This is a genomic window from Micromonospora thermarum, assembly GCF_012034245.1.
Lineage (GTDB): Bacteria > Actinomycetota > Actinomycetes > Mycobacteriales > Micromonosporaceae > Micromonospora > Micromonospora thermarum.
Genome location: NZ_JAATEO010000012.1, coordinates 56621 through 167375, shown reverse-complemented (window position 1 = coordinate 167375; position 110755 = coordinate 56621). Strand labels below are relative to the sequence as shown.

The following is a 110755-nucleotide window of genomic DNA, read 5'->3' as shown; positions in this document are numbered from 1 at the left end:
CGACAGCGGGCCCGCCGGAGATCGGGCCGAGCAGTGAGGAGGAACGGTGCGGGAGAGTGCTGACCGCGCGCCGGACGACGTCCGGCCGCCGGACGTCGACGCGGAGGCCGCCCGGTTCTGGGACGAGCTCTACGGGCAGCGGGACCAGATCTGGAGCGGCCGGCCCAATCCGCACCTGGTCGACGTCGCCGGTCCGCTGCCGGCCGGCACCGCGCTGGACCTGGGGTGCGGCGAAGGGGCCGACGCGATCTGGTTGGCCGGACGGGGCTGGCGGGTGACCGCCGTGGACATCTCCGCCACCGCCCTCGACCGGGCCGCCGCCCGGGCGGACGCCGACGGTGTGGCGGCTCTGATCGACTTCCAGCGGCACGACCTCATCCGGACGTTCCCCGACGGCGCCTTCGACCTGGTGTCCGCGCAGTTCCTCCAGTCGCCGCTGGACTTCCCCCGGGAGGATGTGCTGCGCGCCGCGGCCCGGGCGGTGGCGCCCGGTGGCCGGCTGCTGGTCGTCGAGCACGGGGAGATGCCGCCGTGGAGCCGGCACGACCATTCACACGTACGGTTCCCCACGCCGGAGGAGACCCTGGCCGGGCTCGACCTGGACGCCGACCGGTGGGACATCGAGCGGGTCGACGGCGTACAGCGGCCCGCCACCGGCCCGGACGGGCAACACGCGGCACTGCTCGACAACGTCGTGCTGGTGCGCCGGCGGTAGGGCCGGCCGGTGGGGCCGAGGGCCTTCCGGGCGTCAGCTCTCCAGCACCCGCTCCATCGCGGCGCGGGACCGGCGGCCGGTGCGCAGGTACTCGTCGAGGAACTCGCCCGGGTCGTCGCGGCCGAGCAGCCGCACCACGCCGGCCAGTTCCACCCCATGCCGCGGGAGCTGGTCGCCGGCCCGGCCCCGCACCAGCATCAGCGCGTTGCGGACCTGCGCGGCCAGGGTCCACCCGGCCGCCATCGCCTCGGCGTCCGCCCGGTCGACCAGGCCCGCGTCCCGCGCGGCCGCGAGGGCGTCGAGCGTACGCGTCCCGCGCAGCGCCGGAAGTCGCCCGGCGTGCCGGAGCTGGAGCAGCTGCACCGCCCACTCGACGTCGGACAGCCCGCCCCGGCCCAGCTTGGTGTGGGTGGCCGGGTCGGCGCCCCGGGGCAGCCGCTCGGTCTCCACCCGGGCCTTGATGCGACGGATCTCGACGACCTGCTCGCGGGTCAGCCCGTCGGCCGGGTACCGCACCGGGTCGATCATCGCCTCGAACTCGGCGCCCAGGTCGGCGTCGCCGCACACGAACCGGGCCCGTAGCAGCGCCTGCGCCTCCCACACCTTCGACCAGCGGGCGTAGTACTGGGCGTACGCGGCGAGGCTGCGGACCAACGGCCCCTGCCGGCCCTCGGGGCGCAGGTCGGCGTCGACGCCGAGCGGCGGGTCGGGGGCGGGCATGCCGAGCAGCCGGCGCAGTTCCTCGGCGATCGCGTGGGCGGCGGCGCCCGCCGCGCCGTCGCTGACGCCGTCCGGCAGGTCGTAGACGAACAGCACGTCGGCGTCGGAGAGGTAGTTCGACTCGTACCCGCCGAGCCGGCCCATCCCGATCACCGCGAACCGCAGGCCCGGCACGGGTGCCTGCGACGCCCGGGCGGTCCGCAGGGCGGCGGCCAGCGTGGCGTCGGTGACGTCGGCCAGCGCGGTGCCCACGGCGGTCACGTCGGCGAGGCCCAGGGTTGGCGGTGACGTCCCGGCCCCGGGCGCGGCACGCTCCTCGGCGCGGGGTGGCGACGGAGTGAGGGAGCCGGCGCGACTCAGCACGTCGGCGCAGGCCAGCCGGACCAGCTCCCGGCGGCGCAGTGCGCGGACCGCCCGGGTCGCCTCCACCGGGTCGTCGACGTGCCGGGCGGCCGCCGCCGCGAAGCCCTCGCACAGCACGTCGCGCGGGCGCGGGGCCAGCTCGCTCTCCTCGGCGAGCAGGCGCAGCGCCTCCGGCTCGCGGGCGAGCAGGTCGGCCGCGTACCGGGAGGAGGAGAGCACCCGGGCGAGCCGGCGGGCCACCGGCCCCTCGTCACGCAGCAGCCGCAGGTACCAGGGGGTGCTGCCGAGCTTGTCGGAGACCTGGCGGTAGTTGAGCAGCCCACGGTCCGGCTCGGGGGCGTCGGCGAACTCACTGAGCAGCACCGGCAGCAGGGTGCGTTGGATCGCGGCGGTACGGCTCACGCCGCCGGTGAGGGCCTGGAGGTGCCGCAGCGCCCCGGCCGGGTCGGCGAAGCCGAGGATCTCCAGCCGGTTGCGGGCCGCCTCGGGGGTGAGCCGCAGCCCGTCGGCGGGAACCCGGGCGACCGACTCCAGCAGGGGCCGGTAGAGCAGCTTGGCGTGCAGCCGGCGTACCTCGGTGGCGTGGGTGACCCACTCGGCGCGGAACTCCTCGACGGCGCTGCGGCCCGGCGTGGCCGCGTAGCCGAGCGCGGCGGCCAGCCAGCGCAGCGCGGCCGGGTCGGTCGGCACGGTGTGGGTCCGGCGCAGGCCCTGGAGCTGGAGCCGGTGCTCGACGGCGCGCAGGAAGCGGTAGCCGCGCAGCAGCGCCTCCCCGTCGGCCCGCCCGACGTAGCCGCCGGCGACCAGCGCCCGCAGCGCCGGGACCGTGCCGGGCACCCGCAGCGTCTCGTCGACGCGGCCGTGCACGAGTTGCAGCAACTGCACCGCGAACTCGATGTCGCGCAGCCCGCCCGGGCCGCGCTTGATCTCGCGTTCCAGCTCCTTCGGCGGGATGTTGTCGATGATCTTGCGGCGCATGGCGCGCACGTCCTCGACCGCCTCGGGCCGCTCGGCGGCCCGCCAGACCAGCGGGGCGAGCTGGTCGATCCACTCCCGGCCCAGGGCCAGGTCGCCGGCCGCCGGCCGGGCCTTCAGCAGCGCCTGGAACTCCCAGGTCCGGGCCCAGCGCCGGTAGTAGGCGAGGTGGCTGGCGAGCGTGCGCACCAGCGGGCCCCGGTTGCCCTCCGGCCGCAGCGCGGCGTCGACCGGCCAGGCGACCAGCCCGCAGATGTGGATCAGCCGGGTGGCGATCGTGGTGGCCGCGGGGAGGTCGTCGTCCTCGGCCGCCACGAAGATGACGTCGACGTCGGAGACGTAGTTCAGCTCGTCCCCGCCGCACTTGCCCATCGCCACCACGGCGAGCCGCGGCCGGGATGTGCCCTCCGGCAACTCACTCACGGCGATCTCGTACGCGGCGGCGAGCGTCGCGTCGGCCAGCGCGGACAGCGCGGCCATCGTCTGCTCCAGCCCGCGGCCACCGGTCAGGTCGGCCGCCGCGATCCGCAGCAACGCCAGGCGGTACGCGGTCCGCAGCACCGCGATCGGCTGCCCCGCGCCGCTCAGCTCGAGCCGCCCGTCGGCGGGCGGAGCCAGCCCGTCCGGGGCGGTGCGCAGCGTCGCCCACTGGCCGGGGTTGGCGACCAGGTGGTCACCGAGCGCCGACGAGGCGCCGAGCACCGCGAGCAGCCGCCGGCGCAGCCCCGCATCGTCGTGCAACGCCTCGATCAGGGCGGATCCGGTGCCGATGCCGCCGTTCGCGCCTCCCGCCGGACCGGCACCTCCGGAATCGGCGGATCCTGTCCCCGCCGGACCGGGCCCGCCAGCCGGCCCGTCGGCCCGCGCCGGCCGGGCACTCCCCGCGCCGCGCGCCGCCGGCACCCCGCCCGCGCCGCGGACGGCCGCCACGTCGTCGCCGCCCGCCGCACGGCGCTCGGCCTCGACCAGCCGGTGCAGCTGGCGCAGCGCCAGGTCGGGGTCGGCGGCCCGGGACAGGGCGGCGAGCAGCTCCGCCGCCGGCTCGTCGGCCGGCTCCTGGGTGTCCGGCCGCCACAGGCCCAGCCCGTCGGGGCCGAGCAGGTCGGCGGCGCGGAGACCCACGTCACCGGCGCCGAACCCGTACCGGGCGAGCCGTCCCGCGGCCCTGGTCGGCCGGCTCATCAGTGCCCGAGCAGGGGCAGGCTGCGGCGGCTGCCCTCGTCCAGCTCGCCGAGGGCCAGGGCGGCGAAGCGCGCCGCGAACGGCTGCCACACCTCCTCGACGTCCCCCATCACCGCATCGCAGGCCGCCACCACCACCTCCGGGTCGTAGCCCAGCTCGGCGAGCAGCGTCGAGTCGGTGGCCCAGTCGGCGATCATCGCGGTGTCGCACTCGATGTGGAACTGGAGTCCCCAGGCCCGGTCGCCGAGGCGGAACGCCTGGTGCGGGTAGCGGGTGGAGGCGGCGAGCAGGGTCGCGCCGGCGGGCAGCTCGGTAATCTCGTCGGAGTGCCACTGGAGCACGTCCGGGATCAGCGGGACGTACCGGAAGAGCGGGTCCGCCTCGGCGGCGTCGCGGCGGCCCACCACGCCGGGGCCGACCTCCGGCCCGGACGGGCTGCGCTCGACGGTGCCGGCGTGCGCGGTGGCGAGCAACTGGGCGCCGAGGCAGATGCCCAGGGTGGGCACACGGTGCCGGACCGCCTTGCGCAGCAGCGCCTCCACCCGAGGGAACCAGGGCGCCCCGGGTGCCCCGTCGGGCAGCGGGTACGCCTGCTGCTCGCCGCCGAGCACCACCAGCGCCGCGTACCCCTCCAGGTCGGCCGGCAGTTCGTCACCGGCGTGCGCCCGGACCACCCACAGGTCCAGGCCGGCCTCGGTCAGCCACTCCCCCAGCCGGCGGGCGTCGTCGGTCGGGTCGTTCTCGATCACCAGCGCGGTTGCCACGCCGTCGAGGCTATCCGGTTCGCCCGCCGAAGAGCTGGTTAGGCTCGGCGGTTGTGATCACCGAAGACGTCGTCCGCCCGCCGGCGCTGCGCCCCGGCGACACGGTCATGCTGGTGTCGCCGTCCGGTCCGACGCGGCCCGAGCGGGTGGCCCGGGGCGTCGAGCTGCTCACCGGCTGGGGGCTCCGGCCGGTCCCCGCCCCGAACGCCTACGCCCGCCAGGGCTACCTGGCCGGCGCCGACGAGCTGCGGGCGGCGGACCTGAACGCCGCGTTCGCCGACCCCTCGGTGCGGGGCGTGATCTGCACCCGCGGCGGCTACGGCGCGCAGCGGGTGGTGGACGCGATCGACATGGCCGCCGTACGCCGGGACCCGAAGGTGGTCGCCGGCTTCTCCGACATCACCGCGCTCCAGTTCGCGCTGTGGCGGGGCGCCCGGCTGGCCGGCGTGCACGGCCCGGGGGCGGCCTGGCGGGACGAGCGGACGACGCTGGACTCGGCGCAGTCACTGCACACCGCGTTGATGACCACCGAGCCGGTGACCGTGGCGGCCCGCGACGGGGAGGAGACCTCCGGCGTCCGGGTGCCCGGCCGGGCCACCGGCCCGCTGCTCGGCGGCAACCTGTGCCTGATCGTGGCGTCGCTCGGCACCCCGGACATGCCGGACCTGACCGGGGCGGTGCTCCTCGTGGAGGAGGTCCAGGAGCCGCCGTACAAGATCGACCGGATGCTCACCCAGCTCCGCCGGGCCGGCGTGCTCGACGGCGTGGCGGGGGTGGCGGTGGGGCAGTTCACCGACTGCGCGGACGGGTGGGCGGTGGACGTCGCCGACGTCCTGACCGACCGCCTCGGCGACCTCGGCGTCCCGGTTCTCGGAGGTCTGCCGATCGGCCACGGGATCGGGCAGCTCACCGTCCCGGTCGGCACCGAGGCGGTCCTCGACGCCGACGCCGGCACCCTCACGGTCGCGCCCGCCGTCCGCTGACCACCCCGCGCATGCCGCCGGGCGGGCGCCCGCCGGCAACTTCGGGGAAGTTGCTGCCTCGGCGTGCGCGGAGGAGCAACTTCCCCGAAGTTGGGTGGATCTGGGTCTGTCCGGGGTCGGCCTGGGCCGTCTGTCCGGCCGGCTTGGCGGGCCGATTGCCAGCCCATTCATAGGCTCGGCACGGGTTTCCCCCAGCCGCCCTGGTCACCGTCGGTGAGGTCATCGCACCACCGACGAGTTGGAGGACGACATGTCCCGCACGATTCGCAAGAAGCACCTGCTGGCGGGGCTCGCCGCCGCGGGCGTGCTCGGCGTCGGGGTCGCGGCGCCGACCGTGGCGCTGGCCGCCGACACCACCTCGCCCTCGCCGGGCGCCAGCACCAGCGAGGACACCGACCGGCAGCAGCAGCGGGCCGACCGGCAGGCGGAGTTCGCCGAGGCCCTCGCGAAGGAGTTGGGCGTCTCGACCGACAAGGTGACGGCCGCGCTGGAGAAGCTGCGCGAGCAGCGGAAGGACGACCGGCCCGAGCGCCCGGACGCCGCCGACCGGCAGGCCGCGCTGAAGGAGCGGCTGGACCAGGCGGTCGAGGACGGCAAGCTCACCCGCGAGCAGGCCGACGCGATCATCGCCGCGGCCGAGGCCGGGGTCTTCCCGGGCCCGGGCGGGCGCGGCGGCCACGGCGGGCCGGGCGGCTTCGGCGGCAAGTGACGGACGCCGTCCGCCCCGGCAGCGCGGCCGGGGCGGACGGCACCGGCCTGCCACGAACCGATGTTCCCCCGCTGCCCGTCGAACCTGACGACAGCCGCCCGTCCGGAATGGACGATGCGGCCGGGGCGTCCCGCGGTCGGGACCGGACCGGTCAGGCGATGCAGGCGCAGACGATCAGGGCGGCGCCGAAGTGCGTGGCGGCGCTGACCCGGGCGGCCGGGTGCGGCTCGTCGGAGCAGATGATCGCGCCCAGCTTGCCGGGGGTGAGCAGGTCGAGCACGACGAACGCCAGGGCCATGATGCCGAGGCCGACCAGGCCGAAGATCACCGTGGAGGCCAGTCCCTTGGCGAAGTCGCTGTAGCTGGTCAGGATCGCGGTGAACACGATCCCGGCGATGCCGAGCTGGTTGGCGGCGAGCAGCAGCGCGGCGTTGCCGTTGCGGCGCTCCCAGATCAGCTCCCGCAGCCGGCCGGGAGTCAGCAGGTCGACCAGGACGAACCCGGCGGCCATCAGCCCCACGCCGACGACCCCGAACACCACGCTCTGCCAGGCACCACTGAGCAGATCCTCCAGCACCGAACGCCTCCCGACCTCCGGCGCCCGGCAGGGGTGCGGGCGCGGTGATCGAGACGATAGCGGCAGCGCGCCAGCCCGGCGATCCCCTAGAGACTGTCGGGGAGCCGCGGGGCGAGCGAGGCGGAGTCCAGGCGGCGATCCGGCAAGGCGGAGATCGGTTCGGATACCGGTGTTGTATCCGGACCGATCTCCAACGCCGCCGGTCGTCGCCTGGGCCCGCCGCAGCCGCCGTGCGGCTCCCCGACAGTCTCTTAGAGCGACAGGTAGCGCTGCCGCTCGTACGGGGTGACCTCGCGGCGGTACTGCTCCCACTCGGCCCGCTTGTTGCGCAGGAAGAAGTCGAAGACGTGCTCGCCGAGCACCTCGGCGACCAGTTCGGAGCCGGCCATCACGTCGATCGCCTCGGACAGGTTCTCCGGCAGCGGCTCGTACCCCATCGCCCGACGCTCGGCGCTGGTCAGCGACCAGACGTCGTCCTCGGCGCCCGGCGGCAGCTCGTACCCCTCCTCGATGCCCTTCATCCCGGCGCCGAGCAGCACCGCGAAGGCCAGGTACGGGTTGGCCGCCGAGTCGAGCGACCGGACCTCCACGCGGGCGGAGTTCGGCTTGCCGTACGCCGGGACGCGGACCAGCGCGGACCGGTTGAGGTGGCCCCAGCAGACGTACGCGGGGCTCTCGGTCACCCGGTCCGGCAGGGCCTGCGGGAACAGCCGCTTGTACGAGTTGACCCACTGGTTGGTGACCGCCGTGTACTCCCGGGCGTGCACGAGCAGGCCGGCGATGAACGCGCGGGCCACCTTGGACAGCTTCATCGGGTCACCGGCGTCGTGGAACGCGTTGCGCTCCCCCTCGAACAGCGACAGGTGGGTGTGCATCCCGCTGCCCGGCTGGTCGGTGAACGGCTTCGGCATGAAGGTGGCCTGCACGCCGGTGGAGAGCGCCACCTCCTTGACCACGTGCCGGAAGGTCATGATGTTGTCGGCGGTGGTCAGCGCGTCGGCGTACCGCAGGTCGATCTCCTGCTGGCCGGGGGCCACCTCGTGGTGGCTGAACTCGACCGAGATGCCGATCCGCTCCAGCGCGAGCACCGCCTGGCGGCGGAAGTCCCGGGCGACCGCGTGGGTGGTGTGCTCGAAGTACCCGCCGGTGTCGACCGGGGTGGGCACCGAGCCGTCCATCGGGCCGTTCTCCAGCAGGAAGAACTCGATCTCGGGGTGGGTGTAGAAGGTGAAGCCCTTCTCGGCCGCCTTGGACAGGGCCCGGCGCAGCACGTGCCGCGGGTCGGCCCAGGACGGGCCGCCGTCGGGGAGCAGGATGTCGCAGAACATCCGGGCGCTCTCGCCGCTGACGCCCCCCTCGAACGGGAAGACCTGGAACGTGGTCGGGTCGGGCATGGCGACCATGTCGGACTCGAAGACCCGGGCGAAGCCCTCGATCGCCGAGCCGTCGAACCCGATGCCCTCCTCGAACGCCGCCTCCAGTTCGGCAGGGGCCACCGACACGCTCTTCAGCGTGCCCAGCACGTCGGTGAACCACAGCCGGACGAACCGGATGTCCCGCTCTTCCAGCGTTCGGAGGACGAACTCCTGCTGACGGTCCACTTCTACCCCTCGCGACCCTGTTGTCCGCCTTCGACCGGGGGCGCCCCGGCCTGACCGACCAGTCTCCACCGGCCTCGTTACGCCGACGTTACGCGACCTGCCGGCGCTCGTCCCGCCCAGTCCCACCCCGGTTGCCGTCCCCCCGTCCGGGGGTGGCCGTCGTCTCCCGGGCGGACCGTGTCGGGTCCTGGCGGCTGGGGCAAGATGAGGGCATGCCCACCCTGCGTCTCGCCCTCTGCCAGGTCAACCCGACCGTCGGCGACCTCAGCGGCAACGCCGCGCTGATCCGGGAGTGGACCAGGCGCGCCGCCGACGCCGGCGCTCAACTGGTCGCGTTCCCGGAGATGATGCTGACCGGGTACCCGGTCGAGGACCTGGTCTTCCGCCGGTCCTTCGTGGCGGCGTCGAAGGCGGCGCTGGAGCGGCTCGCGGCCGACCTCGCGGCGGACGGCCTGGGCGACCTGCCGGTGCTCGTCGGCTACCTGGACGCGGACGGCCCGCCGCAGGTCAGCGGGGACGCGGAGCCGGGTCACGGTGCGCGCAACGCCGCCGCCCTGCTGCACGGTGGCGGGACCGTCGCCACCTACTTCAAGCACCACCTGCCGAACTACGGGGTCTTCGACGAGGACCGGTACTTCGTCCCCGGGAACATGCTGACCGTGGTCCGGATCGGCGGGGTGGACGTCGCGCTGACCATCTGCGAGGACCTGTGGCAGGCCGGGGGCCCGTTCGCCGCCGCCCGCCAGGCCGGCGTCGGCCTGGTCCTCAACATCAACGGCTCGCCGTACGAGCTGAACAAGGACGACATCCGGCTGCCGCTGGTCCGCCGCCGGGCCGCCGAGGCCGGGGCCACCATCGCGTACGTCAACATGATCGGCGGCCAGGACGAGCTGGTCTTCGAGGGCGACTCGATGATCGTGACGGCGGACGGGACGCTGCTGGCCCGGGCGCCGCAGTTCGTCGAGCACCTGCTCGTGCACGACGTCGAGCTGCCCGAGGCGACGCCCCGCGCCGACGACGACGCGGAGCTGGCCGACGCGCTGCGGGTGGTTCGCCGTACCGTCGGCTCGGTGCCGGCCGCCCCCGCGGGCCCGGCGGTGACCGGCGGTGTCATCGAGCCGGTGGCCGACGAGGCCGAGGTGTGGCAGGCGCTGGTGCTGGGCCTGCGCGACTACGTCAACAAGAACCGGTTCCCGTCGGTGGTGCTCGGCCTGTCCGGCGGCATCGACTCGGCGGTCTGCGCGGCCCTCGCGGTCGACGCGCTCGGCGCCGACCGGGTGGTCGGGGTGTCGATGCCGAGCCAGCACTCCTCCGTGCACTCCCGGGAGGACGCGGCGGACCTGGCCAAGCGCACCGGCCTGGACTACCGGATCGAGCCGATCCAGCCGATGGTCGACACGTTCCTGGCCAACATGTCCCTGTCCGGCGTCTCGGTGGAGAACCTCCAGGCCCGGGTCCGCGGGGTGATCCTCATGGCCCTGTCGAACCAGGAGGGCCACCTGGTGCTGACCACGGGCAACAAGAGCGAGCTGGCGGTCGGCTACTCCACCCTCTACGGCGACTCGGTCGGCGGCTTCAACCCCGTCAAGGACGTGTGGAAGACGCTGATCTGGCGGCTCGCCACGTGGCGCAACGGGGACGCCGCCCGGCGCGGCGAGACCGCGCCGATCCCGGAGAACTCGATCGGCAAGCCGCCGTCGGCCGAGCTGAGCCCCGGGCAGCTCGACAGCGACACCCTCCCCGACTACGACGTGCTCGACCCGATCCTGATCGGGTACGTCGACGGCGACCTGGGCCGGGACGGGCTCGTCGAGTCCGGCCACGACCCGGCGGTGGTGGACCGGGTGCTGCGGATGGTGGATACCGCCGAGTACAAGCGCCGGCAGTCCGCGCCCGGCACGAAGATCTCCATGAAGGCGTTCGGGCGGGACCGCCGGCTGCCGATCACCAACCGCTGGCGGGAGAACGGCTGACGCACCGGTGCCCGGTCGCGGCGCCGGCGCTCGCGACCGGGAGTGAAATCCTCCACTGGCCTCTGCCGCCGCCGGACGTCCGGTGCGACGATCGCGGCGGAGCCCGGGGACCGCGTACGCGGCCTCGAGGAAGGAGAGAACCATGGTGGAATCCAGCCCGCCCGAGGTGACCGCCCTCTACGGCGGACCGGCGACCCGGCGGGTCCGCACCCGCGACCTGATCGCCGCCAAGGAGCGCGGCGAGCGGTGGCCGATGCTCACCTCGTACGACCAGTACACAGCGGCCATCTTCGACGCCGCCGGCATTCCGGTGCTGCTGGTCGGCGACTCGGCCGCGAACAACGTCTTCGGCTACGAGACGACCCTGCCGGTGACCGCCGAGGAGCTGCTGCCGCTGGTCCGGGCGGTGGTCCGGGCCACCCGGCAGGCGCTGATCGTCGGTGACCTGCCGTTCGGCTCGTACGAGGAGGGGCCGCCGCAGGCCCTGCGCACCGCCGTCCGGTTCATGAAGGAGGGCGGCTGCCACGCGGTGAAGCTGGAGGGCGGCCGGCGCTGCGCCGACCAGATCGCCGCGATCGTCGGCGCCGGCATCCCGGTGATGGCGCACATCGGCTTCACCCCGCAGAGCGAGCACACCCTCGGCGGGTACCGGGTGCAGGGCCGCGGCGACGCCGCCGAGGAGGTGATCGCCGACGCCCGGGCGGTCGCCGAGGCGGGCGCCTTCGCCGTGGTGCTGGAGATGGTGCCCGGTGAGGTGGCCAAGCGGATCACGCACGAGCTGAGCATCCCGACCGTGGGCATCGGCGCCGGCCCGGACACCGACGCCCAGGTGCTGGTCTGGCAGGACATGGCCGGCCTGCGTACCGGAAAGGCGCCGCGCTTCGTGAAGCGCTACGCCGACCTGGCCGGCGCGCTGACCGACGCGACCCGCCGTTTCGCCGACGAGGTCCGCGGCGGCGATTTCCCGGCCGCCGAGCACACCTTCTAGGAGTACGGGAGGGCTCCCTGCCGGCGCCCGGCGGGCCGCAGGGAGCCCTTCCTCCTGGGCTGCCAGGCTGTCGGCGGGCCGATCGGTCGGGAGGGCCAGGCGTTACCCTCCAGCACCATGCCGGACGCCGACTTCGTCCGTGGGACCGCTGGCCGGACGTGTTCACCGAGTTCCATCGCGTTCTCGCACCGGGCGGCCCGGTGATGCTCGCCTTCCAGGTCGGCGACGAGCGCTACCACCGCGACGAGGCCTTCGGCAAGCCGATCCACCTCGACTGGTACCGGCACCGCCCGGACGCGGTGGCCGACCTGCTGCGGGACGCGGGCTTCGAGACGTGGGTGAGGGTGGTGAAGGAGGCCGAGGGGACCGAGCGGACCCCGCAGGCCTTCGTCATCGCGCGCAAGCCGGCCACGGCGGCGTAGGTCGCCGCGAGCCGTAGGGCTCGCTGTCGACCCTGCCGGGTCAGAGGTCGGTGACGCGGATGCCGGCGTGGGCCTTGTAGCGCTTGTTGATGGCGATCAGGTTCGCGGTGAGCGCCTCGACCTGGTGGGCGTTGCGCAGACGACCCGCGTAGATGCCGCGCATCCCCGGAATCCGGGCGGCCAGGGCGCCGACGATGTCAACCAGTTCCCGCTCCTCGGTGCAGATGAGCACGTCGAGCTCGATGCGGTCGATCTCCGGGTCGGCGAGCAGCGGGGCGCTGACGTGGTTGAACGCGGCGCACACCCGGGAGTCGGGCAGCAGGGCGGCGGCCTGCTGGACGGCGCTGCCCTCCTCGACGGTCAGGGCGTACGGGCCCTGCTTGTCGAAGCCGAGCGGGTTGACGCAGTCGACGACGATCTTGCCGGCGAGCGGCTCGGCGAGCGCGGCGACGGTGGCGGCGTGGCCGTCCCACGGCACGGCGATGATGACGACGTCGCTGCGCCGCGCGACCTCTTCGTTGCCGGCTCCGCTGACGTTGGCACCGGAGGCAACCCCGGGGAGGCCTGCGATCTCCTCGGCGGACTGGGCGGCCCGCTCCGCCGACCGGGATCCGATCAGCACGGTGTGGCCGGCCCGCGCGAACCGGTAGGCGAGACCCCGCCCCTGGTCGCCGGTGCCGCCGATGATGCCGACGGTGAGCCCGGACACGTCGGGCAGGTTGCTCGCGTCGTAAGCCATGGCGACATCCTCGCAAACCCGCCGGCCCGGCAGCAGCGGCGAGCGCTGTGACAAACCCCGCTACCGACGCCGCCGCAGGCCGCCCCGAGGGATACGTGCGGCCTCCCCCCGTCCGACGCCGCAACAGCCGCGGACGTGGGAAGACGCGGGCACCGCGCTGGACCGCGTGCCGTCAGGCACGCTCGAAGGCCACCGTGCGGGTGGTGGGGTCGGCGGTCACCAGGCGGACCCGGATCCGTTCGCCCAGCGGAAGCTCGCCGACGCAGCGGGCGCGGACCGGCGGGTCGTCCAGGGCCACCGTCCCACCCGGTGGACGGCCGGGCCGGGACCGGCCGTTCGGGGGCGCGTCGACGTCCAGCACCGCGGCGTCGAAGGTCTCCCCGACCCGGTGCTCCAGCAGCACCGCCTCGGCGAGTTCGATGGCGCCACGGGTGGCGGCGGAGGCGGTGCGGTCGGTCGCCGCCGTCACCTCGGGCAGCTTCGGCAACGCCGACCGCGCCCAGTCGGGTACCTCACGGCCGTCGTGCAGGGCCAGGCAGACCTCGGTGGCGTACCGGTCGGCCAGGCGCCGCAACGGCGCCGTGACATGGGCGTACGCGGCCGCGACACCGCCGTGCTCCGGCTGCTCCGGAAGAGTGCCGTCAAAGGCGGTGTACGCGGCGCCGCGCATCAGCTCGGCCGCCTGGTCGATGAACGCCGCCGCCCGGGGTTGCGTCGGGTCCAGCCCGGCGATCACCTCACCGGGGCCCACCCCGTCCGGCCAGGGCACGCCCAGCGGGGCGGCCGCGGCGCGCAGCCGCTCCACCGCCTCCGGCTTCGGCGCCGGCATCGTCCGCAACAGACCGACCCGTCCGGCGAGCATGATGTCGGCGGCCGCCATCCCGGTCAGCAGCGATATCTGGGCGTTGTGCTCCTCCAGCGGCACCGGCCCGCGCAGCACCAGCCGCCACCCGTCGCCGTCCGGCTCCACGTCCTGCTCGGGCAGCGGCAGGTTGACGGCACCCCGGCGCAGGCCACGCGCGGTCAGCAGGGCGCCGATGTCGGGCAGCAGGGCGATCGGCTCGGGCAACCGACCGGCGTCGGCGTCCGCCTGCACGCCGGCGTAGTCGAGCTGCGCCCGGCTGCGGACCAGTGCCCGCTCCACGTGGACCGCGATCGTCGCGCCGTCGCCGTCCAGGTCGATCGTCCACACGACGGCCGCCCGGTCGACGTCCGGCAGCAGGCTGGCCGCGCCCTCGCTCAGCGTCCCGGGGTGCAGCGGCACGGTGCCGTCGGGCAGATAGATGGTCTGCCCGCGCCGCCAGGTCTCCTCCTCCAGCGCCCCGCCGGGGCGGACGTGGGCGGCGACGTCGGCGATCGCGTACGTGACCCGGAAGCCGCCGCCCGCGCGGCGCGCGAGGTGCATCGCCTGGTCGAGGTCCCGCGAGCCGGCGGGGTCGATCGTGACGAACGGGACGTCGGTGCGGTCAACCGCCGATCGGGGCGGGTCGGCCGCCGCAGCGTCCGCCTCGCGCTGCGCGGCAGCGGGGAAACTGCCCGGGAGGTCCAGCTCGCGGCGCAGCGCGCCGAAGTCGATGCGGGGCGCGAGGACGCGTCGGATCACCACGGCGTCCATCCTGACAGCGCCCGGCCCGAACCGCTTCCCCGCAGCACCGGGCACCGCCCGCGCCACCGCCCTGACACCGGCTCGCCTGGCCGGGCTTTCGCCGGACGGGACCCGGGGCGTACCGCCGGAGGGGGCCGGCGCGTGGGTCAGCCGGTCGCCTTGCGGGCGACCGCCCGCGTACCCCGGGTGGTGGTGGTCCGGCCGGCGGCCGAGCGGGCCGGTGCCTTGCGGGCCGTGGTCTTGCGGGCCGTGGTCTTGGCCGCGGTGGTCTTCCGCGCCGGGGCCTTCTTCGCCGCCGTGGTCGTCGTCTTCGTGGCGGTGGCCTTCTTGGCCGGCGCCTTCTTCGCCGCGGTGGTCCGCGCGGTGGGGGTCGGACGGGTCGAGGTGACCTTCTTGGCGGGGGCCTTCTTCGCCGGAGCCTTCTTCGCCGGAGCCTTCTTCGCCGCGGTCTTCTTGGCCGTCGCGGTGGTCTTCTTCGCGCCGGAGGTCACCTTGCGGGCGGCGGTCCCCGTCTTCGCGGGGGCCTTCTTCGCCGCGGTGGTCGCCTTGGTCCGCGCGGCGGCGGTCTTCTTCGCGGCCGTGGTCTTCGCCGCGGCCGTGGTCTTCTTCGCGGTCGTGGTGGTCTTCTTCGCCGCCGCCGTGGTCTTCTTCGTGGCGGGGGTCTTCTTCGCCGCCACGGCGGTCTTCTTCGCCGTGACGCCGGCCTTCTTCGCGGCGGGGGCCTTCTTCGCGGGGGCCTTCTTGGCCGTGGGCTTCGCGGCGGTGGTCTTCTTCGCCGGGGCCCGGCCGGCGCCGCCGGCCGCCTTGGTGGCCGGGGCCTTCTTCGCCGCTGTCGAGGACGTCCGCGCCGTCCGGGTCGCCCCCGCGGTGCGCTCCGCCGCGGCGGTCTTCTTCGCGGCGGTACGACGGGCCGGGCGGGTGGCCTGCTGTGCTACGGCCATCTCGGTTTCCCTCCTTGGGGACGTGCCCGCACCGTCGCGGAGCACGCGGTACCTCGACGCGGGCCTCCCGCGCCGCCTATCTGTCCTCCCCGGCCCAGCGGGCGTCCTCGGCGTCCCATGCTTCGTTGCGCTCCCGCACCTGCTGGAGCGCGTTCTCGGCGTCGGCGGCTGAGGCGTACGGCCCGAGGACGTGCCGGGCGGGGCACACGTCGGCATCGGTCTCGACCCGGTGGTGTCGGGTGCACCAGTAGTAGTGCCCCCCGATTCCGCTGTCGCTCATGGGATCACTGTGCACCGCGATCCACCCGGCCGCCACCGGAACACCGCAAGTCGCCGATGATCTCCACAGTAGACGTGCTTCCGGCCGTAGGGGGCATGAACAGCGAAAACAGCCACCCACGGGACCGCGGCGACGCCACCGCCGCCGACCGGGGGCATCGGCTGAACGGCCGGTACCGACGCGGAGAGCCCGGGGATCGGCCGGCCCGCACCGATGCGGAGCCGGCGACGGAGTACGGGACGGTGCGCCGGCTCCTGGCCTGGTGGGCCCGGTTAAGGTCGCCGGATGGGCGTACCCGAGTACATCCGGCGGCTGCGCGCGCACGTGGGCCGCGACCTCCTGCTGCTGCCGAGCGTCAGCGCCGTGGTCCGCAACGACGCCGGGGAACTGCTGCTCGCGCAGCGCGCCGACGACGCGCGCTGGTCGGTGGTGAGCGGCGTCCTGGAGCCGGGCGAGCAGCCGGCGACGGCGGTGGTCCGGGAGGTCCGGGAGGAGACCGGCCTGGACGTCGAACCGGTACGGCTGAGCAGTGTCCTCGCGCACCCGCACACCTATCCGAACGGGGATCGGTGCGAGTTCGTCAACCTCGGGTTCCGGTGCCGGCTGGCGGGCGGTACGGCGCGGGTCAACGACGACGAGTCGATGGCCGTGGGGTGGTTCCCGCCGGACCGGCTGCCCGAGCTGGACCGGCACGCGCGGCTGGTCATCGGGTACGCGCTCGACGACGACCCGGCGGCGGGCTTCCTGCCGCCCGGGGTGGCGTGGGCGTGAGGGTGGACGCGGACGTCCGCCGCTACCTGACCGGGCTGGTCGCGGCCGGCCGTGCCGTCCTGGGGGACCGCCTGGTCGGGGCGTACGCGGCCGGCTCGGTCGGGCTGGGCGCGTACCAGCCGGGTCGCAGCGACGTCGACGTCGCGCTGGTCAGCGCGGACGCCCTCGACGCGGAACGGAAGCGGGCCCTGGTGGCGCGGCTGCGGCACGAGGCGCTGCCGTGCCCGGCCCGGGGCCTGGAGCTGGTGGTCTACCGGTGGGAGGTCGCCCGGTCCGGCACCGCCGAGCCCGGCTTCGAGGTCGAGCTGAACACCGGGGCGCGGATGGCGTTCCGGGCCACGTACGACCCGGCGGACCGGCCGGCCGTGGACGGCCACTTCTGGTACGCGCTGGACCGCAGCATCCTGCACCAGCACGGGTACGCGCTGCTCGGCCCGCCGGCCCGGGAGGTCTTCGCCGACCTGTCCCCCGCCGACCTGCGCCGACTCCTCGTCGACGCGCTCTCGTGGTGGCTCGCCCGGCCGCTCCCGCCCGGCGACGGGCCGGCGCCCGACACGGAGGACGCGGTGCTGGGCGCGGCCCGCGCGCTGGTGCGGTTCCGCCACGGCGAGTGGCTGTCCAAGGCCGACGCCGGGCGCCGGCTCGCCGGGGTCCTCCGCGAGGAACCGGCGTGGGGCGACGCCCCGGACCTGTTGGCCCGGGCTGTCGCCGCCCGGAGCGGTGGCGAGCCACCGCGCGGGCCGGAGGCACGCGCCTTCCAGCACCGGGTGCTGACCGAGATCGCCGCCGCCTGACCGGACCCCGGACGGCCCGCCCGGACGACGCCCGCCGGGCGAGCCGGTCGGCCGCCGCCAGCCCTCCCGTTGGTGCCGAGGGGTCAGACCGGGACCCGCTCCACCGGGATCCACAGTTCCGCGTCCGCCGTCGCCCCGTCAGCCGAGATCCGGATGCGGGAGATCTCCGGCCCCGGGCGGCTCCGGTACGGGTTGGACGGGAACCACTGCGTGAAGACGTCCCGCCACAGGTACTGGACGCCCTGCGGGAACGACCCGGAGGTGGTGAACACCGCCCACGTGCCGGCCGACACGGCCATCGCGTCCAGGTCCTCCGGAACGTCGGCTCCGGTGACCGTCCCGTGCCAGTAGTCCAGCTCGGTGCCCTCCTCCCGACCCTCGGCGACGTTGGCGCTGACGTTGACGATGCCCCGTGGTTCCTGGTCGGACAGCGCCTCGATCCGGGTCACGGTCGCTCGGTCGATGCTCCGGACGAACTCGACGATCGCCGGGTTCATCCCCTCGTGCACGAGCGGCACGCGGGCCCGGCGGCCCACCAGGTGGAAGCTGTCCTTCTCGACGATCCGGTACTCCATGCTGCTGCTCCCTTCGACGGTGAGGCGGAAGGACATCCGGGGCTGGGCGCGCAGCGTCGCCCCCGTACGCCGGGCCTCGCCCGGGCCCACACCGTGTACGGCCTGGAACGCCCGGGCGAACGCCTCCGCGGAGCCGTAGCCGTGCCGGACCGCGATGTCGAGCAGCGACCGCTCCCCCGCGACCACCTCCGCCGCCGCGACGGTCAGCCGCCGGCGGCGGACGTACTCGGACAGGCCGATCCCGGCCAGCGCGGAGAACAGCCGCCGGAGGTGGTACTCCGACGTCGCGGCGATCCGCGCCAGCGCGGCCACGTCGACCGGCTCGTCGAGGTGGCGCTCGATGTGGTCCATGACCTGGTTGAGCCGTTCCAGCACCCCGGCCCCTCCCTTCCTTGCGCCGACCACGCTAGGGCCGCCGGTGCGCCCCCGACCCGACAAGCTGTGCCCGTTCCGGTCGGGTGCTGGGGCGGTCGCGAGAACGGTGCGGCACCGAGGCCCGGCATCAGGGCCAGGTCTTCGCCTCGGCGTCGAAGACCTCCGGGGCGCTCTCCTGCGGCAGCACGCAGAGCAGGTGCCCGCCCGGCGCGCGCAGCACCCGGCACTCCTGCCGGCGCGCCACCTGCGTGGCGCCGAGGGCGGTCAACCGGGCGGTCTCCGCCTCGACGTCGTCGGTCTCGATGTCCAGGTGGAACCGTGGCGCGCCGTCGACGGACTGCACGGCGGCGACCAGACCCGGCAGGGCACCGTGCAGATCGGTGAACTGCGGCTCCGGGGCGTACGGCGCGGCGGTGGCACCGAGCGCCGCCGCCCAGAAGGCGCTCGCGGCCTCCGCCTCGGCCGATGGGGTGTCGATGATGAGCGCGTAGACACGGCTGCGATGCATCGACGCAGACTAGCGGGCAGGCGCGCTGGGACGTGCCCCCCTGCAGGTTCGGATCAGGGATCAGGCGCTCGGGTCGTGGGTCGGGATGATGCGGACCTGGTTCCGGACGGCGTGCAGCCGGTGCAGCGTACGGAAGGCCGCGTCGCGATCGTCGTCGACGAGCCACCCCGGGTACGGCGCCTTCTGCCGGACGTGTTCGATCTGCAGCCCGTGCCAGGCTGCGTCACCGGCGACCAGCACCGGTCCGTTGGCGGTACGCAGCAGGACACCGCTGCTCCCCGGCGTGTGCCCGGCAAGCTCGACCATGATCACTGACCCGTCGCCGAGCAGGTCGTGACTGCGCTCGAAGGTGAGCACCGGCGGCCCCTCCAACTCGTAGCTGTCCAGCCGGCGGCCCTGCAGCGCGGCTCGGACGCCGCCGGCTGGTGCGGTGTCGCCGCACATCATCCAGTCCCGTTCCCGCTCCCGCACCATGACCGGAAGTCCGGGAAGGTCGAGCAGTCCGCAGACGTGGTCCCAGTGCAGATGGGTGGGTAGCGCGAAGTCGATCGTGTCGGCCGGAATTCCGGCCCGTTCCAGCGCCGTCGTGGTCGGCAGCACCTGGTAGCGCGGCAGCACCGCCGGCCGCAACGTCCACGGCAGCTCGCCGATCACCCGGTCGCCGACGTCGGTACAGACCGACGGGTCGAGCAGCACGGTGACCTCCGGATGCCGGATCACGTACGTGGTCAGGGCGTTGCCGACGCGGCGCGGTTTCCGGACGGCCTCGGCGATCAGGGGCGTCGGCACCGACCGCACCGTCTGGTTCAGTGCGATCAGCTCGACCTCGACATCCCCGCGCGGGATACCGGCGTCGGACAGCCCGGCGAGGAAGCGCCGGTCGATCGGACGCGGCCGGATCAGGCGATACGGCACGGCAGCCAGCGCACCAGCCGCCACCGCGGCCTCACGGATCGTGTAGATCATGAGCTTCTCCCCCTACCCTGGCGCGTCGCGCGCCATGGGGTGCACCGTAGAAGTTCAGGTCGACCTGAAGTCAATCCGTGAGGAGCCTGCGTGACGACACGGCGAATCGGAGACGCGGCGGCGCTGGTCAGCGTCCCGACGCATGTGCTGCGGCACTGGGAGGAGGTCGGGGCGCTCGAACCGGCCCGGCTTGCCAACGGGCACCGGATCTACGACGACGAGACCATCACTCGGGCGCGTCTGATCCGGCTCTGCCAGCGGGCCGGCATGTCACTGACCGAGATCGGAGACCTGTATCGCGGCGACGGTCAGCGCCGCGCCGCGCTGGTGCGTGACCGACGGGACCGGATCGCCGACCAGATCCGCCGACTACACGCCGCGCAGGACTTCCTCGATCACGTACTCGCCTGCGCACACCCGATGGTGTCGACCTGCCCCGAGTGCAGCAGCTTCGCCGCCAGCTGAAATACCACTGGGTCGCAGCCTCGATCTGAGGCTGCGACCTGGTGGGCGACGGACGAGTCGACCTGTACGCCGGATTCTGTGCGCGGCGCGTACCCGGAGGTCGCGCCGGCGGCGGTCATCCATCTCGGCCTGCCGTCACCGACAGGCTCCAGCGGCCTACCCGCAGACATCGGGCGGGCCGCCCTCGAACGTCTGCGCGGACCGTCACCTCGCGGTGGCGACCCTTTCTTGGCCTTGCTCCGGGTGGGGTTTACCGAGCCACCCCGGTCACCCGGGGTGCTGGTGGGCTCTTACCCCACCGTTTCACCCTTACCGTCCCGTTTGGGGACGGCGGTCTGTTTTCTGTGGCACTGTCCCGCGGGTCACCCCGGGTTGCCGTTAGCAACCACCCTGCCCTGTGGAGTCCGGACGTTCCTCGGCGGCGGGTTGCAGCCCCGCCGACGCGACCGCCCGGTCGACTCGTCCGTCGCGCACTCATCCTAACGACGTGGCGGCCGCCCCCATTTCCGCCCCGAGCACACCCGGATGATCGACTCGATGCCGCCGGCATGGCGGTGTCGCACGGCCCCGGACCGGCCGATGCCGGCGGCATGGCGGTGACGCAGGGCCCCGGACCGGCCGATGCCGGCGGCACGGAGTGGATCATGGCCCGTGTGACCTCGCCGACCGCGACCGGCGGCGACGCGGCACGCGTACTAGCCTGCGGGATCATGGAAATTGCCGACGCCGCCCTGCTCGTCGCCGCCGGTCTCGCCGCGGGCACGGTGAACGCCGTGGCCGGCGGCGGTTCCCTCATCACCTTCCCGGCGATGATCGCGGTCGGGCTGCCGCCGGTCCCGGCGAACGTGAGCAACTCGGTCGCGGTCTTCCCGGGGTACGTGGCGAGCGTCGCCGGCAGCCGCCAGGACCTGCCGCGCGGGCGGGCGCTGGCCACCCTGGCGCCCACCACGGTCCTCGGCACGGTCGCCGGGGCGGCGCTGCTGCTGGCCACGCCGGCGCGGGCGTTCGAGCTGGTCGTCCCCTTCCTGGTGCTCGGCGCCACGGCGGTGCTGGCCTTCCAGGACCCGCTGCGCCGGCTGGTCGGGCACCCGCGCGACCTGTCGCCGCGCCGCCGTACCGTCTCGGTCCAGGCCATGGTCGGGGTCGGCGCGGTGTACGGCGGCTACTTCGGCGCGGCGCTCGGAGTGATGCTGGTCGCGGGGCTGGCGCTGGTGCTGGACGCGACGCTGGCCCGGGTCAGCGCGATCAAGAACCTGCTCTCCGCGGTGGTGGGCCTCACCACGCTGGTGGTGTTCGCGCTGTTCGGGCCGGTGAACTGGGCGGCGGTCGCGCTGGTCGCGCCGGCCACGCTGATCGGGGGGTACGCCGGCGCCCGGCTGGTCCGCCGGCTGCCGTCGGTGGTGCTCAAGACCGTGATCGTCGTGTTCGGCACGGTCATCGGGCTGTACCTGCTCTGGCGCGCGGTGCGCTGACGGGCGACAAGAGGGGCCCCTCGTACAACGCCAGGCGTTGACAAGGGGCCCCTCCTCTCACCTCAGGCGACCGGCTCCGGCGCCACGTCGGCGTCGCGGCGCTCGCCCGGGGTGACCCGCGGGTCGCCCTCGTCGGCGAAGTAGTCGTCCGGCGTGGTGCCGTCGCCGCCGTCCTGCACCTTCGCGGCCCGCAGCGCCAGCGTCAGCAGCGCCGCGACCGCCAGGTTGACCAGTACGGTCACGAACCCGACGTAGATGGTCATCTTGGTGTCGAACCCGAACTTCTCCAACGGGAACGCGGAGCCGCCGAAGTGCTTCCGGGTCGGGCTGGACACCTGGTAGAGCATCCACATGCCCAGCGCCATGCCGACCGCCCAGCCGGCGATCAGCGCGCCGCGGTGGAACCAGCGGGTGTAGAGGCCGAGGGCCACCGCCGGCAGCGTCTGCAGGATGATGACGCCGCCGATGAGCTGGAGGTCGATGGAGAACTGCGGGTCGAGGAAGACGATGCAGGCCAGCGCACCGACCTTAACCAGCAGCGAGGTCACCTTCGACACCTGCGCCTCCTGCGCCGGTGTGGCGTCGCGCCGCAGGTACTCCTTGTAGATGTTGCGGGTGAACAGGTTCGCCGCCGCGATGGACATGATCGCCGCCGGCACGAGCGCGCCGATGCCGATCGCCGCGTACGCGACGCCGGCGAACCAGTCCGGGAACTGCTGGTCGAACAGGACGGGCACGACCGTGTTGTTGTCCACGCTGCCCTCGGTCGCACCGGGCAGGGGCTTCACGCCGGCCGAGATGGCCATGAAGCCGAGCAGCGCGATGAGCCCCAGCAGCAGGCTGTACGCGGGCAGCGCGGACATGTTCCGCTTGATGACGTCCCGGTTCCGGCTGGCCAGCACACCGGTGAGGCTGTGCGGGTAGAGGAACAGCGCCAGCGCCGAACCGAACGCCAGCGTGACGTACTGGAGCTGGTTGTTCGCGTTCAGCAGGATGCCGTCGTTCGGGTTCGGCGAGGCCTGGAACTTGGCGTCCGCCGCGTCGAAGATCGAACCCCAACCGCCGAGCTTGTACGGCAGCCAGATCACCGCCACCAGGATGACGATGTAGATCAGGGTGTCCTTGACGAACGCGATCAGCGCCGGCGCGCGCAGCCCCGACTGGTAGGTGTACGCGGCCAGGATCGCGAACGCGATGATGATCGGCAGGTGCCGGGCGAGCGTGCTCTCACCGGTGACACCCATCGTCTTGAGCACGGCCTCGATGCCGACCAGTTGCAGCGCGATGTACGGCATCGTGGCGACGATGCCCGTGATCGCCACCACCAGCGCCAGCACCGGGGAGTCGAACCGGCTGCGGACGAAGTCGGCGGGGGTGACGAAGCCGTGCCGGTGCGACACCGACCAGAGCCGGCACAGCACCAGGAAGACCAGCGGGTAGATCACGATGGTGTACGGCACCGCGAAGAAACCCATCGCGCCCGCGCCGAACACCAGCGCCGGCACGGCCACGAAGGTGTACGCGGTGTACAGGTCACCGCCGACCAGGAACCAGGTGATCCAGCCGCCGAAGTTGCGGCCGCCCAGCCCCCACTCGTCGAGGTGGGCCATGTCCTTCGGCGCGCGCCAGCGCGCCGCCACGAACCCCATTCCGCTGACCAGCAGGAACAGCGCCGTGAAAATGATGATCTCGGTGAGGTGGTCGCGCCACATCAGCGGTCACCCCGCTTCTTCGTCATCTGGTAGACCAGCGTGGTGGTCGCGACGCCGAGCAGGATGTAGGCGAGCTGGAGCCAGTAGAAGCGCGGGAAGCCGAGGATCCGCGGCGAGTCGGCGTTGAAGAGCGCGGGGATCAGCGGGACGAGGATCGGCACGAAGAGGAGCCAGTTCCACGGGCTCTTGTCCTTCGCCCGGGTCGTCGCGGTGGCCCGCGTCTCCGGGTCGGGTGCGGCCATCGGCACACCTCCGGTGGGGTGGTTGGACATGTGACGGCCGGAGGCTACGGCCGTGTGAACGCCGTCACCTTCGATCAAGGAACCGCGCTGCGCCGAACGGCCGATCCGGTGCGCCGAACGGCGGGCCACCGGCGGGCATGTGGATCTGGCACGATGCCCCGATGCCGACCTTCTCCTCGTACGACGGCACGACCCTCGCCTACCAGCGCCTCGGTGACGGCCCGCCGCTGGTCTGCCTGCCCGGTGGCCCGGCCCAGGCGTCGCGCTACCTGGGCGACCTCGGTGGCCTGTCCGCCGGCCGGACGCTGCTGCTGCTCGACAGCCGGGGCAGCGGCGACTCGGCGGCACCGGCGGACCCGTCCAGCTACCGCTGCGACCGGATCGTCGAGGACGTCGAGGCGTTCCGCGCCCACCTGGGGTTGGACCGGATGGACCTGCTCGCCCACTCGGCCGGCGCCAGCGTCGCGCAGCTGTACGCCACCCGGTACGCGCACCGGCTCGACCGGCTGGTGCTGGTCACGCCGAGCCTGCGCCTGCTGCTGGCCGCCCCGGTCGGCATGGCGGAGGCGTACGCCAACCGCGCCGGCGAGCCCTGGTACGCGGAGGCGACGGCGGCGATGGACGCCTGGGGCGAGGCGCTGAAGCGCGGCGCGGACGACGCGGAGATCGCCCCGCTGCGGCTGGCCGCCGCCCCGTTCTGGTACGGCGAGTGGACCGAGCGGGCCCGGGCCCACGCCGCCGCACAGGAGCACGACCGGGCGCCCGCGTCAGCGCAGGGCTTCTACGCCGGCATCGACGTCGACCGTGACGCGCTGAGTGCGGCCCTGGCCGACGTGACGGTGCCGACCCTGGTCGTGGCCGGTGCGCTGGACGCCGCACCCACCCCGGAGGCGGCCGGCCTGCTGGCCGGACTGTTGCCGAAGGCCGAGCTGGTGACCCTGCCCAGGTCCAGTCACTTCCCGTTCGTCGACGAGCCGGAGGCGTTCGCGGCGACCGTGGAGCGGTTCCTGGCCGGCTGAGCCCGCCAGGAACCGACTGAGCCGGCTGACTCAGTCTGCGGGCAGGTGGGCGGTGTCGTTGACCGAGCGGACGGCGACGCCGCCGTCCGGCCACAGGTCCACCACCGAGATGCCGGCGGCGTCGAGGAACAGCCGGTGCAGGAGGGTGTCGCCGGCTCCGAGCGCGTCGCGCAGGATCAGCTTGATCGGCGAGACGTGGGAGACCACGACGACGGCCTCTCCCCGGTACGCCTGCCGCAACCCGTCGACCGCACGGCGGCTGCGCGCGGCGACCTCGGCGAACGACTCGCCGTCCGGCGGCGCGACCTTGGTGGAGGCGAGCCAGGCGTCCATCTCGCCGGCCCAGCCCTCGCGCACCTCGGCGAAGGTCCGCCCCTCCCACGCGCCGAAGTCGCACTCGATGAGGTCGTCGTCGAGGCGTACCGGAAGGCCGCCGAGCGCCGCGGCGATGGCCTCGGCGGTGTGCGTACACCGGGAGAGGGGTGAGCTGACCACGGCCGCGACGGACGGGGCCAGCGCGGCGACCCGGGCGGCCGTGGCCTTGACCTGGGCCCGGCCGCGGGCGGACAGCGGCACGTCGCCGCGGCCGGAGTAGCGGCGCTGCTCGGTGTACTCGGTCTCGCCGTGCCGGACCAGGATCAGGCGGGTGGCGGTGAAGCTGGGCCGCGGCTCCCAGGAGGCGGGAGCGGTCGCCGGGTCGGTGCCGGTGGTCCGCGCGGTGGCCGCGCGCGCCGCCGCCTCGCGGGCCGCCGCCCGGGCCGGCGAGTCGGGTGCGGCGACCTCGCGCGGAGGTTCCGGGGCGCGGGCGGGTCGCGTCGGGGCACCGGCGGCGGCGTCCATCGCCGCGTTGGCCAGCGCGTCGGCGTGCCGGTTGCGCTCGCGGGGGATCCAGCTGTACCGGACGGCGGTGAACCGGCCGACCAGCCCGGCCGCCTGGGCGGCCAGGGGGCGCAGACCGGGGTGCTTGATCTGCCAGCGACCGCACATCTGCTCGACCACGAGTTTGGAGTCCATCCGGACCTCGACCTCGCCGGCGCCCAGCTCGGCGGCGGCCTCCAGCCCGGCGATCAGGCCCCGGTACTCGGCGACGTTGTTGGTCGCGGTGCCGATCGCCTCGGAGCGTTCGGCCAGCACCTCGCCGGTGTCCAGGTCGCGGACGACCGCACCGTACCCGGCCGGGCCGGGGTTGCCCCGGGACCCGCCGTCGGCCTCGACGACGACCACGCGCGGCGCCATCGGCTACAGACCGGACTCGTTGGTGCGGACCATGATCCGGCGGCACTCCTCGCAGCGCACCACCTCGTCCGGGTCCGCCCTGCGGATCCGGGCCAGGTCGGCACCGGACAGCTCCAGCCGGCACCCGCCGCACCGCCCGGCGGTGAGCAGGGCCGCGCCGAGACCGGTGTCCTCGCGGATCCGGTCGTAGAGCGCGACCAGGTCGGCCGGGAGGTCGGCGGCGAGCGGCTGCCGCGCGCCCCGCTTGAACTCCTCCTCCTTTGCGATCTCGGCCAGGCTCTCGTCGCGGCGCTGCTCGACGGTGGCCCGCCTCTCCCGCGCCTCCGCGATCCGCTTCTCGACGCCGTCCAGGACGCCCTGCGCGGTCTCCCGCTGCTCCATCAGCTCCAGCTCGGCGTCCTCCAGGTCACCCTGACGGCGGTTGAGCGAGGCCAGCTCGTGCTGGAGGGCCTCCAGCTCCCGTGCCGGGCCGGTGCCGGCGGCGAGCCGGTCCTCGTCCTTGCTCTTGCGGGCGCGGACCTGGTCGATGTCCTTCTCCAGCCGGGCGATGTCCCGGTCCAGGTCGTCGACGGCCACCTGGGCACGGACGCGCTCGTCCTCCAGGGCGGACAGCTCCCGTGCGAGGGCCTCCAGTTCGGCCCGCTCGGGCAGGGCCCGGCGGCGGTGGGCGAGCTGGGCGAGGGCGGTGTCGATCGCCGCCAGGTCGAGCAGGCGGCGCTGGACGTTCGGGTCAGCCTTCACGGTCGGGCTCCTTGTCGTCCGCCGCGGGCGGGGCGGCGTGTACGGTCCACGGGTCGGTGTCCAGGTCGGACACCAGCGTCTCGACCCCGGTCGTCTCCCGCAGGAGCGCGGCCAGGTCGTCCAGCCAGGGTCGTTCGGTCGCCCAGTGGGCGGCGTCGAGCAGGGCGGGCCCGCCGGTGGCCAGGTGCTCACCGGCGGGGTGGTGCCGCAGGTCGGCGGTGAGGAAGGCGTCCACCCCGGCGGCGGTCGCGTCGCCGAGGAAGCTGTCGCCGGAGCCGCCGCTCACGGCGAGCGTACGCACGGTGCGCTCCGGGTCGCCGGCCGCCCGGACGCCCCAGGCGGTGGCGGGCAGCACGGCGGCGGCGTGGCGGGTCAGCTCGGCGAGGGTCATCGGCCGGGGCAACTCGCCGATCCGGCCGATCCCCCGGCCGTCGCCGTGCGCGGGCGAGCCCGGGGCGGGCCGGTGCAGCGGGCGCAGCCCGGTCAGCCCGAACCGCGCGGCCAGCGCGTCGGAGACACCCGGGTCGGCCACGTCCGCGTTGGTGTGCGCCACGTAGAGCGCGACGTCCGCCTTGATCAGGCGATGGATGATCCGCCCCTTGTACGTGGTCGGGGCGACCGACGACACCCCGCGCAGCAACAGCGGATGGTGGGCGACGATCATGTCGACCCCCGCCTCGACCGCCTCGGCCACCGTCTCCGGCACCACGTCCACGACGCAGAGCACCCGGCGGACCGGCGCGCACGGCTCGCCGAGCACCAGCCCGACGCGGTCCCACTCCTCCGCCCACGCCGGCGGGTAGCGCCGCTCCAGCTCGGCCACCACGTCGGCGACGGTCGGCGGGAGTGCGGGAGTGCTCACGGCGGGCCAGCTTACCGGCGCGGGCGGCGACGGGGCGCGTCGCCACCCGGACGCGACCCGTCGCACCGCCGGCACCGGTCCTGGTGACCGTGCCCGTGCCGGCGGCGCCGCGGCCGTCGGCCGCCGTGGCCGAGACGGCGGGGGCGTGCCGTCCGTCCGGGCGGTCGGCCGCCGTGGGTCAGGCGGCGGAGGCCGCCGGTGACCGGTCCCGCAGCGCGGCCACCGCCGCCTCCCAGGGGAAGGTGTGCAGGTGGCGCTCGCCGGAGCCCGGCGGGTGCAGCGGGACGACGTGGTCGCCGAACAGCACGGTGACGCCCCACTCGGCCAGCCGGCCGAGGCCCGCCCGGAACGCCGGGTGGGCGGCCATCGCCGCGTTCGTGTACGGCACCGCCACCAGCGGCACCCCCAGCCCCTGGGCCTCGACGAGGAGCCCGAGGGCCAGGGTGTCGGCGATGCCGGCCGCCCACTTGTTGACCGTGTTCACCGTCGCCGGGCAGACGATCATCGCGTCGGCCGGGGGCAGGACGTCCGGGTCACCCGGGTTCTTGTAGTGCGTACGCACCGGGTGCCCGGTCTGGCGGGCCAGCGCCGGCCGGTCGATGAACTTGGCGCCGTCCGGCGTGGTGACCGCGCAGACCTCCCACCCGTCCTGCTGGGCCAGCTCGACGAGCCGGCCGACGTGCCGTGCCAGCGGCGAACCGCAGATGATGACGTAGAGCACCTCGCGGCGCTCGCTCTGGTGCGGGCCCGCCATCAGACCGGCACCGCGCTCATACCCCTACTCCCATGTGCTCAGCCAACTCCGCGATCGGAGAAGGCGGCGCACCACGTGTGCGACGCAGGATGTCCGACATGACCTCGTGGGCGATCGGGCGGCAGCGGATCTCCGACGGGGCCAGCCGGTCGCCGCGCAGGAGCATGTCGCCGGCGTTCGCCACATCGCCGACCTGGGCGAAGCCCCGCGCGATGTCGAGCAGGTGGTGGGCCCGGCGTTCGGGGAGCAGCCCGCTGAAGGCCGGTTCCGGGACGCGCTGCTGGTGGATCTCCACCGCCCGGCCCCCGTCGCCCAGCTCCACCGCCGCCGCGGCGCGGTGCAGCTCCACGTTGGTCGGACCGAACGACGTCCAGTAGTGGTTGTGGTCGCCGCCCAGCAGGGTGGCCGCCTCCTCGGCGCCGCCCAGCAGGTCGTCCACGGTGGCGGAGTCGCCGATCCGGGAGGCGGCCATCGCGCCCTGGAGCAGCAGCATGCCGTACACCGACAGGCGATCCGGCGACGCCTCGTTGCTGCCGCCCGGGGCCAGCCGGTTCGCGATCGTGACGTTCAGCTCCAGGGCCGGACGGGGCCGGCCCATCGCCACGAGCGCGTTGCAGACCCGGGTGGTGGCGATGCCCGCCAGCAGCGGGTCGTCGGCCCGTTGGGCGACCGCCATGGACCGGTCGGCGGCCAGCCAGGCCAGGTCGCACTCCCCCAGCTTGCGCAGGACCGAGGAGGCGATCTGGTAGACCTGCCCGAGCAGGTGCGCCGCCTCCCGGGCGTCGTCCCCGCCGAAGCCGGCGTCGGCGGCCTGCGCGTCGCGCAACAGCTTCGGCAGCGCGCGGGTCAGCATCCCGTAGCGGCCGTACTGGTAGGTCAGCCACGCATGTGTGGCGGCCTTGCGCATGTCCGCCAGCGGCGGCGGGTACGGCGCCGCGTCGAAGTAGGCGCTCATCGAGTCGTACCGCTCCAGGGCGGCCCGGATCTCCTGGACCTCGACCTGGTCGATGCAGTTCAACGCGTCGGTACGCCGCTCCGGGTCCTTGCCGAGCAGCAGCTGCACGTCCACCTGGAGGATGTCGGCGATCTCGTACAGCACCGAGAACTTGTCCAGCCGGCGCACCCCGCGCTCGACCTTGTCCACCCAGCTCTTCGACTTGCCCAGCCGGTCCGCGAAGACCTGCTGCGACATCTTGCGCCGCCCCCGCCAGTAGGCCACCCGCCGCCCTATGGGTAACTCGTCCATCTCCCCATCCCTCCCCTGTGCCGTCCACTCCGGCCGGTGGGCCGGGGGTCTCCTCGGGCGCGACGCTTCACGTGTTCAGGTTTTCGCTGGTCGCACAGCGTGTACGTCAGCCGTACGGCCGATCCTCGTAGTTTTCGTGCAAGTTGCATCAGCCGTTCGTCAACTCAACGACCGCGGGTTACGGCAGTGACGGTGTTCGACGTACGACCTGTGCACCGGCCGGGTCCGACGAGGGGAGATCGCACACATGTGGGGGAATGTCGCACCACGCGTCGTTCAACTGTCTCCTCTGGAGCGGGTACGGCTGCGCCGGGTCGCCGTACGCTACGCGCTGCACGGCTGGGAGGTGACACCCGGCGCGTGCCTGGCCCGCAGCCGCTTCGTGTGCGGGCGGGCCGGCTGCCCCACCGTCGGCTGCCACCCGGCGCTGGAGGACTGGGAGCACGCCGCGAGCGCCGACCCGGCCCGGGTGGCGACCTGGTGGCGTACCCGCCCGCACGGCGTACTGCTCCCCACCGGCCGGGCGTTCGACGTGCTGGAGGTGCCGGCGCACCTCGGCCGGCAGGTGCTGGCGGCCATGGAGAACCATCCGGCGGGCCTCGCCGTCCGCGGGCCGGTGCTGGCCACCCCCACCGGGCGGTGGATGTTCCTGGTCCGCCCCGGCGACCCGCTGCGGCCGGAACTGGACCACTGCTTCCACGTGGTCCGGCACGGGCCGGGCTCCTGGATCCCGGCGCCCCCGACCCGCCTGCCCGAGGGCACCGTCCGCTGGGTGGTCGCCCCCGAGCGGGCGCGCTGGCAACTGCCCGACTCGTACCTGTTGCAGAACACGCTGATCGGGGAGTTACAGGCGAGCGGGGTCACGCTCGTCGCCGAGCTGCTCCCCGGTCACCTGCCACTCCCCCGGCGGGGGCGGTGAGGCTGCCGCCTCGGTGAGCCCGCGGACGGGCAGCGTCGTCGGGACGGTGCGGCTCGTTAGACCTCGTGACGGCGCGAACGGGCCACGAGCGGGGGTTGCATGTCCACCGACGACACCAGGCGCGAGCCGGGCGGCGCCGAGCCGCCCCGCCACCACCGGCCCCGGTACCGCTGGGCCGCGACGCGACCAGCGGGCTCCCGCCCCGGCCGGCCCCGCCCGCTGGGCTCCCGCCCCGCCGGCACCCACCGCCCCGCCCGCTGACCCGCCCTCACCCCGCCCGCGCCCCCGGCGATCTTGCACTTTCGGCCCCGGCATATGCCGCAGAAGGGGCATACCGAGGGCACAAAGTGCAAGATCGGCGAGGTGGAAGGGGCCTGCCCGCTACGCGAGGGGCAGGTCCGTCGAGTGCAGGAGGCGCCCGTCGTCGGTGACGATCGCGTGGTGGTGGTCGGTCAGGCGGTCGAGCCAGGCCGGGCCGGCGGCGCCCATCGCGACGGCCGCCGTGGCGTACGCGTCCGCGAGCCCCAGGTCGGTGCCGACCACGGTGACCGAGCGCAGACCCCGGGCCGGCGTGCCCCGGCGCGGGTCGAGCACGTGGTGGCCGCGCTCGTAGCCGCCGGACGTGGCGACGGCCAGGTCGGAGCCGGTGAGCACCAGGCAGGTGGCCATCGGGTCCCACGGGTGCCGGACGCCGACCCGCCACGGCCGGCCGGAGGCGGACAATCCCCGGACCCGTACGTCGCCGCCGGCGTTGAGGCAGTGGTTGGTCGACCCGGCGGCGAGCAGCCGGTCCGAGGCGACCTGCGCGGCCCAGCCCTTGACGTAGCCGGACGGGTCGAGGCCGCCGGTGGCGTACCCGTCGAAGAACCCGTCGGTGGCGCCCCACAGGTCGGCGCAGCGCTCCAGCACGAGCCGCAGGTCCGCCGACGCCTCCGACAGCAGCAGCTCCCCCCGGTCGAACCGGCACACCTCGCTGTCGGCCCGGTACGTGCTGAACCGCGCGTCCACCTCCCGTAGCCAGCGGAAGACCTCGTCGGCCAGCTCGTCCAGCTCGGCGCGGGGCAGGTCGTCGGCGAGGTCGAGGCTGATCGCCGTACCCATGACCTGCTCGACCCGGCGCAGGCCGGGCCGGGTCAGGGGCGGTGACGTCGACACGGCCCTAGTTCGCCCGGTCGATCGCGGCCTGCAGCGACTGCCGGTACGAGGTGCTGGTCGCCGTCGCCCCGGACACCGTGTCGAGGTCCGCGCCCTGCTGCTGCACCACCAGCCCCGACGTGCCGCTGTACCGGTCGTCCACCTGCTGGCTGCGCTGGTCGGACTGGGCCGTCTCCTCGGGCAGCTCCAGCGCCACCGCGTCGACGATGCGCGAGCCGGAGAGGGTGATCCGGACCTGCACGTTGCCGTACTCGTTCTCCACCACCGGCCCGGTCACGGTCCGGGTGGTCGGCCGGGCCGGCGCGCTGCTCGTACGCGGGGCGGACGGCAGCCGCGCACCGGAGGTCGCGCCGGCGGTGGGGCGCGTCGCGGGGGCGCGGGTGGCGCTGCGGCGGGGCCGGGGCGAGGCGGCGCCCGACGGCGACGCCTCGGGCCCAGCGCCGCCGTCGGTCGGGGCCGGCCCGTCGGGAGCGGGCGCGACCGGCTGTCCCGCGGCGGGCAGCTCCTGGGCGACCTGGCTGGCGCCCGGGCCGCTCTTCAGCACCACCATCGCGGTGGTGCTGGCGGCCAGGCCGGTGATCGCGAGCAGGGCGCGACGCATGGACATGCCTTCCTACAGCTCGAAGGTGGCGAGGTGGACCTGCCGGCGCGGCACGCCGGCCTGGCGCAGCACCGCGAGGGACTGCGCGACCAGGCCGGGCGGCCCGCACAGGTAGACGTCCCGGCGGACGACGTCGGGGACCAGCCCGCGCAGCCCGTCCGGGGTGAGCACCTGGCGGGGGCCGGGGTCGTTCCGGGAGCCGATGACGTACCAGATCCGCACGTCCCGGGCCTGGGCCAGCCAGTCCAGTTCCCGGTGCAGCAGCACGTCGGCCGGGGTCCGGGCCCGGTAGATCAGCGCCGAGCCGGGCGGCAGCTCCTCGAGCACCGCCCGGATCGGGGTGATCCCGCTGCCGCCGGCGATCAGCAATGCCCGGTCGCCGGTGCGGTGGGCGGCGGTGAACGTGCCGGACGGCCCCTCCGCCCAGACGGGCGTCCCCGGGTCGAGGTCGCGCAGGTCCCGGGTGTACGCGCCGACCACCTTGACGGTGAGCCGCAGCCAGCGGTCGTTGGCCGCGGCCGAGACGGAGAACGGGTGCGACTGCCACCAGCAGCCGCGGGTGAGGAACCGCCAGCGGAAGAACTGACCGCCGAGCAGGTCCAGCTCGCCCAGCCGATCCCCGGTGAGGTAGATCGAGATCGTGTCCGGGCTCTCCGCGACCACGTCGGCCACCCGCAGCCGGTGCCGCAGGTTGAACGCCAGCGGCGCGACCACCCGGCCCCAGACCAGGGCCGCGACGACCACGACGTACATGGCGATCCACAGGGTACGGACCGGGCCGGGCCGGAAGAGCTGCGCCCCGTTGCTGAACTGGTGGCCGAAGCCGAGCAGCAGCGCGAGGTAGCTGGCCAGGTGCAGCGCGTGCCACAGCTCGTACGGCAGCACCCGGCGGATCGCGCGGACGCTGGTGAAGCCGATCAGCACCAGCACGCCGGCGGCGGCGAACGCGGAGACCATGTCCTCGTGGTCGCGCAGCAGCACGCCCGCCTCGGTGAGGATCGGCTTGTCCTCCAGGTCGGCGTACCCGACCAGGATCAGTGCCGCGTGCGCGAGCACCGCGACCAGCAGGGTGGCGCCGAGGTCGCGGTGCCAGCGGGCGATCTGCTCGCCGCCGATCCAGCGTTCCAGCAGCGGCAGGCGGCTCATCATGAGCACCTGCACGAGCAGCAGGTAGCCGGCGACGAGGCCGGTGATCCGGCCGGCGGCGGTGAGGGTCGCCGCGGTGGTCCTCAGGGAGCCGGCGGGGGTGTCCAGCCACCAGGGCAGCACGCTGGCGAGCAGGCCGAGCACGAGCAGCGCGGCCAGCACCCGCCGGCCGCCGGGTCCGCGCCGCGGCGGCACCTGGGGGCGTACGCCCCCGGCCGGCCGGCCGCCGTCCCGGGACGGTGTCGTCCCGGCCCGGCGGCCGGCGGCGTGGGTACGGGGGTACGTCACGCGTACAGCTTCATCGGGGCGTACTTCATCCGCGGGAAGATCTTCGCCACCTCCGCGTTGGTGAGCCCGAACCGGCCCTGCGCCACGGACCCGTAGACGTTGAACATGTTGTTGTACTCGGGTACGTCACCGGAGTCGAGTTCGTTCAACCCGTTCCACCTGCCGAGCAGCGAGCCGGCGAGCTTGCGGCCGGACAGCACGGTGACGACGCCGCCGTGCCCGTGGTCGGTGCCGCCGCTGTTGGAGGCGACCCGCCGGCCGAACTCGCTGGACACCATGACCGTGACGTCGGCGGCCCGGTCGCCCAGGTCGGTGAAGAAGGCGGCCATCGCCGAGGCCAGCTCGCCCAGCCGCCGGTGCAGCTGGCCGCCCTCGCGGGTGCCCTGGTTCTCGTGGGTGTCGTAGCCGCCCATGCCGACGGTGGCGACGCGGACGTTGGCGCCGCCCTTGATGAGCTGGGCGAGCTGCTGGAAGGCGTACCCGACGCCCCGGTACTCGACTCCCTCGGCCGGCTGGTACGGCTTCGCGGCTAGCCGCTGGGCCGTGGCCAGCGCGCCGAGGCCGTCCTGGACCGCCTCCTGGACCGGGTGGTTGATCCCGGTGAACAGGCCGCGGATGGCCTTCTCGGTCGCCGCGCGGTACTTCTCCTCGCCGTTGAGCCGCAACGAGCCGACGCTGTTCAGCGACAGCGCGCCGTTCGTGCCGACCAGCGAGCGGGGCAGGGTACTGCCGATGCCGACGCTGCGGAACGCGGTGCCCTTGCCGAGCGCGTCGACCAGGCTGTCCAGCCAGCCCCGGCCACCGGTCTCGCCCGGCAGGCCGCCGAGGTTGCAGGCGTCCGCGGCCTGGAAGTGGCTGCGGGACAGGCGCTCGTCGGAGACGCCGGGGACGAAGCCGAGGTTGCCCGAGCGCAGCCACGGTTCGAGCGGCTTGAACGCGCTGGTCAGCTTGAAGCCGCGGCCGACGGCCAGGGAGTCGTCGGCGAGCAGCAGGTCCGGGCGGGCCCGGGCGAGCACCGGGTCGTCGGCCGGTGCGACCAGGCTCAGCCCGTCCAGCCCGCCGTAGAGGAAGACGTGGATCAGGGTGCCGGTCTTCGTCGCGGCGAAGGACGCCGAGGTGGTGACGAACTGGGCGGTGGCCAGGGCGGTGGCGGCGGCACCGGCCACGAAGGTCCGGCGGGTGACGCCGCGGCCGTCCTGCTGCGCCTCCTCCAACTCCTCCAGGCGGCGGTAGCGGTCCCGCTCGGCGGCGTTCTCGGCGGCGACGATGTCGGCCTCCGCCCGCAGCAGCGCCTCGGCCGGGTTGTCGGCCAGCCGCCGCACGTCGGGGCAGTCGGGGTGCAGGGGGTACGAGTACACGGTCTTCTCCATCGGAGGCCTCACCGGAGGTGGTGCTGGGGGGAAGCGAGGATCGCCCGCGCGATGGCGGCGACGGCCCCGTTGAACGTCGCGTCCACCCGGGCACCGGCCGACAGGCCGGCGATACCGAGGATCAGCGACTTCTCCTTGGCGCTCAGCTTCTGGCCGACCAGCCGCTGGGCGAGCGCGTCCACGTACGCCCCGGCGGTCGCCGGCGGCCGGGCCACCAGTTTCTCCGGCTTCCGGTACGTGAAGACGGTACGGCGGGCGGCGACGAGTTCGCCGGCCTCGTTCCAGCCGTTGACCATCGTGCCGGCCGACGTCCACGCGACGTAGACGTCCGGGTAGCCGTCCGGGGTCGGCTGGCCCATCGGGTACTGGCCCAGCTCGCGCATCGTGTCGTGGATCTGCCGCAGGCCCCGGCCGAACGGGGTGCGCCGGTTGTCACCGTTGTCGTGGCCCGGCGACGCCTCGGGCGAGACGCCGAGCGCGCGGTACGTGGCGACGAGGTACTCCATCGGTCGGCGCACCTTCTGCCCCACGGCGGCCCAGAACTCCGAGGAGCTGAACAGGGTCATCAGCAGCGGCTTGACCATGCCCTTGTTGGTCAGGTACGTCTTCGCCAGCCGGTCCACGAGGGACTTCGGCGGCGTGTCCGAGACGAACCGGGTGGCCAGGCTCTGCGCCACGTACTTCGCCGTCGAGGGGTGCAGGGCGATGTACGTCAGGTACGCGTCGATCGCCGCCTCGGCCTTCTTCGGGTCCTTCGAGCTGTTGGCGTGGGTGAAGCCGAGGATCTTCACCTTGCCGACGTAGTGCCGCTCCGGGCGGAACACGTACCTGCCGTCGGCGACGCCGCGTCCGGTCTGGAGCAGGGCCGCCTGCCGGACGTCCTTCTCGGTGTAGCCGCCGTCGACGCCCACCGAGTACAGCTCCAGGTTCTCCCGGGCGAGGTTCTCGTTGACCGCGTCGGCGCGGGAGTCGTTCTGGTTGAGGTAGAGCAGCAGCGCGGGGTGCTTGTTCGCGGCGAGCAGCATGTCCGGGTAGCTGCCCAGGGCGTGCGCCCGCACCACGTCCCGGTCGAAGGAGTTCCGGTACACCTCGCCGCCGTCGAAGTCGGCGGCGACGTGCAGGAAGTCGTTCCAGAAGTCGACCATCACCTCGTACAGCTGGCGGTCCGACCAGATCTGCCGGGCGATGGTGGCGTCGACCAGCTCCCGCTCCGGCTGGGCGCCCCGCTCGTTGAGCTGGTCGCGCTGCGCGCGCAGCTGCTCGGTGTTGAGCTTGAGGGTGGGCAGCTCGGCGAGCTTCAGCTCGGCCTTCGTCGGCGCGATCTTGTCCGGGTCGAGCTGCCAGCGCAGCCAGCCGTCGATGCCCCGGTCCTTGATGTCGGCGAGGACCTCCGGGGTCACGCCGAAGGTGGCCCGCCGGGCCAGGTGCAGGATCGGGTCCTTGGCGAGGACCGTCTTGACGGTCACCGGTGTCTCCGCGGCGGCGGCCGCCGGCCCGGAGAACGTCCGGCCGCCGGCCGGGTTGTTCTTCTTCAGCGCCTCACCGGCACGCGAGCCCATGTAGCTCTCGTTCTGCTCGGTGTAGGTGCGCACCGTGCTCGGCTGCTGGCCGCTCGGCCGGGCGGCGGTGCCGTCGGTCACCTGGGTGCCGGTGGCGTCGCCGGCCACCACATCGTCACCGAACAGTCCCCGGACCTGGGGCGTCATCGCCAGGGCGGCGCCCCCGGCGACCACCGCGGCGGTCCCGCCGAGCGCGACGAGCGCCTTGCGACGGCCCACCGTGCGGCCGGGCTCGCCGCCGTCGTCCAGGTTGGGCAGTCCGGCACCGGGCGTCCGGGCCGGCGTGGTGGCGGGCCCGAAGCCGTTCGGGCCGACCCACTGGGGGCCCTGCGGCGCCGGCGACTGGGGCACGTCGTAGGTGTACGGGGTGGACGCGTAGTCGTCGCGGTACGCCTCGGGGTACGGTCTCCCGTCCCACCCGCGGTCGTCCCGCGGTCGACGTGGTGGTGGCACATTCTGGTCGGCCATGTACCAATCCGTTTCTGCTGCGCCGCAAACCACCGTGACCGGGCGGGATACGGGTGCGGGAGCTGATGCCTGGGGGGTTGCTACGGGAAGGTAGCCAAGGGGTGAGAGGCCCTCAACCAGCGTCGGACGGCCCCGAAACGTCACTTAAGACGGCCCTCAGCGCCCGGGGAACGCGCCGGTCGTCGGGCGACACCGGACAGACGGCCCCGAGCAGGGCCGACGCGGGCGGTCCGGGCACGCGCGTAACGTTTTCGACGCACGCGGCGCTGATTGCGCCGTTCAACGGCACAGGCAAACTTAAGGTCCGGATAAGCCGGTCCTGAAACGCCTCGCCGAGAGGTCGGGGCGTGTAGCGGCTGCCGTCCCACGCGGCGGCACCGCGCCGTCACCCGCAAACCCCTGCGGAGCCCCAAAGTGGCAGGAGCAGGGGAGCGTGAGCCGCCGCCCCAGCGGGTATGCCGCCGAACCGCTGAACGCGTGAGGGGAAGGCACATGCTCAGCAAAGAGGATCAGCGCAGGTTCGAGCAGATCACCCGCCACCTTCGGGAGAGCGACCCGGCGTTCTTCGCCCGGCTGGACAACCGCGCACGGGGTCGTCGTGGCCGGTGGCTGATGCTGTTGACCATCGTTCTCTGGGCGGCGCTGCCGGCGACGACCGTACTGGCCGGACGGCTGGCCGGCGCGATCTGCGCGGTGGTCCTGGTGGCCAACGCCGCGGTCATGTGGCGGTTCCGACGGCGCTGGCTGTGACGCCACGACGGGTGACGCCGGTCCTTCCGCCGGTCAGTCGCCGAGCCGCCGGTACGCCCGGCGCAGCCGTTCCACCAGCCCCGGTCCGCCGATGGCGGGAGCGGGCGCGCCGAGCTGCCGGAGCAGCAGGTCCGGCCCGGTCACCAGGGTGGGCGGCCGGTCGGGCAGCGGCACCGGCGGGGACCAGAACCGGTCCACCGCCTCGGCCAGCGGCGCCGACGGCAGCCCGGTGACCGCCCGCGCGGCACCGACCGCCGGAACGTCCACAGTGGTACGCACGCTGTCCGGGACGGACCGGACGGCCGGGGGCGGGGCGGCGCCACCTCGCAGGACCCGCAGCCGGTCGAGCAGCTCGTCGCGGCGGCGGCCCCGCCAGTGCAGCAACTGGAACGGGTCGGCGTCGAACGCCTCGGCGAGCAGGTAGAAGGTCGCCGCGAGGTGCTTGCAGGGGACGGCGGCGTCGGGGCAGTTGCACCGCTGGTTCAGCTCGGCGACACCCGCCGGGAACAGCGGCGCGCCGGCCGCGACGAACAGCTCCTCCAGCTCCGCGGGGAGGTCCCCGGCGAGCAGGCGGGCACTGAAGAACGCCTGCGCCGCCAGGTCCTCCTCCACCCGTGCCCACAGCGCGGGTGGGAAGGCCGGCAGCGCGATGCGCACGTCGTACGGCCGGGGGCGGGAGCCCTGCACGACGGCCGTCACCTCGCCGGGTGCCACGTCGAGGCGGATCACCTGGCCGGCGCGGGCGTACGACCGGCCCCGGGTGAGGCGGGTGCCGAGGGCGAACGACTCCAGCACCTCCAGGAAGCGCCGGGACCACCAGGACCGGCCGATCGCGCCCCGGGTGCTGCGCGCCCGGAGTCCACCCTCGACCTTGCGGGGCGGCCCGTAGTCGGCGAACCGCCCGGGGACGCCGTCACGCCGCCCGGCGTCGCCGCGATCCGTCGTGCCGCCCCCGGTTCGCGGGCTCACTCGACCACCGCCCCGGCCTCCAGTCGGAACAGGTCGCGCAGCTGGGCCGTGGACAGCTCGGTAACCCACTGCTCGCCGGTGCCGACGACCGTCGAGGCGAGTCGGCGCTTGTCGGCGATCAGCGCCGCGACCTTCTCCTCCACCGTGCCGGCGCAGACGAACTTGCGGACCTGCACGCGCCGGTGCTGGCCGATGCGGAACGCCCGGTCGGTGGCCTGGTCCTCCACCGCCGGGTTCCACCAGCGGTCGACGTGCACGACGTGGTTGGCGGCGGTGAGGGTGAGCCCGGTGCCACCGGCCTTGAGCGACAGGACGAACAGCGCCGGCCCGTCCGGGGACTGGAACCGGGTCACCATCGCGTCCCGGTCGGCCTTGCCGACACCGCCGTGCAGGAACAGCGCCTCCCGGCCGAAGCGGGCCGACAGGTGGGCGCGCAGCATACCGCCGAACTCCGCGTACTGGGTGAAGAGGAGGGCCTTCTCCCCCGCGGCGAGCACCTCGTCGAGGATCTCCTCCAGCCGGGCCAGCTTGCCGGAGCGGCCGTCCAGGGCCGAGCCGTCGCGCAGCAGGTGCGCCGGGTGGTTGCAGACCTGCTTGAGCCGCGTCATGGCGGCCAGCACGAGCCCCCGGCGTTCGATGCCGTCGCTGGACTCGATCCGCGCCATCATGTCGTCGACCACCGCCCGGTAGAGGGCGGCCTGCTCGGCGGTCAGGTTGCAGACGACCTCCATCTCCAGCTTCTCCGGCAGGTCCGAGATGATGGAGGAGTCGGTCTTGAGGCGCCGCAGCACGAAGGGGCCGGTGATCCGGCGCAGCCGCTCGGCCGCCTCGGCGTCGCCGTGCCGCTCGATCGGCTCGGCGTACCGCTTCTTGAACGTCGCCGCCGGGCCGAGCAGCCCCGGGTTGGCGAACTGCATGATCGACCAGAGGTCGGCGAGCCGGTTCTCCACCGGGGTGCCGGTGACGGCGATCCGGTGCCGGGCGGGCAGCGCGCGGACGGCCTCGGCCTGGCGGGTGGAGGCGTTCTTGATGGCCTGCGCCTCGTCCACCACCACCCGGTGCCAGTCGATGCCGGCCAGGTCCACGGCGTCGCGGGCGGCCACGGTGTAGGTGGTGAGGACCAGGTCCGCCGCGTGCACGGCGTCGGTGAACGCGTCCCCCCGGGCCCGCTCGGCGCCGTGATGGACGTGGACACGCAGGTCGGGCGCGAACTTCGCCGCCTCCCGCTGCCAGTTGCCGACCAGCGACATCGGACAGACCAGCAGGGTCGGGCCGGCGTCCGGAGGGTCACCGGCGAGCAGGGCGAGCAGTTGGACCGTCTTGCCGAGGCCCATGTCGTCGGCGAGCACCCCGCCCAGGCCGAGCGACTGGAGGAAGGACAACCAGGCCAGTCCCCGCCGCTGGTACGGGCGCAGCGTGCCGCGGAACGACGGCGGCGCGTCCAGCGGGGTGAGCCGCCGCTCCACCGTGCCGGCGAGCAGGTCGCCCAGCGCGCCGTCGGCACTCACCTCCAGCACGGGCAGTGCGTCCCCGGAGGCGTCGGACAGGCCGAGGCGCAGCAGGTCGCCGACGGTCAGCTCGCCGGCCGAACGGAGCAGCCGCAGGCCGGCGGCGAGACGCTTCGGGTCCAGCTCGACCCAACGGCCGCGCAGGCGTACCAGCGGGGTCTTCAGTGCCGCGAGGGACGCCAACTCGTCGGCGGTCAGCGGGTGGTCGCCGAGCGCCACCTCCCACCGGTAGTCCACCAGCGCGTCGAGCCCGACACCGCCGCCGGCCCCGGCGACGGTGCCCGGAGCGGTCCGGCTGCGCGCCTGGAGGCGGGCGCCGAGCCGGGACGACGGGCGCTGCCACCACGACGGCAGCAGCACGGCGAACCCGGCCGCGTGCAGCACCGGGGCGCCCTCCCGGAGGAACCGGTGCGCGCCCTCCACGTCGAGCACCATCGCCTCCGGCGTGGCGGTCCGCAGCGCCGCGTCCAGCTCCGGCCAGAGCCGGCTGGCCCGGCCCAGCTCCGCCAGCAGCGTCTCCTGCGGGCTGTCCAGGCCGGTCACGGTCTCCGGCTCGTGCCAGATCCGCCCGGCGTCGACGTGCAGGCTCGGCTCGTCGGCGGCCTGGAGGCCGAACTCGACCCGCCAGTGCCCACCGGCCGCGGTGTCGGCGGGCACCACGGTGACCGGCTCGGTGATCTCGTCGAGGAGCGGCTCGACCAGGCGGAAGCTGGCCCGGACCGCGCCGCCCGCGGCGTCGCGCTGCCAGGCGTCCAGCTCGTCGCGGAGCGTCGCCAGGGCCGCCGGGTCGGCGGCGAAGTCGCGGTGCGGGCCGGTGAGGGCCGTCAGCCACGCCGGCACCGCGCCGAGCCGGCGTACGCCCTTGGCGAGAACGGTGTCGGCGAGCGCGGCCCGCGCGGCGGCGTCGGTGAGGGCGTCGAGCGCGTCGGCGACCAGTTCCCCCGGCTCCCACCCGTCACCGTCCCGGCCGGCGGTGCGGCCGGCGGCACCGGTCGCGCCCGCGCCGGCGGTCCTGGTCGCGTGGCCGTTGTCGTCCCGCGTCGGGTCCGGACCGCCCGCCGCCGCGATGCCGGCGGCACCGGGTGATCCCGGCCCGCCGGACCCCACGATGGCGGCGGCGTCGAGTGGATCGAGCAGGACCTCGACGGCGGCCCGGGCGGCCGGCGGCAGGGCCAGCGCGAGCGAGCGGGCCCAGGCGGCGTCCGTACCGGTGAGCAGGGGCCGCCACACCGCCCGCGCGTTGGCGACCGGCTCGCCCGGCCCGGGCGACCGCCCGGCGGTCGCGTCGGGGCCCGCCGCGTCCTCCGCCTCCGGCTCGGCCGACTGCGCCGGCTCCGACCCGGCCGGCCGGCGCGGTTCCACCCCGCCCGGCCGGGCCGGTTCCCCGCCGGGCCGGGCGGGCTCGCCACCTCCGGCCCCGGCCAGCGGCAGGACGCCGGGCAGGACGCGGCCACGGGCCGCCAGGTCGGTGGCGAAGTCCGCCAGCTCGGCGAGGTGGCGCAGGCTCGCCCCGGCCACGGCCACCTCGGCGACCCGGCGCAGCAGCGGCAGGGCGGCGAACGGGGCGTACACCAGGACGGGAACCCGCCACCCGGCCAGCGTGACCGGCCCGCGGACCGGGTCGACCGGCTCGGTGCGGACCAGTTCCGGCGAGTCGAGCGGCGAGCCGGCGCGGGTGGGCAGGGTGAGCAGGGCCGTGCCGAGCGCGGTCGGCTCGGCCACCTCGGCCAGGGCGGCGGCGAGCGCGGCGTGGCCGGCGGCGAACGGGTGCGGGCGCTCCCGGGGTGCCCGGCCGGGCCGGCGCGGGGCCCGGGGCGGGAGCGCGGTGTCCTCGGCCCAGACGGCGAGCCCGGTGCCGGGCCGCCACGACCCGTGGATGACCAGCACGCGCTCCCCCTCGTCGACGCCCGGACCCAGGATAGGCGGCCCGGACCGGCTATCGTCGCCGCCGTGGACGACCTGCTCGTGATCGGGGGCCTCGGCGTGGACGTGCGGGTCCGCGTCCCGGCGCTCCCGCTGCCCGCCGCCGACTCCTTCACCGTCGATCCGATCGACCTGCGCATCGGCAACACCGGGGCGGGCGTGGCGCTCGCCGCGCACGCGCTCGGCCTGCGCGTGACGGTGGTGGACGTGCTCGGCGCCGACCCGGCCGGGGACGTGGTGCGGGCGGCGCTGGGGCGGACCGGCGTACGGGCGGTGCTGGCCGACGCCCCGGCCGGTACGCGACGGTCGGTCAACCTGGTCGACGCGGCCGGCCGGCGCAGTTCGCTGTACGACCCCCGGCCGTGGTCCGGACCGGCGCCGTTCCCGTCGTCGGAGCTGGCCGCCCTGGTCCGGGGGGCGGCGCACGTCCACGTCTCGATCATGGACTGGGCGCGGGACCTGCTGCCCACGGTCCGGGCCGCGCTCGCCGAGGGAGCCGCCCTCTCCACCGACCTGCACGACTGGGACGGCGCGAACCCGTACCACCGGCCGTTCGCGGAGGCCGCCGACCTGGTCTTCGTCAGCGCGGTCCGGCTGGGCGACGGCGCCGGTACGGTGCCGGCGGGCCTGGCGCCCCGGACGGTCGTGGTCACCCGTGGCGGCGACGGCGCCGACGTGCACCCGGCCGGCGGCGCACCCACCCGGGTACCCGCCGCCGTGCCGCCCGCCCCGGTCGTCGACACGAACGGCGCCGGTGACGCCTTCGCGGCGGGCCTGGTCGCCGCCCGCCTGCGCGGCGAGACACTGGCCGACGCGGCGGCGTACGCGGCCCGCGTGGCCGCCGCCGCCTGCACCCACGACGGCATGGAGTACCCGCCCACCCTGCTCCCCCGCCCCGCCTGACCGCGGCGTGCGCTTCCGCTGCGCGGGTACGCGGCTCGGGGCAGGATGGGCGCATGGCATCAACCGCGGAGATCCCCCTGGTCGGTGGCGCGGCCGACGGGCAGACCGTCACCGTCGAGCTGGACCCGAACGGCCGGCCGCCACTCACCCACCACCACCTGGGCGACGGCGGGCTCGCGGAGGCGGAGATCTACGAGTTGGAGACGGTGGGGGCCGACCGGTGGCGCTACTGCTGGCGCGGCCCGGCGGTCTGACCCGGCGGCAGGCCGGGCAGCGGCGGCGGCCGGGCCCGACCGGCCGGCACGGCGGGTTCAGGCGCCGACGCGGATCAGGGACTGGGCCCGGAGGCTCTCCAGCACGGCGCGGGTGACCTGGGAGGTGCCCCGGGCCTCCTCGCACACGTCGGCCACCCGCCGGGCGGTGGCCTCGGCACGCTGCTCCCGCTCGTCCCACAGCCGGTCGACCTCCGCCAGCAGCGGGCCCTCCACCTCCCGCTCCACGCCCCGCAGCGCCGGTACGCCGAGCCGCTGGGCCAGGTCGAAGACCTTGCCGGCGTACGGCAGCGGCAGGAACGGGGTGCCGACCATCGCGGCGAAGATCAGGAAGTGCAGCCGCATGCCGACCGCCAGGTCGAAGTGGCGCATCAAACCGAGCACCTGCTGCGGCGAGTACGTGCCGTGCAGGATCCGCCCCCGCTCGGCGGCGATCATGTGCGACAGCACACCGTGCGAGTGCCGGATGTCGTCCCGCTCCATGGGGACGAACAGGACGTACGCGTCGATCCGTTGCACCAGGAAATCGCCGATCTGCGCCAACAGCCGGTGATAGCCGTCGATGTCGAGCCGTTCGGCGGCCCGGCCCGGCTCCCGTACGCTCATGCCCACCAGCCGCGTGCCGGCCGGCACGCCCTCCTCGCGCAGCAACTGCTCGGGGAAGTCGTCGGGTTCCAGCAGGAAAGCCGGGTCGGCGGTGACCGTGATCGGGTTGAGCAGGCCGGCCTCCTCCAGCACCATCCGGGACTCCTGGTCCCGCACGGTCACCTGGGTGGCGCCGGCCAGGGTTTCGCGCACCATGCCCGTGTCCACGCTCTCGCTGAGCGGCCCGACCCCCACCGCGTACGTCAGCAGCGGCAGGCCGCGCTCCTGGGCGACCCGGACGACGCGCAGGTACCGCCGGGCCTCGCGGTCGTAGAGGATGCCGCCGCCGCCCAGGATGAGCAGGTCGAGCTGCGCGAGCACGAGTGACGAGTCGTTGCGGCTGACGCCCTCCCACGGCACCGCCTCCACGTCCGGGTGCGCCACCCGGGTGTGGGCGGGATTCCGCGAGAAGACGATGATCCGGGCGTTCGGCTCCTGCTCCCGCAGGTCGGCCAGGAGGCCGGTGAGGATCGCCTCGTCGCCGAGGTTACGCCCGCCGTACGAGCCGAGCACCCCGATGGTCAAGCCGGCGCCACGAGTCATCCGTCGCTCCTCCCCAGGTGCGTCTGCGGCGGTTTCCCGGTACGCCCGGGAACAGTCCTCGCCCGATCTGCCGCTCAGCCGGTACGGGAGGTGCCGGGACCGGACATCCAGGGCGCATGGCACCGTAATGCCGTTGCCGGGACATCCGGTCGTCGGCGACGGTGGGCACATGGGTGAGCCGGCGACCCGCGCACGTCAGGACCCGGATCGGCTGGGCGGACCTCCCCCACCACGTCCGGGCCGCCGTGGAGGACATCCTCGGCGACCGGGTGGTCGAGGCGGTGTCGCAGCCCGGCGGGTACTCGCCGGGCACCGCCGACCGCGTCCGCACCTCCCGGGGCACGCGGGCGTTCGTCAAGGCGGTGAGCCCGGCGCAGAACGCCGACAGCGTCCGCCTGCACCGCACGGAGGCGCGCAACACGGCGGCCCTGCCCGCGTACGCCCCGGCGCCCCGGCTGCTCGGCCTGCACGACGACGGCGAGTGGGTGGCGCTGGTCCTCTCCGACGTGGCCGGGCGACATCCCGCGACGCCGTGGCGCGCCGCCGAGCTGACCGGCGTGCTCCGCGCGCTGGAGACGCTGTCGGCGGCCCTCACCCCGAACCCGGTGCCGGCTTCTTCCTCGACGGCGCCCGGCGACCGCCCCCGCCCGGCATCCCCACGGTCCGGGTCTTCCAGCGCGCCCAGGCCGACGCCCTGCTGCCCTGGGTGGCCGCCCGCCTCCGCTGACGGTCACCCGGGCGCGACGGCCGGGTGGGTGAGGAACGGCAGGACGGCGGCCGGCAGCGCCGGTGACGCGAGGATGTCGTAGTGGGTGAGGCCGGGCAGCACCGCCAGTCGCGCGGCCGGCCGGTCGGCGCCGTCCCAGCCGGCGTCCCGGTGACCGCCGCCGAGCAGCCCGAAGAACTCCACCATGTGCGCCGGGGTGACCGAGTCGGCGTCGGCGAAGACCAGCAGGGTGGGCAGGGTGAGGGCGGCCACCTCGGGCGACCAGTCGTACTCGCGGCGCAGCAGCTCCCCCGACTTCACCCACAGCCGCGGCCAGTCCTCCGGCCGGGGCGCGACGCGCGCGTAGAGCTCGTGCATCGGGCTGCCGCGCATCCGCTCGCCCGTCGCCTCGTCGTGCCGGGCCATCGCCGCCAGCACCTCGGGGTACCAGCCCTGCCGCCGGCACGGCGCGGAGACCACCACGAGCCGACCGACCAGGCGGGGGTGCTGGATCGCGGTCCGCAGCGCCACGCACCCGCCGAGCGAGTACCCCAGCAGGTCCACCCCGGTGAGGCCGAGATGGACGATCAGCTCGGCCACGTCGTCGGCCATCGACTCGTACCGCAGCGGGCGGTCGACGTCGGCGGTCCGGCCGTGACCCTGGAGGTCCACCGCGATCACGCGGCGACGCCGGGTCAGCGCCGGGAGCAGCGGGCCGAACATCTCCGTCGAGCCGAACCCCCCATGCAGCAGCACCAGCGGCCGCCCGGCACCGTGTTCCGCGTACCAGAGCCGGAGCCCGTTGACCTCGGCGTAGCTCACGCCGCCCGCCCGCCGTGCGGACTCATGGCTGCCACCTGTGTCAGCGCGGCGACCGCGCGGGCGGCCGCGGCCCGGACCCGCGCCGACGGATCCCGGAGCGCGACCACGAGCGGGAACGGCGCGCCGAGCCGGTGCCGGGCGACCACCTTCACCGCCATCTCGCGCACCCGCCAGGCCGGATCACCCAGGGCCGCGACGACCGCGTCCAGCGCCGTGTCGTCCCACACCCAGAGCAGGCCGCGCAGGCCCCACACCCGCAGCCGGTGCTCCTGGTCGGCGTGGGGCCCGCCGGCCAGCACGTGCCGCGCGTGCGGACCCCCGAGCGCCACGACCAGACCGTCGTCGACGTCCTGCCCGGCGGCGAGCCGGCAGCACCCGGCGACCAGCTCCGCGCGGCCCCGGAGCGCCGCCTCGGCCTCCGCCCTCAGCCGGGGAGTCGGTCGCCCGGGTCCGCGCACCACCATGTCGCCGAGTATGCGCGCCGGCGGTGACATCGAGGGCTCATCGGACCGCCACGGCCGCGGTCACCTGGGTCAGGAACCGGCGTACGGCGGCCGCCAGGTCGGGCCGGCGCAGGTCCAACCGGCCGTGCTCCCCGTCGGCGACCGTCACGTGCACACGGTGGCCGGCGGCGACGAGCGCGGCGGCGAGGCCCAGGGTCTGCGTGACCGGGACCGCGGCGTCGTCGAGGCCGTGGGCGAGCAGCACCGGCGTGCCGGCACCGACGTGCGTGGTGACCGTGCAGTCGACGGTGGCCGGGTCGCCCGGCGCGGGAAGGTGGCCCAGGAGCTGGTGCCACGGGTTCCCCTCGGCCCGGCCGCGGGGCCAGTCCGGCGCGAGCGGGTCGACCGGCGTCTCGAAGGCCAGGACAGCGTCCACGTCGCCGGGAGCGTCCACACCCCGCAGGCCGACGTGCAGCGCGAGATGGGCACCGGCGGAATCCCCGGCGACGACGAGCGGCCGACCCGGCAGCCGCGCCGCGCGCGCCTCGGCACGGACGTCGTCGAGCTGCGCGGGCCAGGTGGCCTCGCCGCTCAACCGGTAGCGGGCGTGCACCACCCGCATCCCCAGCTCCTCGAAGAGCGACACGTCCGTCGTGTCCCGCGAATGCCACCCACGCTGGGGACGAGCCTCGTGACCACGACGCGCCGTCGGCGCGCGGCCCGGCTGACGCCCCTCGACCGCGCCCGGCTGGCGACCCGTGACCTGCGCCGAGGGGACCGCGCCCGCCGGGGGCGCCTGCTGCCCTTCGCCTAGATCGCGGAGATGAACCCGGTGCGGACGAGGATCCTGTGAAGGGTGGCGTGGCTACCCGCCTCGGATCTGTTCGCGGAGGATGTCCGCGTGTCCGCAGTGCTGGGCGAGTTCACGCAGCACGTGGAGGTACACCCAGCGCAGCGGGAGCGGGCCGCGCCGGTTGCCGTGGAGCAGGTCGTCCAGCCCCAGGGATGCCGTCGCGCGGCGGGACGCCTCGCAGGCTTCGCGATGTGCCTGCTGGATGCTGGCGATGGTGTCGTCGTCATCGAGGACGAACGACTCGTCGGGCGTCGCGGGGATGCCGATCTCGGCGCGCGACCGGCAGGTGACGGCCTCGTCGAACCAGACCTTCTCGACGAAGGTCGCGTGCTTCACCAAACCCAGCAGCGTCGTCCTGGAGGGCACCAACGACCGGCGTGCCTCCTCCTCGGTCAGCCCGTCCAGACAGCGGTTGAGGGCGCTGCGGTGCTCGTCGATGAATGCCTCGAACTGGGCCTTGGCCGGGCTGTTGACGGCGTCCTGGCCGAAAGTCGCCGGAAAAGCGGACATGCGCCAAGCATTCCAGGACCGCGTCATGCCGGAGCACCAGGGGGCCGGTCCGGCCGCAGCAGGGTCTCCGGCGTCGAACCGCCACGGAGCTTGACATACCGAGATAGCTCAGCGACAGTTGAGTCAATGAACGTTGAGCCTGTCTCCCTGGCCGAGCGGACGCGGATCCATGCCGCGCTCGGCGACCCGGCGCGCCTGGCGATCGTGGACGCGCTCACCGTCGGCGACGCCTCGCCCGGGGAGGTCGCCCGTGACCTCGGCATGCCGACCAACCTGGTGGCTCACCACGTCAAGGTGCTCACCGACGCCGGCCTCGTCGTGCGCACCCGATCCGAGGGCGACCGTCGACGTGCCTACCTGCGGCTCCAGCCGGCCGCCCTCGTGGCGCTCGCCCCACCGCCGCTGCGGGACGTGGGTCGGGTGGTCTTCGTCTGCACCCACAACTCCGCGCGCTCACAGTTGGCCGCGGCGCTGTGGAAGCGGCGTACCCACCGCGAGGCCGCCTCTGCCGGCACCAGGCCCGCGCCCCGGGTCCATCCGCGGGCGATTGCCGTGGCCCACCGCCACGACCTCGACCTCGACCCGACCGGCACCGCCCACGTCGACGACGTGGTCCGCCAGGACGACCTGGTCATCGCCGTCTGCGACAACGCACACGAAGAACTGACGTCGCCGGTCCGCCCCCGGCTGCACTGGTCCGTGCCGGATCCGGCCCGCGTCGACACCGACGAAGCGTTCGAGGCGGCCTACGCCGATCTCGCCGACCGCGTCGACCGCCTCGCCCCCACCACCACACCGAGAGGCACCCGATGACCGGCCCCCGCCCGGAGATCACTTCCGACCAGCAGGTCGCGCGGCACACCGCGGCGACGGAACTGACGACCGTCGCACTCCGGCGGCGCCTGCTGGCCGAGTTCACCGGCACCGCCCTGCTGGTCACCGCCGTGGTCGGCTCGGGCATCATGGCCGCCACCCTCTCCCCCGGCGACGTCGGTCTCCAACTGTTGGAGAACTCCATCGCCACCGCCTTTGCCCTGGGCGTCCTCATCCTGATCTTCGGGCCGGTCTCGGGCGCCCACTTCAACCCGGTCGTCTCCGCCGCCGACTGGTTCCTCGGCCGCCGAGCCGGCACGGGACTCGGCGGTCGCGAGCTGGCCGGCTACACCGCGGCCCAGGTCCTCGGCGCGATCGCCGGGTCGGTCCTGGCGAACCTCATGTTCGACCTGGCCGCCGTCGACTTCTCCACCAAGGACCGCGCCGCCGGCAACCTGTGGCTCGGCGAGATCGTGGCGACGACCGGGTTGCTCCTGCTGATCTTCGCGCTCGCCCGCTCCGGCCGGGCTCCGGTCGCCCCCGCCGCTGTGGGTGCCTACATCGGAGCCGCCTACTGGTTCACCTCGTCGACCTCGTTCGCCAACCCGGCGGTCACCATCGGCCGTGCCTTCACCGACACCTTCGCCGGGATCGCGCCCGCCTCGGTGCCGGGCTTCGTCCTGGCCCAACTCGTCGGCCTCGCCATCGGCACCGCCCTTCTCGCCGCCCTCTACCCCGACGCCGGCGATGCCGCCGGCCAGGTCGTCGTCCCCGTCGACGCGGAGGCGACCACGGCCACCGGGCCTGACACCACCCCCCTGACCCGCACGGAAGGCAGCTCATGACCGACAAGCCCAGCGTCCTGTTCGTCTGCGTCCACAACGCCGGACGCTCCCAGATGGCCGCCGGCTGGCTGCGTCACCTCGCCGGCGACACCGTCGAGGTCCGCTCCGCCGGCTCCGCGCCCGCCGAGACCGTCAACCCGGCCGCCGTCGAGGCCATGCGCGAGGTCGGCATCGACATCGCCGACCAGACCCCGAAGCTCCTGGAGTACGAGACCGCCGAGTCCTCCGACGTGATCGTCACCATGGGCTGCGGCGACGCCTGCCCGGTCTTTCCGGGCAAGCGCTACGAGGACTGGAAGCTCGACGACCCCGCCGGCAAGGGCGTCGAGGCGGTACGCCCCATCCGCGACGAGATCCGTACCCGGGTGGAGAAGCTGCTCTCCGAGCTGCGCCCGACGGCCTGACACCACCCTGGTGGCCGCCCTCGGCCTGGCTCCGAGCCGCTGACGTCCGAGTTGCGCGGCGGCTGAGCCGGCGTCAGCTCGGCGTCGGCTCCGGCTTCCCGGCGGAGGATTCCGCGGTGACCACCACCTGCGCGACATCGATGTGCACGGCTTCGGCGGCCCGGGTGCGCAGCAGGTCGAAGGTGGCGCGGTCGATGGCCGGTCCGACGTACGTGGCGCGTACCCAGTCGACCCAACGATTCTGTGCGTCACGCTTCTGCCCGCTCGCGGCGCCGCGGAAGACGTTGCAGGGCCGCCACGATCAGCGGAGTCTCCACGCCGGGCGCAGGCACGTGTGGAACCAGCCCGTGGCTGCCGGTGCTTGCCGTCAGCGTTGCCGTCGACAGCGGAGCGGCACCCCGACATCCGCGACTCCCCCTGCTGTCACCTGTGGCTGGGCGATTGGGCGAACTGCGGTGCGCGAGACTCGTGGCGCGGTGCGAGCGAGATGTACGGGGACAGCGCGCGGAGGAAGTCGGGCGCGTCGAAGATCTCCCCGGCGGACGCGACCCCGCTCGTCCTCGTCCGACCGCCGAGAATGCGGTGGACCGCTTCGACCGCCAGCGGCGCGCTGATGGCATAGATGTCCTGCCCGCTGGCGACGACGCGTCGTTGCGTGTCGCCGGATCGCACGATGACGTCGACGGTGAACGTCTGGGCCGACCGCCCACGCTCGTCGACAGCAGTCGGTGCGGATGCGTCCGGAGCGGCCAGGTCCTCGGCCGCGTCGGTGGTCATGTACGTGCGCACCTCGGGGACGGCCAGGTGGCTGGGGACGGTGACGACGTCGGCCATCGTGAACTCGCCGAGGACGTTCCGGCGGCCCAGCGGAGCGGGAAAATCCCACTCCAGGGTCGGCAGGTCGCTCTCGGCGACGTAGTACTCCAGCCGGCCACCGGTGTAGCGGACACGTCGGCCATCGCGCCGGTCCCGGGAGACGGTGCCGGAGGCGAGGGTCCCGGCCGTCGGGTGCCAACTGCTCAGTCCGTACGCGACGTGCGCCTCGTCGGCCGCCGCCCAGTCGCCCATCGCCGTGGTGACCAGCAGATCGCCGAGTCCGCCGAAGAAGGCCATCGCCGGGACCACCGCGACGCCGGCGGTACGAGCCCGGTCGGTGAAGTGCGTGAACGTGTCCACGTTGGCTTCGATCTCGGCCGCCACGTCCACGTACGGAATCCCGGCGCGCAGGGCGGCCTCGATCACCGGTGGCGCGGTCGAGGCGAACGGGCCGGCGCAGTTGACGACCGCGGCCGCGCCCTTCAGTGCCTGGTCGAGCGAGGCCGGATCGTCGACCGACGCCACCCGGTGCTCGAGCCCGGGATGCGACGCCGCCAGCGCCTGGAGCTTGCCCGCGTCGCGACCGAGGAGAAGCGGTACGAACCCGCGATCGCGCAACTCCGTCACCACGAACCGCCCGGTGTGTCCGTACGCACCGAACACCGCCACCGTCTGACCCGTACCCATCTGCAGTTCCTCTCCGAAGATCGAATGAGGAGAGCCTCTCAGCGGCGGCCGGCCCCGACCAGTGTCTGGAACGCCATCCCCCGTACAGTTTCGGACATGGCCACTGTCGCGCTCGCCGCCACCGACGGGATGCTGCACTTCGAGCTCGCCATGGCCTGCGAGGTCTTCGTCCGCGACCCCTCCGGCCTGGCAGACCCGTGGTACGACCTCGTGGTCTGCGGCTCGGGCCCGGTCCGGATGGGCAGATTCCGGATGGACCCCGACGACGGGTTGGACCGACTCGCCCGCGCCGACACCGTGGTCGTCCCTTCCGTGGACGACATCGACGCGGACGTGCCACCCGAGCTGATCGACGCCGTCCGTGCGGCCCACGAAGCGGGCGCCCGGATGGTCTCGCTGTGCACCGGTGCGTTCGTGCTGGCCGCCGCCGGGGTGCTGGACGGGCTGCGCGCGACCACGCACTGGGCCCACACCGAGGCGCTGGCCGCCCGCTATCCCCGGGTGACGGTCGACCCGGACGTGCTCTACGTGGACAACGGCAACGTGCTCGCCTCCGCCGGCAAAGCCGCCGCCCTCGACCTGTGCCTGCACCTGATCCGCCGCGACCACGGCTCGACGGTCGCCAACGCCGTCGCCCGCCGCCTGGTCGTGCCGCCGCATCGCGCCGGCGGCCAGGCCCAGTTCGTGGCGACCCCGGTGCCCGCCCGCGACGACCATCCCCTCGCCAACCTGTTCCCCTGGGCGATGGAACGGCTGAACCGTCCGCTGACCGTCGAGGACCTGGCTCGCCAGGCGAACATGAGCTCACGCAACCTGGCCCGCCACTTCAAGTCGGTGACCGGCACCACCCCGTTGCAGTGGCTGTCGACGCAGCGGATCCGCCGGGCCCAGGAGCTGCTGGAGAACACCGACGACAGCATCGACTCCATCGCCGAGGCGGCCGGCATGGGAACCGCCACGACGCTGCGCCGACACTTCAACCGCACCGTGGGTGTACCTCCGGACGCCTACCGTCGCACCTTCCGCAGCGCCTGGCCCTCATGAGAATCGTGAGATCCATCGTGTCGGCGGCCGGACAGCTTCGCGGATCGGCACCCACCGCGCCGCCTGCGCGGAGCGGCTGGCTCGGCGGCTGAGCGCCCGCGCCGGTCAGGCGGTGGTGCAGAGGTTGCCGGCCTTCCGCTTGGCGATCGCTGCGTCCGCGCCCGAGGCCTACTCGACGAGGATCTCACCGCCCGGGTCGTACTGCCGTGTCGTGCCCGCCTCCGCGACGCCGCCCCGCCGGCCCCGGCCCGCGACGCTGACGGATGGACCGGCGGTCAGCAGCCGCGGCAGCTCGTCATCTCCGGTCACCGTGGCGGCGGGCTGGTGTGGACCACTCGGGGCCTGGCTGCTGGAGCCTGACTCGGAGGTGTCGTTCGAATGGCTAGCATCGTCGGGATGCGAGGGCCGACCGCAGCGAGTGCCCTACCCGCGGGTAGGGCCCGCACGCTCGCTCAGGTGTACCGACACTTCGGCGAGGTCGACGCCGCCAGGACATCGCCGCTGTACGAGCGCGTCGCCGTCGCCCTCAGTGAGTCCGACGAGGCGCTGCGCGCCATCGAGGCGGCGCCGGCGCGCAGGCGGCACCCCACGCTGATCCTCGCCGCGCTGCACGACCTCGCCCTCGCCGGACGCGCCCCGGCGCTTGCCGCGGCCTATGCCGCCGGGGACAGCGACACCGCCGCTGGCGCGGCGATCGACACGCTGCTGCGAATGACCGACGCGGTCGTGGCCATCGCCGTGCGCCGGAGGACGCGGACCAACGAGACCGGGCGCCACGCCGTGCTGTACCCGGCCATCGCCGAGGCGGCGCGCCGGGTGGGCGCGAACGCGGTTGGGCTGATCGACGTGGGCTGCTCGGCCGGGCTCAATCTCAACGTCGATCGCGTTGGCATCACGTACAGCAACGGACAATCGCTGGGCGACCCGTCGTCTCCCGTGCAGCTGCCGTGTTCGATCGTGGGAGACCGGTCCATCCCGACGCGGGCAATGCCCGAGGTCGTCGCCCGGGTCGGCGTCGACCTCGATCCGGTCGACGTGACCGACGCGGATGACGCCCGGTGGTTGCGCGCCTGCCTGTGGCCGGATCAGCCGGCGCGGGTCGCGAGCCTCGAAGCGGAGATGGCGTTGGCGGCGACGGCCCCTCCCCTGCTGCTGCAAGGTGACCCCGTCGAGGTGATGCCAGACGCCTTCGCCCGGGTGCCCGCGGACGCCCTGCCGGTCGTCACCACGACGTGGGCGTTGTCGCGCTTCCCGCCCAAGAGCCGCCTGCGTTTCCTGCACCGCCTCCAAGAAGCGGCGGCCGGCCGGGCGGTGGCGTGGGTGTCCGCGGAGGGGGTCGGAGTCGCGCCGACGATACCGACACTTGGCGATCGCCGCGCCTCCGGCCACAGCATCATCGGCCTGGCGGTGTTCGACCGGTCGGCCCCGCGCGCCGAGGCCATTGGCCGCTGCTGGTCGCGGGGCCGCTTGTTGGCGTGGCTCGGAGACTCACACGTCGAGCGATGAGGATCGCGCGCCGCTGCCCGTCTGGCTGCTCGGCACTGGCAGAGGTCGTCGGGCACACCGGCCCGGCTGACCGGTCTAGCATGCGCTCCGTCACGACCCCCGATGTCGAGCCGACCCCTGCACCGGGTTCTTCCGGCCGGACCTTGGCTCGTGCGCAGTTCGCCCTGGCCGCCGTCTACGTCGGCACCATCGGCGTCGCCCTCGGCCGGGCCGCGTCCTTCTCCGGGTACCTCTACCTGCCTCGTCAGGGCGACGAGTACACCGGCAACGCCAATCTCTGGCCGGGCCTCTGGGCTGCGGCAGCGCTGGCGATGATCGTCGTGATCGGCTTGGCGCCGTACGTCGCTGCGGTGGCAGCGCTCGTCGCCGTCGCCCGGCTCCTGACGGCCGGGATGCGGACCTCCGTGCACCGGCGAAGCCTGATCGTTGGCACGGTTCTCGCGGCCCTCGTTGCCGCCTCCTCGTTGACTCCACCGGTCAAGGTGTTGTTCAGCTGGCTCGTCGACTAGACCCTGTCCCAAGGATCGGCGGCACGGGTCGCAGTCGGACGTGCCACCCACGTCCCGAGTCTGGTCTGTCACCGGACGTCCTGAGACCCGATCCGTTCCTGAGTCAGTACGCCGGGGCTGCTTGGAAAAGGAGTTTCCGGGATGGTGTCGTATCAAGGCGCAGCCGTTCGTGGAACCAGTGTGCGGCGGCCGGCCGGGCCGCCGGACACGAGGAGTCGGGAAAGGCCCCTCGTCCCGGGACCGAGAGGAGACGACCATGACGGAGTACCTGATCATGTTCAACGATGAGTGGGTGCGCGAGCACACGGCGGAGGAGATCCGCGAGAAGGGCGCGGCCAGCCGGGCCGTGATCGAGGAGATGCGGGCCGCGGATGTCCTGATCTTCAGCAACGGCGCGCTCGACCGGTCCACCGCGGTGTGCAGTGTCGAGCTGGTCGACGGCAAGCCCGTCTTCACCGACGGCCCCTACGTCGAGACCAAGGAGCACCTCGGCGGCTTCGCCGTCGTGGACGTGCCCGACGACGCGACGGCGCGGTACTGGGCCGGCAGGCTCGCGACCGTGCTCGACTGGCCGCAGGAGGTGCACCGGTTCCGAGGCCCCGGGGAGGCCCGGCGTAACGGCTCCGGGGAGAAGTGAGCGCGGTGCCCAGGTACCTGCTGTCCGTCTACGGACCGGCCGAGCCCACCGAGTTCGGCGCGTACCCCTCCCAGGAGGCCATGTTGCAGGCGTTCGCCGACACCCGCGCCTTCAACGAGAGGCTCCAGAGGGACGGTCACCTCGTCTTCGCCGACGGCCTGGAGCCCGCGACGACCGCCACCACCGTCGACGGGCAGGGCGAGAAGACGGCCCTCACCGACGGGCCCTACCTGGAGACGAAGGAGCACCTCGGCGGCTTCTGGGTCATCGAGGCGGCCGACCTCGACGTGGCCCTGGCGCTTGCCGCCGAGGGGTCGAAGGCGTGCCGCGGCACGGTCGAGGTGCGTCCCTTCCGAACCGAGGAATCCGTCCGAGCGCTGCTGGCGTCGTGACTGGTTGCACCGTCGAGCAGGCGATCACCCGTGTCCACCACGAGGAGTGGGCGCGGGTGGTCGCCGGCCTCGCGCGCCGTTTCAGTGACCTCGACGTCGCCGAGGAGGCGACCGCCGAGGCGTTCGCAGCGGCTGCGGAGCGGTGGCCGCGCGAGGGCGTACCGCCCAATCCCGGCGGATGGCTCGCCACCACCGCGACCCGCAAGGCGATCGATCGGCTCCGTCGCGAGTCGCAGCGCGAGGCGAAGCACCAGGCGGCCCGGATCGTGTACGACAGCCCTCCTGAGCCGACCGGCCCGGTCGAGGACGACCGGCTCAGACTGGTCTTCACCTGCTGCCACCCCGCGCTCGCGATGGAGGCCCGGGTGGCGCTCACCCTGCGCCTGCTCGGCGGCCTCACCGTCCCCGAGATCGCCCGAGCCTTTCTGGTGCAGGAGACCACGATGGCGCGACGGATCACCCGCGCCAAGGCAAAGATCAAGGCGGCACACATTCCCTACCGGGTGCCCTCGGCCGACGACATCCGCGAGCGGCTCGCCGGCGTGCTCGCGGTCGTCTACCTCGTCTTCAACGAGGGCTATCTCGCCAGCGAGGGGGACGAACCGGTGCGCGTCGACCTCACCGACGAGGCGATCCGCCTCGGCCGCCTGCTCCGAACTCTCCTCCCGGACGGCGGCGAGGTGGCCGGCCTGCTTGCCCTGATGCTCCTCACCGACGCCCGGCGGCCGGCGCGCGTGTCCCGCACCGGGGAGCTGGTGACCCTCGCCGAGCAGGACCGCGGCGCGTGGGACCGCACCCTCATCGCCGAGGGCAACGCCCTGGTCCGCGAGCGGCTCGAGGCGGTGGCGGCCGGCGGCGACCCACCCGGGCGCTACCAGCTGCAGGCCGCGATCAACGCGGTCCACACGAATGCGCCATCCGCCCGGGACACCGACTGGTCCACGATCGTCGCCCTCTACGACCACCTGATGCAGCTCGACCCCTCGCCGATCGTGCGGCTCAACCGGGCGGTCGCGGTCGCCGAGGTCGACGGCCCCGGGGTCGGGCTCGCCGAGATCGACCGGCTCGCCGAGGTCCTTGACGCCTACCACGCCTTCCACGCCGCGCGCGCCGACCTGCTGCGGCGACTCGGGCGCGGCGGCGAGTCGCGGGCGGCGTACGACCGGGCCATCAGCCTCGCCGGCAACCCCGCGGAGCGGGCCTACCTCACCCGCCGCCGCGACCAGCTCGCCGGCTGACCGACGCGCTTCCGCGGTCGGAACGCGAGCTGCCGTCGGGCCCGTACGACCTCACAGCCGGGATCTCAGCACGTCGACCTCGCAGCCCGGCCTAGACGGGTCGAAGCCGTGCTCGACCAGCCAGCGGACCGCCAGCAGGCTCCGCAACGACCACCACGCGCGGATCACGTCGAGGTCGACGTCGGTGCCGTAGCCGGCGACGACGTCGCCAAGGTGCTCCTCGTGTCCGAGCGTCAAGGTGGCGAGGTCGAACAGGGCATCGCCCCGGCCCGCCTCGGACCAGTCGATCACGCCGGTGATCTCATCACCGTCGACGAACACGTGGGTGATCTGCATGTCGCCGTGCGTGAACACCGGTGTCCACGGTCGGAGCGCGGCCTCGGCAACCCGTCGGTTGCGTTCGACCAGGTCGGTGGGAAGAACGCCGTTCGTGACGAGCCACTCGCATTCGCCGTCGAGCGTCGATGTCAACTCGTCGAGGCTCCGACCAGGCCATGGCGGCAGCGGCGCGTCGTGCAGCGTCCGTGCGGCGGCACCCGCCGCGGCCCACGCCGCCGGCGACGCGGTCGACGGCTCGCCGAGGCGGCCGAGTGCCGTCCCCGGGAGGGCGGCCAGCGCGAGCACGGGCGGCTTCCGCCACAGGACCTCCGGAGTCGGGATCGGCGCCATGGCCATCGCCTCGACCGCGACGTCGGTGCGCGTCTGATCAGCGTCGATCTTCAGGAACACGTCGCCGACGCGCAGGGTCGCGCGCTCGTGATGGGCGACGACGACCTCGACGTTCTCCACGTCGGCCATCGTCGCGGGGATGACCACGAGGTCACCGGATTTATCGCGTGCGGTTCATCGTCGATGTTCGGCCAGTGCCCAGCGTGCCGGTGCGACTGGGCGGCGATCCGCCGAGCAACTGACGTCGGACTAATGCCAGGCGCTCCGCCCGTCCTGTGCGAGCGGATTTCGCCGGTTCAGGTGGTGGTGGGCGCGGCAGGTTTCGAACCTGCGACCCCTCGCTTGTAAGGCGAGTGCTCTCCCGCTGAGCTACGCGCCCCGGCGCCCGTACGGCGGGCCGGAGGTTGGCAAGCTTACCCTGCCGACCGTGGGCCACGTCGCACGGCCGCGTGCCGGGTCGTCCCGGATCAGGCGGAGGCCGTCTCGGCGAGCGCCTTGCGCCAGCCCTGCTGGTCGCGGGCCTCCCCCGGCATGTTCATCTCGGCGAAGCGGACCACGCCCGCCTTGTCGATGACGAAGGTGCCCCGGTTGGCGAAGCCGGCGACGTCGTTGAAGACGCCGTACGCCTGGGCGACCGCGCCGTGCGGCCAGAAGTCCGACAGGAGCGGGAACTGGTAGCCCTCCTGATTGGCCCACACCTTGTGCGCGAACACCGAGTCGACGCTGACGGTCAGCACCTGGACGTCGTCGTTGAGGTACTCGTTCAGGTTGTCCCGCACCTCGCACAGCTCACCCTGGCAGACGCCGGTGAAGGCGAGCGGGTAGAAGACCAGCAGCACGATGCGCTTGCCGCGGAAGTCGGAGAGCCGGACCTCCTGGTTGTTCTGGTCCTTGAGCACGAAGTCCGGCGCCTCGGCGCCAACCTCGATCGGCATGAGAGAGCTCCTTGCGTCGAGTCGAAGGTGACGACAGCGTCCCACACACGGTGGTGACCCCACCGTGTGTGAAATTGCGCAGTTACTTCTTCGCCTTCGACCCGCGCCGGAGCACCAGCCGGGCGCCGCTCCAGTCCCGGCCGGCGTTGATCGTGGAGGTCTGCTGGAGGCCGGCGGTGGGCGCGGACTCGGCGATCTCGCTCGGCTCGACGTGCCCATCGCGCCCGGCCTTGGGCGTGAGCAGCCACACGACGCCGTTGTCCGCCAGCGGGCCGAGGGCGTCGACGAGCAGCTCGAAGAGGTCACCGTCGCCGTCCCGGTACCACACCAGCACCGCGTCGACCACCTCGTCGGTGTCCTCGTCGACCAGCTCCCCAACTCGGTCGGTCAGGGCGTCCCGGAGATCCTGGTCGACGTCGTCGTCGTACCCCATCTCCATGACGACCATCCCCGGCTCGATCCCGAACCGGTCCGCCAGGCTGCGTACCCCGTCGGCGGCCTGACCAGCGGTCGCGCTCACTGTCGCGTGCCTCCTCATCTCATCCCTGCTCGCGGCGTCGTACGACACCGTCGGGCCAAGTCCACACAGTTGCGGCTCGCCGCGCAAGTGGCGCACCGGGTGGAACGGAATTTACCGTGCCAGGAGCGTGCGGGCACCCTGGGTAATGGCATCCTCGGAGACCAGAACCTGACGGGCAGCCGGACCTAATGGTACAAACGAGTCAACTGCCGCTACTCTTCGCGCCGCTCCGACATATCCGGCATCGACCAGGGCCGCGATCACCCCTTCGCCGACCCCGCCCGAGCGCCGCGTCTCGTCCACGACCAGCACCCGGCCGGTCGCCGTGGCCTCCCGGATGAGGTCGGCGACCGGCAGCGGCGCCAGCCAGCGCAGGTCCACCACCCGGGTGCCCACCCCCTCGTCGGCGAGCGCCGCGGCGGCACGCAGCGACAGCCGTACGCCGTTACCGAAGGTGATGATCGTGATGTCCTCGGCGGAGCCCACGCCGTAGACCCGCGCCCGGCCGACCGGCACGTGGGCGCTCGACCAGGCGCCCGGTTCCGCGTACTCGGCGAGCCACTCCCCGTCGCCCCCGCTGTGCAGGTCACGGGTGTGGTAGAGGGCGATCGGCTCCAGGAACACGCAGACGCTCCCGTCGACCGCCGCGCTGGCCAGGCAGGTCCGGAGCATGGGCGCGGCGTCATCCGGCCGTGCCGGCACCGCGACCACCAGGCCGGGGATGTCCCGGAGTACGGCCACCGAGTTGTCGTTGTGGAAGTGCCCGCCGAACCCCTCCTGGTACGCCAGCCCGGCGACCCGGACCACCATCGGGTTGCGGAACGCCCCCCGCGAGAAGAACTGCATGGTCGCCGCCTCGCCGCGCAACTGGTCCTCGGCGTTGTGCAGGTACGCGAGGTACTGGATCTCGGGCACCGGCAGCATCCCGGCCAGCCCGGCGCCCAGGCCGAGCCCGAGGATCGACGTCTCGTCGAGCAGGGTGTCGAACACGCGGGCGGCGCCGAAGCGCTCCCGCAACCCCTTCGTCACCCCGTACACGCCGCCCTTGGCGCCGACGTCCTCGCCGAAGACGGCCATCTGCGGGTGGTCCAGCAGCCCGTCGGCCAGCGCGGCGTTGATGCTCTGCGCGAGCGTCAGCGGGCCGGCCAGCTCGGGGAGCTTCCCGCCGAAGGCCTCGGCCCGCGCGGCCGCCCCCGGACCGGCCGCCCGTGCGGCCGCGTCGGCCACCGCCCGCGCGACCCGGACCGGTCGCCGGGGCGCGAGCGGGGCCACCACCTCGGCGGGATCGGCCAGTTTCGGCTCGTCGAGCACCTCCTCGGCGATCCGGCGCACCCGCCAGCCGATCTCGTCGTACCGGGCCAGCAGGTCAGCGCCGGTGGCGACGCCGGCCCCGACCAGCAGCCGCGCGGTGGCCAGCAGCGGGTCCCGGTCGAGGTCGGCCCCGATCTCCGCGGCGCTGCGGTACGCGGTCTCGACGTCCGCCCCGGCGTGCCCCATCAGGCGGACGGTGGACAGGTGCAGGACGGCCGGACGCCGGTGCCGGCGGACCCACGCCGCCGCCTCGGCCGCCACCGCGTACGCCCCGAGCAGGTCGCTCCCGTCGGCGGCGAAGTAGCGGATCCCCGGCTTCGACCGCAGGGTCGCCTCCACCCAGCCGCGGGGCGACCGGACGCTGATCCCCAGCCCGTTGTCCTCGCAGACGAACAGGACCGGGATGCGCAGGCCCGTGTGGTCGTACCAGCCGGCGGTGTTGAGGGCGGCGGTGGCGCTGGCGTGGTTGACCGACGCGTCGCCGAACGAGCAGACCACGATCGCGTCCGGCGGCCACGACGCCGGGGATGCTCCCCCGCCGCTGCCGACCCGGACCCCGGTCCGCCGGCCCGTCCCGTCGAGCCGGCGCAGCCGCTCCACCGCGAGCCCCATGCCGACCGCCCGCGGCAGGTGTGAGGCGATCGTGGAGGTGGTCGGCACGACGGCGAGGTCGGACCGGCCGAACACCTTGTGCCGGCCGCCGGCGATCGGTTCCCGGGCCGAGGCAACCATGCCGCGCAGCACGTCGCGGGCCGCGTCCGCGTACCCCGGCGCGAGGGGCCGGTCCGCCACGGGCCCGGCGGGTCCGGCGGTGCGCTCGGTGCCATCCGCCTCCCGGGCGGTCGCGGCGAACCGCTCCGGACCACCGTCGCCCGGAAGGGCGGCAGTGCCGGCGGCACCCGGGCCATCGGCGGACCGGGCGTTCGGGACGAGGTCGGACGCGGCGAGGTCGGGCCCGGCAGGGTCAGGCCTCGCGAGGTCGGCAGTGCTGGGCTCGGCGAGGTCGGACCCGGCCGGGCTGACTTCGGCAGAGCCAGCCCGGGCGGGGTCGGACCCGGCAGGACTGGCCCCGGCGAGGTCGGACCCGGCCGGGCTGGGCTCGGCGAGGTCGGGCGCGGCCGGGCTGGGCTCGGCGAGGTCGGGCGCGGCCGGGTTGGGCTCGGCGAGGTCGGGCGCGGCCGGGTTGGAGCCGGCAGGGGTGGGCTCCAGGGCGGTCAGGTCGACGCCGGCGGCGGTGGCGGCATTCGGGCCGGCTGCGGAGGGCGACGTGGCCAGCTCGACCGCCGGGTGCGCCGGCTGCCGGACGACGGTACGGACGCCGGTGGCGTGCGCGTCCGGCCCGGACGCGGCGGCGGCCTCGACGCGGTCGGCCGGAGCAGCGTCGTCCGCGCGGCGCGGCAGCGGGACGCTCGCGGCGTCGCCGGGCGGTGCCACGCGGTCGTCCTCCCCGGCGACCATTCCGTGCGGTACGTCCTCGGCGCCGGCGGCCTGGGCGGCGCGGACGCAGTAGAAGGCGCCGGAGCGGTAGTGCAGCAGGGCCGGGTCGGTGGGCCGCAGGGCGGCGGCGAGGGCGGCGTTGCCCTCGTGGCCGGCGGAGCCGATCGTGTAGAACCCTTCCCCGAAGCTGCGCAGCCAGCGACCGGCGAGGTCGAGCTGGCGGCTGACGACCTGGGCGTCGAAGAGGTCCAGCGCCTGCGCCCCGGTCAGCGGCGCGTCGTCGGTGACGGGCCGGGCGGGATCCCGCCTCCGCTCGTCGTCGGCGGTCAGGGCTCCCAGCGCCTCGCGGAGCCGTTCGTCAAGATCGTGCGGGGTGGTCACGACGGACAGCATTACCGACCACGGCCCGGTCCGCCCACCGGGACACGATCGGCGCGACCGCGCCTACTCCGCCCCGCACGCCTCGGGACAGCCGCCGTCGGAGACCTTGAACACCAGGTCCCGCAGGGTGGCGAGCTCGGCGTCGGTGAGGCCGGCGAGGAGACGGGAGTCGGACATCACGTGGTGGACCCGGGCCCGCATGCGCCGGCCGGCCTCGGTCACCACGAGCGTCTTCTGCCGCCGGTCGGTGGGGTCGACCCGGCGCTCCACGAGGCCGGCCTGCTCCAGCTTGTCCACCAGAGCGGTGACGTTGGACCGGTCGCAGCGCAGTTGCTCGGCCAGGTCGCGGGCGGGCAGCGGATGGTCGGGGTCCAGCTCGTGCAGGGCCCGGGCCACTGCCGGGGTGAGCCCCAGCTCGGCGATGTCGACGTCCTGGTAGTGCCGGATGGCCGAGGCGATGTGCATGATCCTGCGCACCGCGTCTCCGGCCAACCCGGAGCGACCGGCCGCGTCGGGGCCGGTCGACGAGACGGTGCTCTGCGCCATGCTCACATTCTACGTGCGGTTCAATAGTTGAACTTCTCTACTATCAAAGCGCCCACGCACCCTGTTCGGCTGGATGTGCCGGCCAGGGGCACTCGTCGTCACCTGGCGGTCATCCACGGTCGAAACGCTCCCCGGAGTCGAGAAGAAACGGACTCTGGGGAGGAATCTCGTGTCCCTGACCCGACGTACGATCCTGCTCTCCGGCGCGGCGGTCGGTGCCGCCGGCGCGGTCGCCGGCCTGCCCGGCTCGGCCACGGCGGCCGGCGGCCCCCTGCGCCAGGACCCGTTCACCCTCGGTGTGGCCTCCGGCGACCCGGACCATGACGGGGTGGTGCTCTGGACGCGGCTGGCTCCGCAGCCCCTCGCCGAGGACGGCCTCGGCGGCATGCCGAACCGGATCGTCCCGGTGCACTGGGAGGTCGCCGCGGACGAGCGGTTCCGGCACGTCGTGCGGCGCGGCGTGGAGATCGCCCGGCCGGAGTCCGCGCACAGCGTGCACGTCGAGCTGAACTGGCTGCTGCCCGGACGGGAGTACTTCTACCGGTTCCGCGCCGAGCGGTACGTCTCGCCGGTCGGGCGGACCCGGACCGCGCCCGCGCCGTGGCAGCTGCCGGCGGCTCTGGCGATGGCCTTCGCCTCCTGCTCCCAGTACGAGCACGGCTGGTTCACCGCCTACCGACGGATGGCCGAGACCGAGCCGGAGCTGATCCTGCACCTCGGCGACTACCAGTACGAGTACGCCCGGGACGTCTACACGATCCCCGGCGGCAACCCGCGCGACCACGAGGGGCCGGAGACGGTCACCCTCGCCAACTACCGGCAGCGGCACGCCCAGTACAAGACCGACGCGGACCTTCAGGCGGCGCACGCGGTCGCGCCCTGGCTGGTGGTGTGGGACGACCACGAGGTGGACAACAACTGGGCCGACGAGGCGTACGAGAAGCCGGAGATCCCGCAGCCGGACTTCCTCGCCCGGCGGGCGGCCGCGTTCCGGGCGTACTACGAGAACATGCCGCTGCGGCGCACCTCCGTCCCACGCGGCATCGACATGCAGCTCTACCGGCGGGTGCGCTGGGGCCGGCTGGCCACGTTCCACATGCTCGACACGCGCCAGTACCGGGACGACCAGGCCTGCGGCGACGGCTACCGGAACTGCGCCGCGGCCGCCGACCCGGCCCGGTCGATCACCGGCGCCGAGCAGGAGGCCTGGCTGCTCGACGGCTTCCGCCGTTCCGAGGCGCGCTGGGACCTCCTCGGCCAGCAGGTGTTCTTCGCGCAGCGGGACAACAACGCCGGTCCGCTCACGGTGACCAGCATGGACGCCTGGGACGGGTACGTCGCCTCCCGCGACCGGGTCACCCGGGGTTGGCTCGCCGCCGGGGTGCGCAACCCGGTGGTGCTCACGGGTGACGTGCACGCGCACTGGGCCAGCGACCTGAAGCTGGACTACGCCGACCCGACCTCCCGGACCGTCGGCAGCGAGCTGGTCTGCTCGTCGATCTCGTCCGGCGGGGACGGTGCCGACTCGCCCACCGGTTCGCACCCCTGGCTGGCGTTCAACCCGCACCTGCGCTTCCAGAACAACCTGCGCGGGTACGTCCGCACGACCATCACGCCGCAGCAGCTCACGGCCGACTTCGCCGTGCTGCCCTACGTGACCCGGCCGGGCGCGCCGGCGTACACCCGGGCGTCGTTCGTGATCGAGGACCGGGTGCCCGGCCTGCACCAGACGTACGACCGCCCGCCCGCCGCGCCCACGTCCGCCCGCGCCGCCGCCCCCTCCGACGATGCCGGCGCGCGGACCGTCGAGTCGGAGACCGTCCGCCCCTGACCCTGCCCACCGCCGCGCGCCGTCCTCTGACGTCGCGCGGCGGGACGCGGTCAGCCCGGGAGGAAGGAGAAGCGGACCTGGCGGGACGGGTTGTCGCCGTTGGGGTCGACCAGACACACCGACTGCCAGGTGCCGAGCGCCAGCCGCCCGCCGACCACCGGCAGCGTCGCGTACGGCGGCACGAACGCCGGCAGCACGTGGTCCCGCCCGTGGCCGGGCGAGCCGTGCCGGTGCCGCCACCGGTCGTCGGCGGGGAGCAGGTCGTCGAGCGCGGTGAGCAGGTCGTCGTCGGACCCGGAGCCGGTCTCGATGATCGCCAGCCCGGCCGTGGCGTGCGGGACGAAGACGTGCAGCAGACCGTCGCCCTGCCCGGCGACGAACCGTTCGGCCTCGGCGGTGATGTCCCGGACCGTCGGCCGCGACCCCGTCTGGACCGTGATCACCTCGGTACGCATACGCCGCATTCTGCCCGAGCCGCCGCATACCCGCGCCCGGACGACCGGGCCGGCTTCACCAGCCGCCGCCGCCCCCGCCGGAGTCCCCGCCGCCGGAGGACCAGCCACCACCGGAATCACCACCACCGGAGAACCAGCCGCCACCGGAGTCCCCGCCCGACGACCCGCCGGAATCCCCGCCGGACGACCAGCCGCCCGAGCCGCCGCTGTCGCCGTAGTCCCGGTTCCGGTAGTCGGTGCCGATGTCCCCGGCGGGCCCGGGGATGGTGCCGAGGGCGCCACCACGGCGGACCGCCGCCGCTCGGGGCGCCCGCGCCCCGGCCCGCACCACGACCGCGCCGAAGAGGGCCAGCCCCGCGCCCAGGACGAGCACCGGCAGCGCGGCGAGGTCCCCCGCGAGAAGACCGATCCCCGCGGCGAGCACCAACGCCAGCCCGCCCAACCCCAGCAGTACGCCCAGAGCCACCAGTCGTCCGTTCATGACCCGCACGGTAGGGATCGCCCGCAAGGGGTCGGCCGCGGCGTGGGCCCCGCCGGAGGCGCACTCCGGAGTGAACCCGCGACCAGGGAAAAGTTACCGACGGGTACCTGTGTCGCGCGTCGCGTCTCCCGGCGGTGGACGTGACGGCGGGTGGCACGAGGGGGCAGGATGGCGCTAGAGACCTATCCCACACACAACCGAGGGAACGCCTGTGGCTACGGAACGCAAGCGCCCGGTGATCACCGCCGGTCTGCCGAGCCAGCTTCCGGACATCGACCCTGAAGAGACCAGCGAATGGGTCGAGTCGCTCGACGGTGTCATCGACGAGCGCGGGACCAAGCGCGCCCGCTACGTCATGCTGCGCCTGCTGGAGCGGGCCCGCGAGCGCCAGGTCGGGGTGCCGTCCCTGACCACCACGGACTACATCAACACCATCCCGCCGGAGCGCGAGCCGTGGTTCCCGGGTGACGAGCACGTCGAGCGGCGGATCCGGGCGTACGTCCGGTGGAACGCCGCGATGCTGGTGCACCGGGCGCAGCGCCCGGAGATCGGCGTCGGCGGTCACATCTCCACCTTCGCCAGCTCGGCCTCGCTCTACGAGGTCGGCTTCAACCACTTCTTCCGCGGCAAGGACCACCCGGGCGGCGGCGACCACATCTTCTACCAGGGCCACGCCTCCCCCGGCATGTACGCGCGGGCGTTCCTGGAGGGCCGGCTCAGCGAGCACCAGCTCGACGGGTTCCGGCAGGAGCTGTCGCACCCCGGGGGCGGGCTGCCGTCATACCCGCACCCGCGGTTGATGCCGGACTTCTGGGAGTTCCCGACGGTCTCCATGGGTCTCGGCGGCCTGAACGCGATCTACCAGGCGCGGTTCAACCGCTACCTGCACCACCGGGGTATCAAGGACACGTCCGACCAGCACGTCTGGGCGTACCTCGGCGACGGCGAGATGGACGAGCCGGAGACGCTCGGCGCGATCGGGGTGGCCGCCCGCGAGGAACTGGACAACCTGACCTTCGTCATCAACTGCAACCTCCAGCGCCTCGACGGACCCGTCCGCGGCAACGGCAAGGTCATGCAGGAGCTGGAGGCGTTCTTCCGGGGCGCCGGCTGGAACGTCATCAAGGTGGTCTGGGGCCGCGAGTGGGACCCGCTGCTCGCCGCCGACACCGACGGCGCGCTGGTCAACCTCATGAACACCACGCCCGACGGTGACTACCAGACCTACAAGGCGGAGTCCGGGGCGTACGTGCGGGAGCACTTCTTCGGCCGTGACCCGCGCACCCGCAAGATGGTCGAGCACCTCACCGACGACGAGATCTGGAACCTCAAGCGGGGCGGCCACGACTACCGCAAGCTCTACGCGGCGTACAAGGCGGCGATGGAGCACACCGGCCAGCCGACGGTGATCCTGGCCAAGACCATCAAGGGCTGGACGCTCGGCTCGCACTTCGAGGCGCGCAACGCCACCCACCAGATGAAGAAGCTGACGCTGGAGGACCTGAAGACCTTCCGCGACCGGCTCTACCTGGACATCCCGGACAAGGCGCTGGAGGAGAACCCCTACCTGCCGCCGTACTACCACCCGGGCGAGAAGTCGGACGAGATCGCGTACCTGCACGAGCGGCGTCGGCAGCTCGGCGGGTACCTGCCGTCCCGGCGGACCGAGCACAAGCGGCTCACGATCCCCGGCCCGGAGCGCTTCGCCGACGTCAAGCGCGGCTCCGGCAAGCAGAAGGTCGCCACCACCATGGCCTTCGTCCGCCTGCTCAAGGACGTGATGAAGGACAAGGAGTTCGGCAAGCGGTGGGTGCCGATCATCCCGGACGAGGCGCGCACGTTCGGCATGGACTCGCTGTTCCCGACGCAGAAGATCTACTCGCCGCACGGCCAGCGGTACACGGCGGTCGACCGGGAGCTGTTCCTGTCGTACAAGGAGTCGACCGTCGGGCAGATCCTGCACGAGGGCATCAACGAGGCCGGCTCGGTCGCCTCGTTCACGGCGGCGGGCTCCTCGTACGCCACGCACAACGAGCCGATGATCCCGATGTACATCTTCTACTCGATGTTCGGGTTCCAGCGCACCGCCGACGGGCTCTGGGCGGCGGCCGACCAGATGGCGCGGGGCTTCCTGCTCGGCGCCACCGCCGGCCGGACCACGCTCAACGGTGAGGGGCTCCAGCACGAGGACGGCCACTCGCACCTGATCGCCGCCACCAACCCGGCGGTGGTCGCGTACGACCCGGCGTTCGCGTTCGAGATCGCGCACATCCTGGAGAACGGCCTGCACCGGATGTACGGCGAGGCGCAGGAGAACGTCTTCTACTACCTGACGGTCTACAACGAGCCGATCGTGCAGCCGGCGGAGCCGGAGGGCGTGGACGTCGAGGGCCTGCTCAAGGGCATCTACCGCTACGCGGCGGCGCCCCAGGTGGACGGCCCGAAGGCGCAGCTGCTCGCCTCGGGCACCGGGATGCAGTGGGCGCTCAAGGCCCAGCAGCTGCTCGCCCAGGACTGGGGGGTGGCGGTCGACGTCTGGTCGGTGACCTCCTGGACGGAGCTGCGCCGCGACGCGGTCGAGGCCGAGGAGCACAACCTGCTCCACCCGACCGGGGAGCAGCGGGTGCCGTACGTGGCGCGGAAGCTGGCCGACGCCGAGGGCCCGAAGGTCGCCGTCAGCGACTGGATGCGGGCGGTGCCGGACCTGATCTCCCGCTGGATTCCCGGCGACTACACGTCGCTCGGCACCGACGGGTTCGGCATGTCCGACACCCGCCACGCGCTGCGCCGGCACTTCCACGTCGACGCCGAGTCGGTCGTGGTCGCGACGCTGCGGCAGCTCGCCCTCCGCGGCGCGGTGCCGGCGAACGTGCCCGCCGAGGCTGCCAAGAAGTACGCGATCGAGGACGTCAGCGCGGCGCCGGTCGGCGAGACCGGCGGCGACAGCTAGCCCGACAGAACGAGGGGCCCGGTGCGACATCCCGCGCCGGGCCCCTCGTCTCGTCGATCATGGAGTTGTGGTGGTGACGAACGGGTCGCAGGCGGTCGGAACCGGGCACCACAACTCCGTGATCGGCGCGGGGCGCGTGACGAAGGGGCGGTGACCCGGGGTCCCGGGCGGGGACGCCGGGTCACCGCCGGAGCGGGCGACGCCAGGAGGTGCCCGGTCAGCCGACGGCGGCCAGGTCGGTCAGCCGGGCGAGCGAGTCCTCCAGGTCGGCGCCGACCCGACGCAGGCCGAGCCGGAGCAGAGCGGCCTTGACCGGACCAGCCGGCCAGCGTACGACGATGAGCCGTACGATCGTCCCGCCCTCCTCCTCGTCGGCGGTGAGCTGGACGTAGATCTCGGTGCGCGCCTCCGCCCGGGCACCGGCGCCCTTGGCGCGTTCCCGCCAGCCGATCAGGGTCGGCTCCTGGTAGGCGATCACCTCGGCCTCATGCGCCGCGCCGCGCCCCGCCTGGACCAGCTGCCGCCGCCCGAAGCCCTCCCCCGAGAGCACCTCGGCCGCGCGGACCCCCGCCAGCCACGCCGGCAACTGTTCGGCCCGCTGCACGACGCCCCAGACCGCTTCGATCGGCGCCATCACGTGCGCACTGCGTTCCACGAGGATCATTTCCGTCTTCCTCCAGTGAGGACATCCCACGATATCGGCACTCTATGCGCAAATTCGGACGTACTTGGACGGGTTCGGAAAAGACACGCCGAAAACCATTGCGCCAGCGGGCTCCACGACCTATGGCGCTCCACGCGGCGTACCCCTAGAGTCGCGAACACATTTCGCGTACGACGGGAGGGCGCATGCCGACCGCACCGCTGCCGCAGTTCCCCGCCGGGTTCCGCTTCGGGGTGTCCACGTCCGCGTACCAGATCGAGGGCGCGGTCGACGAGGACGGGCGCGGACCGTCCATCTGGGACACCTTCGCCCGCTCCCCCGGCCGGATCGTCGACGGCAGCACCGGCGACGTGGCCTGCGCCCACTACCACCGGTACGCCGAGGACGTCGCGCTGATGGCCCGGCTGGGCGTCGGGGCGTACCGGTTCTCGATCGCCTGGCCGCGGGTCCGGCCGGCCGGCGGCGGCCCGGTCAACGCGGCCGGGCTGGACTTCTACGACCGCCTCGTCGACGAGCTGCTGGCACACGGCGTCGACCCGGTCGCCACCCTGTTCCACTGGGACCTGCCGCAGCCCCTCGAAGACGCCGGCGGGTGGCTCAACCGGGACACCGCGCACCGGTTCGCCGAGTACGCCGACGCCACCGCCGCCCGGCTCGGCGACCGGGTGAGGCTGTGGATCACCCTCAACGAGCCGTTCATCCACATGAGCCTCGGCCACGGCATGGGCGTGCACGCGCCGGGACGGATGCTGCTGTTCGACGCCTTCCCGGTCGCCCACCACCAGTTGCTCGCGCACGGCCTCGCCGTCGCCGCGCTGCGCGCCCGCACCGCCAGCCCGGTCGCCATCGCCAACAACTACTCGCCGGTGCGGGTCCTCGGGGACACCGAGGCCGACGCCGCCGCCGGGGCGGCGTACGAGGCGCTGCACAACCGGCTCTTCACCGACCCGCTGCTCGGCCGCGGCTACCCGGACGGGCCCGGCTTCGAGCCCGGCGTGGTACGGGACGGCGACCTGGCGGTCGTCGCCGCGCCGATCGACGTGCTCGGGGTGAACTACTACAACCCCACCGGGATCCGCGCCCCCGACGAGGGATCGCCGCTGCCCTTCGAGATCGTGCCGCTCGACGGCTACCCGCGGACCGCCTTCGACTGGCCGGTCGCCCCCGACGGGCTGCGGGAACTGCTCGGCTGGCTGCACCGCACGTACGGCGACGACCTGCCGCCGATCCAGATCACCGAGAGCGGCTGCGCGTACGACGACGCGCCGGACGCCGACGGGCGGGTGCACGACCCGGAGCGGATCGCGTACCTCGACGGGCACCTGCGGGCCGTCCGGGCGGCGATCGACGACGGGGTGGACGTGACCGGGTACTTCGTCTGGTCGCTCCTCGACAACTGGGAGTGGGCCGAGGGCCTCACCAAGCGCTTCGGCCTGGTCCACGTCGACTACGCCACCGCTACGCGGACGCCGAAGTCGTCGTACGCCTGGTACCGCGACGTGATCGCGGGCGCGGCCCAGGGACCGTCGACGTGACCACCGTCGAACCGACGCCGGCCTCGCTGCCGGCAGCGCTCGCCGAGCCGACCGTGCCGGTCCGGCGGGCCTGGATCGCGCTGCTCGTCACCGCGAACCTCGGCGTCTGGATGGCGTTCTTCACCCCGATCCAGGTGCTGCTGCCGCAGCAGGTGGAACGGATCGCGCCAGCCGACAAGGAGACCGTGCTGGCCGTGGTCACCGGTGTCGGCGCGCTGGCCGCGGTGCTCGCCAACCCGCTCGCCGGTGCGCTCTCCGACCGCACGGCCCCGCGCCTGGGCGGGCGGGCCCTCGGCCGCCGGCACGCCTGGACCGCCGGCGGCGCGGTGCTCGGCGCGCTCGCCCTGGTGCTGCTGGCTCAGCAGCGCACCGTCCTCGGGGTGACGCTCGGCTGGGTCGCCGCGCAGGTCTGCTTCAACGCGATGCTGGCCAGCCTGACCGCCGCCGTACCCGACCGGGTGCCGGTCGCGCAGCGCGGCGGCGTGTCCGGCTGGGTCGGCATCCCGCAGGCGCTCGGCCTCGTCCTCGGCGTGGTGCTGGTGACGGCGGTGGTCACCGGCAACGCGGCCGGGTACGCCGCCGTCGCGGTCGCCGTGCTGGTGCTCGCCCTGCCGTTCGCCCTGCTCACCGCCGACGACCCGCTGCCGGCCGCGCACCGGCCACCGCTGCGTGGGCTGCTCGCGTCGATGTGGGTGTCGCCCCGGCGCCACCCCGACTTCGGGTGGGCCTGGGTCACCCGCTTCCTCGTCCAGCTCGGCAACGCCCTCGGCACCCTCTACCTGCTGTACTTCCTCACCGACGAGGTGCGCCTGGCCGACCCGGAGGGCGGCCTGCTGGTGCTGATCCTGCTCTACACGGTGGGGCTGGCGGCGACCGCGGTGGTGGCGGGGCGGCTGTCGGACCGGTCCGGACGCCGCAAGGTCTTCGTGATCTCCGCCGGCGGCATCATGGCGGTCGCCGCGCTGCTGCTCGCCGTGGCGCCGGTCTGGCCGGTGGCGGTGGTCGCCGCCCTGCTGCTCGGCGCCGGGTACGGGGTCTACCTCTCGGTGGACGCGGCCCTCATCACACAGGTGCTGCCCCACGCCGCCGACCGGGCCAAGGACCTCGGGGTGATCAACATCGCGAACTCGGCGCCGCAGGTGCTCGGCCCGGCGATCTCCGCGCCGATCGTCGTCCACCTGGGCGGCTACCCCACCCTGTACGCCGCCACCGCGGCGGTCACCGTGCTGGGCAGCGTCCTGGTGCTGAAGATCCGCTCGGTGCCCTGAGCCGCACCCCTGGCCAAACCCGGTCGCGCGCCGCCGTAGGCTGGGGGACGTGACGGTACGTGTACGCTTCGCCCCCTCCCCGACCGGAATGTTCCATGTCGGCGGCGCCCGCTCGGCCCTGCAGAACTGGATCTTCGCCAAGCAGCAGGGCGGGGTGTTCGTGCTCCGCATCGAGGACACCGACGCGGCGCGCAACAAGCCGGAGTGGACCGAGGGCATCCTCTCGGCGCTGGACTGGATCGGCATCGCCCGGGGCAGCTACGAGGGCCCGTACTTCCAGTCGTCGTACGCGGGCGAGCACCGCGCCGCCGCGACCCGGCTGTACGAGGGCGGCCGCGCGTACTACTGCGACTGCACCCGGGAGGCTGTGCAGGCGCGGACCGGCTCGCAGCACTCCGGCTACGACGGCTTCTGCCGCGACCGGGGTCTGGAGCCCGGTGCGGGACGGGCGCTGCGCTTCCGTACGCCGGACGAGGGCGCGACCGTCGTGGTGGACCTGATCCGCGGCGAGCCCACCTTCGAGAACAGGCACATCGAGGACTTCGTCATCGCCCGCGGTGACGGGTCCCCGGTCTTCCTGCTGGCCAACGTGGTCGACGACATGACCATGGGGATCACCCACGTGATCCGGGCCGAGGAGCACCTGCCCAACACCCCCAAGCAGCAGCTTCTCTGGGACGCGCTGGGCGTCAAGCCCCCGGTCTGGGCGCACGTCCCGGTCGTGGTCAACGAGAAGCGGCAGAAGCTCTCCAAGCGCCGCGACAAGGTCGCCCTCGAGGCGTACCGCGACGAGGGCTACCTGGCCGACGCGATGCGCAACTACCTGATGCTGCTCGGCTGGGCGCCGTCCGGCGACCGTGAGATCGTGCCCTGGTCGGTGATCGAGGACGAGTTCCGGCTGGAGGAGGTCAACCCCTCCCCCGCGTTCTTCGACGAGAAGAAGCTGCGCGCGTTCAACGGTGAGTACATCCGGGCGCTGCCGCTCGCCGAGTTCATCGCGGCGTGCCAGCCGTGGCTCACCGGCACCGACACCATCGCGCCGCCGCCGTGGCAGCCGGAGGAGTTCGACGCCGACGTGTTCGCCGCGGTCGCGCCGCTGGCGCAGACCCGGATCGCGGTGCTCAGCGAGATCGTGCCGAACGTCGACTTCCTGTTCCTCGAGTCGCCGCTGATCGACGAGGCGGCCTGGGCGAAGGCGATGAAGGAGGGCGCGGCGGAGCTGCTGGACGCGGCGGTCGCGGCCTTCGAGGCGCTGGACTCCTGGGACGCCGAGTCGATCAAGTCCGCGCTGGAGGCGGTCGGCGCGGAGCGGGGCCTCAAGCTGGGCAAGGCCCAGGCGCCGGTCCGGGTCGCGGTCACCGGCCGCACCGTCGGCCTCCCGCTCTTCGAGTCGCTCGAGGTTCTGAACCGCGACCGCACCCTGACCCGCCTCCGCGCGGCCCGCCTCCGCCTGTTCTGACCCGCGGCCCGCCAACCTTGGCCCACCAGCCTCCCGCGATCTTGCACTTTCGGCCCCCGGTTCGCCCCTTTCACGGGGTTTGCCGGGGCAGAAAGTGCAAGATCGCGGGAGGGGTGGGTCGGGGTCAGGGTGTCCGGCGGCGGCGGAGGGCGACGGTGGCCACTCCGGCTCCCACCAGCGCGAGGACGCCGAGGCCCGCCCAGAGCCAGGGGGAGCCTTCGTCGCTCCCCCGAGCCGTCGATTCGGCCGCTCCGGTGGTGCCGGCCGGGCTCGGGTCGGCCGACGCGGTCGCCGGCGAACCCGTCGATGCCGACGGGGTGGCGGAGACCGACGGGTCGGCGGGGGTGCCGGTGGTCAGGGCGAACCGGACCTCACCGGAGATCGGGTGCCCGTCGCTGGACTGGACCTGGTAGCCGACGATGTAGAGCCCGGCGCGGCCGGGCCGGAACGGCACACTCACCCGGGTGCCGGAGAACGTCGGTGCGCCGCCGGCCGCCGCCACGTTGTCCGGCCCGGTGACGGTGACCTTCGTCGTGACGGGGTCGGGCTTCGCCAGGAAGCGCAGCTCGATCCGGGCGGGCGCCGTGGCGATGCGTGCGCCGTCGCGCGGGTCGCTGCCGGTCAGCTGATTGTGCGCGGCGGCCGGCGCCGGCGGCGCCAGCAGCGACACACCGAGCGCCACGCCGAACACCACTGGCCAGGCACCCGCCACACGTGCAACCCTGCCCCCCATGTACCCCTCCCGAAAGGTACGATCCGCCCGCTGATCAACGGACGCCGAGGAGTTAGTCGGCCGGTGATCGCAGATAGTTCCAATAACAGTTCCACAAGCTGCAACCGATCGCCGTGCGGCGGAGTCTTAGGGTGGGCATCCGGCCTGCGCGTCCGGTCACCTCCGCCGACCCAGCAATGCGTGACCTGCAGCGAAGCCATCCATCGAACGGGGCGAGGAGGCGGCGATGGTCCGAAGGGTACGGCGACTTGTCGCCCTGTTAGCGGGTGCCCTCGCGACGGGGGTGCTGGCACTCGGTCTGGCCGACCCGGCGAAAGCGGCCCCGAAGCCGCCGCCCGCGGGCGTGGACATCACCGGCGAGGGACTGGCCGAACCGCTGCGGCTCCGCGCCAACCGCCACCCGGCCGAGGTCGTGGCCGTCATCGATCAGGTGAACTTCCTCGGCCGCGCCGGCCAGACCACCGGTCCGCGCAAGGCCGACCTGGGTCCGAAGTACACGATCGTGGTGCTGTCCGGTGACACGCCCAAGCAGACGTACGACCTGTACCCGAAGGCAGCCGGCGGCCCGCGCGTCTACCGGCCCGCCAAGCAGCCGGACTCGCGGCGGACCACCGCCGGCTGGTTCCTCGGCCGACTCACCATGTCGGAGACCCTGCGGAGTGTCGGCGTGCCGCTGGAGCGCCAGTTCGACACCGTCAGCGGTGGCGTCGGCGGCGGGGAGCGGGTCATCCCGGAGCACGCCATCAACCCCGCCCGCGACCTCGACGAGGCGCTGGGCGAGCTGCAGCGGCTGCTGCTGCTCAACGTGGCCGTCATGCTCACGATCACGTCCGGTCTGGCCGGGATCGCGCTGCTGATCCGTCGCCGGACGCGCTGACGCCCACCGCCGGGCCCCTCACATCTCCAGGACCACCTTGCCGCGGACGTGGCCCGTCTCGACCAGGCGGTGCGCGTCCGCGGCCTGGTCGAGGGGGAATGTCCGTGCCACGTGGACGGTCAACCGGCCCACGTCCACCAGCCCGGCGAGCACGCTCAGGTCCGCGGTCGACGGCGTGACGAAGACGTAGCTGCCGCCGAGGACGACGTCCGGACCGACCGGCGGATCGGGCAGCTCCCGCACGGTGCGCAGGTCGGCGGAGCCGTACTCGTCGAGCGCGATGGCCTTCACGACCACCACGCTAACGGCCGGGCGACAGGCGAGGGGTCAGCACCAACGGCGTGGCGGTCGCTCCCGACGGGTGGCCCGCTGCCGGGGCCGGACCGGACCGTGCCGGTGCGCGCCCGCCCAACCGGGCAGGTCACTGCGGCATCCGGCGGTCGCGTCGTCGACCGGTGGCACCAGCTCCGCCGATCGCTGGCGCGGCACCGCGGCCTCGTCCTCGGCACGCTCGGGCAGCCGCCCGGTGGGTGCCTCGCCCGGGTGGGCCGGCGCCCCGCCGATGATCCGCCGGTGGTGCTTGGCCGCCGGCTGCTCGTGGTGGCCCGGCCGGCAGGGCTCGCCCTGGGCGCAGCCGTGGTCGGCCTCCCCGTGCGCCATCCCGGTCTCCTCACGCTCGCCGTCGCGCGCCGGTGACAGCCCGGCGTGCCCTGTCACCGTACTGGCCGGGCCCGACGAGCTGTGCAGCACGTACCCGGTTCAGCGGTGCGGGCGGCGGGGGAAGATCGTCCTCCGGCGGGACGGCCTCCGTCCCCGGTCGGAGCCGGGACGGGCGCGGCTGTGGTGGGATCGAGGCCATGCGACCGCCACCGTGGCTCGGGCCGGACACCCGCGGCCGCGACCTCGCGCTGGCGGGCGCGTCACTCGCCGGCGGCCTGCTCCTGTACGGGCTGGGCACCCAGCCCCAGCTGCCCGGCGGTACGGGTGCGCCGGAACGACTGTTCCTCCTACCGCTGATGGCGGTGTGCGTGGCGGTCGGGCTGCGCCGGATCGCGACCCGCGCGAGCCTCGCGCTGGGCACGGTGGCGGTGCTGGCCGACCTCGCCCTGGGCGGGTCGCTGGCGACCGTCCTCATCTACACGCAGGTGCTCTACGACGCCTGCGTGTACGGCTCGGCCCGGACCTGGCGGCGGCTCCTGCGGGTCACCGTGGCGCTGAGCGTGCTCGCGGCGGCAGCCGGCGTCCTGGTGCTGGGCCGCTGGCAGGGGATCGGCTTCGCGGCTCCGGTGGTGCTCGCCGGGGTGCTGCCGGTGATCACCGGACTGAGCGTTCGCCAGTACCGCGACCAGGCCGCCGCCGAGCGGGTCCGCGCCGAGCAGACCGCCCGGCTGGTGGAGCTGGACCGACGGCAGGCGGTGAGCGCCGAGCGGGCCCGGATGGCGCGGGAGCTGCACGACGTCGTCGCCAACCATCTGAGCGCGGTGGCGATCCACGCGACGGCGTGCTGTCCGTGCCGGGGCTGGACCGGTCGCAGGTGGACTCGGCCCTGCGGGTGATCCGGGAGAACAGCGTGCAGGGGCTGGCCGAGATGCGGCAGATGATCGGGCTGCTGCGCGGGCCGGCCGACGGTGGTGCGGGCGAGGACGCCACGGCGGAGGCGACCCCCGCCCGGTTGAAGACACACGTCAGCCGGATTCTCGCCACGCTCGACCTGCGCAGCCGGGTGCAGGCCGCCATCCTGGCCCAGGAGCTGGGTCTGCCCGTACCCCCGCCGGCCGGACCGACGCCGGCGCCCGGCGGCGCGGCAGCGGAGCCGACGCCCGGCGGCACGGCACCGGAGCCGGGCGGCCCGGCCGGGGGTGTCGCGCCCGCCGGAGCGTGATCCGCTCAATGCCGCCGGCATCGGGGGATCCCGACGGCGCGGAGACCACCATGCCGGCGGCATCGTGTCGATCGAGGAACCGTCGACGCCGGGGCCGCACGGCCGGGGCCGGCCAGGGACGGCCGGGGGCCGGCGCGCGGACCGGGCGGCACGGACCGGGCGGGCCGGCTGACCGGGACCGGGGGACGCCCGGAGCCGCCCCGGCACGGCGGCCCAGGTCACGGCGTGTCAGGCTGGGGCGGTGAGCGAGCCGGACACCGAGCTGACGGCCACCCTGCGCCGCATCGAGCGGGCGGCCGGGGCGTTGGCGACCGCCAGCGTGGCGCGGATGGACGAGACCCTTCCGTGGTTCCGCGCGCTCCCGGCCGACCAGCGCTCGTGGGTCATGCTGGTGGCCCAGGCCGGCGCGCGCTCGCTGGTGCAGTGGCTGCGGTCCGGCGGGGGCACCGCCGACAGCACCCAGGAGGTCTCCGACGAGGTCTTCGCGACCGCGCCGCAGGCCCTCGCCCGCTCGATCAGCCTCCAGCAGACCGTGGCCCTGATCAAGGTGACCATCGACGTGGTGGAGGAGCAGGTCCCGCACCTGGCCGCCCCGGGCGAGGAGCCGCAGCTGCGGGAGGCGGTGCTGCGCTTCTCCCGGGAGATCGCCTTCGCCGCCGCGCGGGTGTACGCGCGCGCCGCCGAGTCCCGTGGCTCGTGGGACGCCCGGCTCCAGGCGCTGCTGGTGGACGCGCTGTTGCGCGGCGACTCGCCGGACGTGCTGGCCAGCCGGGCCGCCGCGCTCGGCTGGACGGACGCCCCGCCGGTGGCGGTGGCCGTGGGCCGCTCCCCCGGCGGCGAGGTGTCGGCGGTGCTGCACACGGTCTACCGGCATGCGCGGCGGATCGGCGTCGAGGTGATCGGCGGCGTGCACGGGGACCGGCTGGTCATCGTGCTCGGTGGGGCCGCCGACCCGGTGGCGGCGACCGGCGAGCTGCTCGACGCGTTCGGGGAGGGGCCGGTCGTGGTCGGTCCGGCCGTGCCGAGCCTGGACGAGGCCACCGAGTCGGCCCGCGCCGCCCTCGCCGGGTTCCGGGCCGCGCCGGCCTGGCCGTCCGCGCCACGGCCGGTGCCGGCCGCCGACCTGCTGCCGGAGCGGGCACTCGCCGGGGATGCGGAGGCCCGCCGGCGGCTGCGGCACGACGTGTACGCGACGCTGGTCCGCGCGGGTGGCGAGCTGCTGGAGACGCTGGACGCCTTCTTCACCGCCGGCGGGACGCTGGAGAGTGCTGCCCGGGCACTGTTCGTGCATCCGAACACGGTGCGCTACCGGCTGCGCCGGATCTCCGAGGTCACCGGGTTCTCGCCGCTCTCGGCGCGGGACGCGTACGCGCTCCAGGTGGCGCTCACCGTCGGCCGTCTGGACCCGGTGGTCACAGTGGTCCCGACCCAGACATTGGCCCCAGGCGTGAGGAAAACATCACAGACGAGTGATGACCACGACCGATCTTTGTAGGATCCATACAAAGGTCCTAGTGCGGTTTGGTCGGGGGCGGCACAGCGCTACCCGCGCGTATCCGGGAGAGTCATAGACGTGCTCGCCGTACTCTCCCCCGGCCAGGGTTCGCAGAAACCCGGCTTCCTGACCCCCTGGCTCGACCTGCCCGGCACCGAGGCGCGGCTGCGCTGGTGGTCCGCGCTCGCCGGGGTCGACCTGGTCCACCTCGGCACGGCCGCCGACGCCGACGAGATCAAGGACACCGCCCGCACCCAGCCGCTGCTGGTGGCGGCGGCGCTGCTCGCCGCCGAGCACCTGCCGATGTACGACGTCGCCCTCACCGCCGGCCACAGCGTCGGCGAGCTGGGCGCGGCGGCGCTCGCCGGGGTGCTCCCGCCGGAGGCCGCGATCACCCTGGCCGGCGTCCGGGGCCGCGAGATGGCCGCCGCCTGCGCCCTGGAGCCGACCGGGATGGCCGCCGTGCTGGGCGGCGACCCGGACGAGGTGCTCGCCGTCATCGAGAAGCACGGGCTGCACCCGGCCAACCGCAACGGCGCGGGGCAGGTCGTCGCCGCCGGCGCGCTGGACGGGCTGGACCGGCTCGCCGCCGAGCCGCCGGCCCGCACCCGCATCATCCGGCTCCAGGTGGCCGGCGCCTTCCACACGCCGTACATGGCCCCGGCGGAGGCGGCGCTGGCGGCGGTGGCGGCCGGGATCACGCCGACCGACCCGGCCCGCATCCTGCTGTCGAACCTGGACGGCTCGGCCGTGAACCACGGGCGGGAGATGGTGCAGCGGCTGGTCCGCCAGGTCACCGCCCCGGTCCGCTGGGACCTCTGCATGCGGACGCTGGCCGACCTCGGTGTCACCGGCGTGATCGAGCTGCCGCCGGCCGGTACCCTCGCCGGTCTGGTCAAGCGGGAGCTGAAGGGCGCCGCCGCCCCGGAGGTCGTCACCCTGAACACCCCGGACGACCTGCCCGCCGCGCGGGACCTGATCGCCCGGCACAGCGGGCTCGGCGGCCACGAGCCGGTGATCCAGTTCCGGGTCGTGGTCTCCCCCGCGGCCGGCACGTTCAGCCCGGCGGAGGACCTGGCCGAGGGCGCCGACCTGCGCAGCGGGCAGGTCATCGGCCACATCGCCACCCGCCAGGGCGCGGTCGAGGTGACCGCGCACGACAACGGCCTCCTCACCGAGTGGCTGGCCCACCACGACGACCCGGTCGCGCCGGGGCAGCCGCTCGCGCGCATCGGCGGCCACGCATGAGCCCGACGACTCCGCGCACGGCGCGGCCACGCAGGGAAGGACAGCTTCGATGACGGGCAGCCGGATCGTCGCGCTCGGCCACTACCAGCCGTCGCGGGTGGTGACCAACGACGAGATCGCGCAACTGGTGGAGACCAGCGACGAGTGGATCCGCGACCGGGTGGGCATCGTCACCCGGCGGATCGCCGACGGTGAGACGGTGGCCGACATGGCCGCCGCCGCGGCGGGCAAGGCGCTGGCCAGCTCCGGCCTGACCGCCGCCGACATCGACCTCGTCGTGGTGGCCACCTGCACCTCGGTCGACCGCAGCCCGAACGTCGCCTGCCGGGTCGCCGCCAAGCTCGGCATCACCGCGCCGGGCGCGTACGACATCAACACCGCCTGCTCGGGCTTCGCGTACGCCCTGGGCACCGTCGACCACGCCATCCGGGCCGGCGCCTCGCGCAACGCGATCGTCATCGGCGCGGAGAAGCTCTCCGACTTCACCGACTGGACGGACCGCTCGACCTGCATCATCTTCGGTGACGGTGCCGGTGCCGCGGTGGTCACCGCCACCGGTGCGGACGAGCCGGCCGGTGTCGGCCCGGTGGTCTGGGGCTCGGTGCCGGAGCGGGGCGACGCCGTCCGGATCGAGGGCTGGCGCCCGTACATCCAGCAGGAGGGGCAGGCGGTCTTCCGCTGGGCCACCACCGCGCTGGCGCCGCTGGCGCTCCAGGCCTGCGAGCGTGCCGGGGTCGACCCGTCGGAGCTGGCCGCGTTCGTGCCGCACCAGGCCAACGCCCGGATCATCGACGGCATCGCCAAGCGCCTCGGCATCCCCGACGCCATCATCGCCAAGGACATCGTCGAGTCGGGCAACACCTCGGCGGCGAGCGTCCCGCTGGCCCTGTCGAAGCTGGTCGAGCGGCGGGAGGTGCCCTCGGGCGCCCCGGTGCTGCTGTTCGGCTTCGGCGGCGGCCTGACCTACGCCGGTCAGGTCGTCCGCTGTCCCTGAAGACCCGGCGCGGTCCCGCCGCGCCGCCTTCGCCACCCGGCGAAGCACAACCCCCGATGAGAGGAACCAACCGCAATGACCCGTGACGAGATCACCGCCGGCCTCGCCGAGATCCTCGAAGAGGTTGCCGGGGTGAACCCGGACGACGTGGCCGAGGGGAAGTCCTTCACCGACGACCTGGACGTCGACTCGCTGTCGATGGTGGAGGTCGTGGTGGCCGCCGAGGAGAAGTTCGGCGTCAAGATCCCGGACAACGAGGTGCAGAACCTGAAGACCGTCGGGGACGCCGTCAGCTACATCGAGGCGCAGTCCTGACCATGGCACACACCGACGTCGTCGTCACCGGGCTCGGCGCGACCACCCCGCTGGGCGGGGACGTCGCGTCGACCTGGGACGCCATGCTCAGCGGCCGCTCCGGGGTGAGTGCGCTCACCCAGGAGTGGGCCGAGCAGCTGCCGGTCCGGATCGCCGCCCAGCTCGCGGTCGATCCGACCGGCCTGCTGGACCGGGTGAAGCTGCGCCGGCTGGACCGTTCCGAGGCGATCGCGATCATCGCCGCGCAGCAGGCCTGGGCGGACGCCGGCCTGGCCGACTCCGGGCTCGACCCGGACCGGCTCGGCGTGAGCGTCGGCTCGGGCATCGGCGGCGCGCTGACCCTGCTCTCCCAGGACGACATCCTCGAGGCGTCCGGCCCGCGGCGGGTCTCCCCGCACACCATCCCGATGCTGATGCCGAACGGCCCGGCCGCGTGGGTCGGCCTGGAGCTGGGCGCCCGCGCCGGCGTGCACTCCGTGGCCAGCGCCTGCGCCACCGGCGCGGAGGCGATCGCCCTCGGCATGGACATGATCCGCGCCGGACGCGCCGACGTGGTGGTGGCCGGCGGCACCGAGGCGGTCATCCACTCGCTGCCGATCGCCGGGTTCTCCTCGATGCGGGCGATGTCGACCCGCAACGACGAGCCGGAGCGGGCCTCCCGCCCGTGGGACAAGGGCCGCGACGGCTTCGTGCTGGGCGAGGGCGCCGGCGTCCTCGTGCTGGAGCGCGCCGACCACGCCACCGCCCGGGGCGCCCGGGTGTACGCGCGGCTCGCCGGTGCCGGCATCACCTCCGACGGCTACGACATCGTCCAGCCGCACCCCGAGGGGGCCGGCGCGATCCGGGCCATCGCGAAGGCGATCGCCGACGCGGACGTCGCCAAGCGCGACATCGTGCACGTCAACGCCCACGCCACGTCGACCCCGGTCGGCGACCTGGCCGAGATCAAGGCACTGCACCAGGCGCTGGGTGACCACCCGGTGCTGACCGCGACGAAGTCGATGTCCGGGCACCTGCTCGGCGCGGCCGGCGCGCTGGAGTCGATCGCCACGATCCTGGCGATCCGCGACGGCGTCGTGCCGCCGACGATCAACCTGGACGACCCGGACGACGGTCTCGACCTGGACGTGGCGGCCAACAAGGCGCGCCACATGGAGATCCCCGCCGCACTGAACAACTCGTTCGGCTTCGGCGGGCACAACGTGGCTCTCGTCTTCACGCGGGCCTGAGACCACAGCCTTGGAGGCTCAAGTGACCACCACCGTTGTCGGCTCGGAGACGTCCACCGTGGACTACCGCGATCCGGAGCTGCGGCTCCGGGCCCTCTTCGACGCGGGCACGCTGCGCCTGCTGGCGCCCCGGGACACCTCCGGGGTGCTCTGGGCGCGGGGCGAGATCGACGGCACGCCGGCCATCGCGTACGCGACGGACGCCACGAAGATGGGCGGCGCGATGGGCACCGACGGGTGCCGGCACATCGTCGACGCGATCGACACCGCCGTCCGGGAGCGGGTGCCCGTGCTCGGGCTCTGGCACTCCGGCGGCGCCCGGCTGGCCGAGGGCGTGGTCGCGCTCGACGCGGTCGGCCAGGTCTTCGCGGCGATGGTCCGGGCCTCCGGCCGGGTGCCGCAGATCTCCGTGGTGCTCGGTCCCGCCGCCGGTGGTGCGGCGTACGGGCCGGCACTGACCGACATCGTGGTGATGAGCGGTGCCGGGCGGATCTTCGTCACCGGCCCGGAGGTGGTCCGCAGCGTCACCGGCGAGCAGGTCGACATGGAGCGCCTCGGCGGCCCCGAGCCGCACGGCCGGCGCTCCGGCGTCGTGCACGTGACGTGCAAGGACGACGAGGAGGCGATGGCCGAGTCGCGCAGGCTCGCCGCGCTGCTGGGCCACCAGGGCCGGCTCTCGCCGGACGACGTGCCCGCGTCGGGCGAGGACGGCCACGACCTGGCCGCGAAGATGCCGACCGAGGCCAACCGGGCGTACGACGTCAAGCCGGTCGTGAAGGCGCTGCTCGACGCCCCGGGCGTGGAACTGCACGCCAAGTGGGCGCCGAACATCGTCACCACGCTCGGCCGGTTCGCCGGCCGGACGGTCGGCGTGATCGCCAACAACCCGCTGCGCCTGGGCGGCTGCCTCGACGCGTCCAGCGCCGAGAAGGCGGCCCGGTTCGTGCGGATGTGCGACTCGCTCGGCGTGCCGCTGATCGTGCTGGTCGACGTGCCCGGCTACCTGCCCGGCCTGGGCCAGGAGTGGGACGGCGTGGTGCGGCGTGGCGCGAAGCTGCTGCACGCCTTCGCCGAGGCCGTGGTGCCGCGGGTGACGCTGGTGACCCGCAAGGCGTACGGCGGCGCGTACATCGCGATGAACTCCCGCTCCCTGGGCGCGACCGCGGTCTTCGCCTGGCCGAACGCGGAGGTCGCGGTGATGGGCGCCAGCGCCGCGGTGAACATCCTGCACCGCAAGAAGCTGGCCGCCGCCCCCGTCGAGGAGCGCGAGACGCTGCGCGCCCAGCTGATCGAGGAGCAGATCCGTGTCGCCGGCGGCGTGAACCGGGCGCTGGAGATCGGCGTGGTCGACGACGTCATCAAGCCGGCGGAGACCCGGCGCCGGATCGCCGAGGCGCTCGCCGCCGCCCCGGCCGCCCGCGGCGCCCACGGCAACATCCCGCTGTAGCGAAAGTGCGGGAAGGGCCCCCTCTCATCGAGGGGGCCCTTCCCGTTTCTTGACGGCGGCTTCCGGGGTCGGTTAGCGGTACCGGCTGAAGATCGACAACGGGGAGTAACACCGTGGCACGCCGTACCCGCGCCGCCCTCCTGGCCGCGCTCACCGTCGTTCTGCTCGCCGGCTGCGGCGACGACGACGCTCCGGTCGGGACGACCGGCGAGCCGTGGTACGACGAGGTGGCGGCAGAGGAGGCAGGTGGCGCGATCGGCGGGGCCGACAGCCCGTGCCCACTGCCCGTCTCGTTCCCGGTCCCGGAACAGTGGAAGGCCGAGGCCGTCGAGATCCCCACGGGTGAGCTGGCCGAGGTGGCCGAGGCGCTGATCAAGCGCGGTGGTGCCACCATGCGGTGCGAGCTGGACGGCGCCCGGCGTAACGCCGGCTTCCTGCGAGTGTGGACGACGGACCAGCCGGCGGTAGCGCCCCGGGCCGCGTTGGAGGCGTTCGTCGCCGCCGACACGAAGCACACGGTCGCCGAGTCGCGGTACCGCGACGTCAAGGCCGGCGGCTTCGCCGCGACCGAGGCCACCTGGCTAGCCACCTCGGAGCTGATCCAGCAGGAGAGCCGGCACTGGGCGCTGGCCGTCCAGGCGAACGGTCAGACCGTGGTCTTCACGGTGAACGCGGGTTTCAAAGAACCAGCCGATGTGCTGCCGGCGTACCGGCTGGCCACACAGGGGCTCGCCGCCACGCGTTGACGCCCGGAGCGCCGGTCAGCCGGCGCAGGTGGTGGCGGGCAGGCCGGGCACCGGCACCGGGGAGCGGCCGGTGGGCGCGGCCTTGCCGGCCAGCACCCGGGCGAGGGCGGTCATCGACGGCCGGCTCGACGAGTACGTCGCCAGCAACGTCGGTGAGGCGGCCTTCGCCAGGACGTACGGGGTGTCCATGGCGACCGTCACCGCGGCGTCGGCACGCAGGTCGTCGGTGCCGTCGCCGTACCCGACGAGGTGGACGACGGTGCCACCCTTCGGGACCACGCGCACCCCGGCCGACGTCAGCGCCTCGGTCAACGCGGCCCGCGTGTGTCCCCGGCCGTCGGACGACGTCACCGTCACCGGCCCGCGCACCGGCGCGCCGCACGGCCCCCGCAGCACGGTCACCGCGGCGGCGGCCAGCTTCCCGGCCGCGTCGCGATGCGCCGGCGTGGCGAGCGTGGACAGGTCGGGGGTGGCCCGCCCGGCCAGGGTGAACTTCATGGTCAGCACCCGGGTCACCGCCTCCACCAGCCGGGCGCGGGGCAGCGAGCCGTCCCGCAGGGCGGCGAGCAGCCCGTCGTACGCCTTCCCGACGTGCGGCGGCATGAGGATGAGGTCGTTGCCGGCGGTCAGGGCACGCACCGCGGCCTCCCCCGGCGACCAGCGCTTCGCCGGCGCCATGTTCATGCCGTCGGTGATCACCACGCCCTTGAAGCCGAGCTGCTCGCGGAGCACGCCGGTGAGGAGCTTGTGCGAGAAGGTCGCCGGGGTGCCCGGGTCGACGGCCCGCACGTCCAGGTGACCGGACATCACCGCCAGGGCGCCCGCGTCGACGCCGGCCCGGAACGGCACCCACGCGCCGGCCTCCAGCGTCGTCCGCGGCTGATCGAGCACCGGCAGGTCGGTGTGGGAGTCGGTGGCGCTGTGGCCGTGGCCCGGGAAGTGCTTGAGGGTGGCCGCGACCCCCGCGGCCTGGAGGCCCCGGACGGCGCCGCCGACCTGTGCCCCCGCCGCCTTCGGGTCCGCCCCGTACGAGCGGGAGCCGATGACCGTGCTGCGCGTGGCGAGCACGTCGGCGACCGGGGCGAAGTCGACGTTGACGCCCATCGCCGCGAGTTCGGTGCCGGCGGCCCGCCAGGCGGCCTCGGTCAGCTCCGGCTTCCCGGCCGCGCCGGCGGCGAGCGCGCTGGGCAGCAGCGTCACGCCGTCGGTGATCCGGGTGACCACCCCGTGCTCCTGGTCCGTGCCGATGAGGAACGGCGCCGCTCCGGCCGGCAGGTCCGCCGCGGCCTCGCGCAGCCCGCTGGTCAGCGCGCGGACCTGCTTCGGGTTGTCGACGTTGGTGGTCTCCTGGTTGCCCTTGGTGGGGTCATCGGCGCTGAAGCCGACCAGGATCAGCCCGCCGAGGCGGTACTTCTCGATCATCTGGGCGGGGGTGTCGACGCCGGCGAGGGACCGGTTGCCGGCGGCCGACCCGGGCGAGACCTGGGTCGCCGCGTCGCCGTAGGCGTACGGCATGAGCACCTGGCCGACGAGGTCCTCGTCGGCCAGGCGGCCGACGAGGGCGGCGGCGCGGGCGGCCGGATCACCGGCGGGGACCGGCACCGGCGTCGTGGGCGCCGCCGGGGGAAGGCTCGCCGCCGGTGTCGGGGACGCGGCCGGCCGTGTGTCGGCGCAGCCGGAGACGAGCAGTGCGGTCAGTACGGCGAGCGCGACGCCGCCGCGCTGCGGGGTTGTCGACACGCGAGCCATCCCACTAGTTCGACGCTAATCGGGGCAACCCGACCCTACGTGCGCCGACCGGACGCCGCCCCTCGCGCGGCGGCCGTCCGCCGGGCCCGCGCGGGGATCAGCCCACGCGAGTGAGCAGGGTCACCGGCGCGCCGTCACCGGCGTAGCGGTACGGCTCGAGCTCGGCGTCCCAGGCGGTGCCCAGCGCCTTGTCGAGGGCGTGCGCCAGGGCCTCCGGTGCCCGGGCGCCCGCCATGATGCTGCGGAGCCGGTCCTCGCCGAGTTGGATGTCGCCGGCCGCACCGACGGTGGCCCGGAACAGGCCCCGGCCCGGTACGTACATGAAGCGCTCCCCGTCGGCGCCGGGACTCGGCTCCTCGGTGACCTCGAAACGGATCATGGGCCACTGCCGGAGGGCAGCAGCCAGCTCGGCGCCCGTCCCCGGACGACCGGTCCACCCGCACTCCGCCCGGCGGGCGCCGGGATCGACGGGCTGAGCCGTCCACTCCAGGTTGACCGGCGCGACGAGGACGCGCGCGATCGCCCACTCGACGTGCGAGCACACGGCGAGCGGGGTCGAGTGGACGTATACGACGCCACGCGTTGGCACGGTGACCTCCCGGAGAGCGAGGTGCGTCTTCCCCTACGACCTCGGCCAGCCGGGTGGCTTCTGGAACACATGATGACTGGTGTGACGGATGGTGCGCCAGAGAAACGGAAAATTCGCCGGCGTTTCGCCGGTGGAATAGCCGGTCGGGTGACCGTGGTTGACCTCCACGACGCGGTGAGCAGCCAGGCATCGTGGTCGTGTACAGTTCCATCGGCGGCCTGTGCCGCGAACGTCTTCCGCGGGTCCACCCACCGGGTGAAATCCGCACACTAGCCCCCGGACGTCTACCCGCGTCCTCCCGTACGTCTGCAAGGAGTACCTCCGTGGCGAGCAACACCTCTAAGACCGCGCGCGCGTCAGTCCGGGCCGGCCAGGCTGGCCAGGGTGGCGCCCTCAGCGTGCTGGGCGAGTTCAAGTACGTGATCCCGCTGAACGGCGGCAAGCACGCCTACGTGCGGAACCTGACCAACGGCAAGACCGCGCACCTGCGCACCGACTCCGAGGCCTTCATCGAGGAGATCCGGGTGCTGGCCGCCGCCGGTCACGCCGCCAAGATCCGCGCCGAGCTGGCCAACCTGAACGCCGCCCACCCGGGTGACGGCTGGGACGCCACCGAGAAGCGCCTCGTCGAGGCCGGCGTCTTCGAGGGCTGAGCGCCCCTCCACGCACGATCGGAACCGCCCGTCGGGACTCGTCCCGGCGGGCGGTTCCGCGTCTGCGCCGTCGACCGGGGCCGCTTCACTCGCCGGGGCCTTCCCTACTCCGTCAGGAGGGTGACCTCGCCGGTCGCGAGGTCGTACAGGGCGCCGACCACGGCCACGTGTCCGGCGGCGACCGGCGCGGCGAGCAGGTCGTCGGCGCGCAGCGCGGTCACCGTCCGCCGCACGTGCCGCCGGGTCGCGAGCGGGCCGACCCGCGGGTCGGCCAGGCCGACCTCGGTGACCGCGGGCGCGATCTGGTCGACCAGGTGCGCGAGCGAGCCACCGGGCCGCTCACCGGCACGCAGCGCGTCCACCGCGGCGGCGACCGCACCGCACCGCTCGTGGCCGAGCACCATGACCAGCGGTACGCCGAGCTGCCCGACCACGAACTCGATCGAGCCGAGCACCGCCCGGTCCAGCACGTGCCCGCCGGTCCGGATCACGCAGATCGAGCCGAAGGTCTGGTCGAAGATCGCCTCCAGCGGCACCCGCGAGTCGATGCAGCCGAGCACGACGGCGTACGGCTGCTGGTCACCGGAGGCGGCCGCGGCCGCGGCGGTGACGTCGTGGCCGTGGATCGGCTGACCGCTCACGAACCGCCGGTTGCCGGCGAGCAGCTCGGCCAGCGCGGCGCGTGGCGTACCCCCGGCGGGCCGGCCCGGGTCGTCGTCCGGCGCTGGTGCCATGTCCGCCAGCCTGACGGGTACGCGTGGGCCCGCGGGCCGCGTTCCGAATCTTCTCACCGGCGCGGTTGGCGTGGTGTCATGACGGGTAGCCGGTGTTACCACCGGGTATCCCCGGTGTGACGGATTGGTGCGGCCCGGGGAGGTGGCGATGCCGGAGGTACGGGAGGTACGGCTGCCCGACGACGTCCGCCTGCACGTGGAGATCGACGGTCCGGCCGACGCCGAGGTGACGGCGGTGCTGCTGCACGGCTGGACGCTGGACGGGCGCGCCTGGCACCGGCAACTCGCCGACCTGCGGGAACGCTTCGCCGGTGCGGTGCGCGTGGTGACCTACGACGCCCGGGGGCACGGCCGGTCCAGCTGCATGCCGCTGCCGACCGCCACCCTGGCCCAGCTCGGCGACGACCTCGCCGTGGTGCTCGACGCGGTGGTCCCGGCCGGGCGGGTCGTGCTGGCCGGTCACTCGATGGGCGGTATGTCGATCATGGAGTACGCGCACCGCCACCCCGGACATTTCGCCGCCCGCGTCGCCGGGCTGCTCTTCGTCTCCACCACCGCCGAGGGGCACACGCACACCGTCTACGGCCTCTCGCCCCGCATCGCCCGGCTGATCCGGCTCGCCGAGACCACCGGGGCCGGCGTCCTGGCCCGGTGCGGGTCCTGGCGACCGCCCCGGGCGCTGCTGCGCGCGCTGCGGCCGAGCATCCGCTGGATGCTCTTCGGTGACCACTGCGACCCGACCGACATCCGTCTGGTCACCTCCGCGGTGGCCCGCGCGTCGCTGCGCTCGATCGGCGGCTTCCGGGCCTCGATCGGGGCGCAGCACCGGCTGGAGACCCTGGCCGAGCTGGCCCACCTGCCGGCCGCCGCGCTGGTCGGGGACCGGGACCGGCTGACCCCGCCGCCGTGCGCCGAGTCGATCGCGGCCGCGCTGCCGGAGACCGAGCTGACCGTCTGCCCGGGCGCGGGGCACATGCTGATGATGGAGCGCCCCGACGAGGTGAACGCCGCCCTGGCCGGGGTGCTGCGCCGGGTGCTCGAGCGCCCCGCCGCCGCCGACGCCGGACCGCCGGCGGTGGCCGCGTAGCGCGTCCGCGCACCTCCGGCGCCGCCGGTGGCGCCGGGGCCGTACCCTCGTGCGGTTGGCCGGCGTACCGCCGCGCGTACCGCGCCGCCCTCGCCGCCGACGTCAGGAGGAGCGAGCGTTGACCGACCAGACCGCGCTGGAGCACGAGATCGCCGTCGAGCAGCGGCACCTCGACCGGGTGTACGCGCGCCTGGCCGAACTGCGCCGGTCGGCGGTCCGCGCGGAGAAGGAGGGCTACCGGCTGGCCCGGGTCGGGAACTTCGGCGCCCTGGTGGAGCGGGACGCGATGGTGTTCCACGCGGCGCAGCGCCGGCACCTGTTCGACGCCGAGCACGAGGGGCTGGTCTTCGGCCGGCTCGACCTGCACGACCGACAGGTGCTGCACGTCGGCCGGCTCGGCATCCGCGACGAGAACGCCGCCACCCTGGTGGTGGACTGGCGCGCCCCGGCCGCCGCGGCCTTCTACCGGGCCACCCCGGCGCAGCCGCTCGGCGTCGTCCGGCGCCGCATGATCCAGTCGAGCGGCGAACGGGTCACCCGCATCGAGGACGACCTGCTCGACCCGGCCGCCGCGCCGCCGGACATGACGGTGGTGGGCGACGGCGCCCTGCTGGCCACGCTGTCGAAGGCGACCGGGCGCGGCATGCGGGACATCGTCGCCACCATCCAGCGGGAGCAGGACGAGGCGATCCGCTCCCCCGGTTCGGGCGTCACGATCGTCTCCGGCGGTCCCGGGACCGGCAAGACGGCGGTCGCCCTGCACCGCGCCGCGTACCTGCTCTACGCCGACCGCAGCCGGTACGCCGGCGGCGGCATCCTGGTGGTCGGGCCGTCCGCGGTCTTCGTCGAGTACATCGCCTCGGTGCTGCCCTCGCTGGGTGAGGACACCGCCACGCTGGCCTCGCTCGGCAGCCTCTTCCCGGGGACGCGCGCGACCCGCACCGACCCGCCGGAGGTGGCGGCCGTGAAGGGCTCCCTGCGGATGCGGCGGGTGCTGGAGCGGGCCGCCCGCGACGCGGTGCCGGGCGGCCCCGGCGAGCTGCGGCTGCTCTACCGGGGTGCGCTGCTGCGGATCGACCGCCGCGAGCTGGACGCGATCCGGGACCGGGCGCTGCCGCGCGGCGCGCGGCGCAACGAGGTCCGCCGGGCCGGCTTCGATGGTGTCTTCGCCGCGCTCTGGGCGCAGGCCCGGCGGCTGGGCGTCCCGCGCCTGCCGGAGCAGCGCGCGTTCGAGGACGAGATCGCCGAGCGGCCGGAGTTCCGCGAGTTCCTCAAGGCGTGGTGGCCCCGGCTGCACCCGCGCCACGTGCTCGGCTGGCTGGCCCGCCCCGACCGGTTGCGCCGGTACGCGGGCGGGGTGCTCTCCGGCCGGGAGATCCGGCTGCTCACCGACGCGTACCGCACCCTGGACCCCGAGGGGCTGACCATCGCCGACATCGCCCTGCTGGACGAGCTGGACGCCCTGCTCGGCAAGCCGATGAAGCCGGCGAAGCCGAAGCGGGACCCGTTCCAGGTGGCGGGCGGGGTGCGCGAGCTGAGCACGTTCGCCGACCGGCAGCGCGCCGCCCGGGAGGCGGCCCGCCAGCGCCCCGAGGACTACCGCGAGTACGCCCACGTCGTGGTCGACGAGTCGCAGGACGTCTCGCCGATGCAGTGGCGCATGATCGGCCGGCGCGGGCGGCTCGCGTCGTGGACGGTGGTCGGCGACCCGGCGCAGACGGCGTGGACGGGCGACCCGGAGGAACTGGTCCGGGCCCGCGACCAGGCCCTCGGCCGCCGCCGTCGGCACCACTTCACGCTCACCACCAACTACCGCAACTCGGCCGAGATCTTCGCCGTGGCGGCGGCGGAGATCCGGCGGCTCGACCCCGACCTGCCGCTGCCCACCGCCGTCCGGTCGACCGGCGTCGACCCGGTGGAGCTGGTCGTGCCGCCGGCCGAGCTGGAGACGTCGGTCGTGGAGGCGGCCAGCGCGCTGCTCGCCGAGGTCGCGGGGACGGTCGGTGTGATCACGCCGGTGCCGCGCCGTGACGAGGTCGCCGGGTGGCTGGGCGGGCTGGGCACGCCGCGCCTGCAGGTGGTGACCAGCCTGGAGGCGAAGGGCATGGAGTACGACGGGGTCGTGCTGGTCGCCCCGAGCGAGATCCGGGCCGACGTGGGGTCGGGTGTCCGGACCCTGTACGTGGCACTGTCCCGGGCCACGCAGCGGCTCACCACGGTCGACCCGACCGGCTGAGCGTCGGGCGCCCGACGCTCAGTTGCATACATAGCGATGTGAGCATAGATTGGACGCGGGTCCGGACGGGTGACGGAAGGTGTCCGCGTGGGCGCAGGTCATGACCACCACCACGGGTCGGTCGCGAACGCGGCGCAGCGGCACCGGGGACGCCTCTGGGCGGCCTTCGCCCTGCTCGCCACCCTGATGATGGTGGAGGCCGTGGCCGCGTTCCGCACCGGCTCGCTGGCCCTGCTCAGCGACGCCGGGCACATGTTCACCGACGTGCTCGGCATCGGCATGGCCCTCGCCGCGCTCACCGCGACCCGCCGGCACGACGGCGATCCGCAACGCACCTTCGGCCTCTACCGGCTGGAGGTGCTGGCCGCGCTCGCCAACGCCGTGCTGCTCTCCGGCGTCGCGATCTACGTGGTGGTGGAAGCCGTCCGACGCTTCGGGGACCCGCCGGAGGTGCAGACCGGCCCGATGCTCGCGGTGGCCGTCCTCGGCCTGCTCGCCAACCTGGCCGCCTTCGCACTGCTGCGGTCCGGCGCCCGGGAGAGCATCAACGTGCAGGGCGCCTATCTCGAGGTGTTGGGCGACCTGCTCGGCTCGCTCGGCGTGATCGGGGCCGCCCTGCTCATCGCCGCCACCGACTGGTGGTGGGCCGACCCGGCGGTCGCGGTCGCCATCGGCGCCTTCATCCTGCCGCGCACCTGGCGGCTCGGGCGGGCGGCGCTCCGCATCCTCGTCCAGGCCGCCCCGGAACACCTCCAGGTCACCGCCGTGCACGACCGGCTGGTCGCCGTCCCGGGCGTCGCCGAGGTGCACGACCTCCACGTCTGGACCCTCACCTCCGGGATGGAGGTGGCCTCCGCGCACCTCACCCTGGCGCCCGGCGCCGAGGTTGGCGCCGTCCTCGCCGCCGCGCGGGCCGCCCTGCGGGAGGAGTTCCGCATCGAGCACGCGACGTTGCAGACCGAGCCGGGTGCGGCGCCTGGGATCTGCGGGGCGGTTGAGTGGTAACGAACACATCCGCGATCTGAGCGACTATTGTCCGGTTATGTCAGATTAGACAGTGACCACAGGGACACCCTGAGTCACATCCGCTGCACCTGCCCCAGCCGCACCGGTAGGCTCTGTTCCGGCCTCCGCCAGGCGGCACGCACCGGTGCCGGCGGTGGCCGCCGCCTAATCGCCCGCAGGGCGAGCCGGGGAACCAGGTACCTGGGGTGCATCCGCGTCGAGCGGTAGGGATCTTCCGTCCCGAACCCGTCAGCTAACCCGGTCGGCGGCTGACGGAAGGACATGTGGATAGATGCCAGAAGTGGCACCCGTACGACGACGACGTGCCGCCCACGTGGCGGCCCTCCTCCTCGCGGCGCTCACCCTCGGTCTCGGCGCCGCGCCGGCCGCCCCCGCGGCGGCCGCTCCCCCGGCCCGCCAGGCCGCCGCACCCGGGGACCCGGAAGGCGGCACGCCCGCCCTGCGCGCCCAGCTCGAGGCGGCCAGCAAGGGCTTCCTGGACGCGAAGCGCGCCCTGGACACCTCGGTCAAGCGCCAGCAGCAGCTCGCCGAGCAGCTCAAGACCACCGAGTCCCAGCTCGCCGAGCGGACCTCACGGGTCGGCGAGATCGCCGGCCTCGCGTACCGCACCGGCCGGCTCGGCACCGCGTCGGCGCTGCTCAACAGCACCTCGCCGGAGGGCTTCATGGACCGGGCCGCCGCGCTGGACGCGGTGGCGGCCAACGAGGACCAGGCCCTGCGCGAGCTGCTGGCGACCCGCGACCAGGTCACCAAGGCCAAGCTCGCGGTGGAGGTGGAGATCACCGAACAGCGCAAGCAGCAGGCGGTGATGGCCAAGCGCAAGCAGCAGGCCGAGAAGGCGCTGACGGTCGCCAACTCGCGGGCCGACGCGCCCGCCAGCCGGAGCGCCTCCCGGACGGCCACGGCCGCCCCGCGCAACTCGGACGGCTCCTGGCCGGCGGAGTCGTGCAGCGTCAACGACCCGACGCCCGCGAACGGCTGCATCACCCCGCGCACACTGCACGCGCTCAACCAGGCCAAGGCGGCCGGGTTCACCCGGTACGTCTCCTGCTACCGCCCGGGCGGGTCGGGCGAGCACCCGAAGGGCCGGGCCTGCGACTTCGCCGCGCAGAAGGACGGCTTCGGCGGGGACGCCACCGGCGGCGACCGGACGTACGGCAACAACCTGTCGGCGTTCTTCGTCAAGAACGCCGACCGGCTCGCCGTGCTCTACGTGATCTGGTACCGGCAGATCTGGCTGCCCAGCAGCGGGTGGAAGTCGTACAGCGGGGCGGGCGGCGACCCGTCGAGCGACCACACCAACCACGTGCACCTGTCCGTGTACTGATGGCGTCCGGCCCGGGGCCCTCCCAGCCGGAGGGCCCCGTGCCGTCGTCCCTCAGTCCGCCGCCGGACCGGCGTCCAGCATCGCCGCGAGCCGGCTGGCGAGGCCCAGGTGCGCCGCGCGGGCCTGCGCGAAGGCGTACCCGAACAGCGGCGCGGGCGCGGCGAGGGTGATCTCCACGTCGATGCGGACACCGTCCGGCTCGGCCTGCAGCCGGGTGCGGTTGCGGACGGTCGTCGCCGGCCACTGCCGCGCGACGGTGACCACCTCGTCGGCGGTGGCGACCAGCACGTCGGCCCGGTAGGTGATCGGGAGGCGCAACGCCCCGACCGCGAGCCGGTCGGTGATCGCGTAGCTGGCGTGGGCGCCGGGGCGGGGTCTGAGCCGCCGGACCCGGACGATCAACGGGTGCAGCTCCACCTGCCGGACCGGGTCGGCGAGCACCTCGGCGGCGACCGCCGGCGAACAGCGCGCCTGGACGGTGTAGCTGAAGGACTTCCGCCTGAGCACGCCGTCTCCCCACCGTCGTCGCCTCGCACGATCGTCGCCCACCCGCGCGCACGCTGGCAACGTCCGGCCCGACACCGCACGGACAGCGGGTATTCACCCACCCGTCCGACTACCGTCGACTGATGGGGTACGACGGACCGTGGTGGACGATCCGGGTGGAGGGCGATGCCGGTGAACGAGCACGTGATGGTCTTCGCGCCGACGCCGCGGCTCACGGTCACGATCGACCAGCCGAGCGAGGCACCCGAGCTGCACCTGCACCCTGCCCCGGCTCACGGCTGGACCGCTGGAGAGCGTGCTCAACGTCAACGCCCCGGACGTGCCGCTCGCCCGGCTGCGCGGCGTACGCCGGGGCCGGCTGGCGAGTTTCGGTCAGGTGCAGATGACGGTGGCCGAGTCGGGGCACGGCTTCGTGCGGACGGCGCTGGAGGAGCCGGGTGAGGCGGCGCAGACGGGCACCGACGTGGCGCTGCTCGCCCAGGGGTACGCGTCGGTGACGGCCGTCCGGGCGGTCACCGAGGTGAGCGACATCGACCTCACCGGGCTCGACCCGGACTGACGCCGCTGCGGGGTGCCCGACAGGCTCTCAGGCGCCGGGGAGGACCTCCGGGGCGGGGGCGCCCGCGTAGTAGGGCTCGGGGGCGCCGAAGAGCCCGAGCAGGCCGGTCACCCAGAGCTGGCGGTGCACGAAACGGCTCGGCTCGGTGACCACGAGCTTGACGCCGCTGACTTCGGCGGTCTGGAAGCCGGCGACCATCGCGCTGATGCCGACGGAGTCGATGAAGGTCACCAGCCGCATGTTCAGCTCGATGCGGGTGGGGCGCCCCTTGGCCAGGACCTCGGCGATCGCCTCGCGCACCTCGTACGCGGTGTCGACGTCGATCTCGCCGCGCGGCGAGATCTCGACGACACCCCCGGACAGCACCGACTTCACGATCGACAGGCTCACGCGAGCACCTCCACTCGCCCGTCCGACGGGCGCCTCATCAGTACGCGGGCCGCGACCGAGAGTATTCCTCCGACGCCCTCGGTCGCCACCCCTCGGGATGAGCAATTCTTGTGGTCCGGGGCACCAAACCGCCTATGTCCGGACATTTCACCTTCTGTTTCCCAACGATCAGCGGACGCTGACGTCGCCGAACCAGGGTAGCGGGCTTCGGCCATTCGGGCCGCAACCCGACCTCTCCGGCGTGGCCCGGGATCGCGTGCGCTCGATGGAACGCGAGGTCGGCCCGGGAATTCGGGTGCTCGGCGGTCGGCGAACGGCCCGGCGGCCGAGGGGCCGCCGCATGGCCGGCAAGGAGCGCTCGGCGCCCCACACGTGGCCGGCAAGGTGCGCACGGCGGGGCCGGCGCGGCTGCCCCGTGGGGTTGTGCGGCGTGCCTAGCATCGGCGGGCAGGACGGTACCGCGACGGAGAGGACGATCGATGATCCGGAGACTTGCCGCGCTGGCCGGGGTCGGCGCGCTGCTCGCCCTCATGCTGGCCTGCGGCTTCGGTGGCGGCGGGGACGACGACGATGACGATGACGACGACTTCGCGCGCGGTGTGACGGCGGTGGTAGCCCTCCGCTGACGCCCGGTTTGCGGCGCGCCGTCCCGGGGCAATGCCCGACCAGGAGGACCGCGACACGCCGGAGAGACGCCAAGGTCCGAGGTGGCCGCCGCTTCGGCACCCCGAGGAGGTAGACGATGTTCGGAACCAAGCTGCTGGACCGCCGTGGCAGGCCGGAGCGGATCGCGGATCAGGCGTGGCAGCACCTGGTCTCGGCGGTGAGCTCCGCGGGGGACAGCGTCCGTGACACCGCCCGTTCCGCCCGCCGCGGCGGCACCGACCTGGCCGACGACGCCAGCGACCTGGTCGGCGCGGCGGCCGAGGAGGCCCGGCGCCGCGCCACCCTGGCCTTCGACGCCCTCGCCGGCCGGCGGCCGGCGCTGCCGTGGACCCTGCTGATCAGCGCCGCCCTGGTCGGCGCGGCGATCGGCTGGGCCGCCGGCACCGCGGCGCGCGCGGTGGGCAGCCACTCGGACCGGTCGGTCGACGACATCGAGTTCGTCGACGTGGACCGACCCAACTCCCCCGCCAGCCTGGACGGCTGACCCAACACACACACCGGCGGGCCCCGGACGACACCGATCGTCCGGGGCCCGTCGCGTTCACACCGGCGCTCCCGGCGCCCACGTCACCCGTCCCGGGCGAGGGCGCCTCACCCCCGGCCCGGACAGGATCGTTCCGGACGGGCGCGCGCCTGTCACCGAGGAAGGAGCCAGCGATGACCGTCGTGACTGTCAGCCGCACCGACCAGGACATCCAGGCCGCCGTGCTCGACGAGCTGACCTTCGAGCCCCGGGTACAGCCGCACGAGATCGGTGTGACCGTGTCCGAGGGCGTGGTGACCCTGACCGGCCGGGTGGACAGCTACGCCCGCAAGTGGGCCGCCGAACGCGCCGCGCACCGGGTCCCCCGGGTGCGGGCCGTCGCCAACGACCTCACCGTGCAGATCGGCGCCGGCGCCGAGCGCCCCGATCCGGATCTCGCCGCCGCGGCCACGCACGCCCTGGAGTGGAACGCGTTCGTCCCGGTGGACCGGATCGACGTGAGCGTGTCGCACGGTTCGGTCACGCTGCACGGCGAGGTCGACTGGGAGTACCAGCGCCGGGCCGCCGAACGCGCCGTGGCCCGGCTGGCCGGCGTCCGCGGGGTGAGCAACGGTCTCTCGGTCCGCCCGGCCGCCCGCGCCGACGGGCACCGGCTCGCCGAGCGGATCGTCGACGCGCTCGCCCGCAACCGCGCCACCGAGGCGGAGCGGATCACGGTCCGCGTACACGGCGACACCGTCGTGCTCGGCGGGTTGGTCCACTCGATGCCCGAGCGGGCCGAGGTGGAGCGGATCGTCTGGTCGGCGCCCGGCGTCCGGGAGGTCCAGAACCAGGTCGCCGTCGCCCCGGTGCTGCGGTGACGCCACGCCGACGGCCCGGGCCGGACGGCGGCGAACCACCCGGCCCGGGTGAGCCACCTTCACCCCGGCCCGGGCGAGCGTGGGAGTCATGACTGATCCGAACGGGCTCCGTCCCGGGTGCGCGGCACCCGGGTCCACCCTGCGGGTACGCCGCCGTCGCTCGGATCGGCGGGGGGTGGCGCGATGACCACACCGCTTCAGGTCACCGCCCGCCTGCGCACACCCGTGACCGAGACCGACCACGTCCGGGGACCGGCGGACGCGCCGGTGACGATCGTCGAGTACGGGGACTTCCAGTGCCCGTTCAGCGGGGCCGCGTACCCGAACCTCGCCGAACTGCTCCGCCAGCGGGCCGACACGGTACGGCTGGTCTACCGGCACTTCCCCATCGCCAACGTGCACCCGTACGCGGAGAGCGCCGCCGAGGCGGGCGAGGCCGCCGCCGCGCGCGGGCGGTTCTGGGACCTGCACGACTGGCTCTTCGAGCACCAGGACCAGCTCGACCCGGTGCACCTGTCGCTCGGCGTCGAGCAGGTCGGGCTGCCCGCGGACGAGATCGGCGCCGAGGTGGGCCGCCGGGCCCACGCCGACCGCGTGCGGCGCGACTTCGTCGGCGGCATCCACAGCGGCGTGGACGCCACCCCGACGCTGTTCGTGAACGACGTCCGCCACGACGGCGGCTGCGACCTCGCGGACCTGCTCGCCGCCGTCGACGCCGCCGCGCCCCCGTGACCGCCGGACGATCCACCCACCGCCCGCACGTCGCCCCGACACCGCGACGTGCGGGCCGTCGTGCCGACCCGCCGCCGGTCAGATCAGCCGCAGGTCGCGGGCGCGCCGCACCGCCTCGCGGCGCCGTGTGGCGTCCAGCTTGCGATAGATGTTGCGTACGTGCGTCTTGACCGTGTTGACCGACAGGGACAGTTCGGCGGCGATCTCCACGTTGGACAGGATGCTCTGCAGGTACCGCAGGATGGTCAGCTCCCGCTCGGTGAGCGGCTCGTCGAGTGCCGCCGGGCCGGCCTCGGCCGGCGCCCGTTCCACCGGCTCGTCGGCCTCGCGCACCAGGTCGCTCACCGTCGGCCAGTGCGCCGTCCCCGTGTCGAGGTGCGCCGCGAGCAGGTCACGCACCCCGGGTTCGGCGCGGGTGAACGGCCGGCGGATGCCCTCCGGTCCGGCCAGGTCGAGGGCCCGCTCCAGCACCCGCCGGGCCCGCCGCTCGTCGCCCGCACGCCCGGCGAGCACCGCCTCCAGCACGGCGGCCTCCAGGCGTACGTGCAGCGGCCAGCCGTCCGCCTCCGGGGCCGGCCAGTCGGGCAGGACGGCCTCGGCGGCCCGGTCGTCCCCGGCGCGCAGCTCGACCCGGGCGCGGCCGACCGCCAGGGCGGGATCCCCGTCGTCGCCGCCGAGCAGGTCCCGCGCCGCGTCCAGGTCGCCCCGAGCCGCGCGCAGGTCCGCCTCGGCGGCCACCAGCCAGCGGTCCAGCTCCCCGGCGCCAGCACGCCCGGCCCGCCGATCCCGCGCGGCGACGAGCGCCCGGTGCCCGGCCGCCAGATCACCGGCGTCCCGGAGCAGGTACGCCCGACACAACGCGGCGACCGCCCCCGCCTCGGGTTCCCAGGTCGCCGGTTCCGCCAGCGCCAGGTCCGCCTCCGCCTCCTCGGGCTGGTCGCGGTGCACCGCCGCCACGGCCAGCGCCAGGTACGCGTACCCGCAGTCGGTCCGGCCGGACCACCCCTGGCACGGCGGAAGGGCGAGCGCCTCCCGAGCCAGCGCCTCGGCCTCGCGCAGCGCCCCCCGCACGGCGTACAGCAGGGCCACCCGGCTCGCGCCGACCAGCTCGGTCCGCGTCCGGCCGGCGGCCCGGGCCGCCGCCAGTGCGGCGCCGAGATGCGACTCGGCACGGCGCAGGTCGCCGTCGGCGAGGTCGGCCAGACCGAGGGCGGTGCCGGCCGCCGCCCGCACGTCGGTGTCCTCGGCGGCCGCTCCGCGCGGCTCGGCGGGCGGGGCCGGCGCCGCGAGCAGCCGGTCGACCGTGGGCGCCGGGCCGGCACCACCCGGCGGAGGCGCGGGCGCCCCGGGGGACTCCGGCATCCCGGCCGGGGCCGCCGGGCGGGTGGCGAGCAGGCGGGCGGCGGTGTCGCGTACCGCCGGGAGGTCGCCGGACAGCCGCGCCACCGCGAGCTCGACCGCCGTGGCCAGCCGGGCGAAGCGCCCCCGGCGGGGCACGGGCAGCGACCGGCCGGCCTCCGCCGCGGACCGCAGGTACCCGACCGCAGCCGGCGCGTCCCCGGCGTGGGCACGCTCCGCGGCGCAGGCCAGCGCCAACTCCGGGTCGGCCGCCAGGACCTCCGCGGGCGGGGACGCGGGCGCCGGCCGGGTCGAACCCTCGTGGTCGTACGGGGCCAGCTCGGGCCAGCTCGCCACGAACAACTCGGTGGCCCGGGCCCAGTCGGCGCCCGCCAGCGCGTGGCGCAGCCCGTCGGCGGGCCGCCCGTTGTCGGCGTACCAACCGGCGGCGCGCAGGTGCAGGTCCCGCTGCTCGTCGGCGGGCAGCCGGCCCAGCTCGGCGTGCAGCAGGTCGGCGAGCAGCGGGTGGCAGCGGTACCAGGGCGGGCGGCCGTCGTCCCGGCGCAACGGGCCCCCGTCGCCGGACAGGGCGGCGAGCGCCGCCTCCGCGTCCGGGCGGTCGGTGAGCGCGGCCGCGAGACCGGCGCAGACGGCGTCCGCCACCGCCGCGCGACGCAGCACCTCCCGGTGTCCGGGGTCCAGCCCGGCGAGAACCTCCTCCCGCAGGTAGCTGGCCACGTCCGGCTGGTCGCCGCCGAACTGCTCGACCCATCGGGCCGGATCGGGCTGGCCCCGCAGGCCGAGCGCGGCGAACCGGAGCGCGGCCGGCCAGCCGCCGGTCCGTTCCCGCAGCCGCCGTACGGCCGCCGCCGGAAGCACCGCCCCGTGCGCGGTGAGCAGGTCGGCGACCTCGTCCCCGGTGAACGCCAGCTCGTCCGGGCCGAGTTCGGTCAGCTCCCCGGCCAGCCGCCACCGGTGCACGGGCAGCGGCACCCCGGCCCGGGCGCCGACCACCAGACGGAGCCGCTGCTCGGCGTGCCGGAGCAGGAACTCCAACCCGCTGACCGCCGCCGGGTCGGTGATCCGGTGCAGGTCGTCCAGGACCAGGAGCACCGGCCGCTCCCGACCGGCGAGGGCCGCGGCCAGCAACTCCAGCTGGTCCGGGCGGGGGGAACGCTCGGGCACCGACGGCTCGGCCGGACCGTCGCCGGGGTCGGTGGCGCGCCGCAGGGCCGCCGCCAGGTACGACCAGAGGCGGTCGCCGTCGTCGCCGGCCTCCACCGACACCCACCCCAGGTCGGGCCGCTCCCGGTCCGGGTCGGGGCCCGCCGCGCCGAAGTCCCCGGGTGGGGCGCTGGTCGGCGGTGCGTCCCGGGCCCCGTCGGCGGCCCCGGTCACCGGGCCGCCCCGGACCGGATCGCGGCCGGCCGCCCCGGCGGCCCGGAACCACGACGCGAGCAGGGTGGTCTTGCCCCAGCCGGCCGGCGCGGCGACGAGGGTCAGCGGCGCGGCGGTCCCGTCGTCCAGCGCCCGCAGCAGCCGGGGCCGGAGCACCACCGGTTCGGGCAGCGCGGGTGGGCTGAGCCGGGATGCGAGCAGCGGCGCTCCCGGTCCCGTGACGACTGCGGTCTCCCGTCGGTCCTCCGGCACCCGGCCCCACCCCCATGGACGCGCCCACTCCCCCGGTCCTGCGGCCGGCGGTTACCCGACCGACGGCGGTTCACCCCTTCGGGGGGAGCACGCTTCACCCCGCCCGGGGCGAATGTTGCGGTACGCGTGCGCCCGCCGGGCGCCGCGGCACGGTGCCCGGACGCGCTCGGATCGGGACGGGAGGGACAGGTGGGACGGATCGCGACGGTGGCCGGCAGCGCCCTCGCGGGTGCGGCGGTGGGTGCGGTGTCCGGGCGTGTGCTCCGGGGCCGGACGCGCCGACGTCCGGCCGGCGGCCCCGGAGTCCGCGGCAACCCGGCGGGTGGCTGGCAGGTGGTCACGGTGGACCGGGCACCCGGCACGGTGCTGCCCGGCGGGCGGTGGCCGGAGCCCCTGCGCCGGCTCGGCGGCGCCATCCAGGTGGAGGTACGGCCGGCACCCGGCTGCCGGGGCACCGAACTGGCCGCCCGGCCCCGCCCCGGCGTCCCGCTCCCGGGGCTCGCCGCGCACGTCGTCGGCGACGATCCCGCCCGCGCGGTCCGGGCCGCGCTGCGGCAGGCCAAGCAGCTCGCCGAGACCGGCGAGGTGCTGCGCGCCGACCGGACGCCGATGGACCGGGGGCGGGCGGGATGAGGGCACTGTGCTGGACGGGCGTCGACCAGGTGGCGGTACGGCAGGTGCCCGACCCGGAGCTGCGCAACGGCCACGACGCGATCGTTCGGGTGCGGCAGAGCGCCACGTGCGGCGGCGACCTGCCGCTGCTGGCCGGGCGGACCCCGTACGTGTCGGTGGGGGACGTGCTGGGGCACGAGTTCCTCGGTGATGTCGTCGAGGTGGGGCCGGAGGTGCGCCGCCACCGGGTCGGTGACCGGGTGGTGGTCAGCGCCTCGGTGGCCTGCGGCACCTGCTGGTACTGCCAGGGCGGGCTCCCGTCGTGCTGTGACAACGGCAACCCCGAGCCGGAGGTGGGTGAGGCGACGTACGGGCACCCGGTGCCCGGCGTCTTCGGCCGGCCGCGCGCGACGGGCGGCTTCGCCGGCAGCCACGCCGAGTTCGTGCGCGTCCCGTACGCCGACGTCGGCGCGTTCGGCGTGCCCGACACGGTCAGCGACGACCGGGCGCTCTTCGCCTCCGACGCCGCCCCGGCCGGCTGGATGGCCGCCGACGTGGGCGGGGTACGCCCCGGCGACGTGGTGGCGGTGTGGGGCGCCGGGGCGGTCGGGCAGCTCACCGCCCGGGCCGCCGGGCTGCTCGGGGCGGATCGGGTGATCGTCGTCGACGACCAGGACGACCGGCTGCGGATGGCGGAGCGGCACAGCGACGCGGAGACCATCGACCCGCGCCACGCCGACGTCCCCGCCGAGCTGCGGGAGCGGACCGGCGGGCGGGGCCCGGACGTGTGTGTGGAGGCGGTCGGGCCGGCCTGGGACGGGCGGATCCGGTCCCTCGCGGAGCGCTTCACCGGCGCGGCGGAGCGGCCGCCGGCGGTCCGCGAGGCGGTGCACGCGTGCCGCAAGGGCGGCACGGTGGTGGTGCTGGGCGAGTTCGACGGGCACGTGGACGCCTTCCCGCTGGGCGCGGTCAGCGCCAAGGGGCTGTCGGTGCGGGGCGCGCGGCAGCACGGGCAGAACTACGTGCCGATGCTGCTGGAGCGGATGGCGCGCGGCGAACTGCGGACGGAGCACCTGGCCACCCACCGGATGCCGCTGGAGCAGGGCGCGCACGGGTACGCGCTGTTCCGCGACCGGCGTGACGGCTGCGTGCGTACCGTGCTCAGCCCGGACCTGCCGGCCGCCCCGTGAGGCCGGTGCGCACCGCAGCGGGCGTCCCGCGTCGCCGCCGCGGACGGCGGGGGGCGACGCGAGCCGGGCGGGGTGGCAGACTCGGCGGATGCGTGAGGAGCGGACGTACGACCTCGTCCTGTTCGGCGCCACCGGGTTCACCGGAGGGCTGACCGCCGAGTACCTGGCCCGGCACGCGCCCGCCGGGCTGCGCTGGGCGCTGGCCGGGCGCAACCCCACCAAGCTCGCCGCCGTCCGGGAGCGGCTCACCGCGATCGACCCGGAGCTGGCGGCACTGCCCCTGCCCACCGCCGACGTCACCGATCCCGGGTCACTGCGGACCGTCGCCGAGAGCGCCCGGGTGGTCGCCACCACCGTCGGCCCGTACGTCCACCACGGCGAACCCCTCGTGGCGGCGTGCGCCCGCGCCGGCACGGACTACCTCGACATCACCGGGGAACCGGAGTTCGTCGACCTGATGTACGTGCGGCACCACGCCGAGGCGGTCCGCACCGGCGCCCGCCTGGTGCACACCTGCGGGTTCGACTCGATCCCGTACGACGTGGGCGTCTGGTTCACCCTCAAGCACCTGCCGGCGGACGTCCCGGTCACCGTCGACGGCTTCGTCCGCGCGGGCGGGCGGCCCTCCGCCGGCACGTACCACTCGGCGCTGACCGCGTTCTCCCGTACCGGTGAGATGAGCCGCGCCGCGAAGGCCCGGCGGGCGGTGGAGCCCCGCCCGGAGGGCCGGCGGGTCCGCGCGGTCCCGGGCCGGATCGCCCGGTCGCCGGAGCTGCGCATGTGGACCGTGCCGCTGCCCACCATCGACCCGCAGGTGGTGCGCCGCTCGGCCGCCGCCCGGCCGGAGTACGGCCCGGACTTCCGGTACCGCCACTTCGCGGCGGTGAAGCGGCTGCCGACCGTGCTGGCCGGCGTGGCCGGGCTGGGTGCCCTGGTCGGTCTCGTGAAGGTGCCGCCGACCCGGCGCTGGCTGCTCGGCCGGCTCTCCTCGAGTCAGGGCCCGAGCCCCGAGCAGCGGGCCCGCTCCTGGTTCCGGGTGCGGTTCCTGGCCGAGGGCGGCGGGCGGCGGGTGGAGACCGAGGTGTCCGGCGGCGACCCCGGCTACGACGAGACCGCGAAGATGCTCGCCGAGTCGGCGCTCTGCCTCGCCCTGGACGACCTGCCCCCGACGTCCGGCCAGGTCACCCCGGTGACGGCCATGGGCGACGCCCTGCTGGACCGGCTCCAGAAGGCCGGCATCGACTTCCGCGTGCGCGCCGCGGCTTGACCCTCGACCTGCTCGAGGACACAGGATCGACCGCCGTGGAGAGCGACCTGCGCAGCATCGGTGAGCTGGCCCGGGCCAGCGGGCTGACCGTCAGTGCCCTGCGGTTCTACGACTCGGCCGGGGTGCTGGTGCCGGCCCGCGTCGACCCGGTGACCGGCTACCGGTGGTACACCGACGACCAGGTGCGTCCGGCCCGGCTGGTCGCCGGGCTGCGCCGGGTCGGCATGCCGGTGCCCGAGATCGCCGCGGCGGTGCGGTCCGAGCCGGCGGTCGCGCACCGGCTGCTGGACGCGCACCTGCGCCGCCTCGAGGACGGTCTCGCCGATGCCCGCCGCGAGCTCTCCCGGATCCGTACCCTCGTCGATCCCGAGGAGCAGCCGATGACCACCCACCTCACCCTGTCCGGCACCGACCTGGCCGCCGCCGTGGACGCGGTCCGCTTCGCGGTGGGCACCGATCCCGACCTGCCGGCGCTGACCGGTGTGCTCCTCGACGTGGACACCGACGGGGTGCAGTTGGTCGGCACCGACCGGTACCGGATGGCCCTGGCCCGGGTCGGCGCCGACGTGGACGGGCCGGCCGTCCGCGCCCTGGTCCCGGCCGGCTTCATCGACGCGACACGCGCGCTGCTCGACACCGCCGGGGACGTGCGGCTGACCGTCGGCGACGGCACCGTCGCGGTCACGGTCGCCGGGCGTACGGTCGACGCCGACACGCTGCCGTACGACTTCCCGGACCACCGGCGCCTGCTGCGCGCGACGCCCGGCGGCCCGGCGCACCGCGCGACCGTCGACGTGGCGGCCCTGCGCGCGGCCCTCACCAGCCCGGACGCTCCCGTCGTCCACCGGGAGCACGGTGGCGCCCCGCTGCCGGTGAGTGTGCTCGGCCCGGACGGCCGGGGCGGGGTACGCCTGTACGGCGAGGACGAGCTGACCGGGGACGCGTTCCGGATCGGGGTGAACGCCGGCTACCTGCTCCAGGCCCTCGACGCGGGCGGCCGGGGCCAGCTCGTCCTGGAGCTGGACGGCCCGATCGCGCCGCTGGCCGTCCGCCGTCCGGACGACGCCGACGCCTTCTCGATCCTGATGCCGATCCGCCTCTGACGGGCCGTCGTGGCCCGGGCGCCCGGCGCCGGCGACGAGACCGGGCCCGGAGCGACCGGGGCGCGACGGTAGCATCTGGAGGTCCACCTGACGTCCGGACGGAGGCGTACGGAGCAGCATGCTCGACATGGAGTTGATCCGGAAGGATCGCGACGCGGTGGCGTCCGCGCTGGCCAAGCGGATGGACCCGGCGGAGGTGAGCCGCGCGCTGGACGAGATCCAGCAGCTGGACCAGCAGCGGCGCAGCCTGATCACCGAGATCGACGGCGAGCGCCAGCGCCGCAAGGCCGAGGCCCGGGCGTACGCGGAGGCCAAGCGCGCCGGCCGGGAGCCCGAGGTCGCCGCCCCAGAGGCCGGCCGCAAGGGGCTCACCGAGCTGGAGGCCGAGCTGGACGAGACGCAGGCCCGCCTGCGCGACCGGATGAGCGAGCTGCCCAACCTGCCGGCCGACGACGTCGTGCCCGGCGGCAAGGAGGCCAACCGGGTCGTCAAGACGTTCGGCGAGCCTCCGGCGATCGAGAAGGTCCGCGACCATGTCGAGCTGTCCCGGATGCTCGGGCTGGTCGACCACGAGCGGGGCGTCAAGCTCGGCGGTTCCGGCTTCTGGATGTACACCGGCGTGGGCGCCCGGCTGGAGTGGGCACTGCTCAACTTCTTCATCGACGAGAACGTCAAGGCCGGCTACGAGTTCCTGCTGCCGCCGCACCTGCTGCTGGAGAGCGCCGGCTTCGCCGCCGGCCAGTTCCCGAAGTTCACCGAGGACGTCTACCACGTGGACCGGGCGTCGGCGCCGCGCGGGCAGTTCCTGCTGCCGACCGCCGAGACGGCGATCCTCGGGGCGTTCCAGGACGAGATCCTGGACACGGCGAAGCTGCCGCTGAAGGCCTTCGCGTACACCCCCTGCTACCGCCGGGAGGCGGGCGGGTCGCACTCGGACGAGCGCGGCACGGTGCGCGGCCACCAGTTCAACAAGGTGGAGATCTTCCAGTTCACGCTGCCGGAGCAGGCCGAGGCGGCGCACGAGGAGATGGTCGCCCACGCCGAGAGCCTGGTGGAGAAGCTGGGGCTGCACTACCAGCGCAGCCTGCTGTCGGCCGGCGACGCCAGCGCGGCGATGAAGAAGACCCTCGACATCGAGGTGTGGATGCCGAGCACCGGCAAGTACAAGGAGGTGTCGTCGGTCTCCTGGGCCGGTGACTACCAGGCCCGGCGGGCGGCGATCCGCTACCGGGAGCCGGGCGGCAAGCAGACCCGCTTCGTGCACACGCTCAACGGCTCGGCCCTGGCGACGAGCCGCCTCTTCCCGGCGATCCTGGAGCAGTTCCAGCAGCCCGACGGCAGCGTCGTGATCCCCGAGCCCCTCCAGAACCGCGTAGGTACCGACCGCCTCACCCCCCGCTGACCCCCTTCTCCGCCGCGATCTTGCACTTTCCGCCCCGACGAAAGCCGCGAACGGGACAGATCAAGGGCCACAAGTGCAAGATCGCGGGGAGCGGGGAGCGGGGAGCGGGGACTGGGTCAGGCGAGGGACGCCAGGCGGCGGGTTAGGTCCTCGCCGTCGAGGAAGCCCTGGTGGATTACTCGGCCGGTGTGGTCGAGGATGACGAAGGTGCTCTGCTCGGCGACCTCGAAGCGGCGCCACAGCGCGCCCGCCCGGTCGTCGAGCTGCGGCACCCCGGCCAGCTCGAACTCCGTGACGAAGTCCTTCATGGCCTTCTGCTGCCCGAGGCCGGCGACGCCCACGACGGGCACGGTGTCGCGGTACCGGGGTGCCACCTCGGCGACCGTCCACGCCTGACTCGCGCAGGTGGCGCACCAGGGCGCCCAGAACCACAACACCACCGGTTTGCCGGCCAGCGCGGCGGCGTCGAAGGCCGCGCCGTCGAGGGTCTTCGCCGTGAAGCGCAGCGTCTCCGGCACGGTGGCGGGCCGCGGCGACGCGCTCGCCGCCGAGGGCGAGCCCGTCGCGGCGGGCGTAGCGGCTGCGGGGGTCGGGGACGCCACGTCGCCGGTCGCGGCGGTGGTCGCACCGTCACCGCCGCAGGCGGCGGTGCCCAGCAGGGCGGCCACCAGCACGGCCGCCATGGTGCCGCGCCGGAGCGTCCGCATCCGGGCCTCCCTTCGGTACGGGGTCACGACTCGGCCTTGGCCAGCCGAAGGGCCAGCTCGGGGCAGACCTTGACCGCCTTGAGCGCCCCCTCGCGGAGCCAGGTCGGCACGGGCGTGGCCGGGAACGCGGGGTACCCGTTGGCGTCGAGACGGATGAAGTCGGGCACGACGTGCGCGCAGAGCCCGTGCCCGTCGCAGCGGGACCAGTCGAGCATCAGCTTCTGCGGGTTCGGGTCGGGCGCGCCGGGCAGCCCCATCAGACCCTTGACCCGCTTGCCGCAGCCGTCGCCGGTGGCGTGCAGCCGCAGGTCCTCGGCGAAGACCTCCATCGCGGAGAGCGCGAACCGGGCCGTACCGTCCGGGTGGCTGCACGCCCCGCGGCCCTTGACGTCGCCGGCGGCGGCCCGGACGACCTCCACCGGGGCGCTACCGGAGACCGCGAGGTCGACCGAGCGGGCCAGCTCCGGCAGGCCCATCTTGCAGGGCCCGCACTGGCCGGCGGACTCGCCGGCCAGGTAGCGGACCACCTGGGCGGCCTCGCCGAGCGGGCAGGTGTCCGGGCCGAGGGCCACGATGATGCCGGCGCCGAGCGTGCCGCCGACGGCGGCGAGCCCCTTGCGGGAGATCTCGGCCCGGTCCGCCGCCTCCTGGGTGATCCACTTGCCGTGGTAGCCGCCCGTGAGGATGCCCGCCCCGTCCGGCACCTCGCACAGGTCGAGGATCTCCCGCAGCGGCGTGCCGGCGGCGCACTCCACGACGGCCGGCCGCTTCGCCGCGCCGGTGACGGTGAGCAGCACGGTGCCGGGTTCGTCGTCGGTGCCGAGCGCCGCGTACTCGTACGGCCCGAGCCGGGCGGCGATCGCGAGCTGGGCGTACGTCTCCGCGTTGGAGAGCAGGGTGGGCAGGCCGCCGACACCCGAGTCGCTGGAGCGCTTCTTCGTGCCCGGCGGGATGTGCGGCAGGCCGTTGATCCCGTTGACCAGCGCCCCGCCCTCGCCGGAGATGAACCGGTGCGGCACCGTGACGACACTCGTCGGCACCGGCATCCGCCGCTCCCCCAGCGCCTCCATCAGGGACTCCTGGCCCACCCCGTCGTCGGCCACGCCGATGATGATCTCGTCGGCGTCCAGCGCGTACGCGGCCAGCGCCGCGCCGTCGAGGACGAGGTGCGGGGCGCGGGTGAGCAGCACCTTGTCCTTCCAACTGGCCGGCTCACCCTCGGTGGCGTTGACCACGACGATCGCCGAGGCGTCCTGCCGTTCGCAGGACTCGAGCACGGCCCGCAGCTTCTTGGCGAACGGGAAGCCGGCCCCGCCCTTGCCCTTGAGCTGGATGCCCTCGGCGAGCCGCAGCAGGTTCGCCGGTTCCATCGGCCCGATCGGGCCGTGGACCTCCTCGTGGGCGAACAGGTCGAGCCGGCCGAACTCCGCGAAGCCCGCGGTCAGCCGGGGCTCGCCGACGCACGCGACCGGCGGCACGGTCGTCCGCATCACTTGGCCTCACCCCGCAGCCCGGCCCAGTACGCGGTGTCGACGGCGTCCGCGCTCGCCCGGCGCCGCCGCCGGCTGTCCTTGGCCTCCCGGCGGGCCCGCCGGGAGGCGAGGTCGACCAGGGTCGGGGTGTCGTCCGGGGGCAGCGGGACGTCCTCCGGGATGTAGCGGGCCGGCGGCCGCCAGTAGTCCGCCTCCTCCGGCACGTCATCCTCGGCGCTGTGCCGGCCGCCGCCGCTGCGCGGCGCGGACGAGACCGGGGTGCCGGAGACCGGCCCGCCGGAGATCGGCCCGGCCGACACGGGGCCCGCCGAGATCGGTCCGGCCGAGATCGGCGTCGTGGTCTCCCAGCGGCGCGGGCTGGTCCACGGCTCCTCCGGCTCGTCGCGGCGGCGCTCCGGCGGCACCGAGTACCGGGTGCCGGCGTCCACCTCGTCCCGGCGCCGGCGGGAGGGGCGGACCTCGTCGTCGTCGCGCCGGCGCCGGCCGACCGGCTCCTCGTCGCGCCGGCGGGACCGCGACTCGTACTCGTACTCGTCCTCGCGCCGCCGGGGCACCCGCTCCTCGTCGCGGCGGGCCACCACGGGCTCGCGCTCCTCCGTGCGCCGCCGGGACCGGGTGGGCGCCGGCTCCTCCGACCGGCGGCGGGCGGGCCGCTCGCCGCGGCGGGCCGGCGCCGGCTCGACCTCGTCGCGGCGGCCACGGCTCGGCGCCGGCTCGCGCAGCGAACCGGGCTCCGGCACCACCGGCACCGTGAACCGTTCGGGATCGCGGCGGCGGCTGCCGGGCGCGCTCCAGGAGCCGGCGAGGGTGGTCTCGGACCACGTCGACGCCCGCCCGCCCCGCGTCTCGCGCCGGTCGTCGCCGTCGCGCTTGCGGGCGAGCGCGCCGAGGAGCTGACGCCCCTTGCCGTCCTCGGTCACCCGCGCGGTCATCGCCTTGTTCATCGCGGCGGCCTGGTGCTGCTCCCGGCTGCGCCGGCCCAGGTACACCGAGGCCCGGACCAGCAGCGCCAGCACCACGAGCAGCACGCAGGCGAGGTAGCTGAACACCACCCAGGGCTTCGCCGGCCGGCCGGCGTTGAGGCCGTGGAAGATCGCGAACGGCCATGCGGCGTACGCGGCGGAGTGCAGCGTCCGCCACAGCCACTTCGGACCGACCCCGGCGAACCGGGCGCGGATGATGCCGGTCCAGAGCACGCTCACCATCAGCAGCCCGGCGACCGTGCCGAGGCCGACGTAGAGCCCGCGCCCGCTGACGAACGGGACCACCGCGTCGGTGCTCCCCGCCCGCCCGGTGGCGATCTTCGTGATGACGTGGAAGACCAGCCCGGCGACGCCGAGGACGCCGGTCGCCCGGTGCGCGGACTGGAGCAGCACCCGGTGCCGGATCATCAGCACGAGCCGGTCGGTGGCGAGCAGTCCCAGCATCACGGTGAGGCTGAGCGACACCAGGGCGATCACCCCGGCGAAGAACTCGGTGAAGAAGAAGCCGTACGAGTACATCGCCCCGCCCACGCCGGTCAGCATGGTGACGGCCCACAACGCGGCGAGCGCGGAGACGGTCAACAGGACGAACGCGGACCGCGACGGGGCGCGTACCCCCCGGCGGCTGGTGCTGGTCCGGACGGTCGCCGCCTTCTGTTTCTGCTGTGCCGGGGCCATCTGCTCCTCGATCGTCTCGCGGTGGCGCGCCACCGGCCGACCCTGCTCCCTCCTCCAGTACGGACGGGCCGGGCCACCGGATCACCGGTCGGCCAAGAATTTCCGCGCGGGCCGTCGAACCGACCGGCCATCCGGCGCGTGTACGCGCCTGCGACCGACCGACGCAGTGATGAATGCGCATACATTGACAGGCCTTGCAACACGCTTGTAAAGTTTCGGAAACTTTCAGCCCTCCGGTGCAAGACACCGGCAGCTGGAAACCCTCCCACGGCTCCACCACCACCTATCCCCCCACACCCCCGTAGGGAGAATCCGATGCATCGACGTCGACTCCGGTCGGCGATCGTCGCCCTGGGCGCGATCGCGGGCGTACTGCTCCCGGCCGTCGTGGCGGCACCCCCGGCCGCCGCGGCCCCGGCCGGCACCAAGAAGGTCATCGCCAACCTGTTCGAGTGGAACTGGACCTCCGTCGCGAGCGAGTGCCAGTCGACGCTGGGCCCCAAGGGTTACGGCTGGGTCCAGGTCTCGCCGCCCCAGGAGCACGTCCGGCGCTCCGAGTGGTGGGTCTCGTACCAGCCGGTCAGCTACCGGATCGAGTCCCGCAAGGGCACCCGCGCGCAGTTCACGTCGATGGTGGACACCTGCCACGCCGCCGGCGTCAAGGTGATCGTCGACGCCGTCGTCAACCACATGTCCGGGCAGGACACCCCGGGCACCGGTTGGGCCGGTTCGTCGTTCAGCCACTACGACTACCCCGGCACCTACCAGTCGCAGGACTTCCACTACTGCGGCCGCCCCGGCAACG

Annotated in this window: 105 protein-coding genes, 1 tRNA gene, 1 other RNA gene, 5 pseudogenes and 1 riboswitch (1 of these 113 only partly in view); of the genes and pseudogenes, 57 read left to right on the top strand and 55 right to left on the bottom strand. The window is 74.3% G+C overall.

What is annotated here, in order from left to right; genetic code table 11:
• Positions 1-46: 46 nt before the first annotated feature.
• Complete coding sequence (locus HCJ94_RS13655) at positions 47-715, top strand: class I SAM-dependent methyltransferase (RefSeq protein ID WP_168001374.1); 669 nt, start codon at positions 47-49, stop codon at positions 713-715.
• Between the two features lie 33 nt (positions 716-748).
• Here HCJ94_RS13655 and HCJ94_RS13650 read toward each other — a convergent pair whose 3' ends face one another.
• Both HCJ94_RS13650 and HCJ94_RS13645 read right to left on the bottom strand, forming a co-directional pair.
• Positions 749-3955, bottom strand: a complete 3207-nt coding sequence (locus HCJ94_RS13650) for a bifunctional [glutamine synthetase] adenylyltransferase/[glutamine synthetase]-adenylyl-L-tyrosine phosphorylase (protein ID WP_168001373.1) — start codon at positions 3953-3955, stop codon at positions 749-751.
• Positions 3955-4719 carry a type 1 glutamine amidotransferase gene (locus HCJ94_RS13645; protein ID WP_168001372.1) on the bottom strand — a complete coding sequence of 255 codons (765 nt, stop codon included), beginning with the start codon at positions 4717-4719 and terminating at the stop codon, positions 3955-3957. The genes HCJ94_RS13650 and HCJ94_RS13645 overlap by 1 nt, the downstream gene beginning before the upstream one ends.
• Before the next feature lie 53 nt (positions 4720-4772).
• Between HCJ94_RS13645 and HCJ94_RS13640 the strand changes: the two genes are divergently transcribed.
• Both HCJ94_RS13640 and HCJ94_RS13635 read left to right on the top strand, forming a co-directional pair.
• Positions 4773-5702 carry a S66 peptidase family protein gene (locus HCJ94_RS13640; RefSeq protein ID WP_168001371.1) on the top strand — a complete coding sequence of 310 codons (930 nt, stop codon included), beginning with the start codon at positions 4773-4775 and terminating at the stop codon, positions 5700-5702.
• Positions 5703-5952: 250 nt separating this feature from the next.
• Positions 5953-6411: a transglutaminase-like family protein gene (locus HCJ94_RS13635; protein ID WP_168001370.1), complete on the top strand. Its 459-nt coding sequence runs from the start codon at positions 5953-5955 to the stop codon at positions 6409-6411.
• A 151-nt stretch (positions 6412-6562) separates the two neighbouring features.
• Here the strand turns inward: HCJ94_RS13635 and HCJ94_RS13630 are convergent, their stop codons facing one another.
• Together HCJ94_RS13630 and glnA are read right to left on the bottom strand one after the other, a co-directional pair.
• Entirely contained in the window at positions 6563-6988 is a 426-nt protein-coding gene (locus HCJ94_RS13630; protein ID WP_168001369.1) for a DUF350 domain-containing protein, read from the bottom strand.
• Between the two features lie 251 nt (positions 6989-7239).
• Complete coding sequence (glnA, locus tag HCJ94_RS13625) at positions 7240-8589, bottom strand: type I glutamate--ammonia ligase (protein WP_155330937.1); 1350 nt, start codon at positions 8587-8589, stop codon at positions 7240-7242.
• 212 nt (positions 8590-8801) lie between these two features.
• Here glnA and HCJ94_RS13620 point away from each other — a divergent pair, with 212 nt between their 5' ends.
• The 3 genes from HCJ94_RS13620 to HCJ94_RS13610 all read left to right on the top strand — a co-directional run bounded on the left by HCJ94_RS13620 (position 8802) and on the right by HCJ94_RS13610 (position 11972).
• Entirely contained in the window at positions 8802-10562 is a 1761-nt protein-coding gene (locus tag HCJ94_RS13620; RefSeq protein ID WP_168001368.1) for an NAD+ synthase, read from the top strand.
• Positions 10563-10704: 142 nt separating this feature from the next.
• Entirely contained in the window at positions 10705-11550 is an 846-nt protein-coding gene (gene panB / locus HCJ94_RS13615; protein ID WP_168001367.1) for a 3-methyl-2-oxobutanoate hydroxymethyltransferase, read from the top strand.
• Positions 11551-11708: 158 nt separating this feature from the next.
• Entirely contained in the window at positions 11709-11972 is a 264-nt protein-coding gene (locus HCJ94_RS13610; protein WP_168001366.1) for a class I SAM-dependent methyltransferase, read from the top strand.
• 40 nt (positions 11973-12012) lie between these two features.
• On the opposite strand, the gene npdG is transcribed toward HCJ94_RS13610, so the two are convergent.
• The 4 genes from npdG to HCJ94_RS13590 form a co-directional block, all read right to left on the bottom strand.
• Entirely contained in the window at positions 12013-12711 is a 699-nt protein-coding gene (gene npdG, locus HCJ94_RS13605; protein WP_168001365.1) for an NADPH-dependent F420 reductase, read from the bottom strand.
• A gap of 172 nt (positions 12712-12883) precedes the next feature.
• Complete coding sequence (locus HCJ94_RS13600; protein WP_168001364.1) at positions 12884-14317, bottom strand: RNB domain-containing ribonuclease; 1434 nt, start codon at positions 14315-14317, stop codon at positions 12884-12886.
• A gap of 146 nt (positions 14318-14463) precedes the next feature.
• Positions 14464-15258, bottom strand: coding sequence for a histone (locus HCJ94_RS13595; RefSeq protein WP_168001363.1), 795 nt, complete (start codon positions 15256-15258; stop codon positions 14464-14466).
• A 76-nt stretch (positions 15259-15334) separates the two neighbouring features.
• Complete coding sequence (locus HCJ94_RS13590) at positions 15335-15538, bottom strand: hypothetical protein (protein WP_168001362.1); 204 nt, start codon at positions 15536-15538, stop codon at positions 15335-15337.
• Positions 15539-15823: 285 nt separating this feature from the next.
• On the opposite strand from HCJ94_RS13590, the gene HCJ94_RS13585 reads away from it, so the two are divergent.
• Positions 15824-16309 carry an NUDIX hydrolase gene (locus HCJ94_RS13585; RefSeq protein ID WP_168001361.1) on the top strand — a complete coding sequence of 162 codons (486 nt, stop codon included), beginning with the start codon at positions 15824-15826 and terminating at the stop codon, positions 16307-16309.
• Complete coding sequence (locus HCJ94_RS13580; protein WP_309227262.1) at positions 16306-17103, top strand: DUF4111 domain-containing protein; 798 nt, start codon at positions 16306-16308, stop codon at positions 17101-17103. The genes HCJ94_RS13585 and HCJ94_RS13580 overlap by 4 nt, the downstream gene beginning before the upstream one ends.
• Before the next feature lie 83 nt (positions 17104-17186).
• Here HCJ94_RS13580 and HCJ94_RS13575 read toward each other — a convergent pair whose 3' ends face one another.
• From HCJ94_RS13575 to HCJ94_RS13565, 3 genes are all read right to left on the bottom strand, one after another.
• Positions 17187-18053 carry an AraC family transcriptional regulator gene (locus HCJ94_RS13575; protein ID WP_168001360.1) on the bottom strand — a complete coding sequence of 289 codons (867 nt, stop codon included), beginning with the start codon at positions 18051-18053 and terminating at the stop codon, positions 17187-17189.
• Between the two features lie 127 nt (positions 18054-18180).
• Positions 18181-18561 (bottom strand): VOC family protein, encoded by a 381-nt coding sequence (locus tag HCJ94_RS13570; RefSeq protein WP_168001359.1) that lies wholly within the window; start codon positions 18559-18561, stop codon positions 18181-18183.
• Positions 18562-18621: 60 nt separating this feature from the next.
• Positions 18622-19527 (bottom strand): MBL fold metallo-hydrolase, encoded by a 906-nt coding sequence (locus HCJ94_RS13565; protein WP_168001358.1) that lies wholly within the window; start codon positions 19525-19527, stop codon positions 18622-18624.
• A 90-nt stretch (positions 19528-19617) separates the two neighbouring features.
• Between HCJ94_RS13565 and HCJ94_RS13560 the strand changes: the two genes are divergently transcribed.
• Complete coding sequence (locus HCJ94_RS13560) at positions 19618-19992, top strand: helix-turn-helix domain-containing protein (protein WP_168001357.1); 375 nt, start codon at positions 19618-19620, stop codon at positions 19990-19992.
• A gap of 49 nt (positions 19993-20041) precedes the next feature.
• Here HCJ94_RS13560 and rnpB read toward each other — a convergent pair.
• Positions 20042-20454: RNase P RNA component class A (gene rnpB / locus HCJ94_RS13555), an RNA gene on the bottom strand.
• A 182-nt stretch (positions 20455-20636) separates the two neighbouring features.
• On the opposite strand from rnpB, the gene HCJ94_RS13550 reads away from it, so the two are divergent.
• Positions 20637-21464, top strand: coding sequence for a sulfite exporter TauE/SafE family protein (locus HCJ94_RS13550; RefSeq protein WP_168001356.1), 828 nt, complete (start codon positions 20637-20639; stop codon positions 21462-21464).
• 62 nt (positions 21465-21526) lie between these two features.
• Here the strand turns inward: HCJ94_RS13550 and mctP are convergent, their stop codons facing one another.
• Both mctP and HCJ94_RS13540 read right to left on the bottom strand, forming a co-directional pair.
• Positions 21527-23176 carry a monocarboxylate uptake permease MctP gene (gene mctP, locus HCJ94_RS13545; protein WP_168001355.1) on the bottom strand — a complete coding sequence of 550 codons (1650 nt, stop codon included), beginning with the start codon at positions 23174-23176 and terminating at the stop codon, positions 21527-21529.
• Entirely contained in the window at positions 23176-23418 is a 243-nt protein-coding gene (locus tag HCJ94_RS13540; protein ID WP_168001354.1) for a DUF3311 domain-containing protein, read from the bottom strand. Before HCJ94_RS13540 ends, mctP begins: the two co-directional genes overlap by 1 nt.
• Positions 23419-23579: 161 nt before the next feature.
• On the opposite strand from HCJ94_RS13540, the gene HCJ94_RS13535 reads away from it, so the two are divergent.
• Entirely contained in the window at positions 23580-24437 is an 858-nt protein-coding gene (locus HCJ94_RS13535; protein WP_168001353.1) for an alpha/beta fold hydrolase, read from the top strand.
• A gap of 30 nt (positions 24438-24467) precedes the next feature.
• Here the strand turns inward: HCJ94_RS13535 and HCJ94_RS13530 are convergent, their stop codons facing one another.
• The 5 genes from HCJ94_RS13530 to HCJ94_RS13510 form a co-directional block, all read right to left on the bottom strand.
• Positions 24468-25673 carry a bifunctional RNase H/acid phosphatase gene (locus tag HCJ94_RS13530; protein WP_168001352.1) on the bottom strand — a complete coding sequence of 402 codons (1206 nt, stop codon included), beginning with the start codon at positions 25671-25673 and terminating at the stop codon, positions 24468-24470.
• Positions 25674-25676: 3 nt separating this feature from the next.
• Positions 25677-26414, bottom strand: coding sequence for a zinc ribbon domain-containing protein (locus tag HCJ94_RS13525; protein ID WP_168001351.1), 738 nt, complete (start codon positions 26412-26414; stop codon positions 25677-25679).
• The gene (locus tag HCJ94_RS13520; protein ID WP_309227265.1) at positions 26404-27240 is read right to left on the bottom strand and encodes a Nif3-like dinuclear metal center hexameric protein; all 837 of its coding nucleotides are present in this window, start codon (positions 27238-27240) and stop codon (positions 26404-26406) included. Before HCJ94_RS13520 ends, HCJ94_RS13525 begins: the two co-directional genes overlap by 11 nt.
• 214 nt (positions 27241-27454) lie before the next feature.
• Positions 27455-28030 carry a flavoprotein gene (locus tag HCJ94_RS13515; protein WP_168001349.1) on the bottom strand — a complete coding sequence of 192 codons (576 nt, stop codon included), beginning with the start codon at positions 28028-28030 and terminating at the stop codon, positions 27455-27457.
• Positions 28031-28046: 16 nt separating this feature from the next.
• Positions 28047-29276: a helix-turn-helix domain-containing protein gene (locus HCJ94_RS13510; protein ID WP_168001348.1), complete on the bottom strand. Its 1230-nt coding sequence runs from the start codon at positions 29274-29276 to the stop codon at positions 28047-28049.
• Positions 29277-29523: 247 nt separating this feature from the next.
• On the opposite strand from HCJ94_RS13510, the gene HCJ94_RS13505 reads away from it, so the two are divergent.
• On the top strand, positions 29524-30195 hold the full coding sequence (locus HCJ94_RS13505) for a bifunctional DNA primase/polymerase (protein ID WP_168001347.1): 672 nt from the start codon (positions 29524-29526) through the stop codon (positions 30193-30195).
• Positions 30196-30576: 381 nt separating this feature from the next.
• Here HCJ94_RS13505 and HCJ94_RS13500 read toward each other — a convergent pair whose 3' ends face one another.
• The 5 genes from HCJ94_RS13500 to HCJ94_RS13480 are packed head-to-tail and all read right to left on the bottom strand — an operon-like array spanning position 30577 to position 36782.
• Positions 30577-31296, bottom strand: a complete 720-nt coding sequence (locus HCJ94_RS13500; RefSeq protein ID WP_168001399.1) for an FAD:protein FMN transferase — start codon at positions 31294-31296, stop codon at positions 30577-30579.
• A 58-nt stretch (positions 31297-31354) separates the two neighbouring features.
• Positions 31355-31957 (bottom strand): FMN-binding protein, encoded by a 603-nt coding sequence (locus HCJ94_RS13495; protein ID WP_240944191.1) that lies wholly within the window; start codon positions 31955-31957, stop codon positions 31355-31357.
• Between the two features lie 6 nt (positions 31958-31963).
• Complete coding sequence (locus HCJ94_RS13490) at positions 31964-33385, bottom strand: ferredoxin reductase family protein (RefSeq protein ID WP_168001346.1); 1422 nt, start codon at positions 33383-33385, stop codon at positions 31964-31966.
• Positions 33382-34755, bottom strand: a complete 1374-nt coding sequence (locus tag HCJ94_RS30915; protein WP_168001345.1) for a DUF1501 domain-containing protein — start codon at positions 34753-34755, stop codon at positions 33382-33384. The genes HCJ94_RS13490 and HCJ94_RS30915 overlap by 4 nt, the downstream gene beginning before the upstream one ends.
• A gap of 8 nt (positions 34756-34763) precedes the next feature.
• Complete coding sequence (locus HCJ94_RS13480) at positions 34764-36782, bottom strand: DUF1800 domain-containing protein (protein ID WP_168001344.1); 2019 nt, start codon at positions 36780-36782, stop codon at positions 34764-34766.
• A gap of 492 nt (positions 36783-37274) precedes the next feature.
• Here HCJ94_RS13480 and HCJ94_RS13475 point away from each other — a divergent pair, with 492 nt between their 5' ends.
• Positions 37275-37532, top strand: coding sequence for a DUF3040 domain-containing protein (locus HCJ94_RS13475; RefSeq protein WP_168001343.1), 258 nt, complete (start codon positions 37275-37277; stop codon positions 37530-37532).
• A gap of 33 nt (positions 37533-37565) precedes the next feature.
• Here the strand turns inward: HCJ94_RS13475 and HCJ94_RS13470 are convergent, their stop codons facing one another.
• The 3 genes and pseudogenes from HCJ94_RS13470 to HCJ94_RS31470 all read right to left on the bottom strand — a co-directional run.
• Positions 37566-38501, bottom strand: a complete 936-nt coding sequence (locus HCJ94_RS13470; RefSeq protein WP_168001342.1) for an SWIM zinc finger family protein — start codon at positions 38499-38501, stop codon at positions 37566-37568.
• Positions 38498-41248: pseudogene (locus tag HCJ94_RS13465) on the bottom strand (DEAD/DEAH box helicase); the annotation flags it as partial. The pseudogene HCJ94_RS13465 and the gene HCJ94_RS13470, both read right to left, overlap by 4 nt.
• Before the next feature lie 182 nt (positions 41249-41430).
• Positions 41431-41896: pseudogene (locus tag HCJ94_RS31470) on the bottom strand (ATP-dependent helicase); the annotation flags it as partial.
• A gap of 63 nt (positions 41897-41959) precedes the next feature.
• Between HCJ94_RS31470 and HCJ94_RS13460 the strand changes: the two are divergent.
• Positions 41960-42835, top strand: a complete 876-nt coding sequence (locus HCJ94_RS13460) for a carbohydrate kinase family protein (protein WP_168001340.1) — start codon at positions 41960-41962, stop codon at positions 42833-42835.
• A gap of 53 nt (positions 42836-42888) precedes the next feature.
• Positions 42889-43089, top strand: a complete 201-nt coding sequence (locus HCJ94_RS13455; protein WP_168001339.1) for a DUF8847 domain-containing protein — start codon at positions 42889-42891, stop codon at positions 43087-43089.
• Between the two features lie 57 nt (positions 43090-43146).
• Here the strand turns inward: HCJ94_RS13455 and HCJ94_RS13450 are convergent, their stop codons facing one another.
• On the bottom strand, positions 43147-44295 hold the full coding sequence (locus HCJ94_RS13450) for a polysaccharide pyruvyl transferase family protein (protein ID WP_168001338.1): 1149 nt from the start codon (positions 44293-44295) through the stop codon (positions 43147-43149).
• 173 nt (positions 44296-44468) lie between these two features.
• On the opposite strand from HCJ94_RS13450, the pseudogene HCJ94_RS31465 reads away from it, so the two are divergent.
• Positions 44469-44838, top strand: a pseudogene (locus tag HCJ94_RS31465) (aminoglycoside phosphotransferase family protein); the annotation flags it as partial.
• A gap of 187 nt (positions 44839-45025) precedes the next feature.
• Here the strand turns inward: HCJ94_RS31465 and HCJ94_RS13440 are convergent.
• Genes HCJ94_RS13440 through HCJ94_RS13430 form a run of 3 tightly spaced genes read right to left on the bottom strand, consistent with a single transcriptional unit; the run spans position 45026 to position 46912 of the window.
• Positions 45026-45823: an alpha/beta fold hydrolase gene (locus HCJ94_RS13440; RefSeq protein ID WP_168001337.1), complete on the bottom strand. Its 798-nt coding sequence runs from the start codon at positions 45821-45823 to the stop codon at positions 45026-45028.
• Positions 45820-46287, bottom strand: coding sequence for a HEAT repeat domain-containing protein (locus HCJ94_RS13435; RefSeq protein ID WP_168001336.1), 468 nt, complete (start codon positions 46285-46287; stop codon positions 45820-45822). Before HCJ94_RS13435 ends, HCJ94_RS13440 begins: the two co-directional genes overlap by 4 nt.
• Before the next feature lie 37 nt (positions 46288-46324).
• The gene (locus HCJ94_RS13430) at positions 46325-46912 is read right to left on the bottom strand and encodes an alpha/beta hydrolase fold domain-containing protein (RefSeq protein WP_309227259.1); all 588 of its coding nucleotides are present in this window, start codon (positions 46910-46912) and stop codon (positions 46325-46327) included.
• A gap of 45 nt (positions 46913-46957) precedes the next feature.
• Here HCJ94_RS13430 and HCJ94_RS30770 point away from each other — a divergent pair, with 45 nt between their 5' ends.
• On the top strand, positions 46958-47080 hold the full coding sequence (locus HCJ94_RS30770) for a hypothetical protein (protein WP_255481012.1): 123 nt from the start codon (positions 46958-46960) through the stop codon (positions 47078-47080).
• Positions 47081-47131: 51 nt separating this feature from the next.
• On the opposite strand, the gene HCJ94_RS13425 is transcribed toward HCJ94_RS30770, so the two are convergent.
• Positions 47132-47629 carry a DinB family protein gene (locus tag HCJ94_RS13425; RefSeq protein WP_168001335.1) on the bottom strand — a complete coding sequence of 166 codons (498 nt, stop codon included), beginning with the start codon at positions 47627-47629 and terminating at the stop codon, positions 47132-47134.
• 126 nt (positions 47630-47755) lie between these two features.
• On the opposite strand from HCJ94_RS13425, the gene HCJ94_RS13420 reads away from it, so the two are divergent.
• The 3 genes from HCJ94_RS13420 to HCJ94_RS13410 are packed head-to-tail and all read left to right on the top strand — an operon-like array spanning position 47756 to position 49691.
• Positions 47756-48442: an arsenate reductase/protein-tyrosine-phosphatase family protein gene (locus tag HCJ94_RS13420; protein ID WP_168001334.1), complete on the top strand. Its 687-nt coding sequence runs from the start codon at positions 47756-47758 to the stop codon at positions 48440-48442.
• Positions 48439-49287, top strand: a complete 849-nt coding sequence (locus tag HCJ94_RS13415; protein ID WP_168001333.1) for an aquaporin — start codon at positions 48439-48441, stop codon at positions 49285-49287. The genes HCJ94_RS13420 and HCJ94_RS13415 overlap by 4 nt, the downstream gene beginning before the upstream one ends.
• Positions 49284-49691 (top strand): arsenate reductase ArsC, encoded by a 408-nt coding sequence (locus tag HCJ94_RS13410; protein WP_168001332.1) that lies wholly within the window; start codon positions 49284-49286, stop codon positions 49689-49691. Before HCJ94_RS13415 ends, HCJ94_RS13410 begins: the two co-directional genes overlap by 4 nt.
• Before the next feature lie 423 nt (positions 49692-50114).
• On the opposite strand, the gene HCJ94_RS13405 is transcribed toward HCJ94_RS13410, so the two are convergent.
• The gene (locus HCJ94_RS13405) at positions 50115-51194 is read right to left on the bottom strand and encodes a saccharopine dehydrogenase family protein (RefSeq protein ID WP_168001331.1); all 1080 of its coding nucleotides are present in this window, start codon (positions 51192-51194) and stop codon (positions 50115-50117) included.
• 96 nt (positions 51195-51290) lie between these two features.
• Here HCJ94_RS13405 and HCJ94_RS13400 point away from each other — a divergent pair, with 96 nt between their 5' ends.
• Positions 51291-52238, top strand: a complete 948-nt coding sequence (locus HCJ94_RS13400; RefSeq protein ID WP_168001330.1) for a helix-turn-helix domain-containing protein — start codon at positions 51291-51293, stop codon at positions 52236-52238.
• 168 nt (positions 52239-52406) lie between these two features.
• Here the strand turns inward: HCJ94_RS13400 and HCJ94_RS13395 are convergent, their stop codons facing one another.
• A complete protein-coding gene (locus tag HCJ94_RS13395; protein WP_168001329.1) occupies positions 52407-52547 on the bottom strand; it encodes a hypothetical protein in 141 nt (46 codons plus the stop codon).
• 147 nt (positions 52548-52694) lie between these two features.
• Here HCJ94_RS13395 and HCJ94_RS13390 point away from each other — a divergent pair, with 147 nt between their 5' ends.
• The 5 genes from HCJ94_RS13390 to HCJ94_RS13370 all read left to right on the top strand — a co-directional run bounded on the left by HCJ94_RS13390 (position 52695) and on the right by HCJ94_RS13370 (position 56520).
• Positions 52695-53744, top strand: coding sequence for a DUF2332 domain-containing protein (locus HCJ94_RS13390; protein ID WP_205801200.1), 1050 nt, complete (start codon positions 52695-52697; stop codon positions 53742-53744).
• Positions 53741-54253, top strand: a complete 513-nt coding sequence (locus HCJ94_RS13385; protein WP_168001327.1) for a hypothetical protein — start codon at positions 53741-53743, stop codon at positions 54251-54253. The genes HCJ94_RS13390 and HCJ94_RS13385 overlap by 4 nt, the downstream gene beginning before the upstream one ends.
• Positions 54254-54509: 256 nt before the next feature.
• Entirely contained in the window at positions 54510-54890 is a 381-nt protein-coding gene (locus HCJ94_RS13380; RefSeq protein WP_168001326.1) for a YciI family protein, read from the top strand.
• 5 nt (positions 54891-54895) lie between these two features.
• Positions 54896-55282 (top strand): YciI family protein, encoded by a 387-nt coding sequence (locus HCJ94_RS13375; RefSeq protein ID WP_168001325.1) that lies wholly within the window; start codon positions 54896-54898, stop codon positions 55280-55282.
• A complete protein-coding gene (locus HCJ94_RS13370; RefSeq protein WP_168001324.1) occupies positions 55279-56520 on the top strand; it encodes an RNA polymerase sigma factor in 1242 nt (413 codons plus the stop codon). Before HCJ94_RS13375 ends, HCJ94_RS13370 begins: the two co-directional genes overlap by 4 nt.
• Positions 56521-56571: 51 nt before the next feature.
• On the opposite strand, the gene HCJ94_RS13365 is transcribed toward HCJ94_RS13370, so the two are convergent.
• The 6 genes from HCJ94_RS13365 to HCJ94_RS13335 all read right to left on the bottom strand — a co-directional run bounded on the left by HCJ94_RS13365 (position 56572) and on the right by HCJ94_RS13335 (position 62319).
• Positions 56572-57336: a phosphotransferase family protein gene (locus HCJ94_RS13365; protein ID WP_309227256.1), complete on the bottom strand. Its 765-nt coding sequence runs from the start codon at positions 57334-57336 to the stop codon at positions 56572-56574.
• A gap of 157 nt (positions 57337-57493) precedes the next feature.
• Positions 57494-57568: transfer RNA gene (locus HCJ94_RS13360), tRNA-Val, on the bottom strand.
• Between the two features lie 88 nt (positions 57569-57656).
• On the bottom strand, positions 57657-58124 hold the full coding sequence (locus HCJ94_RS13355) for a peroxiredoxin (RefSeq protein WP_168001323.1): 468 nt from the start codon (positions 58122-58124) through the stop codon (positions 57657-57659).
• An 82-nt stretch (positions 58125-58206) separates the two neighbouring features.
• Positions 58207-58644: a DUF3052 domain-containing protein gene (locus HCJ94_RS13350; RefSeq protein ID WP_168001322.1), complete on the bottom strand. Its 438-nt coding sequence runs from the start codon at positions 58642-58644 to the stop codon at positions 58207-58209.
• Positions 58645-58755: 111 nt separating this feature from the next.
• The gene (locus tag HCJ94_RS13345) at positions 58756-61230 is read right to left on the bottom strand and encodes a transketolase C-terminal domain-containing protein (protein WP_373684291.1); all 2475 of its coding nucleotides are present in this window, start codon (positions 61228-61230) and stop codon (positions 58756-58758) included.
• Between the two features lie 606 nt (positions 61231-61836).
• Positions 61837-62319 (bottom strand): MarR family winged helix-turn-helix transcriptional regulator, encoded by a 483-nt coding sequence (locus HCJ94_RS13335; protein ID WP_168001321.1) that lies wholly within the window; start codon positions 62317-62319, stop codon positions 61837-61839.
• A 169-nt stretch (positions 62320-62488) separates the two neighbouring features.
• Between HCJ94_RS13335 and HCJ94_RS13330 the strand changes: the two genes are divergently transcribed.
• Positions 62489-64150, top strand: coding sequence for an alkaline phosphatase D family protein (locus HCJ94_RS13330; RefSeq protein WP_168001320.1), 1662 nt, complete (start codon positions 62489-62491; stop codon positions 64148-64150).
• A gap of 50 nt (positions 64151-64200) precedes the next feature.
• On the opposite strand, the gene HCJ94_RS13325 is transcribed toward HCJ94_RS13330, so the two are convergent.
• Both HCJ94_RS13325 and HCJ94_RS13320 read right to left on the bottom strand, forming a co-directional pair.
• A complete protein-coding gene (locus HCJ94_RS13325; protein WP_168001319.1) occupies positions 64201-64605 on the bottom strand; it encodes a YjbQ family protein in 405 nt (134 codons plus the stop codon).
• Positions 64606-64660: 55 nt separating this feature from the next.
• Entirely contained in the window at positions 64661-65086 is a 426-nt protein-coding gene (locus tag HCJ94_RS13320) for a hypothetical protein (protein WP_168001238.1), read from the bottom strand.
• A gap of 211 nt (positions 65087-65297) precedes the next feature.
• Between HCJ94_RS13320 and aceE the strand changes: the two genes are divergently transcribed.
• Complete coding sequence (aceE, locus tag HCJ94_RS13315) at positions 65298-68036, top strand: pyruvate dehydrogenase (acetyl-transferring), homodimeric type (RefSeq protein ID WP_168001318.1); 2739 nt, start codon at positions 65298-65300, stop codon at positions 68034-68036.
• A 217-nt stretch (positions 68037-68253) separates the two neighbouring features.
• Here the strand turns inward: aceE and HCJ94_RS13310 are convergent, their stop codons facing one another.
• Entirely contained in the window at positions 68254-68700 is a 447-nt protein-coding gene (locus HCJ94_RS13310; protein ID WP_168001317.1) for an SRPBCC family protein, read from the bottom strand.
• Positions 68701-68885: 185 nt separating this feature from the next.
• Here HCJ94_RS13310 and HCJ94_RS13305 point away from each other — a divergent pair, with 185 nt between their 5' ends.
• From HCJ94_RS13305 to gltX, 3 genes are read left to right on the top strand one after another with little or no spacing between them, the layout of a single operon-like run.
• A complete protein-coding gene (locus tag HCJ94_RS13305; RefSeq protein WP_168001316.1) occupies positions 68886-70235 on the top strand; it encodes a GH1 family beta-glucosidase in 1350 nt (449 codons plus the stop codon).
• Positions 70232-71503, top strand: a complete 1272-nt coding sequence (locus tag HCJ94_RS13300; RefSeq protein WP_168001315.1) for an MFS transporter — start codon at positions 70232-70234, stop codon at positions 71501-71503. Before HCJ94_RS13305 ends, HCJ94_RS13300 begins: the two co-directional genes overlap by 4 nt.
• 49 nt (positions 71504-71552) lie before the next feature.
• Positions 71553-72962, top strand: coding sequence for a glutamate--tRNA ligase (gene gltX, locus HCJ94_RS13295; RefSeq protein WP_168001314.1), 1410 nt, complete (start codon positions 71553-71555; stop codon positions 72960-72962).
• Between the two features lie 124 nt (positions 72963-73086).
• Here gltX and HCJ94_RS13290 read toward each other — a convergent pair whose 3' ends face one another.
• On the bottom strand, positions 73087-73644 hold the full coding sequence (locus HCJ94_RS13290) for a copper resistance CopC family protein (protein WP_309227252.1): 558 nt from the start codon (positions 73642-73644) through the stop codon (positions 73087-73089).
• A 277-nt stretch (positions 73645-73921) separates the two neighbouring features.
• Between HCJ94_RS13290 and HCJ94_RS13285 the strand changes: the two genes are divergently transcribed.
• Positions 73922-74572, top strand: a complete 651-nt coding sequence (locus tag HCJ94_RS13285) for a hypothetical protein (protein WP_168001312.1) — start codon at positions 73922-73924, stop codon at positions 74570-74572.
• Between the two features lie 18 nt (positions 74573-74590).
• Here the strand turns inward: HCJ94_RS13285 and HCJ94_RS30765 are convergent, their stop codons facing one another.
• Positions 74591-74863 (bottom strand): zinc-binding dehydrogenase, encoded by a 273-nt coding sequence (locus HCJ94_RS30765; protein ID WP_309227251.1) that lies wholly within the window; start codon positions 74861-74863, stop codon positions 74591-74593.
• Between the two features lie 36 nt (positions 74864-74899).
• On the bottom strand, positions 74900-75232 hold the full coding sequence (locus HCJ94_RS13275) for a hypothetical protein (protein WP_168001310.1): 333 nt from the start codon (positions 75230-75232) through the stop codon (positions 74900-74902).
• Positions 75233-75429: 197 nt separating this feature from the next.
• Between HCJ94_RS13275 and HCJ94_RS13270 the strand changes: the two genes are divergently transcribed.
• The 9 genes and pseudogenes from HCJ94_RS13270 to HCJ94_RS13230 all read left to right on the top strand — a co-directional run bounded on the left by HCJ94_RS13270 (position 75430) and on the right by HCJ94_RS13230 (position 83928).
• The gene (locus tag HCJ94_RS13270; RefSeq protein WP_168001309.1) at positions 75430-76128 is read left to right on the top strand and encodes a histidine kinase; all 699 of its coding nucleotides are present in this window, start codon (positions 75430-75432) and stop codon (positions 76126-76128) included.
• Positions 76107-76454 (top strand): helix-turn-helix domain-containing protein, encoded by a 348-nt coding sequence (locus HCJ94_RS30145; RefSeq protein ID WP_168001308.1) that lies wholly within the window; start codon positions 76107-76109, stop codon positions 76452-76454. The genes HCJ94_RS13270 and HCJ94_RS30145 overlap by 22 nt, the downstream gene beginning before the upstream one ends.
• A gap of 193 nt (positions 76455-76647) precedes the next feature.
• A pseudogene (locus HCJ94_RS13260) lies at positions 76648-77949 on the top strand (PucR family transcriptional regulator); the annotation flags it as partial.
• A 78-nt stretch (positions 77950-78027) separates the two neighbouring features.
• Positions 78028-79197 carry an acyltransferase domain-containing protein gene (locus HCJ94_RS13255; RefSeq protein WP_168001306.1) on the top strand — a complete coding sequence of 390 codons (1170 nt, stop codon included), beginning with the start codon at positions 78028-78030 and terminating at the stop codon, positions 79195-79197.
• 49 nt (positions 79198-79246) lie between these two features.
• Positions 79247-80191, top strand: a complete 945-nt coding sequence (locus HCJ94_RS13250; protein ID WP_168001305.1) for a beta-ketoacyl-ACP synthase III — start codon at positions 79247-79249, stop codon at positions 80189-80191.
• Between the two features lie 75 nt (positions 80192-80266).
• On the top strand, positions 80267-80506 hold the full coding sequence (locus HCJ94_RS13245) for an acyl carrier protein (RefSeq protein ID WP_007072348.1): 240 nt from the start codon (positions 80267-80269) through the stop codon (positions 80504-80506).
• A 2-nt stretch (positions 80507-80508) separates the two neighbouring features.
• The gene (fabF, locus tag HCJ94_RS13240; RefSeq protein WP_168001304.1) at positions 80509-81735 is read left to right on the top strand and encodes a beta-ketoacyl-ACP synthase II; all 1227 of its coding nucleotides are present in this window, start codon (positions 80509-80511) and stop codon (positions 81733-81735) included.
• A gap of 22 nt (positions 81736-81757) precedes the next feature.
• Positions 81758-83182 carry an acyl-CoA carboxylase subunit beta gene (locus HCJ94_RS13235; RefSeq protein WP_168001303.1) on the top strand — a complete coding sequence of 475 codons (1425 nt, stop codon included), beginning with the start codon at positions 81758-81760 and terminating at the stop codon, positions 83180-83182.
• A 113-nt stretch (positions 83183-83295) separates the two neighbouring features.
• Complete coding sequence (locus HCJ94_RS13230; RefSeq protein WP_168001302.1) at positions 83296-83928, top strand: lipoprotein; 633 nt, start codon at positions 83296-83298, stop codon at positions 83926-83928.
• A 15-nt stretch (positions 83929-83943) separates the two neighbouring features.
• Here the strand turns inward: HCJ94_RS13230 and HCJ94_RS13225 are convergent, their stop codons facing one another.
• Both HCJ94_RS13225 and HCJ94_RS13220 read right to left on the bottom strand, forming a co-directional pair.
• Positions 83944-85677 (bottom strand): glycoside hydrolase family 3 protein, encoded by a 1734-nt coding sequence (locus tag HCJ94_RS13225; protein WP_168001301.1) that lies wholly within the window; start codon positions 85675-85677, stop codon positions 83944-83946.
• Between the two features lie 97 nt (positions 85678-85774).
• A complete protein-coding gene (locus HCJ94_RS13220; RefSeq protein ID WP_168001300.1) occupies positions 85775-86266 on the bottom strand; it encodes a DUF3145 domain-containing protein in 492 nt (163 codons plus the stop codon).
• Between the two features lie 323 nt (positions 86267-86589).
• Here HCJ94_RS13220 and HCJ94_RS13215 point away from each other — a divergent pair, with 323 nt between their 5' ends.
• A complete protein-coding gene (locus HCJ94_RS13215) occupies positions 86590-86919 on the top strand; it encodes a hypothetical protein (RefSeq protein WP_168001299.1) in 330 nt (109 codons plus the stop codon).
• Between the two features lie 104 nt (positions 86920-87023).
• On the opposite strand, the gene HCJ94_RS13210 is transcribed toward HCJ94_RS13215, so the two are convergent.
• Complete coding sequence (locus tag HCJ94_RS13210) at positions 87024-87653, bottom strand: carbonic anhydrase (RefSeq protein ID WP_168001298.1); 630 nt, start codon at positions 87651-87653, stop codon at positions 87024-87026.
• Positions 87654-87801: 148 nt separating this feature from the next.
• Between HCJ94_RS13210 and HCJ94_RS13205 the strand changes: the two genes are divergently transcribed.
• From HCJ94_RS13205 to HCJ94_RS13190, 4 genes are all read left to right on the top strand, one after another.
• Positions 87802-88740, top strand: a complete 939-nt coding sequence (locus HCJ94_RS13205; RefSeq protein ID WP_168001297.1) for an alpha/beta fold hydrolase — start codon at positions 87802-87804, stop codon at positions 88738-88740.
• Between the two features lie 118 nt (positions 88741-88858).
• The gene (locus tag HCJ94_RS13200) at positions 88859-90976 is read left to right on the top strand and encodes a HelD family protein (RefSeq protein ID WP_168001296.1); all 2118 of its coding nucleotides are present in this window, start codon (positions 88859-88861) and stop codon (positions 90974-90976) included.
• 87 nt (positions 90977-91063) lie between these two features.
• Entirely contained in the window at positions 91064-91981 is a 918-nt protein-coding gene (locus tag HCJ94_RS13195) for a cation diffusion facilitator family transporter (protein ID WP_168001295.1), read from the top strand.
• A 152-nt stretch (positions 91982-92133) separates the two neighbouring features.
• Positions 92134-92265: riboswitch (cyclic di-AMP (ydaO/yuaA leader) on the top strand.
• 17 nt (positions 92266-92282) lie between these two features.
• Positions 92283-93329, top strand: coding sequence for a coiled-coil domain-containing protein (locus HCJ94_RS13190; RefSeq protein WP_309227264.1), 1047 nt, complete (start codon positions 92283-92285; stop codon positions 93327-93329).
• 51 nt (positions 93330-93380) lie between these two features.
• On the opposite strand, the gene HCJ94_RS13185 is transcribed toward HCJ94_RS13190, so the two are convergent.
• Positions 93381-93836, bottom strand: a complete 456-nt coding sequence (locus HCJ94_RS13185) for an SRPBCC family protein (protein WP_168001293.1) — start codon at positions 93834-93836, stop codon at positions 93381-93383.
• 295 nt (positions 93837-94131) lie between these two features.
• On the opposite strand from HCJ94_RS13185, the gene HCJ94_RS13180 reads away from it, so the two are divergent.
• Positions 94132-94395, top strand: coding sequence for a hypothetical protein (locus HCJ94_RS13180; RefSeq protein WP_240944188.1), 264 nt, complete (start codon positions 94132-94134; stop codon positions 94393-94395).
• 27 nt (positions 94396-94422) lie between these two features.
• Here the strand turns inward: HCJ94_RS13180 and HCJ94_RS13175 are convergent, their stop codons facing one another.
• Positions 94423-94785 carry an STAS domain-containing protein gene (locus tag HCJ94_RS13175; protein WP_168001292.1) on the bottom strand — a complete coding sequence of 121 codons (363 nt, stop codon included), beginning with the start codon at positions 94783-94785 and terminating at the stop codon, positions 94423-94425.
• A gap of 479 nt (positions 94786-95264) precedes the next feature.
• Here HCJ94_RS13175 and HCJ94_RS13170 point away from each other — a divergent pair, with 479 nt between their 5' ends.
• The 4 genes from HCJ94_RS13170 to HCJ94_RS13155 all read left to right on the top strand — a co-directional run bounded on the left by HCJ94_RS13170 (position 95265) and on the right by HCJ94_RS13155 (position 97527).
• Entirely contained in the window at positions 95265-95411 is a 147-nt protein-coding gene (locus HCJ94_RS13170; protein WP_168001291.1) for a hypothetical protein, read from the top strand.
• Between the two features lie 116 nt (positions 95412-95527).
• Positions 95528-95935 carry a hypothetical protein gene (locus tag HCJ94_RS13165; protein WP_168001290.1) on the top strand — a complete coding sequence of 136 codons (408 nt, stop codon included), beginning with the start codon at positions 95528-95530 and terminating at the stop codon, positions 95933-95935.
• Positions 95936-96108: 173 nt separating this feature from the next.
• The gene (locus tag HCJ94_RS13160) at positions 96109-96795 is read left to right on the top strand and encodes a BON domain-containing protein (protein ID WP_168001289.1); all 687 of its coding nucleotides are present in this window, start codon (positions 96109-96111) and stop codon (positions 96793-96795) included.
• A 183-nt stretch (positions 96796-96978) separates the two neighbouring features.
• Positions 96979-97527 carry a DsbA family protein gene (locus tag HCJ94_RS13155; RefSeq protein WP_168001288.1) on the top strand — a complete coding sequence of 183 codons (549 nt, stop codon included), beginning with the start codon at positions 96979-96981 and terminating at the stop codon, positions 97525-97527.
• Between the two features lie 78 nt (positions 97528-97605).
• Here HCJ94_RS13155 and HCJ94_RS13150 read toward each other — a convergent pair.
• Positions 97606-100589 (bottom strand): annotated as a pseudogene (locus tag HCJ94_RS13150) (helix-turn-helix transcriptional regulator).
• Between the two features lie 163 nt (positions 100590-100752).
• On the opposite strand from HCJ94_RS13150, the gene HCJ94_RS29615 reads away from it, so the two are divergent.
• The 5 genes from HCJ94_RS29615 to serS all read left to right on the top strand — a co-directional run bounded on the left by HCJ94_RS29615 (position 100753) and on the right by serS (position 106089).
• On the top strand, positions 100753-101148 hold the full coding sequence (locus tag HCJ94_RS29615; protein ID WP_373684290.1) for a hypothetical protein: 396 nt from the start codon (positions 100753-100755) through the stop codon (positions 101146-101148).
• Entirely contained in the window at positions 101145-102317 is a 1173-nt protein-coding gene (locus HCJ94_RS13140) for a zinc-dependent alcohol dehydrogenase (RefSeq protein WP_168001285.1), read from the top strand. The genes HCJ94_RS29615 and HCJ94_RS13140 overlap by 4 nt, the downstream gene beginning before the upstream one ends.
• An 88-nt stretch (positions 102318-102405) precedes the next feature.
• Positions 102406-103584 carry a saccharopine dehydrogenase family protein gene (locus HCJ94_RS13135; protein WP_168001284.1) on the top strand — a complete coding sequence of 393 codons (1179 nt, stop codon included), beginning with the start codon at positions 102406-102408 and terminating at the stop codon, positions 103582-103584.
• A 47-nt stretch (positions 103585-103631) separates the two neighbouring features.
• Positions 103632-104687, top strand: coding sequence for a DNA polymerase III subunit beta family protein (locus tag HCJ94_RS13130; protein ID WP_168001394.1), 1056 nt, complete (start codon positions 103632-103634; stop codon positions 104685-104687).
• Between the two features lie 118 nt (positions 104688-104805).
• Positions 104806-106089, top strand: coding sequence for a serine--tRNA ligase (gene serS, locus HCJ94_RS13125; protein WP_168001283.1), 1284 nt, complete (start codon positions 104806-104808; stop codon positions 106087-106089).
• Positions 106090-106205: 116 nt separating this feature from the next.
• Here serS and HCJ94_RS13120 read toward each other — a convergent pair whose 3' ends face one another.
• From HCJ94_RS13120 to HCJ94_RS13110, 3 genes are read right to left on the bottom strand one after another with little or no spacing between them, the layout of a single operon-like run.
• Positions 106206-106796: a TlpA family protein disulfide reductase gene (locus tag HCJ94_RS13120; RefSeq protein WP_168001282.1), complete on the bottom strand. Its 591-nt coding sequence runs from the start codon at positions 106794-106796 to the stop codon at positions 106206-106208.
• A 23-nt stretch (positions 106797-106819) separates the two neighbouring features.
• Complete coding sequence (locus tag HCJ94_RS13115; RefSeq protein ID WP_168001281.1) at positions 106820-108289, bottom strand: NADH-quinone oxidoreductase subunit NuoF family protein; 1470 nt, start codon at positions 108287-108289, stop codon at positions 106820-106822.
• Complete coding sequence (locus HCJ94_RS13110) at positions 108286-109983, bottom strand: ferric reductase-like transmembrane domain-containing protein (protein WP_309227250.1); 1698 nt, start codon at positions 109981-109983, stop codon at positions 108286-108288. Before HCJ94_RS13110 ends, HCJ94_RS13115 begins: the two co-directional genes overlap by 4 nt.
• Positions 109984-110265: 282 nt before the next feature.
• On the opposite strand from HCJ94_RS13110, the gene HCJ94_RS13105 reads away from it, so the two are divergent.
• Positions 110266-110755: the beginning of an alpha-amylase gene (locus tag HCJ94_RS13105; RefSeq protein WP_168001280.1), read on the top strand. The gene runs 956 nt beyond the window's last position; 490 of the gene's 1446 nt are visible here — the first part of the coding sequence; it begins with the start codon at positions 110266-110268; the stop codon falls past the right edge of the window.

What these genes read in the sequence shown, in the direction of transcription:
- HCJ94_RS13650 (WP_168001373.1), bottom strand. Translation starts at nt 3,955, where the DNA reads ATGAGCCGGCCGACCAGGGCCGCGGGACGGCTCGCCCGGTACGGGTTC.
- HCJ94_RS13635 (WP_168001370.1), top strand. Translation starts at nt 5,953, where the DNA reads ATGTCCCGCACGATTCGCAAGAAGCACCTGCTGGCGGGGCTCGCCGCC.
- HCJ94_RS13620 (WP_168001368.1), top strand. Translation starts at nt 8,802, where the DNA reads ATGCCCACCCTGCGTCTCGCCCTCTGCCAGGTCAACCCGACCGTCGGC.
- panB (WP_168001367.1), top strand. Translation starts at nt 10,705, where the DNA reads ATGGTGGAATCCAGCCCGCCCGAGGTGACCGCCCTCTACGGCGGACCG.
- npdG (WP_168001365.1), bottom strand. Translation starts at nt 12,711, where the DNA reads ATGGCTTACGACGCGAGCAACCTGCCCGACGTGTCCGGGCTCACCGTC.
- HCJ94_RS13595 (WP_168001363.1), bottom strand. Translation starts at nt 15,258, where the DNA reads ATGGCCGTAGCACAGCAGGCCACCCGCCCGGCCCGTCGTACCGCCGCG.
- HCJ94_RS13590 (WP_168001362.1), bottom strand. Translation starts at nt 15,538, where the DNA reads ATGAGCGACAGCGGAATCGGGGGGCACTACTACTGGTGCACCCGACAC.
- HCJ94_RS13585 (WP_168001361.1), top strand. Translation starts at nt 15,824, where the DNA reads ATGGGCGTACCCGAGTACATCCGGCGGCTGCGCGCGCACGTGGGCCGC.
- HCJ94_RS13570 (WP_168001359.1), bottom strand. Translation starts at nt 18,561, where the DNA reads ATGCATCGCAGCCGTGTCTACGCGCTCATCATCGACACCCCATCGGCC.
- HCJ94_RS13565 (WP_168001358.1), bottom strand. Translation starts at nt 19,527, where the DNA reads ATGATCTACACGATCCGTGAGGCCGCGGTGGCGGCTGGTGCGCTGGCT.
- HCJ94_RS13550 (WP_168001356.1), top strand. Translation starts at nt 20,637, where the DNA reads ATGGCCCGTGTGACCTCGCCGACCGCGACCGGCGGCGACGCGGCACGC.
- mctP (WP_168001355.1), bottom strand. Translation starts at nt 23,176, where the DNA reads ATGTGGCGCGACCACCTCACCGAGATCATCATTTTCACGGCGCTGTTC.
- HCJ94_RS13540 (WP_168001354.1), bottom strand. Translation starts at nt 23,418, where the DNA reads ATGGCCGCACCCGACCCGGAGACGCGGGCCACCGCGACGACCCGGGCG.
- HCJ94_RS13535 (WP_168001353.1), top strand. Translation starts at nt 23,580, where the DNA reads ATGCCGACCTTCTCCTCGTACGACGGCACGACCCTCGCCTACCAGCGC.
- HCJ94_RS13530 (WP_168001352.1), bottom strand. Translation starts at nt 25,673, where the DNA reads ATGGCGCCGCGCGTGGTCGTCGTCGAGGCCGACGGCGGGTCCCGGGGC.
- HCJ94_RS13515 (WP_168001349.1), bottom strand. Translation starts at nt 28,030, where the DNA reads ATGGCGGGCCCGCACCAGAGCGAGCGCCGCGAGGTGCTCTACGTCATC.
- HCJ94_RS13510 (WP_168001348.1), bottom strand. Translation starts at nt 29,276, where the DNA reads ATGGACGAGTTACCCATAGGGCGGCGGGTGGCCTACTGGCGGGGGCGG.
- HCJ94_RS13505 (WP_168001347.1), top strand. Translation starts at nt 29,524, where the DNA reads ATGTGGGGGAATGTCGCACCACGCGTCGTTCAACTGTCTCCTCTGGAG.
- HCJ94_RS13500 (WP_168001399.1), bottom strand. Translation starts at nt 31,296, where the DNA reads ATGGGTACGGCGATCAGCCTCGACCTCGCCGACGACCTGCCCCGCGCC.
- HCJ94_RS13495 (WP_240944191.1), bottom strand. Translation starts at nt 31,957, where the DNA reads ATGTCCATGCGTCGCGCCCTGCTCGCGATCACCGGCCTGGCCGCCAGC.
- HCJ94_RS30915 (WP_168001345.1), bottom strand. Translation starts at nt 34,755, where the DNA reads ATGGAGAAGACCGTGTACTCGTACCCCCTGCACCCCGACTGCCCCGAC.
- HCJ94_RS13480 (WP_168001344.1), bottom strand. Translation starts at nt 36,782, where the DNA reads ATGGCCGACCAGAATGTGCCACCACCACGTCGACCGCGGGACGACCGC.
- HCJ94_RS13475 (WP_168001343.1), top strand. Translation starts at nt 37,275, where the DNA reads ATGCTCAGCAAAGAGGATCAGCGCAGGTTCGAGCAGATCACCCGCCAC.
- HCJ94_RS13455 (WP_168001339.1), top strand. Translation starts at nt 42,889, where the DNA reads ATGGCATCAACCGCGGAGATCCCCCTGGTCGGTGGCGCGGCCGACGGG.
- HCJ94_RS13450 (WP_168001338.1), bottom strand. Translation starts at nt 44,295, where the DNA reads ATGACTCGTGGCGCCGGCTTGACCATCGGGGTGCTCGGCTCGTACGGC.
- HCJ94_RS13435 (WP_168001336.1), bottom strand. Translation starts at nt 46,287, where the DNA reads ATGGTGGTGCGCGGACCCGGGCGACCGACTCCCCGGCTGAGGGCGGAG.
- HCJ94_RS13425 (WP_168001335.1), bottom strand. Translation starts at nt 47,629, where the DNA reads ATGTCCGCTTTTCCGGCGACTTTCGGCCAGGACGCCGTCAACAGCCCG.
- HCJ94_RS13420 (WP_168001334.1), top strand. Translation starts at nt 47,756, where the DNA reads ATGAACGTTGAGCCTGTCTCCCTGGCCGAGCGGACGCGGATCCATGCC.
- HCJ94_RS13415 (WP_168001333.1), top strand. Translation starts at nt 48,439, where the DNA reads ATGACCGGCCCCCGCCCGGAGATCACTTCCGACCAGCAGGTCGCGCGG.
- HCJ94_RS13410 (WP_168001332.1), top strand. Translation starts at nt 49,284, where the DNA reads ATGACCGACAAGCCCAGCGTCCTGTTCGTCTGCGTCCACAACGCCGGA.
- HCJ94_RS13405 (WP_168001331.1), bottom strand. Translation starts at nt 51,194, where the DNA reads ATGGGTACGGGTCAGACGGTGGCGGTGTTCGGTGCGTACGGACACACC.
- HCJ94_RS13400 (WP_168001330.1), top strand. Translation starts at nt 51,291, where the DNA reads ATGGCCACTGTCGCGCTCGCCGCCACCGACGGGATGCTGCACTTCGAG.
- HCJ94_RS13385 (WP_168001327.1), top strand. Translation starts at nt 53,741, where the DNA reads ATGAGGATCGCGCGCCGCTGCCCGTCTGGCTGCTCGGCACTGGCAGAG.
- HCJ94_RS13380 (WP_168001326.1), top strand. Translation starts at nt 54,510, where the DNA reads ATGACGGAGTACCTGATCATGTTCAACGATGAGTGGGTGCGCGAGCAC.
- HCJ94_RS13355 (WP_168001323.1), bottom strand. Translation starts at nt 58,124, where the DNA reads ATGCCGATCGAGGTTGGCGCCGAGGCGCCGGACTTCGTGCTCAAGGAC.
- HCJ94_RS13335 (WP_168001321.1), bottom strand. Translation starts at nt 62,319, where the DNA reads ATGGCGCAGAGCACCGTCTCGTCGACCGGCCCCGACGCGGCCGGTCGC.
- HCJ94_RS13325 (WP_168001319.1), bottom strand. Translation starts at nt 64,605, where the DNA reads ATGCGTACCGAGGTGATCACGGTCCAGACGGGGTCGCGGCCGACGGTC.
- HCJ94_RS13320 (WP_168001238.1), bottom strand. Translation starts at nt 65,086, where the DNA reads ATGAACGGACGACTGGTGGCTCTGGGCGTACTGCTGGGGTTGGGCGGG.
- HCJ94_RS13310 (WP_168001317.1), bottom strand. Translation starts at nt 68,700, where the DNA reads ATGATCCTCGTGGAACGCAGTGCGCACGTGATGGCGCCGATCGAAGCG.
- HCJ94_RS13305 (WP_168001316.1), top strand. Translation starts at nt 68,886, where the DNA reads ATGCCGACCGCACCGCTGCCGCAGTTCCCCGCCGGGTTCCGCTTCGGG.
- HCJ94_RS13285 (WP_168001312.1), top strand. Translation starts at nt 73,922, where the DNA reads ATGGTCCGAAGGGTACGGCGACTTGTCGCCCTGTTAGCGGGTGCCCTC.
- HCJ94_RS13275 (WP_168001310.1), bottom strand. Translation starts at nt 75,232, where the DNA reads ATGGCGCACGGGGAGGCCGACCACGGCTGCGCCCAGGGCGAGCCCTGC.
- HCJ94_RS13270 (WP_168001309.1), top strand. Translation starts at nt 75,430, where the DNA reads ATGCGACCGCCACCGTGGCTCGGGCCGGACACCCGCGGCCGCGACCTC.
- HCJ94_RS13250 (WP_168001305.1), top strand. Translation starts at nt 79,247, where the DNA reads ATGACGGGCAGCCGGATCGTCGCGCTCGGCCACTACCAGCCGTCGCGG.
- HCJ94_RS13245 (WP_007072348.1), top strand. Translation starts at nt 80,267, where the DNA reads ATGACCCGTGACGAGATCACCGCCGGCCTCGCCGAGATCCTCGAAGAG.
- fabF (WP_168001304.1), top strand. Translation starts at nt 80,509, where the DNA reads ATGGCACACACCGACGTCGTCGTCACCGGGCTCGGCGCGACCACCCCG.
- HCJ94_RS13225 (WP_168001301.1), bottom strand. Translation starts at nt 85,677, where the DNA reads ATGGCTCGCGTGTCGACAACCCCGCAGCGCGGCGGCGTCGCGCTCGCC.
- HCJ94_RS13210 (WP_168001298.1), bottom strand. Translation starts at nt 87,653, where the DNA reads ATGGCACCAGCGCCGGACGACGACCCGGGCCGGCCCGCCGGGGGTACG.
- HCJ94_RS13205 (WP_168001297.1), top strand. Translation starts at nt 87,802, where the DNA reads ATGCCGGAGGTACGGGAGGTACGGCTGCCCGACGACGTCCGCCTGCAC.
- HCJ94_RS13170 (WP_168001291.1), top strand. Translation starts at nt 95,265, where the DNA reads ATGATCCGGAGACTTGCCGCGCTGGCCGGGGTCGGCGCGCTGCTCGCC.
- HCJ94_RS13165 (WP_168001290.1), top strand. Translation starts at nt 95,528, where the DNA reads ATGTTCGGAACCAAGCTGCTGGACCGCCGTGGCAGGCCGGAGCGGATC.
- HCJ94_RS13160 (WP_168001289.1), top strand. Translation starts at nt 96,109, where the DNA reads ATGACCGTCGTGACTGTCAGCCGCACCGACCAGGACATCCAGGCCGCC.
- HCJ94_RS13155 (WP_168001288.1), top strand. Translation starts at nt 96,979, where the DNA reads ATGACCACACCGCTTCAGGTCACCGCCCGCCTGCGCACACCCGTGACC.
- HCJ94_RS13140 (WP_168001285.1), top strand. Translation starts at nt 101,145, where the DNA reads ATGAGGGCACTGTGCTGGACGGGCGTCGACCAGGTGGCGGTACGGCAG.
- HCJ94_RS13135 (WP_168001284.1), top strand. Translation starts at nt 102,406, where the DNA reads ATGCGTGAGGAGCGGACGTACGACCTCGTCCTGTTCGGCGCCACCGGG.
- serS (WP_168001283.1), top strand. Translation starts at nt 104,806, where the DNA reads ATGCTCGACATGGAGTTGATCCGGAAGGATCGCGACGCGGTGGCGTCC.
- HCJ94_RS13120 (WP_168001282.1), bottom strand. Translation starts at nt 106,796, where the DNA reads ATGCGGACGCTCCGGCGCGGCACCATGGCGGCCGTGCTGGTGGCCGCC.